The organism is Bifidobacterium sp. M3-N-101 (genome assembly GCF_023656805.1).
Lineage (GTDB): Bacteria > Actinomycetota > Actinomycetes > Actinomycetales > Bifidobacteriaceae > Bifidobacterium > Bifidobacterium breve.
On sequence record NZ_JAMOKQ010000003.1, the window covers coordinates 1 to 115,343 of the forward strand.

Sequence of the window (115,343 nt, forward strand, 5' to 3'; positions counted from 1 at the left end):
GTCATCGGGCGTCCCCGTTCCCGGCGACAACACCCCCCGGATCATCGACGACAGGGCAGGAAAGTCATACCGGAACCGGCGACCCGACCCCGACCATCGGGGCCTACCAAACATGGTAATGGGGGGCTATTTAAACCTGCACAGGCTCATCAGAACCATTCGGAAGCACTCCCATCAACTGTGTGAATTCTTCGGTCGGCTCGGATTCGAATGGGTCGAGAAGCACGGCTTCGCGGCGTTCGGGAGCCGCCACGGTTAAGTGGGTCCAGTCTGCGGAGAACTGGGCTCCGGCGGCAAGCGCTGCCCTGATGAATTGACCACGCAGGGCTGCACGAGTGTCGGTAGGCGGATTGTGCACGGCGATTGCCACGTCATTGCTCGTCAAGAGTTCGCGCAGCTGGTTGCGAGAGGTCAGTGAACCATACAGGCGGCCATTGGCGATGTCGTGGTAATCGAGCTCAAGCTGTTCCAACTGGGCGAAGGTGACATCCGGTCGACGGTTCCTGAGTGCGTCGAATAGACGCTTCTTGGCAGCCCAGTCCACACGGTCGGCGAGCGCATCGTATTCACCGTGGTCCAGTGCGTCCAGAGCACGGTGCCACTCCCCCATGACGGTCTTGATTCCCGTCACCGGCAGCGAGCCGACCAAGGCATCATCATGATTCGTGATAAAGGCTTCGACCGCTGCATAATACCGGCGCTGCAAATCCAATGCAGTCACAGATTCGCCCGATTCAAGCGCCAGCTCGGCATGTGAGTTGTCCGGGAACCGGCTGACGGCACGGTTGGCAGCCGCAGGGTCAGCAAAGGCATAGTCCTCGAATCCAGAAGGAACTTCATTGCGGAAGGCATCTTCAATCACGCACAGCACGAGGTGCGTCACGGCAAGCTTCATCCATGTGGCCCATTGCGAACGGTTCGAGTCGCCGATGATCACATGCAGCCGACGGAAGGAGTCGGGGTCGGCGTGCGGTTCGTCGCGCGTGTTGACCATCGGACGGGAACGCGTGGTGGCCGAGGAGACGGCTTCGTCCAGGAAGTCCGCACGTTGGGTGATCTGGAAGCCGTCCGGAGTCATGCGGCCGGCGCCGGTGAACAGTTGACGGGTGATGAGGAACGGCAGCAGCTGGTGCTCGATGGTCTCCAACGGCACAAAACGGCGGACCAGATAGTTCTCGTGGCAACCGAAAGCGTGACCGGCGGAGTCAACGTTGTTCTTGAACACGTGAATCATGGCGCGCTCGCCGTGAGTCTCACGCAGTTTGCGCTGCGCCTTCAAAGCCAGATTGCGCATGACCTGTTCGCCGGCGAGATCCTGAGCCAGAGCCTCGCGCGGATCTCGTGCCTCGGCGGTGGCGTATTCGGGGTGGGATCCGACATCCAGATACAGGCGTGAACCATTATCCAGATAGGTGTTGGTGGAACGTGAGCGGGACACGACCGGCTGGAACATGGTCATGGCCACCTGGCCGGCGTCCACCGGCTTGCTGGCACCGGTCACGGACACTCCGTATTCGGTTTCCACGCCGAAAATACGGCAGAACCCGTCCATCTCAGCGGATGGCACGGGTTCCGAAGCATGCAGGGAGCGGGTGCCGCTGTCACGCAGCTGAGGCATCACTCGCCACCTTTTTGCACGAAGCTGTTGACGTATTCCTCGGCATTGGTTTCCAAAGTGGATTCGATGTCGTTGAGAATGTCGTCGAGTACGTCGGACTGGTCCTCAGCTTGGATGTCTGGCTGCACGGAAGCGAGCGTCTCATCTTCCTGAGCCGCCGACTGCTGGGCTTGCGACTGTTCAAATTGTTGTGGCATGTTGCCTTCTTTTGTGAATTGATTCGATTTGAGGGCTCCCCTCAGTCTCGCTTCGCGAGCCAGCTCCCCTCAGAGAGGGGAGCCAAGGATCCCAAGACAGATCAAGTATTTATCGCTGGTTGATGGAATCGGGCCAGGGGTATCGCTGCAGGTATTGCCGCAGTTCGCGAATGATCAGGCCGTTGGAGGCCACTACGTCATTGTCGTGACGCCAGTGGATGCGTTCGCCGTCCCATCGGCTCAGCGTACCCTGGGCCTCCCACACCACCACGGTTCCTGCGGCGATGGCCGCGATGTCCCACACGTGCAGCATGGGTTCAAAGTAGGCATCATACGTACCGTCCGCAACCTTGCACAAGTCAAGCGAGGCGGGACCGACACGCTTGATATCGGCCGGCTGTCCCGCAAGAGCTGATGCGACATCAAGGGCACGCTGAGATTCGCTGGGGATGAAGGACATGCCATAGCTCAGCACGGAACCGTCCAGCGAGGAGGTCATCGAGGGAACGACTTTGTCGCGCTTTTCACCGACAGCAGTCTTATGAATACGCACGGCTCCCGCTCCCCTGGCGGCCAAATAGGTCAAGCCCAAGGCCGGCGCATGCACCACACCGATAATGGGCTTGGGCTCATTATCCGGTCCGAACTCAAAGAGAGCCGCTGTCAGGGTCCATTCGCTCATGCGGCGCACATAGTTGATGACACCGTCGATTTTGCCGATGTACCAATAGCGCTGACCAGGGCGGCTTTCGGCGGGGCGTGTGGTCCAGAACCCGTCGAAATGGGCGATGTCGGCAAGTCTGGAACTCATGAAACGCAGAATCTTGCTGTCGGTCTCCAGCCTATAGCGAGGGCCGTGTTCGCCATCGTCCGTACTGGGCAGGGCGAGATTGCGTGGGTTGAGCTGATCGTGAAGGGCGTGCTGGCCGGCTTCCTCAAGCAATCCGGCGACCTTGAGCGCCAGGTTGCGCAGGTCCTGTGGGGTCTCTTCGCGTGTTTCTTCCATAGTCATCAAGTTTACCGTTCGCCATTGATGGCCAATGCCTTCAGTAGATCGATGGCGTGTTCGGCTGCGTTGAGCTTTGCTTCGCAACGTGCTTTGCCATAGGCGAGCGGATCGGAGATGTCCAAGGAGAACAAGTGATGATCGGGCGCGGCCATATGCCCCGCATTGCCGTAGAACTCGGTCGCCTCTCCGGCATCGACTGCGTTAGGGTCTCGTGCGGTCAGGCGAGACCAACTGACGGCTGCCACTTCGACGCCAAAGCGCTCCACCAATTTGGCCCTCAGCCATGCGCGGGTATTTTCAGGAGGCTCTGTGGTGGCACGTGCGAGGTCGGCTGCGGCGTTTACCCGCTCGGTACGCGGTTCAAGCTTGGCAAACACGCTATCCCGAGAATCGAGGGCGGCCCACTTCAAATCGATGACCTTCAGACGAGAATCGTCCCAACCGTTGGCGGCATCGGGGGTTGCCGCTCCGGTGATCTTTCGGCGCAACTTTTCCAACAGTTGCCATTTGAGCAGCCATTCAACACGACTGGCCTCGCCGGTCATGGTAAGACGCTGATCGGCGTCGGCATGACGGATGGCGACGCAATCGGCAAGCGCCTGCCCCCACATCGCCATGACGGAAGTGGTGGACTTGTCCGGCCATGCGGGTTCCCCGGAGGTGTCCGTGCCGTCAATCAGCGCAGCGACCTGGTAAACGGCTTGCCTCAGCTTGAGCTGAATCAGCCAGGCGGTGGTCTCACCGCCATTGGCCAGCGGCAGTGCAGCGTCTAACGTGAGGTCATGTGAGACGATGTGCACGGCTTCCACCGGATCGGCCAGCTCAAGTTCGTCAAGAAAAGCGTTGAGATCAAAGCCGGCCTCATCAGCATGCTCGAGCAGCCACAGCAGCATGCTCGTAGTGCCAAGCTTCAACACTTGCGGCACATCCATGCGGTTGGCATCGCCAACGATGACATGCAGGCGGCGATACTCGTCGGTGGCGTGCGATTCGTCGCGCGTGTTGATAATCGGCCGTTCAAAAGTGGTCTGCAATCCGACCTTGGCGTGGATATAGTCGGCACGCTGGCTCAGTTGATAACCGGGCATCTCACTGCGCTCGCCGATTCCCACGCGACCGGAGCCGGCGTATATCTGGCGCGTGACGAAGTGCAGAGTCATCAGGCGAGTGACCTGATCGAAGGGAACCGCACGGGCCATCATATAGTTCTCGTGCGTGCCCCAGCAGGAACCTTTGCCGTCCACGTTGTTGCGATGTAGTTCGATAGGCGTGCCGGTCTGGCTGCTGGCCCGCTCGGTGGCGGCTTGCATGATGAGGTCGCCAGCATGATCGTAGAGGACGGCCTCGAATGGGTCAGTCGTTTCCGGTGCGGAATATTCGGGGTGCGCATGGTCGACGTAGACACGGCCGCCGTTGGGGGCGATCACGTTGGTGATATTCAGTTGCGGTGCATCGGTGAGCATGTCAGGGCGTGCCGCAGCGCGTTCAAGGCGGGTGCCACGCGCATCGTTGACCGGATCTTCCTGCCGGTAATCCCAACGGATGTTCTTGCTATGGCTGCCTGCCGCACCGTTGACCACATCGAAAGACAGTTGCACCGGGTTATAACGACCGGCTCCGCTCAGCGACACCGCATATTCGGTTTCGGTGCCCATCACACGCTTCACACTCATGGATTCCATAATAGACGTGGCTCCCGGCCTTGCCTGAGCAAAGACGGGAGCCACGAGGTTAGGAATGGGTCATATACGACTGATTATGCGCGTGCCTTTTCGCACGCTGCGTCACTTGGCGGTGGTGTACAGTCCGTTGTCGAACTGGAAGCCGGTGCATTCCTCGTATTCGGAGACCATCTGGTTCCAAGAGGATTCGATGTTGTCGGTCAGGCCGAACAGACCGGAGCGGCCGATGACGTAAACATCCGGGTTCGCATCGGAAATCATCTTCCAGTGCGCCTTGTTGGTGGAGCCGTCCATCTCGATCTCGTAGTTGTAGCCCATCTCCTCGCGCAGAGCACGCAGTTCGACGATCTTGTCAAGCGTCGACTCGAGGAAGCGCTGGCCAGCGAAACCGGGGTCGATGGTCATGATCGTGATCTTGTCGAGCAGATCGATGTACGGCTTGATGACATCGATTGAGGTCTCCGGGTTGAGCACAGCGCCAGCCTTAAGACCGGCAGCGTGGATCTTGTCGATTATAGAGAAAGCCACACCGTTGGCCACCTCGGAGGGGAAGCAGATGTAGTCGCACTTGACCTCGATGAGACGCTCGACCCAGAAGGGGGCGTCCATCACCATCATGTGGGCGCTCATCGGCACATCGGAGATCTTGCGTACCTGTTCCACGAACCAGGGAGAGAGGGTGATGTTCGGCACGAAGTGACCGTCCATCACATCGATGTGGAAGGAGTTGACCTTGTCATTGAGGAAAGTAATCTGCTCCTTGAACTGATCGAGATCCATGGTCATCAGGGACGGTGAGAGCTGAATCTTGCGAGTCATTACTGCGCTTCTTTCTTGAGTAATACGGGATATTTCCAGGTTTTTGGGCATAAGAAACCGCGCGCCGGTGCCACAGACCTTGTGATTCCGGTTGGCCGGCGCGCGGCCTTACTCTGTTGTGATGATTGCGGTCAGTTACTGACCGATGTAACGGTGTCCGCTATCTCGCGGTGCCAATCACATGACCTTGATGTCGTCGAGGTCGAGCTCCTCTTCCTCGGCGGAGGAGGACTGCACGGCATCGAGCTGATCGGCGGGGATGTCCTTCTTGATCAGTGCGTAGACCACGCCGGTGACGACCACGTTGGCGGCGATGGCCAGCAGGCCGACCCACCAGTTGGAGCCCATGGTCGGCAGCATGAGGAAGCCACCGAACGGAACCGTTGCACCTTCGCCGTTGGCAAGGGACATCAGGATTGCACCTTCAACGCAGCCGCCGAGGCCAGCAGCCACGATGCCACGCACCAGGTCGTTCATCACAATCGGGATGGTGCCTTCGACGATGTTGACCACGCCCATCGGCACGGAGGACTTCAGGGTCTCGACCTCTTCGCGGGTGTAGATGTTCTTGCGCAGCAGCTTGGCGACAAGGAATGCGAAGCCGAAGCCGATCGGGGTGGCGGTGTTGGTCAGCTGCAGAGCGGTGACGGCGCCGTTGAGGCCTTCAGCCTGCAGGGTCAGGGCGAATGCGAACGCGGTCTTGTTGATCGGGCCGCCGAAATCGACGATGGACAGGGTACCGATCACAGCACCGAAGATGAGGTTGGAGGCACCGGACATGGACTGCAGCAGGTTGGTCAGCCAGCTGGTGAACCAGGAGACCGGGGTGCCGATGATGTAGACCATGATCAGACCGGAGCTCAGTGATGCTAGGAACGGCACGATCAGAGTAGGCATCAGGCCCTTGGCCCAGCTCGGAACCTTCACGAACTTGATGACGGCCACGGCGATCCAGCCGGCGACATAACCACCGATGATGCCGCCGATGAAACCGGCGGAGATGGAGTTGGCCGCGAGACCCACCACAAAGCCCGGTGCAATACCCGGCTTACCGGCGATGGAGAAGGCGATGCCGGTGGCGATGATGACCGGCAGCATGCCCAGGGCCTTGCCACCGAGGGTGGCGAGCGCTTCCAGGAAGTTGAACTTGCCCATCACAAGCGAGTCCTGGCTGGTACCGCCGAAGGCCATACCGATGGCAATGACGAAACCGGCACCGCACACGATTGGAATCATGTACGAGATTGCGGTAAGCAGGTGCCCCTTAAAATTGGCAGCCTTCCAGAAATTCTTCATTGAAATTCCTCCTTGTTTTCTTATCTCTATTGCTATAAGCGCGGAAAGCGATTACTTTTCGGCGATTTCGTGAAGCTTGGCGATGAGCTTGTTCGGAGCCTTGATCGCGGTCTCGGTGGAGACCTTGACGACCTTCTTGCCGGCAAAGCGCTCTTCGTTGGCGATCTTGATATCGATGGCGAGAATCACAATGTCCGCGTCGGCGATGTCCTGGGCGGTCAGCTCGTTCTCGACGCCGATGGTGCCCTGGGTCTCGATCTTGACCTCATCGCCCGCGGCCTTGGCGGCATCTTCGAGCTTCTGCTGGGCCATGTAGGTGTGCGCAATGCCAACGGTGCAGGCGCTCACTCCGACGATCTTCATGATGTACTCCTTTGTTGTGTTTATTGGTTGCTATTGGTTCGGGAAACGGTTCAGTCTTGGAACGCGGCGATGACCTCGTCGGCATCCTTGGCTTTAAGCAGCGCGTCAACGACTTGCTGCTGGGCCATCTTGCGGGCGAACATCGAGAGCAGCTTCAGATGATCGTTCGCGCCATCGCCGGAGGCACCGACGGTGAACATGACCACCAGCTTGGCGCCGGTGTCATCCAAGGATTCCCACTCGATCTCATGATCGAGAATCGCGATGGCGACGCCGTTGCGGGTCACAGTCTCGCTACGGCCGTGAGGGATGGCAATGTGATTGCCGATGCCGGTGGCGCCTTCCTCTTCGCGCTTGTGCAGTGCATCGAGGAAGTCATCGACGGAGGAAACGTATCCTTGTTCAAACAAGCGCTCGGCGAGCGTGCGGAACACATCTTCCTTGGTCTTGACCTTGACGTCAGTGAGAATCGTGTTGCGATCGAGAACGTCGTTGAGGGTAAGGGTTGCGGTGTCTGCCACTGTGGTTCCTTTCTCCTAGTTGTTGAAAAAAATCGTTTGGTTCCTATTGGAAAATCTGGGTTACTGACTCTTGGCTGCCGGTACTGAACACGTTCAGCACCGCATCGTCGGCCAGTGAGGTGAAGAAGCGTTTTACGGCTTCCCCATCGTCCGCGCTCGGCTGTTCGGGCACCGCGGTGAACACGAACCGATCCACTGCCGCGCCTTCACTCCAATCGAGAAGCGGTTCGGCGAGTTTGACGTAGACGAACGCGCCTTCAGTAACCGCCGGGCATGTGGCGTGCGGAATCGCTGTGTTGGTGGCAATAAGCGTATTGCCCAAATCTTCGCGGGCCACAAGGGCTTCGACCAGCGCGTCTTGCTCGCCGAATGGCACCACGCCTTGCCAGGCAAGAGACTCAGCCACGCTGGAGATAAGCGTGTGCTTGTCGTTGGCGGCCAATGCCGGCTCCCATACCATGAGTCGTTTCATCGTCCCATCGCCTCCCTGCGGATGCGGTTGGCTTCCTGTTCGAGACGGTCCTGATCCTCGGTGGTGAGCATCGCGGACACCACCAACGTGGGCGCTGCGACGTCATCCGGCAGGCGGACGGTGGAAACAACCAGATCGATATCCGAGTATTTGGCGAGCGTTTGCGCCAGATTGCGCGACGACACCGTTTCCACAATGTTGAACCCGGAAAAGCGCTTGGCGATCTTGGCCTGCAATAGCTGCGCGGTGCCCAGGCCCGTTGTGCATACCAGTAGCAGGTTGAGCGGCATCGGAGCACGCTCCACGGCCTGCGCGAAATGCACGGTGATGAAACCAAGCTCCTCATCGTCGATGCGGGCAAGCCCATGGCGGCACTCCAGCTCGCGGCAGGCATCGCTCACCTTGCTGAACAGGTACGGGTATTCAAGCTTGATTTGCTCGAGCAGATTGTTGGCCACACGAATGTTGTTGCGCAAGCGGTTCATCAGCGGCTTCATATGCAGCGACAGGTGAGCGAACAGCGCCTGCTTGTCGATGGTGCGGAAGGCCGGGTCTTCGGCGACATGATCGATGAGTTCATAAGTCAACTCGCGCACGTCATCGGGGATCTCGTGCGGGTCGAGCTGAGCGAAGTCGATGCGCGAGGAAGTGAGGTACTGGTACAGGTAGTAGACCTCGATACGCGGCAGTGCGGTGCCGAGGTAGGCGTCGAAGTTGCCGATGACCTTCTCGCAGACCTGCGTGATCTCCTGATGGTGCTCCATCAGCGCTTCGTCAGCGTTGCCCTGCTCGCCTTCGTCGATCAATGCCCCGACGCCGCGGAAGCGTTCGATGAGAATGTACAGGTGGGTGAACAGGTTCACGCTGTACGGGTAAGGAACCTGTGCGTGGGTGAGGTCCTCGATGAGGTCAAGCTGGTGAGAGACGAATGCCACGTCACGCTGCTGCACCGTATGGTCAGCGTGCATGAACTGACCGTTGGCGATGTCATCATCGGTGACCAGCAGGCTGGCCATCGCACGACGGATGTCGGTTTCGGTACCGGACACCCAAATGACATCGGCGCTGCGGGCAAGATCCAAATCGAACTTGGCAAGCATGCTACGCAAGGTGCGCACATCCACCGCGATAGCGGATTCGCTGATGTAGAACTTGCCCCACAGATCATTGATGCGGTACTGCTGCGGAGCGGTGATGAGCAGACGCTTGATGATCTCGTCGCGGCGTTCCACCGAGCTCAGCACACCGGGCTTGCCGGCTTCCGCGTTGAGGTCTCGCTGGGCGAAGTAATTGGAGGAGTTGAGGCGATAGCCGCGACCGCGCTGCGATTCGATGATCATGCCATTCGTGGACTGTTCGTTGACATGCTTGACGATACGTGACACGGTTTTGGTCGACACGCCAAGTACCGCGGACAGCTCCGTTCCGGGAACGAAATCACGGCGGTTCAACAGGTAGTTGAGCAGTGATTTATTGTAGCCAGTCGCCATTGCCTTGCCTCCTTGACATATTCCAATGTAAGGGGAACACGGAGGCGGACTGCCGTTCTACGGACAAACTGTTGTCCGTTGTCTACGGACACTGCCTCCTGTCCGTAGACAACGGACATCAGACCATCAGCCGCTCCGAGTAGCGCTGCCGCACGAACCTAATATGAGAGTTGAGGGCGGTTTTCCGCCTTTGCACCTGATGCCTGTTCAATAGGTCTCATGAATCTCATGAAAGGAAACGCGATGAAGGGTTGGCCTGGAGAATCGGAGCTGAATATACCGTTCAATGAAGTGATCGCCTATGACGCCGCTGCGGCTCATGCCAGGCAGCCGATCGCCAACGTCATCTTTGATTTCGGCAATGTACTGGTCGATTGGGAACCGCAGGCACTGTTCATGCCGCGCTACAGCGAGAAGCGTATCGAGGATTTTCTCGACAATGACATATCCGGCTTTTACGACGCCTGCGACAGGATGGATGCGGGAGCCAGCCCGGCCGAGGGCATTGCGTGGATACGTGAGACTCATGGTGAACGCTGGGCTGAGATGCTTGCCTACTATTTCGATAATTTCTTGGACTCACTTACCGGCACCATTCCCGGCATGCGCGTACTGGTGCATGACATCAAGACCGCCGGCCTTGGTGTATGGGGATTGTCGAATTGGCAACGGGAGACCATTGGCGAGGCCGAGAACGCCTATGAGATTCTGCGCATGCTGAATGGACGCGTCATTTCCAGTGAGGTCCATATGCGCAAGCCCGATACGGCCATCTATATGAAAGCATTGGAGTCCTTTGGCATTGATGCCGAGACAACCGTGTTTGTTGACGACAGGGCGTCCAATGTGATCGGCGCGAACCGTGCGGGGATTCGCTGCATCCGTTTCCGCGACGAGCGCGGACTGCGAGAGACGCTTATCGATGCCGGAGTGCCGATTCCGGCGGTCGCCGAATAGGTATGTGATCGTTCCGTTGTGCGGCTGACTTATGGCTATAACTCAGCCGCACAGCTGATTCAACGCCCTACTGCACGGATTGCAGTGACTCGTCCAGCGTCGAAACCATTGACACGCGCCCATTGCACCGGATCGGCGTCAAGCAGCGAATCGCGAGTCTCAGCAAACTCATCTTCGACCGCACGGCCAAGCAACGTGGCATCAAGAGCCACATCCTTGCCTGATGCAATCGATGCTTTAACCGCGTGGGTCTTCGCACGGTCAACGATATTCTTGAGGCTCGCGCCGGAAACCACGTCGGCCAGGAACAGCGCATTCCACGTGCCGCGCTCGTCACGCACGTCAGCGAGATGCCGGCGCTCGGAACGTGTATAGATATCTCGCACAAGTACGCGGGAGAGCGCATCGGCATCCAGACCCTGTTCAAGCGGCAGGTCGTCAGTCAGGTAATGACGCACGATGGAGGCGGCGGCCTCGCCGGAAGGCCGGTCTATACGAATCTTCACGTCAAGACGGCCCGGGCGCAGCACGGCGGGATCGATCATGTCCACGCGATTGGATGCGCCAATCACCATCACATTATCGAGCGATTCCACGCCGTCGAGTTCGGAAAGGAACTGTGGCACGATGGTGGTTTCCACGTCGGAGGATACACCGGAGCCGCGGGTTCTTAGCAGCGAGTCCATCTCGTCGATGAATACGACCACCAGCTTGCCTTCGGCGGCGCGTTCGCGGGCGCGTTGGAAAATCAGACGAATCAGACGCTCGGATTCACCGACGTACTTGTTGAGCAGTTCAGGCCCTTTGACGGACAGAAATACGCCTTTGACCTGCTGCTCTCTGCCGTTGATAGAGCCATCACCATCCATGTCATAGCCGCCTTCGCACAAGGCATTGGCCACGGCTTTGGCAATCATCGTTTTGCCATTGCCGGGAGGCCCGTAGAGCAATACGCCCTTCGGCGGCTTCAAATCATAGCGTTCAAACAGCGCGCGATGCTGGAACGGCAGCTGCACGGCATCCCTGATGCGGCCGATCTCGCTGTCCAAACCGCCGATGTCGGCAAAGGTGACGTCTGGCGTCTCTTCCAACACCAGATCCCGGTCACTCTCATTGGGCAGCAGTTCGATGGCGAGCCGCACGGACGGATCGACGATAATGCGATCGCCTTGGCTGATGGCGGTCAAACTGAGCGCACTGGAACGGCGCACCAGCACGGGATTGCCGGAAGCATCGGCAACAATCAGACGCCCATCATCGAGTATTTGCTTGACTACTCGAATCTGGCCCACGGTATCGGCATCGCGCTGTTCGACCAGCACGAGCTTCTCGTTGAGCACAACAGTGGAACCAGCGGCGAGACGAGACGCGTTGACGTTCGCGGCCACGGGCACAATCATGCGTCGAGTACCGGAAATCACCTCGGCACTGGCATGCTGTACGCCGTCCTCATCGGTGTGGGTCGAATCGATTTTGACCATCGTGGCGAAGGTGAGCGGCGGCTGTGCGAGTTGCGCCAGCTGCGATTTGGCTTTGGTGAGCTCTTTGCCGGCACGGTTCAGAGCTTCGGCGAGCGCATGGTTCTTGGCCATAAGCCGGTCGTTCAGCTCGGCAAGATTTTCGGCTTCTCCCATATATGCCTTCACTCCCCTATCGGAACCATCCGAACCCTTATGCGGGCTTGGCGTTATTCGCCATGCTGTGCTTTCCTGTTACGCACCACAGTACGCACTTTTTTCACCGCGAACCATACGATGACCACAACCACGGCCACGATGACCACGTCTTCGAACACACCGAGCGCGCCTTGAATCGAGCACCATTGGTCTCCGAGCAGATAACCTGCGGACACCAAGATGGTGTTCCATACGGCCGATCCGAGCAGGGTCCAGCCGGTGAACTGCAGGAAATTCATGCGGTTGAAGCCGGCGGGAATGGAAATCAGCGAGCGCACCACGGGAATCACTCGGCCGATGAGCACCGACCATGTGCCGTACTTGGTGAACCAGTCGTTGGCCTTGCTCACATCCTTGCGGCTGACGCCTGGAATCTTGTCCGCCGCGCGGTTGATGCGATGCAAGCCCACCCAGCGGGAAATGCCATACAGCGTCCATGCACCCAGCAAAGAGCCAATGGTGGCCCAGATGATCGCGCCGGGCAGACTCAGCGTGCCGCGGGCCGCGGTGAAGCCTGCGAGCGGCAGAATCACTTCGGAAGGGATGGGCGGGAACACCGATTCGAGGGCGATGGCCAGAGCCACGCCGATGCCGCCGATGGTTTCCATCAGGGTGATGAGCCATTCGGTGATGGTGCCGATCAGGCCGCCTTCGGACGTGGTGCAGATGGGTGTGGGGTTAGCCGCGAGTGCAGTGGCAAGCTCCATAGAAAAACTCATAGAGGGCATTGTCTCAAGGTTTTTCGAGAATCGAAAGCATGACGCAAGAAGATGTGCATTTTATTGACAAGTCCGCCGAAAGCGAAGTTGGGGCTTTGGGCGGTTCCGCCGATTCCGTACCGACGCTGGCTGAGCCCGGTCTGCTGGTGATGGATGTGGACTCCACGCTCATTGATGAAGAGGTTATCGATGAGTTGGGCGAGGCCGCCGGATCCGGTGAGGAAATCGCGAAGGTGACCGAACGCGCGATGCGCGGCGAACTGGAGTTCTGCGATGCGCTGCGGGCTCGCGTGGCGCTGCTTAAAGGCTTGCCGGTCTCCGTGTTCGACGCCGTGCATGACAAGCTGCATTTCACCAAAGGCGCGCTGGAGCTGATTGACACGCTGCATGCGCATGGCTGGAAGGTCGGCGTGGTGTCCGGCGGCTTCCATGAGGTGGTCGACAAGCTGGCCGCCGAGGGGCATATCGATTATTGGATTGCGAACCGACTTGAAGTTGCCGATGGGCGCTTGACCGGCAAGGTGTTGGGCGAGATTGTCTGCAAGACCGTGAAACTGCATGCGCTGCGGGAGTGGGCCAAGCAGCTGGATATTCCGATGAGCCAGACCGTGGCCGTGGGTGATGGCGCGAATGATATTCCGATGATTCAGGCCGCCAGTCTGGGTATTGCTTTCTGCGCCAAGCCGAAGACCCAGCTCGCCGCCGATGAGGCTATCAACGACCGCGACCTGATGCACGTACTCGACTATCTGCGCCGGTAGACCGGTAGATAATTACCGGTATTGGCTGAGGCCCTTATAGTTGAGGCATGACTACATCGGACGCACAGCAGCTCACGTTTGACGGGTTGGCCCCACGCAAGCGGCGCAAACGTGCGCCCGCGGAGCACACGCCCGCCGAGCATGATCCCATTGCACAAGTGGTGCTCGATGTGCAGGCGCTGCATCTTGGTCAGACATTCGACTACTTCATCGACGAGAAGGACAGTGATGCCGCGCAACCCGGCGTTCTGGTGCGCGTGCGGTTCGGCGGTCAACGGGTCGGCGGCGTGATTTGGTCGCGGACTTCCACCAGCGATACACCGCGCTCTTCAATTCGCTATATCGAGCGAGTGCTGAGTCCTGACGTGCTAGTCCCCGCTTCGATGCGCGAGGATATCGGGCTCATCGCCAATGCCTATGGTGGTACGCGGGCCAATATCCTGCGCTTTGCCGTGCCGCCGCGCGTGGCCAAGGTGGAGGCCGAGCAGCGGTTGACTGCTTCGTTCCGACGACCGGTCGGTGGCTCGTTGCCGGATAACGTACAAGGAGGGTTTGCCGGCCGCGGCACCCTGCCGGATGGCACCCGCCCATCCGGTTCCTCGTTTGAGGTGGCCGATTCGGTATCAGAGGGCGCCGCACAAGCCTATCGGCGCATTGTCGCCAATTATGGCGAAGCCAATGTGCTGAATGATGCCCTGCACGGGCAACGGTTCCAATCCTTTGTTTTCGACTTGCTATCCGGAGCCCAGGAATGGCAACGGAATATGGCATGGATGGTTGCCACTGCGCTCAGCGCCGGCAAACCGTCCGTGGTGGAACTTCCCACCATGAGGGAAGTCGAGGATTTGCTTCCAATGTTGCGCAACTATGGGCTCAAACCGTTCTCCCCCACACCTTCCGGCAGCTGGATAGGCGATGTCGCAGTGTTGAATGCCCAGATGCCTGCGGCGGACCGATACCGTGCGTATTTGGCCGTGGCATTAGGACAGGTAAAGGTGATTATCGGCACCCGCGCGGTGATGTATGCGCCGGTTGAAGGTCCTGCTCTGTTCGCCATATTGGAAGATGCCGCCTATCAAAACATGGACGGCATGATGCCGTATCCGCAGGCACGCGGCGTGATGCGGCTGCGCGCCAAATCACACGGCGGCGTATTCGTGGCGATGGCCAATGCACGCACAGTGCAGAGTCAGTGGGAGAACACTGGCCCAGGCACGGTGGAGACGCCGGTGAGTGGCTATTCCACGGCAATCCATCCGCTTGCCTCACCGCTGAAAGATGCGACGCCGTGGGTTCGCTGGCTGAATCGCGACGAGCTGGCTCGTTTGGCGGATGCGACCATCGGCGCTCGTGTGCCTCATACGGCTGTGCGTGTGCTCAGCAAAGCGTTGGAAAGCGGCCCCGTGTTGCTCTCGATTCCTCAGGACAGTACCAGTGAAGCATTGAGCTGCGCGAAATGCCACCGTCAGGCACGCTGCGCGAAATGTTCCGGTCCGCTGCAATTGCCGGCAGATAGAAGCGAATCCGCGCCTCGGTGTCAATGGTGCGGCGCTGCGGCCATTCATTGGATATGCCCCGGCTGTGGGCATGAACGCATGCGTGTGGTACGTGTGGGGGCGGCCGGCACGGCTGCTGAATTGGCTGGACTGTTCCGCAGCGTGCCGATGGTGTTGTCCAGCAAGGCTCAGGGATTGGTCCGCGATGTGCCGTGCAAGCCGATGATTGTGATTGCCACGCCGGGTTTCGAGCCGCGTGTGCGCCCGGTGAGCAATGAGCGGGGGGCGGCTGGCCACGAATACCGCGCCGTGGCGATTCTTGATGCTTGGACCAGTCTGTATGCACTGGGTGTAGATGCACGCTTGGATACGTTGACGGCTTGGATGCGGGCGGTTTCGCTGTGCGCGCCTCGCTCTCGAGGTGGGCAGGCGCTGATATTGGGAGAGACCGATCCGGCCATCGCTCAATCGTTGATGATGTGGGATTCGCGAATTTTGGCATCCAAGGATCTGGACGAGCGCATGGAAACCGGTATGCCGCCGACTGTGGCCGCAGCCTGTGTGTGGGGACGACGCGATGCAGTGATGACGCTGATGCAGCGCATTGGCGCGCTCGGAGGAGACTGGGCGGTATGCGGCGAGTTGCCGGGCATGCTGGGACCGGTGCCGATTGCTCAGCCCGATACCGTCGATGCGCGGGAGCTCGAAGCCACGGCCGACCGGGTGAAAGCCGTGGTACGTGTGCCGCAAAGCCAGCGAGCTGAGCTGGCCATCCGTCTTCACCGGGAAACAGCCCGTCACGTGGCTTCCAGGGAGCCGGGCGAACTCCGTTTCCGCATTGACCCCAAGGATTTAATCTAGGTTCTTCCCCACGTCGATGTCTCTCTAGCTCCCCTGCGGAGAGGAGCTGTATGCGACGACAGACTGAGGGAGGTCCAAGAAAGACCCAATCGTCTCCAACACGTGAAACGATGATTACAGAACAACAACCTCAAAACGGAGGAGGAACCATGAAGGGTTGGCCCGGAGAGCCGGATATGGATTACGACGTGCTGGTCGCTGACGGCGAGGCTGCCGCCAACGCTGGCAAACCAATCACCGACGTGATTTTCGACTTCGGTAATGTACTAATCTACTGGGATCCGGCCGCAGTGCTTATCCCCCGTTACAGCCAAAAGACCATCGACGAATTCCTCGATAACGACATCTCGGGCTTCTACGATGTCAACGACCTCATGGACGGCGGCACCAGCACCGAAGAGGCCATCGCTATTATGCGCGAACGTAAGGGCGACAAGTGGGCTGACATCCTCGACTATTACATCAAGAACTTCCGCGATTCCCTGACCGGCATTGTGCCCGGCGCGCGCGTGCTGGTCGACGACCTCAAGGCTGCCGGCATCGGAGTATGGGGACTGAGCAACTGGGAGGCCAGCCTGTTCCATGTGGCCGAGGAACAGTGTGACATCCTGCAGAAGCTGGATGGCAAGCTGGTCTCCGGATTCGTCAAGCTGCGCAAGCCTCACAAGGAAATCTATGATGCGGCGCTGAAGGAGTTCGGCATCAAGGCGGATGGCGCCCTGTTCATCGATGACAAGGCCATGAACATCGTTGGCTCGAACGCTGCAGGCATTCGCGGCGTTCGCTTCCAGGATCCCGTCAAGCTGCGCGAATTGCTCATTGCCAACGGCGTGAACATTCCCGACGTGCAGTAGGACTCTGTTCCGCGGCTTGCTTTTCGGCATTCGCCGGATACAGAGCCCGCACATGTGCGGCCACCGCATTCTCGCTTATACGTTGACAATGACTTTATCCGTGACATGAGCACGGGTTCGTTCCCGTTAAGGAAGAAATATGCTCAAGCTAGTGTTCGCCGGCACACCCGATGTCGCAGTGCCCTCACTTCAGGCGTTCGCCGCCGACTCTCGTTTTGAGGTCGTCGGCGTCATCACCCGTCCGGACGCGCCTACTGGCCGTGGTCGAAAGCTCACGCCGAGCCCGGTCAAAGCCGCAGCCGTGGAGCTTGGTCTGACGGTGATTGACACCAAGCCTCGCTCCCCCGAGTTCATGGAGGCCCTGAAGGGGCTGCATGCGGATATTGCCGCCGTTATCGCTTACGGCAATATTCTTCCCAAGTCAGTGTTGGATGCCGTACCGATGGGCTGGTACAACCTGCACTTCTCCAACCTGCCGAAATGGCGTGGCGCCGCTCCCGCCCAACGTGCAATTTGGAACGGCGATCCGACCACTGGTGCCGACGTGTTCAAGGTTGGCGAAGGCTTGGACGATGGACCGATTATCGCCTCGTTGACCATTGAGCTGACCGGGCGGGAGACCTCTGGCGAGCTGCTTGCTCGTTTGGCCGAAGAAGGCGCTCCCATGTATGTAGATGCCCTGGCTGCCGTGGGCAGCGGCACTGCCGTATTCACGCCGCAACCTGCCGAGGGTTTGGAATACGCGCATAAAATCACCGTGGAAGATGCCCGCATCAACTGGGCTGACCCGGCGGAGGCCATCGACCGCCAGATTCGTGCATGCACGCCACATCCGGGAGCTTGGACCGAACTGTTTGCAGAGGGGTTGATAGCTGACAGCGGCGAGGCCAACGAGGAATCGTCGAATCTTGCGACCACCGCCAAGTCTCTCACATTGCACATTCTTGCCGCGCAACCGGCTGATCAGATGAATCCCAATACTCCAATCGACCTCGATCCCGGCGAACTGAAGGTCGGCAAGAAGAATGTATGGGTCGGTACCGGTACCGGCGCGCTGGAACTCACCCAGGTCAAGGCCCAGGGCAAGAAAGCCATGCGCGCTGCCGACTGGGCCCGAGGCGCACGCCTCTCCCCCGCTGCCTGCGTGAGGTAAAGCGGCTTCGCTCCCGCTGGCGGGAGAGCCGTACAGCAAAACAGCCCAGTGGGCTGTTTGTAGGCGAGTGTGAGCCGTCAGGCGAACCAGAAAAACATGGCCATAGGCCATCCGCGATTGCAGGGCTCGGAGAGCTGTCGAACACAGTGAGACTGAGGGTGGTCGTTAGGGCATCTCGCTAGGAACCATCCTCAGTCTTGCTTCGCAAGCCAGCTCCCACCAGTCAGGAGCAAAGCAAAAGGTCCGACACCTTCTTCGTGAAGGTACCGGACCTTTTCAGCTATGCAATCTGCTATCAGGCGAGACCGGAGAGCTTGTTGATAAGCTCCGGGTCACGGGTTGCCCCCTTGTCGGCCGAGCGGGCGAAAGCAGCGTATGCCTTCAACGCCTGGGAGACATGACGGTCGCGATGAGCCACGTAGCCGTCGCCGGCCTCAAGTTCACGACGACGCTCGTCCAGCTGCTCGTCGGTCAGCTCGACGTTCACGGAACGGGCTTCGATGTCGATGTCGATGATGTCGCCGTTCTTGATGAGCGCCACCGGCCCCTTGTTCGCGGCCTCAGGAGCCATGTGGCCAATGGCCAGACCGGAGGAACCACCGGAGTAGCGGCCGTCGGTGAGCATTGCGACCTGCTTGCCGATGCCCTTGCCCTTGACGAAGGAGGTCGGGTACAGCATTTCCTGCATACCCGGGCCACCCTTCGGACCCTCGTAACGAATGACCAGAGCCATGCCGGGCTTCAGGGTGTCGTTCAGGATGACCTCGATGGCCTGCTCCTGGGAGTCGACCACCAGAGCCGGTCCACGGAACTTCCAGATCTCCGGTGGAACACCGGCGGTCTTGACCACGCAGCCGTCAGGGGCCAGGTTGCCGCGCAGCACGGCGAGGCCGCCCTCGTGGATCTCCGGGTGATCGATGTCGTGGATGGCGCCGTTGACACGGTCGCGGTCGAGCGAGTCGAACAAAGTGGTGTGCGTCCACGGTTCCGGGGAGATGATGTGGCCAGGTGCGGCCTTGTACATCTGCTTGGCTTCCTCTGTGCAGGTGGGGCGCATGATGTCCCAATCAGCCAGCTTGGCTTCCAGCGTCGGGTAGTCGATGGAGTGCACGTTGGTGTGCAGCTTGCCCGCGCGCTCGAGTTCGCCGAGGATGCCGGTGATACCGCCGGCACGGTGCACGTCGGAGATCTCCCACTTGCCGGAGGGGCTGGCCTTGCAGATGCACGGCACGGTGTGCGAGATGCGTTCGATGTCGTCCAAGGTGAAGTCCACATCGGCGGACTGGGCCATGGCGAGAATGTGCAGCACGGTGTTGGTGGAACCACCCATGGCCACATCCATGGTCATGGCGTTCTCAAAAGCTTCCTTGGTGGCGATGGAGCGCGGCAGCACGGAATCGTCGGAATCGTCGTAGTACTGGTGGGCGATCTTGACGACCTGCTGGGCGGCGCGCTTGAACAGATCCTTGCGGTAGGAGTGAGAGGCGAGGATGGTGCCGTTGCCGGGCAGAGCCAAGCCGATGGCCTCGGTCAGGCAGTTCATCGAGTTGGCGGTGAACATGCCAGCGCAGGAGCCACAGGTCGGGCAGACGGTCTTCTCGTAGTTGAGCAGTTCCTCATCGGAGACGGAGTCGTCGGCGGTGGCGTACATCACGTCGATGAGGTCGGTGCTCTTGACGGTGCCGTCGGCGAGCACCGTGGTGCCGGCCTCCATCGGGCCGCCGGAGACGAACACGGTCGGGATGTTGAGGCGCAGGGCGGCCATCAGCATGCCCGGCACGACCTTGTCGCAGTTCGGGATGCAGATCAGGGCGTCGGCACAGTGCGCGTTGCACTGGTATTCGACGGTGTCGGCGATGATATCGCGGGAAGGCAGAGAGTACAGCATGCCGGTGTGGCCCATGGCGATGCCGTCGTCCACAGCCATCGTGTTGAACTCGCGCGGAATGCCGCCGGCTTCCCGGATGGCCTCGGAAACGATGCGTCCGACCTTGTTCAGATGAACGTGGCCAGGCAGGAACTCATCGAAGGAGTTGGCGATGGCGATGATGGGCTTCTTGCCCATGTCGTCTCCGCTGACGCCTGCAGCACGGTAAAGGGCTCGAGCGCCTGCAAAGACGCGCCCTGACATAATTTTTGCAGATCGCATTTCAGTCATGGTTCTATTCAAGCCTTTGCGAGGGACACGCCACTTGTCAAGAGTCGAATAGTGGAATTTTCAAAAACGTAACGTTTCTCACACATAAATTTTCTTGGAAGAAGTCGTCCCAAACCTCTATACTCGCTTCGTTGAGATAGATTTTCCAAGTCTGGAGATATGAATAATGGCTTTTGGCACTGACCCGACCCCTGATGGTCTCGCAAACCCGCCGATCGACGACCTGATGCAGCACGCCGATTCCAAGTACGCTCTGGCCATTTTCGCCGCCAAGCGCGCCCGTCAGATCAACTCCTACTTCACCCAGCTTAACGAGGGCCTGCTGCAGAACGTCGGCCCGCTGGTCGAATACCAGAACAACGAGAAGCCGCTGTCCATCGCGTTCCGCGAGATCGACGAGGGCCTGCTTGAGGAGACCCTGGGCGAGGACGACACCAACGAGGGCAACTGATTTCCCGCTGGCTTGGGCTTGAGTTAGACACTTATCCGATGCTTGCCGCATAGTTGCCGTCGATATGCTTTCGACTGATTTAGGGCGACACACTTGCTCATGTTGCGGCAATCGTCTATAACTCAAGTTCAGGAGCGAACGTGTTGTTAAGGGCTCGCGCCACCGTGTGGTTGGCACGAGCCCTTAACTATGTGTGCTTCATCAATAACTCAATACATAACAATCAACGACGTATCATTGTGCCTCGTTTTCCGCGGGGCGATAAGTCCTGAAGAAAGGGATGATATGACAGAAGAACATCGACTTATTTCCGCCGAATCCGTGACCGAAGGTCACCCCGATAAGGTCTGCGATCAAATCTCCGACGCCATTCTTGATGATCTGCTGGCCCAGGATCCGTCCAGCCATGTGGCCGTGGAGACCTCCGCCGCCACCGGCGTGTTCCTGGTCTTCGGCGAAGTCACGTCTGAGGGATATTGCGACGTGCAGTCCAAGGTGCGCGAGACGCTGCGCAATATCGGCTACACCTCCTCCGAGGTCGGTCTCGATGCCGATTCCTGCGGCGTCGTGGTGGCCATCACCGAGCAGAGCGCCGAAATCAACCAAGGTGTTGCTCGACTGACCGGCGCGCAAGAGACCGCCGCCAGCCGTGAAGAGCGTTACGAGGCACAGGGTGCCGGCGATCAGGGCGTGATGTTCGGCTATGCCACCGACGAGACCCCGACGTTGATGCCGCTGCCGATTTATCTGGCACATCGTCTTGCCTTCCGCCTGACCGAGGTCCGCAAGTCCGGCAAAGTGCCGCACCTGCGCCCGGACGGCAAAACCCAGGTGACCATTGAATACGACGACAACGATCAGCCAGTTCGGCTGGACACCGTGCTGATTTCCACCCAACATGACCCTGAGGTTACACAGGATTGGCTTGCGGTTGAGCTGAAGAAACACGTGATTGACCCGGTGCTTGATGAAGTGCTGGGCTCCAAGGTGCCGCACGACAACTACCGCCAGCTGGTCAACCCGACCGGTTCGTTCATCTTGGGTGGCCCGGCCGCCGACGCCGGCCTGACCGGCCGCAAGATCATCGTGGACACCTACGGTGGCGCTGCTCACCACGGTGGCGGCGCGTTCTCCGGCAAGGACCCGTCCAAGGTCGACCGTTCCGCCGCGTATGCGACTCGTTGGGTTGCCAAGAACATCGTTGCTGCCGGCTTGGCACACAAGGTCGAGATCCAGATCGCCTATGCCATTGGTGTTGCCGACCCGGTGTCCGTCAACGTGGAAACCTTCGGCACCGAGCAGGGTGTGACGCGAGGCCAGATCGCCGCCGCCGTGCGCAAGGTCTTCGATCTGCGCCCCGCTGCGATTATCGACGAGCTGGATCTGAAACGTCCGATTTATCTGAAGACCGCCGCATACGGTCACTTCGGCCGCACGGACGTTGAGTTCCCGTGGGAGAAGACCGACAAGGTCGAGGAGCTCAAGGCCGCGATTGCTGGGGAGTGAGCTGAATTAAGTTCCAATTGAATTCAACGGGTGCCTCCCACTTGTTACGGTGGAAGGCACCCGTTTTTCAAGCACTGCTAACATGCCTCTCTATTCAGAGGCATGTTAGTAGTAAACCCAGTAATATATTCCAGTGCGCAGTAGCATGAAAACATATCTCGCCTAAATGCCAAAGGAGCCTAGCATGGAACGCGTCAGACTTGTCGACTGGCTAAAGAGCGAGCGAGACCAGCATGTTGGCGGAGGCCTGTACTACAACTCACAGATTCTATTTGCCTACAATTCCAACCACATGGAAGGCTCCACTCTTTCACCAGAACAAACCGCGCAGCTGTTCAACACGGGTGCCTTGCTCCCCGACAACATCAACGATGAAATCAGAGCAGACGATGTCGCCGAAACAACGAACCACTTCAATGCGTTCAATTGGGTCTTAGATCATGTAGACGACCCAGTAAACAAAAGCCTTGTATGCAGCCTTCATGGAATTCTCAAACGCGGCACCAGCCAAGAATTCGACGCCAACCGCAACGTCGGCGGATACAAAATAGTGCCCAACGTCATCAGCCAACTTGAGGGAATTCATACGGTACTCCCCGCAGATGTGCCTCTTGCCATGAAACGGGTATTCAGCTTGTACTCACAATTGGAAGATGATCCTTTTGCAATCGCAAAAGCACATTGGATGTTCGAATCCACGCACCCATTCTCCGACGGTAACGGTCGAATTGGGCGACTCGTCATGTTTAAAGAACTCTTGCGCTTAGATTCCGTTCCAGCTCTGGTATTGGACGAACACCACAATCTTTATACTCGCGCACTAAAGAATTTCCCAAGCGAACCCGGATATCTGGTGGACCTGCTTCTTAATGAACGCGATTACTATCAACGAATGATCGAAACATACGCACCGAACCGTATCCGATACTCATACGTTGACCAGTGGAACCAAGCTGGTATCGTTACCCCCATCACAAATCCTTATATCAAGGATAGATGGGACGATACCGACATCAACCAACGTATTAATCCGGCATAGGAACCCACGCTCCCCAGATGGGGAGCGACGCTGGATTTGAGGGCTGCGCGGGGTATGGGGGCTTGATTTCAATCCACGCTCCCCGAATGGGGAGCGACCAGCCCTCGCTGCCGGTCTGAGCCTTGCCGTACAGATTTCAATCCACGCTCCCCGAATGGGGAGCGACTGTCCCTCTCCTTAGTACCAGTTGTGGGCGAGCCAATTTCAATCCACGCTCCCCGGATGGGGATCGACGTCGAAACATGTGTTTTCGCGCAACCTGAGATTTACATTTCAATCCACGCTCCCCGGATGGGGAGCGACGCGCGCGCCCGCCGCAACGGCTACGTCTACTGAGGTATTTCAATCCACGCTCCCCGGATGGGGAGCGACATGGTGACGCCGCGAACGTGACGGTCACGGACGTATTTCAATCCACGCTCCCCGGATGGGGAGCGACCGCCGTATGGACGGCAACCGGTACCCGTTGTCCAAATTTCAATCCACGCTCCCCGGATGGGGAGCGACTCGGGTTTCGGATGTTTTTAGTCAAGTCGGTGTTTCGTGTTTCGTCACTAGTAAAAACCATGTTCGATCGGCGTGTCGATGTGCATTGTTCGACAAAGTCAAGATTGGCGTCTTTCCGGGCATCCTAAATAGCACAGCTGGCATCACGGAGTGCATACGAAAAAAATGGCTCTTCGGGTGTTTGTGTGGGTGTGGGTCCCTGGTCTGGCTTACGGGTTATTGGCGTCCGGGGAGTTGGAGGTTGAGGCCGCCGCATTTGAGCATGACCAGAGCGATGAGGTTGCCGAGGTTCCTGTAGCCGTAGCCCATCTTGATGGTGGTCTTGATCTTGTTGCTGACGGCCTCCAGGCGAGCGTTGGATAGTCCGGACCGGATGGTGCGCAGGATGTCGAAGCGGCGGCGGTCGATCTTCTCGCCGAGCCTCGAGAACTCCTCGATGCCCGAGAGGGACGCGTCTGCAGATCGGGCCCACGCTCTTCCAGTCGACGCGCATCAGCGCCGACACGGCGCTCCTGGGCGCATGCACGCTCAACCATGCGACCTGCCGCTCGAGGTCACGCGTGTACGCGCTCTTGCGTCTCGCCACGGCACCATCGCGACGGTCACCCCGTGTTCCACGCAATCGACCCTCTGGGGCGCGTGCTCCAGCAGGAGCCTGGCGCAGCCGATGTCGAGATGCCGCCAGCGGCGCACACCCAGCCGGTCGTACGGCCGGCCACGCTCCCCACATCTGGCGCACCGGTCCATGTCCCTCGCGTACGGGCGCACCAGGACGATGACGACGTCCCCTCCGCGTGGGTCCTTCTCGACGCGCGGCACGCCGGCCACGACGTTCGCGGGCAGGCCCGGCATGCGCTTGAGCGCGCCGGCTAATATGGTGGGCACAGGCGTTCCTCTGTTCCTCGGTTCTATTTCTTGGCGGAAACAAACCTAACAGGAGAACGCCCCTCCCATACCCGCACACGAAAAAGCCCCGGCAACGGACGCCGGGGCTTTCCCACCACACAAACTGGCGAAGACACAAAAAACTTGTCGTTGTGGCTGGAATCCACACAATCCCAACCACAACGACAAGCTCATATCAATTGACGTATCGAGTTTACTGGGCTGTCCACAACGTTCAATATTGACAACTCAGCAAACTCAATTCAGCGATCTCACGCCTTGGCGACCTCAACGGCCAGCTCGGCGCCTTCCTTCACTTCGAAGGAGGTAGCCAGCGTCTCACGGGCGATCAGATCCTTGAATTGCTCGACCTTGGCCACATCAACAGCCGGAACGGTCAGCACCAGGGAGATGCGATCGGCGATGTCCAGATCGGCGGCCTTGCGGGCGTCCTGCACGACGCGGATGGCGTCGCGGGCGTAGCCTTCAGCCAGCAGGTCGTCATCCAGAGCGGTGTCGAGGATCACGAAGCCACCGGTCGGCAGAGCGGCGGACACCGAAGCAGCGGCCTCGGCGGCATTCTCCTCCTCCACACGGTTGATGAGCTCGTACTCGCCTTCAACCAGTTCCAAATCGCCAGACGGCGTGGAAACCACCGGAGCGCCGGAAGCGTTTACGCTCCAGTCGCCGGACTTGGAGGCCTTGATGGCGAACTGCACCTGCTTGCCCAGACGCGGGCCGGCAGCGCGAGCGTTCACGCGCAGCTCGTGCACGATCTTCAGACCCTGGGAACCAGCGTCCTCCATCGTGCAGAATTCGATATCCTTGACGTTGAGCTCGGACTTCAGCAACTCGTCGTAGGCCTTGACTGCGTCCACATCCTCGGCCACCACAGTGAGCTTGGCGAGCGGCTGGCGCACGCGGATCTTGGCGGCCTTGCGCAGGGACAGAGTGCCGGAAACGACCTCGCGCACCTTCTCCATCGCGGAGACCAGAGCCGGATCGTCAACCAGAACGCGACCAAGTTCGGTATCCGCACCGGTCTTCTCGTCCACCACATACGGCCAGTCGGCCAGATGCACGGACTCGCCACCGGTCAGGCCGCGCCACACGGACTCGGCCTCCATCGGAGCAAGCGGAGCAAGCACACGCATGAACGCCTCAAGCACGGTGTACAGCGTATTGAACGCGTTCGCATCCTCGTTCCAGAAGCGGTCACGGGTGTTGCGGATGTACCAGTTGGTGAGCACGTCGATGAAGTCGGACACCACATCGCAGGCGTCAGAAATCGCAAACTCGTTCAGCGACTTCTCCACACACTCCACCAGGCGGCGGGTGCGGGCCAGCAGATAGCGATCCATCTGCGGCAGGCCAGCGACCTCGTCGGCACGCAGCTGACGAGCGTCGAATCCGGCCCCGCCGTTGGCCGCGTTGGCGTACAGCGTGAAGAAGTAGTAGGAGCTCCACACCGGAAGCATAACCTGACGCACGGTGTCGCGAATGCCTTCGGCGGTGACGATCAGGTTGCCGCCGCGCAGAATCGGCGAAGACATAAGGAACCAGCGCATAGCGTCGGAACCGTACTTGTCGAACACGCCGTTCACGTCCGGGTAGTTGCGCAGATGCTTGGACATCTTCTGGCCGTCGGAGCCAAGCACGATGCCGTGGCAGATCACGTTCTTGAACGCCGGATGGTCGAACAGAGCAGTAGCCATGACGTGCAGCAGGTAGAACCAGCCACGGGTCTGACCAATGTATTCGACGATGTAGTCGGCCGGGAAGTGCTGTTCGAACTTCTCCTTGTTCTCGAACGGGTAGTGGAACTGCGCGAACGACATGGAACCGGACTCGAACCAGCAATCGAGCACATCAGAAATACGATGCATATGCGACTTGCCGGTCGGATCATCCGGGTTCACGCGCGTCAGGTTGTCGATCCACGGACGGTGCATATTGACGTTGCCGTCCTTGTCGCGCGGGTAGTCGCCAAAGTCGGCCTTGAGCTCCTCAAGCGAACCGTACACGTCCACACGAGGGTACTTCGGGTCATCGGACACCCACACAGGAATCGGGGAACCCCAGAAACGGTTGCGGGAGATTGACCAATCACGCGCGTTGGCAAGCCACTTGCCGAATTGGCCGTCCTTCACGTTCTCCGGAATCCAGTTGATCTGCTGGTTCAATTCCAGCAGGCGCGGCTTGATCTTGGTCACGGACACGAACCAGGAGGAAACCGGCTTGTAGATCAGCGGGGTGGCGCAGCGCCAGCAGTGCGGGTAGGAGTGCACGTAGCTCTTCTCCTGGAAGAGGATCGCGCGCTGGTCTTCGGGAATCTCGGCGAGCGGGCCGTCGCCGGCACGCAGGTTGCGCAGGATCGGCAGGTTCGCGTCGAACACGTACATGCCCTCGTATTCCGGGCACTGGGAGGTGAAGCGGCAGCCGGCGTCGAGCACATCAGTGCTCTTGACCCCGTGCGCGTTCAGCGTGTTCATATCGTCCTCACCGTAGGGAGCCTGGTGAACCAGGCCGGTACCTTCGACGGTGTCGACGTAGTCGGCGGTGAAGATCGTGTAGCCGTTCGGGCCGGGCACATTACCTTCGGTCTCGGCCTTCTCCCCCGCGAAGTATGGGAAGACCGGGTAGTAGCGACGACCAGCCAGCTCAGAGCCCTTGAGCTCGCGTACGACCTCGTAGTTCTCGCCGAGTTCCTTGGTGTAGTGCTCAAGCAGCGGCTTGCCGAAGTAGAACTTCTTGCCGGCGAACTTGCCCTCGGTCGGGCGCACCTCAACATAATCGATGTCGGCGCCGACCACGATGGCGAAGTTGGTGGGCACGGTCCACGGCGTAGTGGTCCAGAAGACGGCGTAGGCATCTTCCTCATCACGCATCTTGACGGCCACGGACACGGTGGTGTCCTGACGATCCTGGTACACATCGGCATCCATGCGCAGCTCGTGCGCGGAAAGCGGCGTCTGATCCTTCGGGCAGTACGGCAGCACGCGGTAGCCCTGGTAGGCCAGGCCCTTGTCGTAGAGCTGCTTGAAGGCCCACATCACCGATTCCATGTACGGGATGTTCAGAGTCTTGTAGCCGTGCTCGAAGTCGACCCAGCGGGCCTGACGATGCACGTAGTCCTGCCATTCATGCGTGTACTTCAGCACGGATGCGCGGCAGGCGTCGTTGAACTTATCGATGCCCATCTTCTCGATTTGGTCGACCGAGTCGATGCCGAGCTCCTTCTGCGCCTCGAGCTCGGCGGGCAGGCCGTGGGTGTCCCAACCGAACACGCGGTTGACCTTGCGGCCCTTCATGGTCTGGTAGCGCGGGATCACATCCTTGGCATAGCCGGTCAGCAGGTGGCCGTAGTGCGGCAGGCCGTTCGCGAAAGGCGGGCCGTCGAAGAACACGAATTCGTTCTGGCTGTGGTCGCCGGAGGGATTGCGCTCCACCGACTTCTGGAAGGTATCGTCCTTATCCCAATAGTTAAGAACGGTCTCCTCCATTTGGGGGAAGCTGGGGTTCGGCGCCACGTGTGCGGTCTCGCCGCCCTCGTTCGCCTTGGGATATACGTTTTCGCTCACCGTAAATCTCCTAGTTGTACTGTGCACTGGTCCTACAGGAGCATCATTGGTGGCGATTGATTCAAGTGGCCGCTTTAGTAGTCGTCCCGCCCGAACCCATCGTCAGATGATGTTCCTGCCTACGAGGACGATGACGAGCGTTTTGTACGCTCCACACCGCGGTACCACCTCGCTTATCGCACCGGTTGCGCTCCGCCGAATTGTTGCACTCAGCGCAGCGCGGCCTGCACGACCGCTTGTGTTCGGCTGTCTCGGGCCGATCCCGTCGGTTCTACTAGGCGATTGCTGCCGTTCTTCCGAAGACTCCCCGCTGATAACGGATCACTGCCTCACAACGGTGCATATCCTAACACGCCACGCGGTCAAGTCTGCACGAATGTTCACTGAGAGACGCCGTCAACCGCGAACCCGTGAATGTTGCAGACATTTCTGTATCAGTTATCAGTCATGCAGACATATCCGTACAAGTTATCGCCGATTTATAGCCATAACTAGACGGATAATGACTGCATCCCGTTAATCCAACAGGTTATGTCTGCAAAATTCACCAGTACGACAACGGATTATGCCTGCGTTCTTTTTTTGCCAGTCCAATTCGTTCCCGCATAGCGCCTAAATGAACGTGTTAGGTCTGCACCAATTCACGGCCAGCAAGACTCTGCACTCAGCAATTACTTCGCACCAAACCGCTCACGAATCTGAGCGGCAGTACCATAAGAGGCTTGCGCACCGAACCCAGTCGCGGCGTACGCAGAAACATATGAGGCCAACTGCGCGCTATCGGCCAACGAATGTCCCGAAGCAAGTCCGGCCAGAACCGTGCCCATAAAGGCATCTCCGCACCCGGTAGTGTCGATGGCCTCAACCACAACTGGCGCAATACGATAGATATCATCACCATCGATGACTACCGAACCATCCCCGCCAAGCGTAATTACCGCCTGATTAAAGCCGAAGTCGTGCATCTGCCGCGCCACATCAGACCAATCCATTCCACCCCAATCGTCATCGTCAGGCTCGGCAATGCCCAGTAGCTGTGCCATTTCATGTTCATTGACCAACAGAATGTCCGAAGCCTCGATGAGCTCAGCGGGTAGTTCAGCAACGAATGGCGAATCGTTGAGCAATACCTTGAGCCCGGCATCATGACAGAGGCGAGCACATGCGGTGACGGTTTCCATCGGACTTTCCAAACACAGTCCCAGTACATCGGCTGAGGTCAGATTATCCCGCATCGATTGAATATACTCAACACTGACGTAAGCGTTAGAACCGGGAGAATAAACAATCGTGTTCTCTCCTGCCGCGTCTACGGTGATGACCGTGGTCCCGCTGGCCCCATTCACGTGCCGAATATAACTGGTGTCCACACCGGTATCGTTCAATGCTTCAAGCAGAAAATCCGCATTAGCATCGGAACCGAGCGCACCAAACAATCGGACTTTGGCTCCAAGACGAGCGGCCGAAACAGCCTGATTCCCCGACTTGCCACCAGGAAGCACCCGCAACGGCCCTCCTAGCACTGTCTCCCCCGGTTTGGGCAGACGCTCGGTGGTGACGGTATAATCGGCATTCATCGAGCCAACGACGGACACGGCCCCATGAATGCAATCAAGAGAAACAAGCGTTTCATCCATAGCAGGCATGATATCCCCTTTCTGAATGATAGATGCCGCTGGTGCGGTAGTCTGTTTGATCAACATGCTCCGCACCAGCAGGTGCAATCAGACATTGCGTTTTGCCGTAAAACTCTTGCGAAATACGAACAGTACAATCATCGACAACACCGAAACCGCACACATAATCCAGAACATGTTGGAGGTCTGTGCTTCCACACCACTGCCAACACCGAACAGACCACCCTTGCCCATGGTGTCACTGGCCATGAGGCTGGAGTATACGGCGACTCCGATAGAGGCCGAAGTGTTCATCATTAGATCGAGAATTCCTACGCCACGACCATTCTCCTCGACCGGCAACACATCTGACGCAGCGTCGTAGATTGGCGTATATACAGCGGTAACACCAGCAATGAACAGGCAGGCAAGAAAAGTCAGCACTCCGAACCCACTCTTAATGAATATGGCAGATCCTGCGAAGCCGACAATCATGAGCACGATAGCGATAACCAGTGTGCGCATGCGTCCGAGTCTGTTGATTGCTGGACCAGAAACGCATCCAACAATTGTGGCCACAATGTAGACCAATGTTAGACACAGCGAAACCGTGGTCAACGGCACGTTGTAGATCCGCTCACCAATCACGTTGTAAATCGGCACACAAGCAAAGTTGAAGAAGTACAGCACAAATTGCAGCAGCAGAATGGACATATACGCACCATTGGTCACGAAAGAACGACCCAGGAACGGATTCTTGCCTTTCCAAATCCACAGCACAAACAGTACAGCGAATACAATCGAGGCAATAATCATGCCGACTCCGGGGAACGAGAAGTAAATGGCAATGAGCGCAGCAAATACTGCAAACAACAGAATGCCAATGGAATCTATCTTCTCGCCCTTGGCGCTGATGTCTGGAGTGTTCTTTATCAACAGAGGAATAAAGAACACAGATAACGCCGGCACAAGGAACAGGTACTTCCAATCGAAAGAGGTGATGAAGCCTCCCGCAAACACACCGATAGCAGCGGCCAAATAATACACAGCATTGTAAATGCCAATGTAGATGGCCTTTTCCTCGTCATTCAGATATTTGACTGTCATCACCAGGAACACAGAACCAGCAACTTGTGCACCAGCAACCTGAATCATACGTGCGATGAGCACGACCCAGAAGTTGAACGAGCCAAAGAACCCCAACAAGCTACCGGCAACTAATGCAACTACGCCAAATAGCGTCATACGCTTCGGGGATATGAAGTCGCACAATGTGCCATACAGCATGCACACCACACCAAGAACGATGCCTGGTAGTGTGCTGATCAGTGAGGCACTTGATGACATACCGAGCGAATCACCAATGTTTTGGAACACCAGATTGAATGCCTGAATCATCAGTGTTCCCAAAGTGAAAACAATCAGCAGTGCAGGCAGTGCTTTTTTGGTCTTTGCTCGGTTGGCTTCAAAATCATCAATGGAAGCAACCGACTGTATTTGTTCCGTCATTACAATTCTCCTTATTTTCCTTAGTGATTCAATCGACGGAGGCGGCAAGCTTCAGCAGTCGTTCCATGAATTGCGAAGTAAATCGTTCAGCATCTACGCCAAGAGCTACTTTGGTGTTCTTCGGCTGGCTCAATAATCTTGTCGGATCGCCGATGGTACGCCCAATGCTCGGGCCTTCAGTCTCGACCATAAGGTCAATCGGGAAAGTCGTAACTAGTGTCGGATCAAGGGCCACAGCAGCAGCCAATGGGTCGTGCAGGTTGCATCCGCCCTGGAATGCAGGATCAGTTTCCTCACTGATATCGATGTAGTAATCAGTCATGTCGGCAAGAAATGCACCGGCCTTAGTGCCGACATCGCGTAGAGCCTGCGTATCTTTCTTGGTCATCAATGCCTGCATGGTCACATCAAGACCAATCATCGTGATGTCGGCCGAAGTGGAGAACATGCGATTAGAGGCCTTGGGATCCATGGAAATATTAGCTTCCATGTAGGGGTTGCAGTTGCCCGGCTGCGTCAGCGCGCCTCCCATCATGACGATGGTGAGCTTGTCAACAATATCGGGTGCTTTGACGAATGCGGCGTCAATATTGGTCGAGGGACCAGTTGGCACATAGACAAGCTCTTCTTTGCTGTACTTGCGAGCGGATTCGATAATGAAATCGACTGCCGACTTATCAGACGCCTGACGTGTTGCCGTTGCAGGCACCTCAACATTGCCGGTGCCATTGCGACCGTGAAAAATGCCTGAACTGTCAGGCACCTCGAAAGAATCCGCATCACTGGGATGCGGCACACCCTTAAACACCGGGATATCTGGTCGTCCGTACATTTCCAGCAAATTCAAATCATTACGGATACCCGTTTCCAACAACACATTGCCATAGGTACCGGTAATACCAATCAGTTCCGCGTCTTCGGATCCAAGGATGTATGACAATGCCAAGGTGTCGTCAATGCCGGTATCCAAATCGAGAATGATCTTCTTCATGATGTTCCTTTCCATCAGCTTCCTTGCCAGAAAATCGGAGACGTCTTCCATGACCGTCTCCTCACGACCAAGCCGAGGCCTTGTCGCCGTCACAAGATTTAACGTTTTATCAAGTGATGGAAGTAATGATAAAACGTTAAATCATCGTTGTCAAAAATATAATCTTCTGCGTGTCACGCACACGGACAAAGAAGTAGAAGCAGGAAAATACTGAAACAATCAGCCGGCGACGGCTGCGGAAGGGCCCTGCTCCACAGACCCGCGGTTGATGAACATCGTGGGCACGGAATGGGTGACGCCCTCATCCGAAACACCAGAGCGAATACGGCACAGCAGCAAATCCACGCCCTGCCGCCCCATCAGTTCGGCCTGTTGGGAAACCACCGCGATACGCGGTGTCATCAAAGTGAACGCCGTAATGTCATCGAACGACACCAGCGACATATCCTCGCCTATCGAAACCCCACGGTCGTGCAGCACACCAATCATCGTGAGCGCATCCGGCGAGTATGCGCACAGCATCGCGCTTACGCCGGCATCAAGCAACGACTCAACCGCTGCCGTACGCGATTCATAAGTGGAGTCGCAAGCGACTACCACGCCGTTACCCTCGATAAGCAGATCCGACGCAACCGCACGGAATGCAGTCTCTCGTTCGTTGACGCTGAACGACCCTAATGAGGGATGCGACACATATCCCACGCAACGGTGTCCCAACCGTACCAATTCCTCTACCGCCTCGCGAATGCCCGTATACGGATTGGAAACCACAAACGGCACCGATTCGACGCCCGGCACACGCCGATCCACGAACACCAATGGCAAATTACGTTTAATCAACGACTGCACCCCGGGTGACTCCACACCTTGCGGCACCACGATTGCCCCGTCAATACGTTGCCCAAGCAGATTGCCAATAAACGCATCCTGGCGTTCCACTGTTTCTGCTGAAGTACCAATCAGCGTGGAATAGCCCCGGGCATACAACTCATCCTCCATTGACGAGACCAAATCCGCAAAATACGGATTGCGCAAATCAGGAACCAGCAAACCAACAGTCTTAGTGTCCGACGAACGCATGGAACGCGCACGCTGGTCGGGCACATACCCCATTTCCTCAACTGTTTTCAGCACCAGACGCCGCGTATCACTGGAGAAGCGGCCTTTATTATGAAGTATTTGGGAAACGGCAGCAGCCGATACACCGGCACGTTGAGCAACATCCTTCAACGTCACGAACGCCATAGTCCCCTCCTTGTGGCCGATACATCGTCAAAGCAACAATTCAAATGTACCCTTTTCACCGCCAATATTCGCAATCCTGCGCCAACACACAGCTCTCAACATAGAAAACCGCACCCCAACTACCGGATAAGAATTACTTCAACCCGATAATCGAGGTGCGGTTTTGCAGGCGTACCGGCTACTCCAACTCCACCGCGCCGGTGTACAGCTGGTAGTACTCGCCCTTCTGCGCGATCAGCTCGTCATGCGAGCCACGCTCGATGATGTTGCCATGGTCGAGCACCATGATCACATCGGAGTTGCGCACGGTGGACAGGCGGTGGGCGATGACGAAGACCGTACGGCCCTTCATCAGGTTATCCATACCAGCTTGCACAACCTCTTCAGTGCGCGTATCAATCGAGGACGTGGCCTCGTCAAGGATCAGCGCGGGCGGATCGGCCACCGCCGCACGGGCAATGGAAATCAGCTGGCGCTGGCCTTGGGACAGGCCGGAACCGTCGCCTTCCAGCACTGTGTCGTAGCCCTTGGGCAGCATGCGGATGAAGCTGTCCGCATTGACCAGACGTGCGGCCTCGATGCATTCCTCATCGGTGGCGTTCAGGCGGCCGTAACGGATGTTGTCCATCACGGTGCCGGTGAACAGGTTCACGTCCTGCAGCACGATGCCCAAAGACCTGCGCAGGTCAGGCTTCTTTATGCCGGCCACGGAGATGCCGTCGTACAGAATCTGGCCTTCCTGGATGTCGTAGAACCGGTTGATGAGGTTGGTCACGGTGGTCTTGCCGGCACCGGTGGCGCCGACGAGCGCGATCTTCTGGCCGGGCTTGGCGAACCAGGTGATGTCGTGCAGCACCGGCTTGTCCGGGTTGTAGCCGAAGGTCACGTTGGTGAAGCGCACGTCGCCGCGCAGCAGGGTCAGTCGGCCGTCGGGCGAGGTGATCGCCTGCTCCTTGGCCTTCATCGCCACCTCGCGGGCCGAGCCCTTGAGCTTTTCTGCGGCCTTCAGAGACCTCGTACCGTCGTCGCCGATCTCACGCTTCCATGCCCAGTGGCCGGTCTCGTGGTCGACTTCGGTCATGGTGCGGCCATCCTCACCAAGTTCCACATTGACGAGCGTCACAGTGCCCTTGTCTTCCTCGATGGGCTCATCCATCAGCTTGAAGATACGGGAAGCACCGGCGAGCGCCATCATCACCATGGTCAGCTGCTGAGAAACCTGACCGATCGGGTTGATGAACGAACGGGACAGGGTCAGCAAGGAGACGAGCGTACCGAGGGTGAGCGGCTTGACACCAGTCAGACCGATGTCGTTGACGCCGGCCAACGAGACGGCGGCTCCGACGATGGCGAGCAGGATGTACAGCAGGTAGCCCATATTGCCGACGACCGGCATGGTGACGTTGCCCCAAGTGTTCGCCTCGGCGGACGCCTCGAAGAGCTCCTCGTTCTTCTCGTCGAAGGTCTTCTGGGTGGCGTCTTCGTGGTTGAAGACCTTGATGACCTTCTGGCCGTTGACGGATTCCTCCACGAAGGCGTTCACGTCGCCGATCCACTGCTGCTGCTTGACGAAGTAGCGGCCGGAGCGGCTCACGATCTTGCGCACGATGAAGTAGAGCAGAACGGTGAACACGATTACGAACGCGGTGAATGGAATGGACAGCCACAGCATGGACAGCAGCGCCGCGGCCGCGGAGATAATCGAGGAGAACATCTGCGGGAACGACTGCGAAATCGCCTGACGCAGCGTATCGGTGTCGTTGGTGTAGTGGCTCATGATGTCGCCGTGCTCATGGCTGTCGAAGTAGCGAATCGGCAGCTTCTGCTGGTGGGCGAACATGTCGTCACGGATCTTCTTGAGCGTGCCCTGTTCGACGGTGATGATCAGCCACTGCCAAGCCCAGGATGCCACGATGCCGGCCACATACAGGCAGGCCATCAGACTGATGGCGCGCAGCAACGGAGCCCAGTCAGGGTTCGATTCCCCCACCATCGGCAGGATGTAGGTGTCAATCAGCGATTGGAGAAACAGCGCGGATCCGGCCTGTGCGGCGGCGCCGATCAGAATGCACACCACGATGGCGACGACGCGCCACTTGTACTGGAAGATGTAGCTGAAGATGCGCTTGATGGTTCCGGGGTCGGCTTTGCCCATGTCAGGCTTGCGATTCTTGGAACTCTGGTCGTTGCTCATCGTGCTTCTCCTTCCTTGGTATCGGCTGCATTGGTATCAGCTGCGCTGGTATCGGCCGCGGGCATAGTCACTGTCACCGTCACGGTTTCGGACGGCTCAGCGGCAGATGGCTCAGCAGCCTGTTCGGCATCGGCTAGTTCTTCAGGCTGGGCCTGGTTCTTGGTCTGGGATTCGTAGATGGAACGGTATTCGTCACAGGTGGCGAGCAGCTCGTCGTGCGTGCCGGATGCCATGATGCGACCGGAATCCATCACCAGAATCATGTCGGATTCCTGCACGGAGGCCACGCGCTGGGCGATGATGATCTTCGTGGTGTCCGGAATCTCGTTGTGGAATGCGGCGCGGATCAGCTTGTCCGTCTTGGTATCGACGGCGCTGGTCGAATCGTCGAGAATCAGAATCTTCGGCTTCTTCAGCAGTGCGCGGGCGATGCATAGACGCTGGCGTTGTCCGCCGGACACATTGGTACCGCCCTGCTCGATGTACGTGTCGTACTTGTCGGGGAATTCCTGAACGAATCCATCGGCCTGCGCGAGCTGCGCGGCATGGCGAATCTCCTCATCGGTGGCGCTCGGGTTGCCCCAGCGCAGGTTTTCGGCAATAGTGCCGGAGAACAGCACGTTCTTCTGCAACACCATGGCCACCTGATCGCGCAGCGCCTCAATGTCATAGTCGCGCACGTCCACGCCGCCGACCTTGAGCGAGCCAGAGCTCACGTCGTACAGTCGCGGCACCAGCTGTACCAGAGACGACTTTGCCGAACCAGTACCGCCGACGATGCCGATGGTCATGCCGGAACGAATCTTCAGGTTGATGTCGTCAAGCACGGGCTTTTCGGAACTGTCGGAGTAGCGGAAACTGACGTGGTCGAACTCGATGGAGCCATCGGCCATATCGGTCACCGGCTGAGCCGGGTTCTTCACCGTGCTTTCCTCCTGCAGCACCTGGCAGATTCGCTCGGCGGAAGCCTGGGAGATGATGACCATGACGAAGATCATGGACAGCATCATCATGGCCATAAGAATCTGCATAGCATAAGTGACCAGAGAAGTCAGCTCGCCGGTGGACAGACCCAGCGCCGCATTATTGCCGGAAGCGACGATCTGCTGCGCGCCCATCCATGCGATGAGAATCATCGAGGCGTAGACGCACACCATCATGATCGGCATGTTGAAGCTCATGATGCGCTCAGCCTTGGTGAAGTCCTTGAAGATGCGCTGGGAGATGCGGCCGAACTTGGAGACCTCGAAGGATTCGCGGTTATAGGACTTGACCACGCGGATGCCCTGCAGGTTCTCGTCGACCACGTTGTTCAACGCATCGTAGGTGTGAAACACGCGCTCGAACACGGGGTGCACGAGCACGACCAGACCGCACAGGCCGATGGCCAGAATCGGGATGCAGGCCAGGAACACCATGGAAATCGACGGGGAGATACGGAACGAGAACAGCCAGGCTACGACCACCATGATCGGGGCACGCACGCCCAGACGAATGATCATCATGTAGGCGTTCTGCAGGTTCGTCACGTCGGTGGTCAGTCGGGTCACGATCGAACCGGTGGAGAACCGGTCGATGTTGGTGAAGCTGAAGCCCTGCACCTTCTCGAACTGGTCCTTGCGCAGGTTCTTGGCGAAGCCCGCGCCGGCCACGGCCGCGTACTTTCCGGACAAGAAGCCGGCACCCAGCGAAACCATCGCGCACACCAGCAGAATCACGCCGAACTTGACGGTGGCCGGCATGCTGCCACCGGTGATACCCTCATCGATCAGCGAAGCCATGATGGTCGGAATCAGGATTTCCAGAATACCTTCGACCGCCACGAACACCGGAGCCAGGATGCTGGCTTTCTTGTATTCGCGAATCGACTGCCCCAATGTGCGCAGCACATGCTTGGGTTTATCCAGTTCGACGGCTTTGCGCGCATGCGCGATTGCCTCTGCGGTATCGCTCATTCGTTCTCCTCCTTCGTGTTAGCAACCTCCGCTCCGTCTTGGTCGGGAGCCATCACCACAGGTGACTGAGGGAGTGTTTGATGTTCAAATTCATGTTGTGCGCGGTCGATGTTCGCGCGCATGCGACTGACGTAGTCACGTAGGGCTGCTTTCTCGCTTTCGGAAAAGCCATCAACCAACAGACGTTCGACCCGTTCGCCGTTCGCTTTGAGATCGGCGACGATGGCGTCCGCCTTATCGGTCAGGACGATACGCTTGCAACGGGCATCATGCGCCACCGATTCGCGGGCAATAAGCCCTTTCTTTTCCATAAGCGCCAGCACGCGCGAAGCGGTGGAGCGGGTGATACAGAACTTCTGTTCGATGGTGCGCTGGTAGATTTCACGATTCCGGTTACGATCCAGGAACATGATGATATGCGCGTTGCCGCCAGTGGTCTCCTTAGCGGAAAGCGGCATGCTCTCACCGAGATAGCGGTCGACGGCTTTGGTCACCGCACGCATCTCAATGCTGAGAATATGCTGATCCATTGTCCTCCGTACCATGCGAGGCCGTGCGCGTATGCGCCTTCACCCCACATTGTTGTATACGCAACAATTCATGATAAAGAGACCCATATACAACAGTTGCATATACAACAATCGGCGTATTGCCTAGACAACGAATCCCACATATGCCCTATACACAAACTGGCTCCCTTCTCTGAATCTCAGAAAAGGGAGCCGGCAGTTTGCGTAGTATTACTTGCTCAGCTTGGCGTACTCGTCGAGCATGAACTGGGCGATCTTCTTGCCGCCTTCGCCCAGCAGGGTGGGCAGCGAGTTGATGGGCATGGAGTTGAGGAACATGCGCATCATCGCATTATCCGGAAGCTTCGGCAGCTCGCCGGTCTCGCCGGCGGCGGCCACGGCGGCCACGATCTTGGCGCCGAACGGATCGGCCTCCCACTCGCCGTAGGTGGACCATTCGGTGAGCGGCTGGGTTCTGCCGTCGCCATCGAGGGCCACGGCAACGGTGTCGGCAATGTCGCGGGAGCTCACGCCCACTTCGATGGCATATTCGCCGGCCTCCACATGCCAGTCGTTGTACTTTTCGGACCAGTAGGCGAACGCGCGCTCATCAAGGTCGATGGTCACGGTCTTGGACTCGCCGGCCTTGAGGAACACCTTGGTGAAGCCCTTGAGCTCGTGCTTCGGGCGAGCCACGTCGGCCTCGCCCGGCGCAACGTACACCTGCACGGTTTCGGCAGCGTCCACATCGGAGGTGTTGGTCACGGTGGCGGTCACGGTGGCGGCGTTCGCGCCGGTCTTGGCGGCGGTGACGTCGGTGATCTCGAACGTGGCGTAGCTCAGGCCGTAGCCGAACGGGTAGTCGACAGCCTTGCCGTAGGTGTCGTAGTAGCGGTAGCCGACGAACACGCCCTCGCCGTAGTCGACGTGGCCTTCCTCGCCCGGCCAGTTCAGCATGCTCGGGTCATCGTTGATGTCCAGCGGAATGGACTGGGCGAGCTTGCCGGACGGGCTGACCTGGCCGAAGATCACATCGGCGAGCGCCGGGCCACCGGACTGGCCGAGCAGCCAGGATTCGAGGATGCCCTTGGCGTTCTTGGCCCACGGGGCCACGGTGATCACGGAACCGTTGGACAGCACGACCACGACGTTCTTGTTTGCGGCGGCGACCTGTTCGAGCAGGGCGATCTGCTTGGCGGGCATGTCGAGGGTGTCGCGGTCGAAGCCCTCGGATTCCGCGGCTTCCGGCAGGCCCAGGAACATGAGGACAACGTCGGCGTTCTTGGCGGTTTCCACGGCTTCGGATTCGAGGGCCGGGTCGGCCGGTTCCATATCGAGCGTGAAGCCGGGGGCGAAGTCGGCCTTGATGCCGCGCTCGGCGAGCGTGTCGAGGAAGCTAGTCATCTTAGTGGGGGTGATGTGGGAGGAGCCGCCGCCCTGGTAGCGCGGGGTGCGGGCGAATTCGCCGATAACGGCGATCTTCCGGGGCGTGGCGGACGGATTGGCGACTGGACCGGCGTTCAGCGGCAGAATCGCATCATCGTTCTTGAGCATCACAATGGATTCAATAGCGGCCTGATGGGCGACTTCATCGTGGGCGTCCACATCGAAACGGTAATTGTCGATGCTCATTGCAGCGCGGGTCTTGTTTACCAAGTCAATCATGCCCTGAGCCATACGATCGAGCTGGGCGGGGGTGATTCGGCCGTCGCGGACGGCGTAGACAATCTGGTCGTCGGTGTAGCTCGGCGGCATTTCCAGATTCAGGCCTGCATTCAGGGAGGCCCCACGGTCATGATCGGCGCCCCAGTCGGACATGACGATGCCCTCGAAGCCCCATTCGTCGCGCAGCACGTCGGTCAGCAGCCAATGGTTTTGTGCGGAATGCACGCCGTTGATGCGGTTGTAGGAGCACATGATGGTCCACGGCTGGGCCTTCTTGACGATGTGTTCGAAGGCCGGGAAGTAGATCTCGCGCAGGGCGCGCGGGCTGATGCGGGCATCGACGCGCAGTCGGTCGGTTTCCTGATTGTTGGCGGCGAAGTGCTTGAGCGACGTGCCCACGCCCTTGGACTGCACGCCTTCAACAATGCCGATGGCCTCATGACCGGCCAAGTACGGGTCTTCGGACCAGTATTCGAAGCAGCGACCGCCGAGCGGGTTGCGCTTGATATTGACGCCGGGGCCAAGAATCACAGCCACCTTTTCTTGAATGCACTCCTCAGCCATCGCCTCACCAACCTTGTGAATGAGCTCAGGATTCCAAGAGCTGGACAAGCCGGCGGCCGGCGGGAAGCAGGTGGCGGGCACGGAGTCGTCAAGGTCGGTCTCACCGGTGCTGGAGGCCAGGGACTTCCTCAGACCGTGAGGACCATCAGTGATCATGTAGCCTGGGATGCCTTTGGACTCCACGCCCTGCAGATGCCAGGCGTCGCCGCCGGAGGTGAGGGATGCCTTCTCTTCCAGGGTCAGATCCTTGACGGACGGGTAGGTGGACTCGCTCATGTTGCCTCTTTCCTTGAGTTTCTTGAGTTGTGCGGCTTGCGCTGCTGTCTTGAATTGTGCGGTTGTTCGATATGCGTTGGTTCCGATTCGGCCGGGCTGCCTGGCTGTTGTTCGAGGTTCCTCCACGAATCTCGACTGCCGTTTTCTCTCGACCAACCGGTTGGTAGGTAGATTATCAAAATCTCCGACACAACACGCCGAAATCATTTGGAACCACTACTAACCGACCGTAAGGTTGCCTGTATGAACGCCCCCTCCTCTACCGATACCGATCGTCGTACCACGATTCTCGACGCCGCCGTCGAATCGTTCGGCAAGTTCGGCTATTACGGCACGTCACTGCAACGCATCGCCACCGAAGTGGGGCTTACCAAAGCCGGCGTGCTGCATTACGTGGGCAGCAAGGAGGGACTGCTCGATCTGGCGCTGACCGAGGAATACGACCGGGTCACCGAATCGATCAATGCCGCGATGGTCGCCCAAGAGCGCCCGCTTATCGCGGATATGTGGCGTCAGGTGGTGGCGGTGAACAACAAGAGGCCCGCACTGGTGCACATGTTCTCCACACTGAGCGCCGAGGCACTTGACCCGACCCACCCCGCGCACGATTATTTCGCCGACCGCGAGCGCCGCACGGTCACCATGGCGCTCAACATCAACTGGGCCGTGCCGCAAGGCGTCAACGTCGAACATGTGCTGCAGGCCGGATTCTCGATGATGGACGGCCTTCAGCTGCGCTGGCTGCGCACCCCCGGCCAGGACCTCAACGCCATGTGGGCCGATTGTGAGGGCGTGCTGATGCCTTTGCCCCTGTGGGACGGGTATCGCTGAGCACTTTGGCTGCAGTTGCGGCTGTAATCCCGCATAACGCTTCTCACCACGCAGAGTGAGGGTGTTCCACACTGATAGAACACCCCCACTGTTGGTTCGGCCGCACGAACGGCGATCAGATATAGCGCTTGCAGTAGTCGGCGATATCGCAAATCACCTGATGTGCCTCGCCCGCTTCGGGATCGCCGGCCTGGACGATGTTGAACACATGGCCCAGCACCCGCTCGCGACCCTTGGGCCATACGCTCATCGCATGGTCCTTATGCCGGGCGTGCAGAATGCGTGCCAGTTCGTAGGTGTTGTCGGCGATGAAATCCTCCACGCTGGTGATCATGTAGATCGGCGGCACATCGCCGTCCACGATGAGCTTGTCCAGATCGAGATAGGGGCTGACCTTGATGTGGTCGGCGGGCGTCTGCAGGTAGCCCTCCATGTAATAGCTCAGCGCGTTGGCGTGCACGCCGCCCTGCAAACGGAACATGCCGGAGGTCACCACCAGGGCGTGCACCTCGATGCCGGACTGCCACAGGCCCAAGGCGCCGGCCAGCTGCATTGAACCGTTGGCCGCGCAGAGGTACAGGGCCAAGGCGCCGCCGGCCGAATCGCCGGTCACGCAGACGCGCTCGGCGTCCAGGCCGTATTCGGCGCCATGGCCGCGAATCCAATCGAGCACGGCCATCGCATCGGCCAGCTGGGCGGGGAAACTCACCGAAGGCACCAGCCGGTAGTTGGCGTTCACCACGGCGAACCCTTGGCGGGCGAGCAACATGTCACGGCATTCGTTGTTCTCCTTGTTGCCGTAATACAGGCCGCCGCCGTGGAAGTCCACGATGACGGGCAGAGCCGCGCCTTCCTCCGCATCCGCGGGAGTGTAGATGTCCAGCAGATGCGCGGCGTCGCCATCATGGACATAAGCGATGTCCTTCAATCGGCTCACATCGTCCGGCAGCAACTGGGAGGCGAGATGCGCCGCGTCCCCGGCGGTCATGGCCTTCACGTTGGCGGCGAACAGGTCGCGCGCTTCCTGACTGATCATTGTCGTTCCTTTCAATCGTTATCGAAACCGTATCTCAGCCACGCACCGGCAGCACGATGGCGGACGGCGTGGCGCCGCCCATGTGAATGGTCTGGTGGGCCACCTGCGTGTCGGTCTGTTCGCTCCACAGTCCAGCATGGTTGGTGTGTACGGAGTATTGCGGGAAATCGGAAGATGAGATATCGCAGCGGATGCGCGACCCGGCGGGCACCATCCAGCAGATGCCCCACATGTCGATGCTCACGCGGCGGGTTTCGCCCGGCTTGTACGGCGCGGCGTCCGGCGTATCCAGCCCGATCGTGGTGATGGAGGTTCGGTAGTTGCGCGCGGTGCCGTCCGGGTCCACGCACATGAGCTTGGCCGTGAAGGCGGTGTCCGGAGCGCTGGATGAGACGTACAGGTCCACACTAATCGCGCCTTGGATGTGCAGGTCATGGTCCAGCGGCTCGGATTCGAACGTGATGACGTCATCGCGCCAGCCGGGTTCCGGCTGGATGCGTGCGCCAATCTCGTCCATCGTGGTGAGCAGGGCCTCGCCGCCTCGGGTCATGACCGGGTTGGCCGGATCATAGTCGTATTCGGCGGCGCTCGCGGCTTGCGGGGCTTCGGCCGTCAGTTCGCCGGACTTGAGATAGAGCCTGACTTCGTCGGCTCCTGCGGACGGCAGCGGCCAGGAGTCGGCGACATGCCAGGAATCGCTGCCGATCTCGTAGTACTCGACCTGCCGCATGGGGGTCTGCTTCCGCTTCAGGGTCAGGTCGAACCATTCGAGCGCAGCCGGCACTTCGGCGGCGTCGAGATGCTTCGGTTCCAGTCCTTCCAGCGGATTGAGGAAGTAGTGGTTCCAGCAGCCGATGCGCAGCCAGGAGTGTTCCTTGACCTGCTCGTTCAGTGCGGCGTACCCGGTTAGGGCGCTGCCGAGGTGGTGGTCGAACCAGCCCTCGTGGATGAACATCGGCACCTTGACCTTGGAGGGGATGGACTTGAGCAGTCCCCAGAATCCCTCATCCCAGTAGGCGTCGGTGCCCTTGGGGTGGCTGATCCAGTCGCGATACCAGTCAAGGCGGCCGCCCCACATGTCCTCGTCCACGCTCATCTGCGGCAGGTGGAGGGCGGATTTCACGTAATCGGCGTCGACCGGATATCCGGCGTTCTGCATGGCCCAGGCGGTGAGCACGTCGCAGCGGAAGGAGCCCTTTTGGTAGGCGGAGGCGAACCGGTCGGTGCCGTAGTGGTTGGCGCAGATGGAGGCCACCTTCGGCGTGGTGATGTCCGCCACGGTCCAGCAGGTCAGGGACAGGTACGAGGTGCCCCACAGGCCGATCACGTCGATCCAGTCCTGATGTTCGCACCAGGCGAGCAGGTCGGCACCGTCGTTGCGCTCGTTGACGTTCGGTTCCCACGTGCCGCCGGAGGTGTAGGTGCCGCGGCACCATTCGCACACCATCGCGTAGCCGCGCCGATTGAGATGTTCGCCGTGCAGCTTCCACAGCTCGACCTGCTGCGGGTAGGGGCAACGCACCACGATGGTCGGGTACGGGCCGGGAGTGGCCGGGCGGAAGATGTCGACCGTCAGCTCGACGCCGTCGCGGCAGGTGACCTTGGTTGTTTCGGGGTCGGCCGGCTCGTATTCCGGCTTGAATCGGGAGGATTCGTACTGGCTGGTGATGTTGTTGAGATATCGGGTCATGAAGTCGTCTGCGTCACTCATGAATACTCCTTATATTCCTTATATATACGTTTGTCTGGAATCGGTTTTGCCCGGCCTCACTTGGCCTGCTTCGTGATTTCCTTGAACGGGCGCATACGGAATCCGATGACCATGCAGGCCGCGGCGACCACGTACAGGGCCATATTGCCGACCAGCGACGGCACATAGGAGCCGGTGGCGTCGAACACGGCGCCATGCGCGGTGACGGCGATGGCGGAGGCGACCGCGCCAAACATGGAGACGATGGACAGGATCTCGCTGTAATCGCGCTGGCCGAAGGACTTGCGGATGACCCACGGCAGGGCGACGAGCACGACGCCTTGGCCGAGTCCGGCCATGAAGCCGGCGGCGATGGCCGGGGTGGGCGTGGTGGCGACGGCCATGAGACCCCAGCCGGCGAGGCCGATCGCGGAGTAGATGACGATGGTCAGTTCCGGCTTGAGATAGTCGAGGAGGATGCCGATGGTGGCCTTGCCAATCGCGGCGCCGAACATGATGCCGGAGACGACCAGTGCGCCCTGTTCCAGCGTCAGGCCATGGGCGATTTCATGGCTGGAGACGTGCTGGACCAGCGCGGCCACAATCTGCAGGAGCACGGAGACGAGCACCAGCAGCACGAACGTCGGGGTGCGGTAGGCCTTCTTGGATTCGATGCCGGGCAGCTCGCCGGCGGCCTGGGCGTCATCGGCGACGGCAGCGGAGACGATATGGCCGTAGGCCTGCTCGCCCTTGGCTTCGTCGGGGCGGAACTTGAACACCAGCAGGGAGAACGGCAGGATGCAGATGACGAGGATCAGTGCGGTTAGGCGGTAGGAGGTCTGCCATCCGAGATTGGTGATGAACCAGGAGACGACGGGGTTGAAGATGGTGCCGCCGATGCCGGACAGGCCAAGGGCGATGCCCATCACCATGCCGAGCTTGCTTTCGAACCAGTTGGCGAGCAGCACGCTGGGGGCCAGGGAAATCGGGATGATGTAGAGAATGCCCATCAGCGCGAATGAGATGTAGAACTGCCAGACCGCGTTGAAGAAGGACTGGGCGAGGAACAGGGCGGCGACGCCCGCGATGCACACGCTGATCAGGATGCGTGAATCGAGCATCTTCATGACCTTGCCCGCGAACAGCATGGTCACGGCGCCGGCGATAGCCATGATCGACGAGGCCAATGCGATCTGCGTGCGCGAGACGTTCAGTGTCTCGCCGAGGACGGTGAAGTACAGGCCAGGCGTGTTGACGATCAGGCCGAATCCGACCAGGGACAATACGCAGCAGCCGATGAACACCAGCCAAGGGCGGCTGGACGACTTGGTTTGGGTGGACATTCGAACCTCCATGTTCGCTGTTGTTTCCTCCTGCGTGCGCCGGGTCGGTTCCATCATTGAATCTGACCGGCGAACCAAAGGTAAGCAAGTACTTACTTTTGTTATTAGGTAAGTTACTACTTACTTTCTAGCGTGTCAATGCGAGACACGCCGGGATGACGGCTATCATGGCTCATATCGCAGTTGGGCCGCCGGGCGCGGACCATCCAAAGCCGGACGAAAGGAGACATGCCATGGGAACGCGCGGAGAAGAACGCCTCAAGGCGATCACCGATGCCGCCACCGAAGTGGTGGCCGAGCGCGGCTATTACGGCATGACCATCCAGGAGGTCTCCGATCGCGTCGGCATCACGCAGGCCGGGCTGCTCAAATACGTCAAGAACAAGAACGGGCTGCTGATGCTGGTGCTGCGTCGATACGAAGATTCCAGCGAAGCCGGAGACTACATTCAGAGCAAACTTGCGCTTACGCCCGAACAGCGGGAGCTTTCTCCTCTGCTGATGCCCGAGTATTACCGGACCATCGCCGAGGACACCATGAAACGCCCGCAACTCACACAGCTGTATCTGGTGCTGCGCGCCGAAGCCATCGACCCCAATCACCCGGCGCACGAGTACTACGCCCAGCGTGGCGGACGGCTGCGCGCGCAGATCGGCAGCTATCCGTGGAAGCTGCCGCCCGAATATAACACCCCACAGAAGATCGGGTTGCTGTCGATGTGCGTCGGCTCGGCCATGGAGGGCTTGCAATCCCGCTGGCTTGGCGAGCCAGACATCGACTTCATGTCCAGCTGGTCCCAGTACGAGAACATCCTGTTCCCTCGCCCCCACTGGAACGGCTACCGCTGAGCCGGCCTTTCATTCGGGCTATAGCCCCATCGTTTCGACTGCGGCCACGATATGTGTGACGGTACCCGTTTTCCGCACTTCATCGAAAGATTTCTTTACCAACGATTGCGGATAATACCGCCCATCACGCATACGCCCGAGACCGATGCACCAGACCTCATTGCCTGCGTACAGTACGATCCTGCTATTGCCCGACACTACGACATGTGTCACCTTTGACATATCCATGGCATCGGTCAGGACATCTGCCTTCTTCTTCAACCATTGCACATCACCATGAGGACTCACTCGCTTAGGTGAGATTCTGCGTCCCCTAAGCAAATCCTCATAGAGCTTTCTAGGAGGAAGACGACATCGCTTGGAATCATCCAGATAATAATCCAAGCCACATAGATGAGCGAAATTTCCCGAGTCCCAAACAATGGCAAGAGTCAGATCATCTTCACAGTGAATTTTTATTGAACGGCCTTCAAGTCGCTCATGATACAGGAGAGCCGCAGCATGGGCTTGCGCCAATGCATACTCCTTTGTCTTCGTTATATTCACGGCTCCCCCTTTGCCGAAAAATAAGGGAGGGACATCTGAGCCAGATGTCCCTCCTGAGATGAAAAGCCATGTTTTACAGTCTTCTGCATGACTATCATCCACTACTTTCGAAGTGGAATCGGTAGTGGCTTCGGTTGGCCCAACCGTATCACCCAGCCACTGGGCTAGGCACCCTGCTTTCGCGGTATTCGTCCGCGCGGACGAATCAAGTGCCAGCGGCAGCTGACTTCTCATCTCGAACCCGCAACCCACCCCGCCGCAAAGGATAGGCCGGGTCACGAAGCTCATTCTCTACCTTACACAATTGGCTCGAATCATGCCACCAGAGAGCAATTTCGTTCTCATTTCATTACACCATCCAACCAGCGTGCCAGACGTGAGTGAAATCCCAAGGGTCGAGGCATGACGTGTCGGATTGTGGGTCGATGGTAGGCAAGAAATCATGATTACCACGTAATTGGTAGCTCCAATAAATCTGCCCGGCGGATGCGCTCCACGCTTTGCGCTGCATGGCGGCAACCTCGCGGTAAATAGAGCCTCTGATTGATGTACTGTGCATAGCGTTTTCCTCGGAGCGACCGCCATCGCCCGAATGCTTAGCGATCATCCGGTTCACCAGATTGTTGGCCACGCACCACTCCCCTACGATCACCGGCGTATAGCGCGCGGCCCGGCGGATGCGGCGTTCATTCCAGCGCACGAATAGCCTATAACAGCTCATCATCCATCGCTCCGGAATCATACGGAATAGCGGAAAATGTTCGGCCATGACCAGATAGATATGCGTATCGAGCATGACGCCCCGCATGCCCTCCCGCACAAACCAGTCCCGCCAACGGCCCAGTCGGAAGCCGTCATGGAACACAATGACTTGGTTCTCGGCCAAAATCGGGCGCAACCGGCGATACGACTCACGGTAGAAACGCTTGAGGAACACCATTGGAATCGGCCCACTCCTCCGTGCTTCAAAGTTATCCTTTGCCTGCCTGCTCGATGACGACGTAGCATACGTCAACCAATCGATCGGCTCATTCAGCACCTCGATACCGAACAGCGCCGCGCGATCGCGATACCGGCGAGCCAGACAGGCCAGCACATTCAACGCATAGGCGACCGCTCGCGGGCTATGATGCCAGCGCACCACGCCGGTGAGGCCGCCGTTGTCGAATCCGTTCTGTGAGCCGGGCACCGTGTGCAGGTCGATAAGAATCTTGAGACCGGTACGCTCAGCCCAGTCGAACGCCCTGTCCAAGTACTCGATGCAGCCCGGATGACCGGACACATCCCCGAAGATAAAATACGGCACAGGAATACGCACCAGATTGCAGCCATGCGCGGCAATGTTCCGAAAATCAGCTTCAGTGATATACGTGTCGCGATGCCGCGTCAGCAGAGCCTCCAACTCAGCAGACTCCGTAGCCCGATGCAGCCAGGTCTCGTCCGCTTCGCCGCTGGCGGCAAAAATCCCCGGCTTCATCCACTTTTCCAGTACCAGCCAGTTGCCGAGGTTCACCCCATTGATTTGTTCGCCAATGCCCAGCGTGCCCAGTGCCATTAATGTCACCCGCGCTAATCGTTCAATGCTTCGCCGTAACGAACGACCAACCCCTGATTCACACGCTCAAATTCGGGGATGTAATCAACGATGATGGCATCTACAAGACGCCGGGCGCGTTCCTCATCGTAGATATGAGCAGAATCATTGCGATCGCGCAGCATACGCAGCCACAACGATTCGTCCATGAAATCGTAATATTGGAAAGCGGTTTTGAGCACATCTCGCGGAGAACCGGAAGCGGAAACAGGGTCTCCCTCATAAGCCAGCAGCGCCTTGAACAGTTTCCAACCAAGCTCAAACTGCAACTCGAACTTGTCAATGATGCCGCTCTGGATGAAATCATTGCTGAGATCCTGTTCGGGAGCCTTGCGCAGCGACTTCAGTGCGGAAACGTAATTCTCATATTTTTTCATACAATACCTTTCCGCTACGCTCAATCTCCGCCCTCAGCGATGAAGAAATCGGCTCATCCAGATTAATGACATCAACTTTAAGCAGTGACCACAGATTGTCCTGAAGGTTCTGCTCCAAGCGATTGAAATCGGGGCAACCGGCCACGGCAAGATCGATATCGCTTTTAGGCCGGTTCACACCCTTTGCGCGAGAACCGAACAGCACGACCTTGCGAGCGCCGGCATCAGCGGCGAACGTACGAATCTGTTCGTACACGTGCTCAATAGGAACCATGACGCCTCCCGCCGTATGCAGAAAATCCCGGACCACCCGCGCTTCCATCATACGGCCGCGGCCCGCTCACCGCACGGAGCTCGAACCACCCGAACGCGGCGACGCAGTTGCGGGAGGCGGGCTGGCGCTGTAGGGTGTGCGGGAAGTTCCTGACGCCTTTTTTCAGGAGGTGAATCCTCATGTTCACCACGTTTTCTCTGGCCGTTATTCTCGACTGCACCGTACGCATCGTGCTTGGCACGGCATTGGGCGCACTGATAGGGCTCGAACGCCAGTTGCGCGCCCGAAGTGCTCGGCGTGCGCTGGGATGTGGAGCACATCACCACGTCCGATTGACGCCGGCCGGCGGCGACGCAACAGCGCAACAAGCCGAAAAGCGGGATGCGACATCGAGCCGCATCCCGCTTTGCCATTACCGAGCCGTTGCCTGACTCATCTACGCCACGGTGAAAGTGGTGCGCTTCAGGTCTTCACGGCGCGAGGAGTGGCCGATGAGCAGTTCGAATTCGCCGGGCTCGACGATGCGGTTGGCGTCCGGGTCCACGATCGTGCAGTTCGCCACCGGGATCTCGAAGGCGACGGTCTTGGTCTCGCCGGGCTCCAGTGCGACGCGCTGGAACGCCTTCAATTCGCGGTCGGTCCAGCTGTAGGAGGTCACGATGTCGCCGATGTAGGCCTGCACGATCTCCACGCCGGCACGCTTGCCGGTATTGGTGAGGGTGATTTCGGCGCGCACAGTGTCGGTTTCGGCAAAGGTGCCGTCGGCATTGCTTGCGCCGCCCACGATGGTCGGTTCGCCGTATGCGAACGTCGTGTAGCTCAGGCCTTCGCCGAACGCGAACGCCGGATCCTGGGTGAGGTCGGCGTACCGGTCGCCGTGCTGGCCGCGGATCTGGTTGTAGTAGACCGGCAGCTGGCCCGCGTGGCGCGGGAAGGTGATCGGCAGTCGGCCCGACGGGTTGGTCAGGCCAAAGATGATTTCGGCGATGGCCCGGCCGCCGCGCATGCCCGGGTTCGGCGCCCACAGGATGGAGCCGGTGCCGGTTTCAGGGTCGCTGACGCGCTTGGCGAACACGCCGTACTCCCCCACGATGGAGGCGGGCAGCACCTGCGGCTTGGAGCTGATGAGCACGGTGACCATCGGCTTGTCGGTTTCGCGCGAGACGGCGGCGAGCGCGTCGAGCAGGGCGTTCTGGCCGCCGAGCAGTTCGAGCGTGGCGGTGGAGCAGGTTTCGCCGACCAGCTGGACCACGTCGCCGACCACGGCCACGATCAGATCGGACTGGCGGGCGTTGGCCACGGCCTCGTCGATCAGGGCCTGGTCCACGGCGGCGGAGACGCCGATCTTCGGGCGGGGCTGGCCGTCCGGGTAGAACTCGCCTGCGGGGTCGGGCACGAGGTCGATGACGTTCGCGCCGCGCGAGTAGACGACCTCGCAATCGTCGGCGGCGAGCTGGATCAGGCCGTCGAGCACGGTGGCGATCATATCGCGCGGCTGGCCGTCCGGCATCCAGGAAACCTGACCGGAGTTGCCGGTCCAGTCGCCGAGCTGGTTCTGGGCGTCGTCGGCGAGCGGACCTACCACGGCGATGCGCTTGGCCGTGTTCGCGGTGAACGGCAGGGTGCCGTCGTTGCGCAGCAGGGCGACGGATTCGCGGGCGAGTTCCAGGTTGATTTGCTGGTGTTCGGCCGAACCGATGACTGCCTTGATGCGTTCGGCGTCCGGCAGACGCGGGTCTTCGAACAAGCCGAGGCGGAATTTCAGAGCTAGGATGCGAGCTACTGCGTCATCAATCAGGGATTCGTCGAGCAGACCGGTTTTTACGGCTTCGATGGCACCCTCGTAGAACTGCGGGGTGGTCATGACCAGGTCGTTGCCGGCCTTGACCGCGTCTGCCGCGGCGTGCACGTAATCGGGTTTGACGTGCTGCTCCCATACCGAGCGGCCGACGTTGTCCCAATCGGTGATCAGCGTGCCGTTGTACTTCCATGCGCCGCGCAGCTTGTCGGTCAGCAACCATTTGTTGAATGTGACCGGCACGCCTTCAATGGACTCGTAACCCAGCATGAACGTACCGCAACCTTCTTTGGCCACGCGCTCGAACGGCGGCAGGAACCAGGATTCGAGCTTGCGGTGGGAGAGGTCCGCTTCGGAGGCGTCGCGGCCGCCTTGGGTTTCGGAATAGCCGGCGAAATGTTTGGCGCAGGCCAGGATTGCGTTCTTTGGCAGTTCCTCACCGGCCTTGGCACCGCCTTGATAGCCCTTGACCATGGCGGAGGCGAGTTCGCCGATCAGCATCGGGTCTTCGCCGAAAGTCTCATCCACACGCCCCCAACGGGTATCTCGGGCGATGCACAACACAGGAGAAAACGTCCAATGTACACCGGTACAAGAGACCTCCTCGGCGGTAGCACGGCCGGCGGCCTTGACCTTGTCCGGATCCCAGCTGACAGCCATGCCGAGCTGGGACGGGAAAATAGTGGCGCCCGGCCAGAAGGAGTATCCATGGATGCAGTCATCTCCGATAATCAACGGGATGCCCAGACGCGTCTTCTCATTGACGGTCTTGGCGGCACGAGATAAATCCTCGGGGCTGGTATGCAGAATGGATCCGACATGCTTATTCACGATGAGATCCTCAAGATCGCCGCCGCGGGCGTCAAGCTGCATCATCTGGCCGACCTTCTCTTCAAGTGTCATACGAGAGAGCAAGTCGGCGATTCGCTCACCAGCGGGCAAATCAGGATTCTTGTACGGTAAGGTTTCAGCAGTTGCGGCAGGCGTAGTGTTGTCGGTCATACGAAGTCGCTTTCCTCAGTGAAATCGAACAGTTTTTTAATTACCAATTGGTAGTTTATCTATTGACAGCATACAACACGCTTATGCCGCGCGCATCACATACACCAAAACGACCGTATGTATGCGACCCCTTCGTTCGCCCGCATACTTACTGCCGCTATCAAGCACAAGCATCGGTTCAAGGCACACAGCGAATCAGCGATACCCGTCCCATATCGGCGAAGGAAATATCGCCGGCTCCAGATCGGCCCATTCATCGCATAAGTCAATGGCCGGCCCCCGTAACCACCTCAGTTGCACACCATCCATGATCTCCAGAGCATGGCGCAACGTGGGCCGGACCTCCTCAAACGAGGTGAATTCGGAAGGCAGGTTCCAGTTGTATGTCGAATAGTATTGCCATATTGAATCCCGACGATTGGCAAACTCGTCATGTAACGGATGCGCAGGATTGAACGATTCGACCTGCAATATCGAGAACAGCTGAACAAGCATGGGGCGCGTGGAATTGCAATGTACCAAGAACCTCAGATATGCGGGCAATCTGAAATCATCGGGCCCTGAACCAGGCAGGCCGGAGGCCATGAAGTCTTCCACACTGCCAAACGTGTTGTAATTCTCGTGATACACCGCGGCAAGCAGGTTATCTTTGCTAGGAAAATATCGCAAGACTCCCTGCTTGGTAACACCGACCGCATCGGCCACATCCTGCACAGAAGTACCGTTGTAGCCACGCTCGGAAATCAGTCGCACGGCGGCATCGAGAATTTCCTGCCGGCGTTCCCCCGGCGACTTGCGAACACGCTTATGCTGCAATGAATTCCCAGATGTCATATCCGCCAGTCTATCCGCATTCTCCCCACTCCCATGCGCAACCACATCCAATATCCTTGGCCGGATATGCAAAACGGTGCCAAAACAAAACATTCTGTCATGCCTTCGACACCGATATCGCGCAATAGTTTTTTTTGTATATGCTTCTTCGCTTACTCCTGGAACACGTCGGGGTGCTTCAGATCGCCGGGAATGTCGGACAAGAGGCCCTCCAATCCCAAGAATTCCTTCCAGAAATCGAGCGGCTGGCCGTATGGCGAAGCCTCGCGACCGTGGGCCTGAATGTTGGCCTTGGCCTCGAACACCTCTTCCTCGCTGATGCCCTCGAAGTAGCTTTCCAGACGTTCACGGTGCTCAGGCACGTAGAACAGAGAGGACACAATCTCCGTCAGACGCTCGGCACGCTCGATAGGCAGTGAATCCCAGTGACGCAGTTCGATGAAGTTCTTCAGACGTACGTCATTGAAGTGCGTGGAGATGATGTGGTTGATCTCGTACGGGTTGAGTTCGCGGTCTGGGTACACCTCCCCCGCGTTCTCACGGAACGCCGGGCGATGCAGTTCCTTGGGGCTTGCTCCAGAAGCCACAGCTTCAGGGGTATGGGTCAGGTCAGCGAACATAAGCGGCGTGGACAGCACGTCGATGGCGTAATCCTCCCAACCATAGCGATCATCGAACAGGCCGGGCAGCACATTGGTGCGCTGGAAGTCCAGATAATCCCACATACGCTGGCGCAGCAGCGGCCATGGGTTCGTCTCGCCCTCAAAATACGGGGTGTTACGGAAGAAGTAGGCCAGAATCGGACCGATGACCGTGCCCAGACGCAACTTTTCGATGGAGTCGCGCTCATCCACATAATCAATGCTGACCTGAGTGGAGGCGGAGCAACGCATCATGCAGGGGCCAAACTGACCCACGCGGCCGAGGTAGTCGGTCATTGCATCGTAGCGATCCTTGGGGTTGACCGGCACATCCGCAAAGCTGGATTTGGGCTGGTAACCATAGTTGACCAAGCGGAAGTCGAGATCGTCAAGAATCGGGTCGAGCTCGCGACGGAACTTGGAGTACAGCGTATTGAGGTCGCTCGGCTTCTTCAAAATGCCGATTGAGGTTTCCACCTGTCCGCCGGGCTCGAGAGAAACGGCGACGCCGGAACGGCCGAGACCCACCAGATGGCCGTTCTCCCAGTATTCCTTCTCCTCGTCGTAGTACGGAGCCAAGCGTTTGAGCAATGCCTCGATGCCATTCGGCTCGTAGTAGCTTACGGCAGTGTCGTCGCTGTTGTGCACGGGCAGGTGCTCGATCTCCACACCGAAGCCACCGGTGCCACGCTGGGAGCGACCGTTCTCAAAGAACTTGAGCAGGCTCTCGACATGCTTGGGGTTCGGCTTGGCGAGTAGGTGCGCGTAACTGATTCGGGGAGTAACCATGCTTTGTATCGTATTCGAGCCGGCCGGCGCGCGTGCCCGAAAGCCCGCAATACGCTATACGAAAAACCGATAGCAGGCTCCGGCCCGGTTTCTCGCTCTAGAGACTCCCCTCAGTCGCTGCGCGACAGCTCCCCCCATAGAGGGGAGCTTAAGTGTATGTGCGTTCAGTCCGCGGAGGTGAAGCCCTGCGGCTCGCCGGTCTCGGCGAACTTGGCGTTGTGGGCCTTCTTGGCAGCGGCAATCATCAGCTTGATACGGTTGAGCTGATTGGCCTCGGAGGCACCCGGATCGTAATCGATGGAGACGATGTTGGCTTCCGGATGCAGACGACGAATCTTGCCGAACATGCCACGGCCGGTCACATGGTTGGGCAGGCAGGCAAACGGCTGCGCACAAATCACATTCGGGCAACCCTGTTCGATAAGCTCCAGAATCTCAGCAGTCAGCAGCCAGCCCTCGCCGGCCTGTACACCGATGGAGGTGACTTCAGCAGCCTTCTTGACAAGCTCGGGCATCGGCTCGTCCTGCTTGAACTTGCCGTGCGAGGTGGCCAGTGCGGCCTTGATAGGCGCGTTGTACAGGTCAAGACCCTTGCGCATCAAGGCGTAGAGCGTCTTGTTACCACCCATACCGAGGTTCTTCTCATTCCAGTCGGTGATGTAGGGGCGGGTGGTCATGAATTCCATGATGCCGGGCACTACGGCCTCGCAATCCTGGGATTCGATGACGTCGACCACATGGTTGTTCGCATCCGGCTGGTACTTGACAAGAATCTCGCCGACCACGCCGACACGCACCTTGCGCGGAATATCACGCAGCGGCAATGCATCAAAGGATTTCACGATCTCCTTGGCCAGCACGTTATACGGCAGATAGCCCTTCTTGATGCTCGGCGTCTTGGCTGCGGTCTTGGAATAGCCGTGATGCTCGATGGTCTCACGCACGATGGTGTCCCACAGCTCGTACAGCTTGTTGGCCGAACCTTTCTCCACCTCATACGGGCGTACGCGGTAGAGGCACTTCATGAGCAAGTCGCCCAGAATCAGCGCCTTGATGGCACGGTGCAGCAGGGGCGGGGTGGCCTTGAAGCCGGGGTTATCTTCGAGGCCCTGGGTAGAGATGGCGATGACCGGAATCTGCGGATAGCCGGCATCGACCAAAGCCTTGCGGATCAGGCCGAAGTAGTTGGTCGCACGGCACATGCCGCCGGTCTGGGTGATGGCGAGCGCTACATGGTCGGGATCGTATTTGCCTTCCAGAATCGCGTCGATGAGCTGGCCGACGACCATGATGGCCGGGTAGCAGGCGTCATTGTTCACGTATTTGAGGCCGGTTTCCACATCGCCACGGCTCGCGTGCTTCAGGATGTCGAACTTATACCCACCGGAACGAATCACCGCTTCGACCAAGGACATATGAATCGGGCTCATCTGAGGGCCAACAATCGTATAGTTCTTCTTCATGTCCTTGACGAACTTCTCACGATGCGCGTATCGGGACATGGTGGCGTTGTTGTGGCCGGACTTCTTGGCATTCTTGGCGTTCGCCACGCCGGTGGTGCCGTCCGAAGTGCCATTCTTGTGGGCGACTGCGGCCTGTAGGTCGCGTTCGGCGGCACGCTTGGAGGCCTCACGCATCGACTTGGTGAGATTCGGGTTGGCGGCCATGGTCGTATCGAGCAGAATCTGACGGCCTGGAGTCGGCGCGGTGGAACCGGTCCTGCGGAAGCCGGTGGGCTTGGGACCCTGTACGGACGCAGACTGTGCAGATTGTGCCGTCTTGGCGGCGTCCTGCACAGCCTTGGCCTCAGCATCGACCTTCTTCTGCGCGGCTTCAACGGCGGCCTGCGCTTCAGCAAGTACGGCCTTGGCCGCTTCAAGATCGGACTCGGCCTTGACCTTGGCCTCCTCAGCGGCACGCTCAGCAGCGGCCTGCTGGTCTTCCAAAGCCTTGGCCGCAGCTTCTTCACGAGCCTTATTGGCTTCGCGTTCCTCGACGGCGGCCTTGAGCGAGCGCAGTCGAATCTTGGCTGCACCCAGGTTGGAGACCTCGTCAATCTTCAGCAGCGTGTACACGTCCGCCTTGTCGGCCAGAATCTCGGCCACCTGATCAGTGGTGATGGCGTCGAGGCCGCAACCGAAGGAATTGAGCTGCACAAGCTCGAGGCCCGGATACGAGGCCACGAAGTGTGCGGCCGCGTACAGGCGGGAGTGGTAGGCCCACTGGTTGGTGACGCGCAACGGCATCTTGGTGACCGTGCGGTCGCCTACATGGCGGAATCCGGCGGCGTTCTTGGAACGTGGGTCGGCTTCGCCCTCGGAAAGGAATTCGGTGAGGTTGAGCTTCTCCCCCGGCTGCAGTTCGCAGATGGAATCCTCGGAGAGTACCACCATGCCGAGCGAGCAGATGGTCTCAGGGATGCCGTGGTTGATTTCGGGGTCGATGTGGTAGGGACGGCCGGCGAGCACGATGCCTCGGCAGTTGTGCTCTTTCATATAGGCGAGCGCGGTCAAACCTTCCTGCTGCACGTCATGCTTGAAGACCTTGTCTTCGGCATAGGCGGCCTTGACCGCGGTTTCGGCCTCTTCGCGGGTCACGTTGGCCCACGCAAACTCTTCGACGATGCGGTCAACCATGAGCTCATGGTTGGCAAGGTTGAAGTACGGGTGCATGTAACGCACGTCATCCTCGCGCAGCTCAGGCATGTTGGCGCCGACGACGAGCGGATAGTTGGCCACAACCGGGCAGTTGTAATGATTGTCAGTGTTGGGCACGAGGTTCTCCTCGTAGCTCACGCATGGGTAGAAGATGGTCTTGATGCCCTTGTTGATCAGCCACTTGATATGGCCGTGGACCAGCTTGGCCGGGTAGCAGATGTTTTCGGAAGCGATGGATTCGATGCCGGTCTCGAACAGTTCATGGGAGCTACGGCCGGAAATCATCACCTTGAAGCCCAGCGAGGTGAGCAGCGTGAACCAGAACGGGTAGTTCTCGTACATGTTGAGGGCGCGCGGAATGCCGATCTCGCCACGAGTGGCCTTCTTGTCGGTCAAACGGCGGTAGGCGAAGCAACGCTTGTACTTGTAGTCGTACAGGTTCGGACGGTCGGAACGCTTCTTCTTGGCGTCGCCACCGCGTTCGCAACGGTTGCCGGTCACGAAGCGCGAACCATCAGAGAACGTGGTGATGGTGAGCTTGCAGTGGTTCTGGCACAGCTTGCACACGTCACGCTCGGTGGTCATGCTCATATTGTCGAGTGCGTCGCCGGTCAGGATGGAGCTGGCGGTGTGGGTCACACCGTCCACGACAACGACATGGACTTCGGGCTTGGCCGGCTCGGTCTTCTTGAAGGCTGCGGCCTTGGGCTCGGACTTGAGTGCGGGCTCAGCCTCGGACCGTTCCTCGGACCCATCGGCCTTAACCACCACATCCAAGTGGTCGGCCTCATCCTGATAGTGCATGCGGGCGGTCAGGGCGGCGCCGAACGCGCCCATGAGGCCGGCGATGTTCGGGCGGGTGACCTGACGTTCGGTGAGCAGCTCGAAGGCGCGCAGCACGGCGTCGTTGAGGAACGTACCGCCCTGGACCACCACAGTGTCGCCGAGTTCGCCGGAATCACGCAGCTTGATGACCTTGTACAAGGCGTTACGCACCACGGAGTAGCACAGCCCTGCGGCGATGTCCTCGATGGACGCGCCTTCCTTCTGCGCCTGCTTGACCGAGGAGTTCATGAACACGGTGCAACGCGAGCCAAGGTCCACCGGATGGGTGGATGCCAAAGCCTTTTGCGTGAATTCCTGAATCGTCAGCCCCATAGACATGGCGAAGGTCTGCAGGAACGAGCCGCAGCCGGACGAGCAGGCTTCGTTGACGGCGATCGAGTCGATGACGCCGTCGGTGATGGCCAGATATTTCATGTCCTGGCCGCCGATGTCGATGACGGCGGTGACGCCGGGGCTGACCATTTCGGCACCACGATAGTGGGCCATGGTCTCCACCACGCCCTCGTCCAGGTGCAGGCCGGTGGTGATGAGGCCTTCGCCGTAACCGGTGGCGCAGGAGCGTGCGATCCATGCGCCTTCGGGCAGCTCGGATTGGATCTTCTTGACGATGTTGATGGCGGCGGTCAGCGGGCTGCCTTCGTTGTTGGCGTAGCTGGACCAGACGATTTCACGGTCGTCGTTGACGAGCGTGGCCTTGATGGTGGTGGAACCGGCGTCGATGCCCAGGAAGTGCGGGCCATGCGCGCCTTCGAGGGTGCCGATGTGGATGTGTTCCTTATGGTGGCGCTTGTTGAAGTCCTCGCGGTCGGCCTCGGTGGGAAACAGCGGCGGCATGGTGGGCGTGTTGGAGGGCAGGTTCTTCAGCTCGTCCAAACGCTTCAGGATTTCGTCGCAGGTGTAGGCCTCGAAATGGTGGCCCTGATCGTCGGAATCCATGTCGGCCTGCAATGCCGAACCGTAGGCCACATACAGGTGGGCGTCGGTCGGCACGATGAACTCGTCGACCTTGCCTTCAAGGGCACGCTGGAAGGCGGCGCGCAGTTCGGACATGAAGAACAGCGGGCCGCCGAGGAAGATGACGGTACCGTGGATCGGGCGGCCAGAAGCCAGGCCGGCGATGGTCTGCGTGGCCACTGCGGTGAAGATGGAGGCGGCGAGATCAGGCTTGGCCGCGCCGTCGTTGATCAGCGGCTGCAGATCGGTTTTGGCGAACACGCCGCAACGCGAGGCGATCGGATACAGGTTCTCGTAGCTCTTGGCCATCTCGTTGAGGCCTGCGGCGTCGGTGTCAAGCAGCGTGGACATCTGGTCTATGAACGCGCCGGTGCCGCCTGCGCACGAACCGTTCATACGCTGTTCAGGGGTGGGTTTCAGGTAGGTGATTTTGGCGTCCTCGCCGCCGAGCTCGATGATGACGTCGGCTTGCGGGTACTCCTTATCAATCGCCTCGGTTTCGGCGATGACCTCCTGAATGAAAGGCACATGCAGATTGTCAGCAAGCGCCAGACCGCCGGAACCGGTGATAGACAGGCGAATCGGTTCATCGCCTCGACCTAGTTCCACGAGCTTTTTATGGATGTCCGCGAGCAGACCGGCAACGGTGGCACGCACATTGGCATGGTGACGTCGGTAATCGGAAAATAGGGTGTCTTTCAGGGAATCGGACTGATCAAGCACCACGGCCTTGACGGTGGTGGAACCGATGTCCAATCCCACACGCAGGGGCTTCGGGCGTGAAGCGGGCTTTACGCTCGCGTCAGTGACGATGTCAACCATGTGTTCCTCTTAATTCCGACTTCCGGGAGTGCACGTCACGAGGCATCAGGAACCGTTTCGGGACGGCTGGCAGATACCCTGCGGACGGCTTCGCCCGGCTACTTCTTACGGAATATTAGTCCGACCACCTACCCAACATGACGCGGGCGGAGGTGATTTCGCTCACGGGAAGGGCGTTCCCCAACAGTTTCGACGATATTGCTGAGTGCGAGTTAATGAAAAGCTACTACGAGGCTTGCTGGTCTTCGCCGGCTTCGCGATCTTTCAGATAAATAGAAGGGATGTCGCGTTCCTGATCGTGCAGTTTGGCCCAGATGATGGGCTTGCCGGCCGCAAGGGATTTGGGCACGTCAAGGATGCGTTGGTTTCTGGAACCGCGGAATTGCAACAACGAGTCTTTTTGGTCTTTGAGATAGCGACCGTCGACAAGGATGTCGATAAGGTGCAGCAGTTCGAGTTTGTCTGGGGTTTCACCCGGCCGCATGAGTTCTTCCCACGTGTAGCCGGTCCATGACCAGATATCTTTGGTATGACCGAATTCCTTGCGAATGCGCTGTGCGAGAGGTACTAGCACAGGGGTGTTGAGGAACGGCTCGCCACCAAGAAACGTAATGCCTTGCACCCATGGGGCTTTGAGATCTTCGATGATCTTGTCTTCGAGTTTCTGCGTGTACTCGTGGCCGGCCTGGAAATCCCAGATGGAGGCGTTGAAGCAATTGACGCAGTGGAAAGGGCAACCGGAAACATAGATGGAGTTGCGCACGCCTTCGCCGTCGGTGACGATGAAGGTCTTGTAGTCGGCAATCATGCGCTTGGACATGCGCCGACCATCCCATTGACCGGCTTTCGGATCATTGGCCAGGCCATTGGAAGGTATGGAGGGGCCGCGTCCGGTCTCGCCGGCCGCAAAGTCATGGCGCTTGGGTTCGGGCTTGGTTGTCACGGCCATGATTCCCTCCTTGCGGAAAATGCACTGGCTCCCGCTGGCGGGAGCTGTCCGTCATCAAACGGACTGAGGGTGGTCAACACTATAAGGATGACCACCCTAAGTCTCGCTTACGCTCGACAGCTCCCGCCAGCGGGAGCGAGTATAAACCTTACTTAGCTTCCTCGAACCACTCGTGGGTGGTGCCGTCGTCCAGGGTCACGCGGCCAGTTTCGCCGCTCATGTGCTTGACACGGTGGGCAATCTCCTCGTGACGGCCGTGCACCATCGGGCGCTGGACCGGGCTGCCGAGGTAGCCGCAGGTACGCTTGGTGACATTGCACTTGTCCGGGTTGGAGTTGCCGCACTCCGGGCACTTGAAGCCTTCCTCGGTCGGCTCGAAATCACCCTGGAAGCCACACACGAAGCAGTGGTCGATCGGGGTGTTGGTACCCAGATAACCGATGCCGATGTTGTAGGCGTAATCCCATACGGCTTCGAGGGCCTTCGGGTTGTCCTGCAGGCACGGGTACTCGCAGTAGTTGATGAAGCCACCGGAAGCGTAGTACGGGAAGTCCTTCTCGTAGTTGAGCTTCTCCATCGGAGTGGGCTGCAGCCATACCGGGTAGTGGAAGGAGTTGGTGTAGAAGTCGTGGTCGGTCACGCCCTCGATACGGCCGAACTTCTCGCGATCCATGCGGTTGAAGCGATCGGTCAGGGACTCCGCCGGGGTGGAGTACACGGAGTAGTGGTAGCCTTCCGACTTGCTCCACTGCTTGCACAGCTCGTTCATGCGCTTGACGATGGACAGCGCGAATTCCTTGCCTTCCGGATCCCAGCCATGGTCACGGATCCAGTTCTTGCCGTAGAAGACCGCAGTGGTCTCGGCAAGACCGATGTAACCGAGCGAAACGGTGGCGCGCTCATTCTTGAACAGAGCGTCTACGTTATCGTTGGCACCGAGACGACCGAAAGCACCAAAACGGAACAGTGTCGGAGCATTGACCGGGGTGGCTTCCTTGCAACGCATGATGCGGAACTGCAGAGCCTGGTGAGCCACTTCCATACGCTCGTCGAACAGCTTCCAGAAGCGGGCCTTGTCGCCGTGAGACTCGATGGCGATGCGCGGCACGTTGACGGTGACCACACCGAGGTTCATACGACCGTCTTCCTCGTCCTTGCCGGTCTCAGGATTGATCCAGCCCTGCAGGAAGGAACGGCAACCCATCGGGGCTTTGAAGGAACCGGTGATCTTGACGATGTTCTCATAGAACACCACGTCCGGGTACATCCGCTTGGTGGCGGATTCGAGTGCCAACTGCTTCAAGTCGTAGTTCGGGTCGCCCGGATCGGCGTTCACGCCGTGCTTGACGGTGAAGACGAGCTTCGGGAAGATGGCGGTGTGGTGTTCCTTGCCGAGGCCGCGGATGCGGTTGAGCAGAATGGCGCGCTGGATCTCACGGGAGAACCAGTCGGTACCGAGACCAAAGCCGACGGTGACGAACGGGGTCTGGCCGTTGGATACACGGTTGGAGTTGATCTGGTATTCCATGGTCTGCATGGCATCGTAGATGGCCTTGCGGGTACGAATCTTGGCGAGAATCTCGCGCTCCTGCTCCAGCTCGTCAACGTCAGTGTGGAACGGAGTGTCCATCGGCAGCGGCTCGCGGGAACCGAAGTGCAGCTTGGCCGGCTCGTTCTTCTTGGCGCTCTCGACCTGACGACGAGCGAATTCAACCGGCATGCCGTCGGGGATGGTCTCACGGGCTTCCTCAAGGAACTTCTCGTAGTCCTTCTTGGCGTACCGAGCAAGGTGCTCGTCGGCACGGTTGGCGGTCTGGCCACCATACTGGCTGGAAGCCACATCCTTCATGATCTGAGTGATCTGGGTGGCGGCGATGGCGATGGACTTCGGGGATGCCATCGGAGCGTTGCCCAGGGTGAAACCGTTGGCCAGCATGTCCCAAAAGTTCGGCAGGGAGCAGTTGGACTGGGCGGTGAACGGCGAGTAGTCGGCATCGTGGAAGTGGATGTCGCCCTTCATGTGGGCGTTGGACACGGCCGGCGGCAGCATGTTGAACGCTGCGGCCTTGGACACGGCACCAGCCAGCAAATCACGCTGGGTGGAGTAGACGTTGGAATCCTTGTTGGCGTTCTCGTGGATTAGGGTCGGATCGTGGTTGATGAAGCGGGAGACGGCCTCGTTGACATCGGTGGCCTTGGCACGCTGGATGTCCTTGTCGAGACGGTAATTGGTGTAGGCACGAGCCACGTCGTACAGGTGGGCATCAATGAGGGCGTGCTCAACGAGGTTCTGGATATCCTCGATCTTGGCGGGACCAGCGTAACGTTCCTTGATCTCGCCTTCGACCTGATCGGCGAAGCCGCGGATCATGGCATCTTCCTCGGGACCGACTTCCTTGTTCAGGTCGCCGAAGGCGGACTTGATCGCAGAGATGATGTTGATGGGGTCAAAATCGACCACACGACCATCACGCTTCTCAACGAGAACGGTGGAGGCCTTCGCGGCCGCCTTGGTCCCATTGTTGGTGACGTTCTCCTCCAGCACCTGTGCGCCCATCGGGCACCCCTTTCCTCATCCCGCGCGGCCTTGCGGACCCCGCGTTTTCAGCCGCACTCGTCGTGGGCCATACGAAATTACATTGATGTCGTTTTCTTGAACCTCTAGAAGAATACGGCAAGCTCACCCCTATATCTAGTGTCCAACAAGGGTGTGTTGAACTATTTATAGTGGTTTTTGGCTATTTTCCGCCAAAACTACATCTGTGTGATTAGCGTAACTGTTTCTTCCCTCGCGTGTCGCACTCCACCTTCCATCGATTCCTCTCCTTTCGGCAGTACCCATCTTCTTGGACGGGACAACAAAGCGTCGTCACCGCCTCCATACGACAAGCATGACGCACCCATCACAGGACCGGTAGATTTCTACCGCCATCGCCCACCGCACTTATAGTTAAGGGCATGACTACTGCAATGGGTTACTCGAACACGGGCCAGTCGCCGACCGCCGCATCTTTGGCCTCGGCCGGTTTTGGCCCCAACACGGCCACCGAAGCCGGGCAGGGAACCGTCAACCTGCCCGACGGCCCGCGGCCGGTCGACCAGCTCCCAAGGCTTGCCGCAGAGACCACCGCGCAGAATCCCTGGCCGGTCAGCATGCTGAGCCAGAAATTCTATGGGGCGGTGGAGCGCTGGCCGTCCGCGTGGGTCACGGGCCAGATTACCCAGATCAACACCAGACGGGCCGGTTCGGCGTATATCACCCTGCGCGACGATTTCGAAGACATCGCAATGGAGGTCAATGGCTTTGGACGGTTTGCCGACACGGCCCGGCAATTCGTTCAAGGCGATCGCGTGGTCATTCACGGCAAGCCCAACCTGTGGATGAAGCGCACCTCCCTCTCTTTGCGCGGAGACACCATTCTTAAAGTCGGCGCAGGTGGCAGCCTCAAGGCCATGATCGACGAATTGCGCAAGCGACTCAAAGGAGAAGGCCTATTTGACGCAGACCATAAACTCCCTCTGCCCGAATTTCCCAAGACCATTGGCCTAATTTGCGCCCCACAGGCACGAGCCGAGGGAGATGTCATCACTAACGTGAATCTTCGCTGGCCCTCGGTCACCTTCAAGGTTGTTCATGTGCATGTGCAAGGTGAGCAATGCCCCGGCGAAGTCGCACAAGCGATTGCACGACTAGACACCGATCCAGATGTGGATGTCATTATCGTGGCTCGAGGAGGCGGCTCATTCGAGGACCTCATGGGCTTCTCGGATGAACGCGTAGTGCGTGCCGCATATGCCTGTACCACACCATTGATTTCCTCCATCGGACATGAAGACGATTGGACCCTCCTGGATCTGGTTGCCGACCTGCGTGCTTCAACCCCTACGGACGCGGCCAAACGTGTGGTGCCGGACGTCAACGAACAGACGCAGCTCATTACCGGAGCCATCGACCGTATGCGTCTGAGAATTCGCTCACGAGTGGATAACGAAGATCGCCTCATCGAGGGATACGCAAACCGTCCCAGCCTGACGCAACCTCTCACCATGCTGGAGCCGCATCAGCGCTTGATTGACGATTCCATACAGCGCCTTGATATCGGCCTGCGAAGAATCGTGGACGACGCTCAGCTCACCGTCGAGAAGGCGCATGCCTCACTGACCGCCCTCAGTCCCCAGTCCACGCTCAACCGCGGCTATGCCGTGGTGCAAACCGCCGATGGCACCGTACTCGATGACGCTTCCACCGCTCATATCGGAGACGACATCACCGTAACCTTGAAGAAGGGTGTCATCACAGCCACAACCACATCTGCCGCAGCGTAAGAACGCTCACAGAGCTGCTGCAAGAGAAACTTAATGCGTATATAGATAAGGAGCACACACCATGACCGATAACACCAACACCACCCCTGCGTCCTCACTATCAGACAAAGAACGCGAGCTCATTGCGCAGATGCCTTATGAGGAGGCTCGAGATAAGCTCATCCAAGCCGTTCAGTCGCTGGAAACCGGCGGACTGAATCTCGATCAATCCATGCGCCAGTGGGAAATCGGTGAAGCATTGGCCAAACGAGCCCAGAGCCTGCTCAATGATGTACGTGCCAAGCTCGATCAGGCTCAGGCCGATCAGGCTGCTAATGAAGCCACAGCAGGAACGCAATCCAATCTGGACTGATTCCAACATCAATTCATGCAATCGTACCGTCGGCAATACGCCGACCACATGAGAAAGAACAAATCAATGTCAACACTGATTCTTGTATTCCATCCCCACCTGCAGAACGGCTCCCGCGTCAATGCCCGCTTGATTGCCGAGCTGAAGGCTCAAGGCGAAGAAGACATCACCATCCGCGACGAGTACGCCGAATACCCCAATTTCGCCGTCAACGTCGATCACGAGCACGAACTGCTCGAGGCAGCCGATAGTGTGATTCTGCAATTCCCGTTCTACTGGTATTCCTCCCCCGCCCTGCTGAAGGAGTGGGAGGATCGGGTCATCACCGCAGGATGGGCCTATGGTGGCAGCTACGCACTGCGCGGCAAGGAACTCAAACTGGTGGTCACCACCGGTTCCGGTGCTGCCAAGTATCAGAAAGATGGCGAATACGGCCGCACTATGGATGACCTACTGAGCCCATTTGAAGTTGTGGCATATAAGGTCGGCATGGAATACGCCAAGCCGTTCCTGGTGCAGGGTACGGCCACCATCACCGATGACGCCCTTGACCAAGCCGCCGCCGACTACGTTTCGGCGATTCTGGACTGAATGGAGCTGAGGCCAGGTGCGCGATACACCTGGCCTTATTGTTTTTCACGGATGAGCCGCAGCTCTCTCCCTCAGTCTCACTGCCGCTCGACAGCTCCCTCTTCAGAGGGAGCTTGTTTCCTGTAAACTTACTGGTTACTTCTTGAGCGGCACGTAGATTACGCTGTCGATGAGCTCCTGATAGTGCTTGACGATTTGCGCGCGACGAGTCTTCAGACTCGGAGTGAGCATACCGTTGGCTTCGGTGAACTCATCGGGCAGAATCTCGAACTTACGAATCGATTCGGCACGCGAGACACCTTCGTTAGCGGCATTCACCGCACGCTCAACTTCGGCATGAACAATGGCGTTCTTGGCCAAGGCATCCAAATCCGGCTCCGGCTTGGCACCTTGGGATTCCAGCCAATTGTTGGCATCCACCAAATCCAGCGTGACCAAGGCAGCCACGAACGGCTTCTTGTCTCCAATAACCAAGCACTGGTTGACCACCGGAGAGGTCATCACAGAAGCCTCCAGAAGGCCAGGCGACACGTTCTTGCCGCCAGCGGTGATGATGAGGTCCTTCTTACGGCCAGTGATGGAAATGAATCCGTCTTCGGAAATATCACCCAAATCACCGGTATGCAGCCAACCATCAGTGATCTGCTGGGTAGTGACCTCAGGGTTGTTGTGGTATCCCTTGCACACCAGCGGTCCCTTGACTACCAGCTCGCCATCCTCGGCGATGCCGGCGGTGATGCCGCACATCGGCATGCCGATGGTGCCGATGCGATTGTCTTCCGGCAAGCTCACGCACACCGGACCACAGGTTTCCGTCATGCCGTAGCCTTCCAGCACCGGCATGCCAATGCCGTTGAAGAAGTGAGAGAGCTCGGAATCCATCGGGGCTCCACCGGTGATGGCAAAGTCGGCGTTCGGGCCAAAGATGGTACGAATCTTCTTGTACACCACCTGCTCGTAGAAAGCGTGAGCAACACGACCGGGAAGCGGCAGCTTCTCGCCCTTCTGCTCGGCCTTGGACCATTCACGCGCGTTTTCGACGGCGCGCATGAACATCTTGCCCGCAAAACCGCTGCCGGCACGCTGGGAAGCGGCGTTGTAGACCTTTTCGTACACACGCGGCACGGCAAGCAGCAGCGTGGGACCAAAGGTCTCGAAGTCCTTGACCATGGTCTTCATATTGGAGCTCAGGGCCAGAGAAATGGTGCCGCCAAAACTGAAGAATTCCATGAATCGGGCGAACACATGGCTCAGGGGCAGGAACAGCAGCAGACGGCGGTTGGGCCATGCGCCGGCACGAGGCATGTACTGCAGGGCGGAGCGCACCAGGAACGCGAAGTTGCGGTGGGTGAGCTCCACGCCTTTCGGGGTGCCGGTGGAGCCGGACGTGTAAACGATGGTGGCGCGGTCGTCGCCGTGGGAGGCGTTCTTGTATTCCCAGAATTCGGCATCGGTGACGCTTTCGCCATAGGTCTTGATGGCGTTCAGGCCGCCTGCTTCGATGACGAACACGTTGCGCAGGGTGGGTACCTCGCTGCGCACGGATTCAATCTTGTCGCGCTGACCGTCATCCTCGGCGATGGCGAGCGTGACCTTGGAATCGTTGAAAATCCAGCTGACCTGGCTGGCGGAGTTGGTCTCATATACCGGCACGGTGAGTGCGCCGATGGACATGATCGCCATATCCAGAGCGGTCCACTCCCAACGCGTGCGAGACACGATGGCCACGGAGTCGCCCTTGTTGACGCCCAGACCAATCAGGCCTTTGGCCAGATCGATGACCATGTCACGGAAGACCAGGGCGCTGTACGGCTGCCAGGTGCCTTCCTCAGTTTTATATTCGATCATGGCGCCATCGGGATCGCGCTCGGCTCGCTCATCGAGCAAATCGAACAGGTTGATGTCGCTGTCGATCGGCTCCTTGACGGGATTGGTGAACTGCTTGACGATACGAGTATCGTTATTGGCCTTATCGGCGATGTTTTCAGGCATATTCCCATGTAACTCCACGGAGGATACAAAACACGCCGATTGACGCTGCACGCCCAATGCAAATGGCCTCGCACACCGGCATCCACTGGAATGCGAGGCCATGCGGCAACTCAATGTTTACATGCCCAGTCCAGACTCAGCCAATGGAGCCGTTGCTCTTTTTCAGCTCGTCGCGAATCTCCTGCAACGTGGCGAGCGTCTGTTCTTCGACACTTGGGCCTTCTTCCTTGGCTTCGGCCTCATCTTGAGCGGCGGTCAGGTCACGCAACTTGTTGATAGGCAGAATCACGCAGAAGTATACGGCCACACCGATGAGCAGGAAGTTAATCAAAGCATTCAGAATAGCGCCGAACGAAATGGTCGAGTTATTGAACGTAATGGTCAGCAGACCAGACAAATCCGGCACGCCACCGATCATGCCGAGCAGCGGGCTGATGAGGTTATCGACAATGGAAGTGACCACGGTGGTAACCGCGGAGCCTATAACCACACCAACGGCCATATCAATCATCGAACCGCGGGAAAGGAACTTTTTGAAGCCGGCAAGCGGGCCTTTATCGGTCAACGCAACGACCGCATGAGTGGCGCTGCCCGCACTTTTCATAAGATTGTCGGCAATATTGGATGGGGACTGATTTGCCATGATATCTCCTTAACAGCGCAAATCCGCGAACCGACCCGATGACCTGGGCTCGCCTTTCATTCGCCATTATGCTTCACGAGAAACCGTATGCGCGGTTATTCGACAACATATCGGCAGAAAACCAGTATTCATGCGCGGATTTACGCGGGCAATCACCACTGACCACCCGCGTTGCGACTCTCACGTTTCAGAACTGAATATAGTCGATCTCCGTATGTTCGCCGGTCTCCAGATACTTTGCCACGTCATCCGGCCCAGCGAATACCAGCTCGACCGCCTGCGCAATCATCAGATTCACGCGATCCATCGGCGTCAGGTTTTCGAAATAGCCGTATACCGGAATACCAAGCGCGTGAGCATACCCGACCTCGAACATGGTGCCGGGGTCTTCATCCATAAGATTGGCAACAACCGCTTGGGATGCGTTGATGCCCTGAATGTCATCGTTGAAGCAGCCCTCGGGGCCGACCTCCTCGATTTGGCTGGCGAATCGCGGCTTGAACAGTGTCCTGCCGTGATCCTCCAGCACCTTCTCCAACCGTTCCATGCTCGCCGTCTGTTCGGGATTGAAAAACGGGCCGGCCACATAGAAGTCATACTGCTTGTCTTCACTCATGGTTTCCAGTCATAGCGCAGCATCGTCCATTCGCGGGCCACAAGTTCAATGCATGGATAGCCGTCCGCATAATGACCATCAGGAGCGCAAGTGCCCGAGATCGGATTCGAACCGACGACACCCGCTTTAGGAGAGCGGTGCTCTATCCACTGAGCTACTCGGGCAACGACGTTTCATTGTACACGGGCAGTCGCCCAGCCCACAATTCGTGCCGGTTTGGTACGGAACCGCGCTGCCGCCGCCGGCGCAATGTCGATTCACAAGTCGAACAAGGTACAGTGGCAGGTCATGGGACAAGCTGCATCACCATGCATCGACGTTCCCCACAAAGCAAATCAACGCAGGAAAGGCGATATGGCACAGTCACGGAACACCACCAGAGGAACCACAACCAAAGGGAAGTCCGCACGCCCTCAAACCACCCGTTCGCAGTCCAAGTCCGCGCAACGAAACAAATCCTATTCCCGTCCTGTATCACAGTCGGCACTCAAACCTCATGAGCGTCACCATTTCTTCGGCACGCTGACATTGCTGCTGGCCATGACTGCCCTTATCTGCACCGCCGCACGCGCCTTGCCCTCGGATATCCAAACCTGGCCGTTCATCCCAATCGTAGTGTCGGCAACACCATGGTTCACCTTGCTTGCACTGCTTGCACTGTTGCTGGCCATGCCATTGCGCCGCCCATTGGCGGCATTGATTGCCGTTGCCGCCCTCGGACTGAACGTCTACTGGCAGTACCCGTTTTTCTTCCCGACCAACTCACTTTCCCAAGACGCACAGAACGCCGTAGCCACGGCCGAAGCGCACACCGCCGACGCCTATGCCCGCGTGATGACCTTCAATGTCTACAAGGGGCAGGCCGACGCCCGATCCATCGTCAATCTGGTACGCGATCAGCGCGTGGAAGTGCTCGCGCTGCAGGAGACCACGGATGATTTCGTCAAGCAGCTGAACGAAGCCGGCATTGAACATTATCTGCCGTATGCGCACGTATCCTCGTCCGATGGCGTGTATGGCAACGGCCTCTGGTCTGCAGCACCACTTAAGGACGTGGTCGACGACGAGGTGAATTCCAGCGCCTCATTCATGCCCTCCGGCACAGTGGACATGGGAGGCAACCAGATTCGTTTCGTCTCCGTGCACACCACCGCACCCGTGACCGGATACTGGGGACAATGGAAACGTTCGCTTGACGAACTTGGCCTGATGCGCAGTCACACGGACGCCCGCTATATTTTCATGGGCGACTTCAACGCCACCTACGATCACACGCCATTCCGCGAATTTCTGGGCAATCGATTCGTCGACGCAGCCCACCAGTCCGGACATGGCTTCACGTTCTCCTGGCCAACAAACCGCAGCTATCTGCCAACGTTTGCCGGCATCGATCATGTGGTGCTGGACACTGGTATGACGGCCGGGCAATGCCAAATCGCCAAAATCGCAGGCTCCGATCACGCGGCACTACTCGCTACGATTTCGGTAGGGTAATACTTGCTCCCGCTGGCGGGAGCAGAGAAAGCGTCAAAAACCGAGACGGGTGCGGCCGAACTGGTCGAGCCAACGCAGGATGGCGCCTTCGCGCAACGCCCACGGGCAGATTTCGACTTCCTGAATGTTCAGGGCCTTCATGATCTCGTCAGCAACCACGCCGCCGCCCACAATCTGCATTGTGCGCTCAGGCGTGATACCGGGCAACGCCACGCGCTGTTCGGGAGCAATCGCCGCCAGGCGAGGAATCCAATCCTCCAGCTGCTCGCGGGTCATGATCCACGTATCTTCACGCCCAGGCGCACGCATCACCGCGCCGCACAAGCGAGCCAGCGAACGGAAGGTCTTGGACGTGCCAACGGCATGGTTCGGATGTTTGGATTGCGGGAACACCTTGACCATCGGCGCCAGAATCTTACGCACATCTTTGCGCACGCCCTCCAGCTCCTCGGGAGTAGCCATACCGGAAGGCAGGAACTCGGTGGTCACACGGCCGGCACCTGCCGGCACGGAAAGCGCCACAGTCGGCTCTTCATCGGAGCCCATCGCCACTTCGAGCGAGCCGCCGCCAATATCCAGCACCAGCAGTCGGCCGGCATCCCAACCATACCAGCGGCGTGCGGCCAGGAACGTCAGACGCGCCTCATCATTGCCTGACAGCACGGTCACGCCCTGACCGACCATCTCTTCAATCTTATGAATCACCTTGTTGCCGTTCGGCGCCTCGCGCAAAGCGGACGTGGCCATGACCAGCAACTGAGTGATCTCATATTCTTCAGCCAGTTTCATGCACTGGGCAACGGCGGCCAGAATCGCCTCGATGCCGGACTTCTTGATTGAGCCGTCATCCTTGAGATACTTCATCAGGCGCACCGTTGATTTGGTACTGGCCTCGGGATCGGGACGCGCGCCCGGAGCTGCATCGACAATCAACATATGGATGGTATTTGAACCGATATCAAGCACACCGAGTCGCGTGGTATGCGAACGCAGATTGACCATGATTCCTGACCTTACCTAACACAAACGCGACTACTGTACATATCCACGCCCATTACAGCGATTCGACGAACCTGTCGAGTCGCTCCAAACCTTCGGACAACGCCTCGCGAGAAGCGGCATAGCTCAGCCGAACATGCGTATCGGCGGTGGCGGCGCCAAAATCACGGCCGGGAGTCAACGCCACGTGAGCCTCGTCCAGCGCACGCTCGCAGAACGTCCATGCATCCAATCCGGTACGGGAAATGTTGAAGTAGGCATAGAACGCGCCGTTCGGCTCCACTTCGACCGGCAGTCCGATGCGCTTCAAACCATCAATTACGATGCGCCGACGGCTCAGCAGCTCCTGACGGCGGGCTTCGCACTCAGCCAGGCTCTCCGGCGTGAAACAGGCGAGCGCCGCATGCTGGGTGGGCGTATGCGCACACAGGTAATAATTGGTGGCCAGATCATCGACCGCCTCCAGCACGGTGGAATCATCCGGCAGAATGGCCCAGCCAAGACGCCAACCGGTCATGCCGAAGAACTTGGAGAAACTGTTGCACACGATGGCGCCAGGGTCACAAGCCAGCACCGATCTGACCTCAGTGCCGTCCGGCTCATGATCGGCCAGATCAAGATAGGTCTCGTCCACGATGCGCCATGCGCCACGCTTGGCGGCCAACTGGCATACTTCATCCAGCACGGCGAAGTCGATGGTGGTGCCGGTGGGATTGGACGGCGAGGTGATCATCACGGCCTTGGTGTCGTCCGTCCAATATTGGCGGCATAGGTCGGTGGTCAGATGGAACCGCGTGGCGGCCGATGTCGGCACATCGACAACCCGGCCTTCAAAGGAACGCACCAGCTCGCGGTTGCACGGGTAGGAGGGATCGGCCACGATCACGTCATCACCGGGATCCACGGTCAGGGCTGTGGCCAACAGCAAAGCGGCGGACCCACCGGCAGTCACGCAGATGCGTTTGGGATCGATATCCAAATCATGGCGTTCTCGATAGAAATCGGCGATGGCTTGGCGCAGTTCGGGCAATCCCATGGCTGCGGTGTAGGGCAAGGCACGGCCATCGTATTGTTCGCGCATGGCATCGCGTACGGCAGGCGGCGCACCGAAATCAGGCTCCCCCAGACTGAGCTTGATGACACTGACACCGGATGCGATCATCTTGTCCGCTTTCTCGCCGAATACCATGGCGCGGAAGGGATTGGCCTCGCGCGCGACGAGACATAACCGGGAACACGGGCTGCTGCACTGCTTCGTTTTCCATGGTTCGGTTCTATCCGCTCTCGGGGACAAGGTTTTTCCGTGGCTTTATAATCGCTGGGGAGACCGGTTACCACCTCAACCCAAGTTCAAGGAGGAATGATGAGCCGATTCAACGGCAAACGCGCCGAATTTGAGGCCAGCGGCGAGAAAATCAACGTTGCTATTCTGGGCGCAGGGCGTATAGCTCACACCATGGCCAATACCTTGGTCGAAATGGCCACCGACCCGCTGTATTCCTCATGGATTCACCCGTATGCCGTGGCTGCCCGTGATCTGGATCGTGCACAGGCATTCGCCAATCAATGGCATCTCGACAAAGCGTATGGTTCGTATGAGGATCTGGTGGCTGACCCGGATGTTGATTTGGTCTATATTGCCACTCCTCATAATCTGCATGCCGAGCAGGCGATTTTGTGCATGAAGGCCGGCAAGAACGTGCTCGTGGAGAAGTCGTTCACCGCGAATACCGCACAGGCGCGCGAGGCTTTGGCCGTATCCAAGGAAACAGGACTGCTGTGCACGGAAGCGATTTGGACGCGTTACATGCCAAGTCGTCAACTCATCAATGAGGTCATTGCCTCCGGAGAAATAGGCGAGGTGAAATCCGCAAGCGCCAACCTGTGCTATCCAGTGTCCGGCAAGGCCCGCATGATCGATCCGGCCTGCGCCGGCGGCGCGCTACTCGATGTAGGTGTGTATCCGCTGAACTTCTTGGATATGGCGGTGGGTGCTGATCACGGCCGCACATTGGATCATTTCAGCACCTCGATGGTGCCGTATGAAACCGGCGTGGACGCACAGAATTCCACCACGCTGTATTACAGCGACGGCACGATGGCGGTATCCACCAGCTCGATGCTGGTGGCCTCCGATCGCGGCGGATATGTGTGGGGCACCGAGGGATATCTGGAAGTTACCAATATCAACAATCCCGAGTCCATCGATATCTACGGCAAGGACCACAAGCCCGTGCGCAGCATCTCGGTTCCGCCGCAATTGACCGGCTACGAGTATGAGGTTGCCGCCGCGGCCAATGCCCTATTGGACGACAAGACCGAATGCGAAGCGATGCCTCATGCCGACACCATTCGCATTATGGAGCTTATGGATGCGATTCGTGGCAGTTGGGGCCTCAAGTTCCCGTTTGAGCAGTAGTCGTCCTCCCGCTGGAGGGAGATGGCACGCAGCGTCGGATGGTGGTCCTGCAGACCAATCGATGTCGACCTCCCCTCAGTCACCTGCGGCGACAGCTCCCCTCCAGCGGGAAGTCAGAAGGACACACAATCTGTTCGTATAGCCGTGCGAGACGCCCGTCTCGTGCGGCTTTTGTCAATTCGCACTCCCACACGGTGATCACACGCCAGCCGGAGGCCTCTAATTCGGTGCGCTGGGCGATGTCTCGATTGTGGTTGCGCAACAGTTTCGCCTGCCAGAATTCCACATTCGACTTCGGCATCGAATGTTTGGAACAGCCTTCATGCATATGCCAGAAACAGCCGTTGACGAACACGATGGTGTGGTATTTCGGCAGTACCACGTCCGGATGGCCCGGGTAGCGCTTGTCGTTCTTGCGGAATCTCAGGCCCCTGCGGAACAGATAGCTGCGTACCAGCACCTCGATTTTGGTGTCTTTGCCGCGAATATGCGACATCGTGTACGAGCGGGTGCCCCGTTCATACTTTTCCGCTGGCTGCTTCTTACGACTCACGCACTCCAGACTACCGTGTCATATCGGTACGAGACGATATCCGATCGAACGATCACCCATTGCATGCGGTCGTCATCTCTTATTCCGGTCATTCCTCGCACGCTGGTCGAGACCGCGCACTTACACTTCACCTATGGCAGACATGACGATTCGCAGGGCCACGGCGGCCGATATTCCCCAGATTGATGAACTGTTGCGGCAAGTGCTCGAAGTGCATCACGCCGGCCGACCGGATCTGTTCAAAGGCGGCGCCAAAAAGTACACGGATGAAGAACTGAAAACGATTCTGGCCGACGATCAAACCCCTGTGTTCGTGGCAGTGGCACCGGCCGACACCGCCAATGCCGGCGATGCCGAATCAGTCAGCGCCGCACACTCAGCTGAAGAATCCGGCAACACCGGCTCCCTCGCCGTCGATCAAGTGCTCGGCTACGCATTCTGCGTATTCCAGCAACACACCAACAGTAATATTCTGACCAATATCAAGACTCTGTACATCGACGATCTATGCGTTGACGAGCGCTCTCGTGGTCATCATGTGGGCTCCACGCTGTATCATTACGTGCTCGATTCCGCCCGCAAATTCGGCTGCTACAACGTGACCCTCAATGTTTGGGCCTGCAATCCCAAGGCCCAGACCTTCTATGAGCGCATGGGACTGACCCCCTACCGTATCGGCATGGAGCAGATACTGTAACCCACTCATCCCAACAGATCGAGAAGGTCGTCCCTGGTGAGGGTGGCGATAGAGGCAGGGGCTTCGGCAAAGACAGTGGTGCCGGTGCCGGTTTCGTCGGCGAGCGGGGAGGCATCGGTGAACTGGCGGGCAAGTTCGCTCTTGGTGTGCTGAAGCTCCAAGATGCGTTCTTCAATGGTGTCCTTGGCCACCACCTGGTACACGTTGACGTCTTCGGTCTGGCCGATGCGATGGGCTCGATCGGCGGCCTGATCCTGGGCGGCGGCGTTCCACCATGGGTCGGCGTGGATGACCACGCTGGCGCCGGTGAGGTTCAGACCAGTGTTGCCGGCCTTCAATGAAATCAGGAAAGCGGGCGTATCGTCCGCGTTGAACTGGTCGACGAGTTCGAGGCGCTTCCTTTTGGGCGTGGAACCGGTGATGGTGTAGTAGCGCAGGCCTTGCGCGTCGAAACGTTCGGCGATCAGATCAAGGAAACTGGTGAACTGGGAGAAGATCAGCGCCTTCTTGCCTTCGTTCACGCAGGTCTCCACCAGCTCGGCGATGGCCGCGAGTTTGGCCGACTGGTCTTTGGCATCGGCGTACAGCAACCTTGGATCGCAGCAGATCTGGCGCAGTCTGGTCAGCTCGGCGAGGATACGAATCTTCGAGGTGTTGAAGTCCGCGTCCTCGCTGTGTTCGAGCTGCATGCGCAGGCGCTGCTCGTGAGCCGCATACAGCTTGCGCTGTTCGCCGGCAAGTTGCACGGTCAGCGTGGTTTCCAGCTTGTCCGGTAGGTCGGTCAGCACTTGGGACTTCAGCCTGCGCTTAATGAACACGCCCACCAGCGACTGCAATTGGTGGGACACCCGTGCCGCCTCGGGATTGACCTGAGCAGCTGCACGGCCTTCTTCGGTACTGGAATCCGCGGCTCTCGCGTTGGAGATGGGCAGTTCATACCGTTCATGGAAGCGCTTGTACGTGCCGAGCAAGCCGGGCATGAGGAAATCGAAAATGCTCCACAATTCGGAAAGTCGGTTCTCGATCGGCGTGCCGGTCAAAGCAAAACGATGGTCCGCCGCTACGGCCTTAACCGCTTTGGCAATTTTGGTGGTGTGGTTTTTGATGTATTGAGCCTCATCCAGAGCCATGACGTTGAAACGCCGCTCATCTGCGGTGTAGTCGTCTACATCCCGGCGCAGCAAATCGTATGAGGTGATGAGCACAGTGGGCTCATCCGCACGGAACGCACGGCCTATGGCAGTGCGACGCTCGGATTTGGTGCCGGCAACGACCATGGCATTACAGCTGGGGGCAAATTTGGCAAACTCGGCAGCCCAGTTGTATACCAACGATGCCGGGCAGACAATAAGCGAAGGTTCCACAATCGCACCATCCGCAGTGCCATCCGCACGACCCGGCTTCCGATAGCGAGACAACAACAGGGCGATGAGCTGTACGGATTTGCCCAGTCCCATTTCGTCGGCAAGAATGCCACCGAATCCTTTGTCGCACAAGGTGTTCAGCCACCGGAAGCCCTCGACCTGATACGGGCGGAGAACGGGCTTGAGGCTGTCCGGCACCTCGTATGATTGGGGGTCGATGATTTTGAGGTCGTCAATGTATTCAGTGAAAGATGCATCCTTGACCACATCGGAACCGTCATCCGGCAGTTCACCGTCCAGCAGAAATGCTCTGCCGCCCGGCAATTCAATCAGCCCGGAATTGAGCTGCTGCTCGTCCAAATCAAGATCGGCAGCCAGCGTATCAAGCGTATTCAGGTTTGCGCCCTCAAGTTTGAGCAGCGTACCATCCTTCAACTGGTGATAGCGCTGACGACGCCGATAGGATACGAGCAAGGCACCGACCTCGTCAGGCGGCACTTCATCGGCAATGGGCGAGATCTCCACCAGATTGCCCTTGATGGACAAACCGACTTTGACGCTCGGCGGCTTGGGTGCGATGAGCCGGTCGAACGCAGGCGTGGTGAACACCTCTCCCACCTCATGCAACGCCGGCAGACCTTCATCGAACAAGCGGATAATCTGTGTGGTGTCATCACGGTTGATGACGGCGGCCTCGGACGCACGCGCGCGGGCCTTGGCGCGGGATGCCGGGGTCCTGAATCCGGCAGTCGCCTGTCTGGTTTCGGCCAACTTGCGCCGCTGCTCCTCAGGCATGGAGAAGAACTCACTTACCACGTCAAGAGCCAGATGTTCGGTATCAAGGTCACGGCCAGGCACCGCGACCGGCATGCCGTCATCGTCGGCGCTCGCAGCGGGCCCGGCCGGCAGCAGCGGCACCATTACATTCCCATAGCGGGCCTTGGCCTCGCATTCCACGCCGGTTTCCGTACGATCCAGATAGAACCCAACATGGCACTCGGCAGGACTCAGCTCAGCAAGTTCACGCGGGATATCATCGGCGGCAAGCATGTCTACATTCACCAGTTGCGGCAATAACGTGCGGGCGAACAGAGCCGAATCGTCTCCGGCGATGACCTGCCCCTCACCGTCTGGCGCAAACAGCTCACCGATAAGTTCCGCAATCGGACCGAATTGCTTCGGGCAACGGACGAACCGGTATCCTGCGGCACTTTTGCGCCGCGACTTTGCCATCATGGCGGAGGTGTAAGCCAAAGGCTCGGACGGTGCGAGCAACAGCCAAGATTCACGGTCGCCATTGATGACGGTCTCCACCGAAGGCGTTCCAGTCAGCAAATACCCGGCTTCCGACCCGAACATACGGGAATCGCGTCTGACGATATGCATGGTCAGGTTTGGTTCCCCGCCAACCGATACCGGCGAAGGCTGGCTGGAAAACCAGGTGTCCAGCACCAGTTGCACGCCTACGCTTTCACGCAAAACCAATAGCGAAGCCACTTCCGTCTCGGATAGCGTCAGGTGACGGTCAATGGCAATACGCCCGTAATACCGATCCTGCTGTTCGGCCGCGTGACGTATGGCGAGCGCGGATTTCAGGAATCTCAGCAATGGGCGGGAATCCGCATCAAGCATATCCGGCGTATGCGTGAACGCCAGTTTCTGCCCGTAATCCTCATGATCGCCGTTGGTCATGGCCCGCACGAATTGTGGGATGGATTTCAGCACATAGCTGGAGGAGTTTATGGCTGAGCCAATCTTGAATTCCACACTCCAGGTACCATCGATGAAGCTCAGGATGGGTGTAAGCCTGACCTGGCCGGCCGAGACGGTTTCACGCAAACCCTGATATCCGCCCATTCCGGAACCATACCCGGTCCGATTGCGGTGGCTGGAAACACCGCGCCCAGCCGTACCGCCGCCATCAAACCGTTGCATGACGGCGCTGCGTCGACGAGCCCTGACCTGCGCATCCTGCTTATCCGCGCGTTCCATGTAGTCAAGCAACGCGCGCGAAGGCCGCACGGCACCGGCATGGTATCCCTTGAATCGTTGTGGCTCATCGCAGAACATCAAAGCGAGAGCCGCCATATGCTTGCAAATGCCATACCCGCGTCCATAAGCCGGGCAGGTGCAATCACCGCCAGCCACTTCCCCGGTGTCAAGGTCGAACTGCAGATTGACACGATACCGGCTGGAGGGACTGGTGGTGCCGCGCATCATGGCGCCGAGTTCGGCATATCCGGTACGCCGATTCTCGTCATAGGTGGGGTCGATGAGCATACTGGCCGCTTTGCGCGCGATGACGCGGGCACGGGCCAATACGGCGTTCGAGGTGGAGGTTTCCACATCACGGCGTAATGCCGCAATAGGCACCTGCCGGACACCTTGCTCATTCAGGCCGTTAATCTCATCCTCATCATCGAACCACACGGAACGACCCGGCCGACGTGACTGGCCATAAGGAACAACCGCATCCTCCGCACTGAGTGATCCAGCCGAGCCGAATGCCACATCATCATTGCCATCATCAACACCAACGAAATCGCCGTCATCGGGCAACATGGATTCGTCACCATCCGCATTCGCGCTCTTCCACGGATTGCGACGCCTCAGCCCATTGCCCCAAGCCGCATTGTCACCTTCGTAATCGGAGTCGCCGCCGCCATGGGAGGCATCGTCAGGAACATGCCCGAATACGCCGTATCCGTTATTCATGGACCCCTCCCCGATTACATGTTTCAGGCCAACATTTCCATCTTAGTCGAGTATCTCGCGAGCCATTACGCGGAACCAAGCTCTCGGCTAACCAGACATGACGCTAAGGTGGTAACCAGCAAAACGCTGCACATCGTTCAACGATGTGCAGCAGCAAGCGATAAAGGAGCATATCTATGAGCGAAGCGCGTACCGCATGGGGCTGGGGTCTGGCCAGCGTCGATACTGCCGGCACCACCTTGGACGTCTGGTACCCCGAATTGACTCTCGGCGAGGCACCCGCCGAGTCCGACCGACCAAACCACAACTTCGGCACATTGACCCACACGGAGGCCGACGCCCGCGGCATCCGTCGCGTGCCGGTGTTCGCCGTCAGCCAGCTGGATGAGCCAATCGTCAACGCAGCCGACGCCTACCTGAAGCTTCACCTGATGAGCATGCGCATGGCCAAGCCGAACACCCTGAATCTCGATGGCATCTTCGCCCAGCTCGCCAATGTGGTGTGGACCAATTACGGCCCGTTCGCCGTGGAGGATTTCACGTTGCGCAAGGCCGACGTGGAACGTGCCGCCACCGATGCGGCTCTCGCTTTTGCCACTCAGGCGGGCCTGTCGGCCGCAGCTCCTGCCCCCACTGTCAACGTGTTCGGTGTGGATAAGTTCCCGCGCATGATTGACTACGTGGTGCCCACCGGCGTGCGTATCGGCGATGCCGACCGCGTGCGTCTCGGTGCCTATCTGTCTGCCGGCACCACCGTGATGCATGCCGGATTCGTGAACTTCAACGCCGGCACGCTCGGCGTCTCCATGGTCGAAGGCCGCGTCTCACAGGGTGTGGTTGTGGGCGACGGCTCCGACATCGGCGGTGGCGCCTCCATTATGGGCACCCTCTCCGGCGGCGGTAAGCTGCGCAACTCCATCGGCGAGCACAGCCTGCTCGGCGCCAACGCCGGCATCGGCATCTCTTTGGGCGACAATTGCACGGTTGAGGCCGGCCTATACGTCACCGCCGGCACCAAGATCACCATCTGGGATAAGGCCAAGGCCGCGGCCGGCGAACCGCTGGAGGTCGTCAAGGGTTCGGACCTCTCCGGCAAGGACAATATCCTGTTCATCCGCAACTCGGTGAACGGCCGTATCGAAGCCCGCTACCGCAAGGTGGGCATCGAGCTCAACGAAAAGCTGCATAAGAACTAAGCAGTCAGCCCATATTGGGCGCCTAGCGGTTATGTAAACGCCTCATTTGGTATTCCAGTGAGGCGTTTTCTCTTACTACCCGAGGTTTTGCCCCGCTGACATGTTCTCAGCGGGGCAAAACCACCAGCAACCCTGAGTTTTGCACCGATAAGACGATATCAGCGAAGCAAAACCGCGACTAAGTCAACAAACCACCCCGCTAAAGCCCTCTCAGTGCGGCATAGTCACAACAAACTCGAGGGTTTGCCTCGCTAACACAATCTCAGCGGGGCAGACCCTCGGGTGAATCAATATTTCTTACGCAAATTATCATGTAGCGAGCAATCAGCTCCCACATATCGAACAAACCGGCATCACCGGACCACGCAGAGCATTTAGCGCTCGTCCATGGGCACGTAGTCGCGCTCGACCGGACCAGTGTAGACCTGACGCGGACGGCCAATCTTGGTGTTCGGGTCGGCCAGCATCTCACGGTACTGGGCAATCCAGCCAGGAATACGACCCAACGCGAACAACGTGGTGAACATGGCCGGATCGAAGCCAATTGCCCGGTAAATCAGACCCGTATAGAAATCGACATTGGGATACAGATTGCGCGACACGAAGTATTCGTCATTCAGCGCAATGTCCTCAAGCTCCGTGGCCACGGCAAATAACGCCCGCTCATCGGAAGGCAGCTTCTGCGTATCCTCTCGTTCCATGATCTTTTCCAGATACTTCTTGGCAATCGCGGCGCGCGGATCATACGACTTGTATACGCGGTGGCCCAGGCCGGAAATCTTCTGACCCTTGGCCTTGGCATCCGCCACGAATTCACGCACGGATTTGCCGGAGTCGCGGATTGCCTTCAGCTGGCGTAGCACGGCCTCGTTCGCGCCACCATGCAGCGGGCCGGACAGCGCATTGACACCGGCGGCCACCGCCGAATACAGGTTGGCATGAGCCGAGCCAGCAATACGCACCACCGAAGTCGAGCAGTTTTGCTCATGGTCGGCGTGGATAATCAGTAAGCGACCCAACGCATGTACATACAACGGGTCGGACTCAAATGGCTCATACGGCACGGCAAAGCACATACGCAGGAAGTCGTCCACATAGCCACGCGCATAATCCGGGTACAGCATCGGCTCATCACGGCGACGGCGGAAAATATACGATACGATCGTGCGAGCCTTGGCCATGATGATCTTGGCCGACTCATCAAGCTGATCGGTGTCGGCGATGTCAGTCGTATCCGGGTAGAACGTGGCCAGCGCGTTGATTGCGGAGGCAAGCACACTCATCGGATGCGCGGCACGCGGGAACGAGCCCATGAACGTGCGGAAATCCTCGCCGACCATGGTCTTATGGTTGATGTCGGCGCAGAACTGCTCGTACTCGGCCTTGCTTGGCAATTCGCCATGACGCAGTAGCCAGGCGACCTCAAGAAAATCGGAGTTCTCGCACAGCTGCTCGATCGGGTAGCCGCGGTAGCGCAAAATCGAATGCTTGCCGTCGATATACGTAATCTTCGACTCGCATTGGGCAGTGGTCAGGAATCCGGGGTCAAGCGTCACCCAGCCGTCATTGCGCAGCTTGGAAACGACAATGCCATCCGGCCCCGCACTCGCCTTCACCACAGGCAGGTTGAACTTGCTCGAATCGACATCAAGCTGTGCCGTCGCCATGCGCGCGCCTTCCTCTTTATGAACCGCTTGTTCGAACACCAACATTTATGAACATTGGTGTTCGGTACTGTATGTCTTTTGTGTTACCGCCAACGAATGCCGGTCGATACACGAAAGCCGAAGTGCGCTCATGCTATCAAAGCAAATGCACTTCGGCTTGTTACGTCTCGAAATCGCGGAAAACCGCGAACATTCAAGCGCTTGCGTCAATCAGAGGCTGGAGCGATCGGTGAAGATGATCGGACCGTTCTCGGTGATGGCGATGGTGTGCTCGGAGTGAGCGCCGCGCGAACCGTCGGAGGCGCGCAGGGTCCAACCATCCTTCGGATCCTGGAAGATCTCGTCGGTGGTCTTGAGGAACCACGGTTCGATGGCGATGACCAGGCCTTCACGCAGCTTGTAGCCATGGTGGGCGCGGCCATCGTTCGGCACATGCGGATCGCCGTGCATGATGTGACCCACGCCGTGGCCGCCGAACTCAAGGTTGATCGGATAGCCGTATTCGCGCGCGATATCGCCGATGGTATTGGAAATATCACCGAGACGGTTGCCGGGCTTGGCCACGTCGATGGCGGCGGCGAGCGCTTCTTCAGTGCACTTGATGATTCGCAGGTCTTCGGGGTCGGGATCGTTGCCGACCACGAAACTGACGGCGGAATCGGCCACCCAGCCGTCCACGGAGATGGCGAGGTCGAGGGAGACGAGGTCGCCATCCTTCAGGCTGTAGTCATATGGCACGCCGTGCAGCACAGCGTCATTGACGGAGGTGCAGATGTAGTGGGCGAACGGGCCAGTACCGAAGTCGGGAGCGTAGTCAACATAGCAGGATTCGGCACCCTTGCGGTCCACGATCTTCTTGTGGACGAACTCGTCGATTTCGAGCAGGTTGGTGCCGACCTTGGTGTTCTCTTTCAGTTCCTTCAGAATGCCGCCGACAAAACGACCAGCAGGCTTCATTTCCTCGATTTCACGAGGGGTTTTCAGTTCGATCATGAGGCTCTTTCTACCTTGTTGAGACTTGTTCTCAACTCTAGTCCAGCCCGAGGTCAACTGCCAGCGCCCGGCACCGCCAAGCGACGGCAGCGGGTGCGGCCAAGAAAAAACGCCCGGGCAAGTATGGAACCCGCACGGACGCTTTGGCTTGATGACTTGGTGTCTACTTTCTGGGCTTGCCGAAAGTGAAAGCGCGGATAACCGCGGTGATACCCATGACGACCATGGCGCACCCTCCAAACACCACCATGAAGACCGCAGAGCTCAGCGGACTCATCAGCACGATAAAGCCGGCAACAATCGAGATAATCGCATAGGCGATGGCCCATCCCGAATGAGGGATACGCCACGATTCCACCAGCGACATCACACCTTCCATGATCCAGCCGAAGCCGACCATCATGGTGATGAGCAGCGCCAGCGTCTGCCCGGTCATACCGTAGTTTCTGACAACCACCACGCCGCCGAAAGTCAGCAAGATACCGACGAACACATCCAGCACACGCCAACCGGCCGGCAGGAACGGCTCCACCAAAGCACCCACGATGCGCACCACACCGGAGATGACGAAGTAGACACCAAGCAGCAGAGCCGCCAGAGCCAAGGTCTTGTTCGGCACGAGCAAAAGGGCCGCGCCAAGGGCGATGGCAGCAACGCCAACTACGCCGTAGATCACACGAATCCTGGTCTTGGCCTTTTCTGGCAACCATTCCTCAATAAGACGGAACGGGTTGAAATCGCCGGCATACCAATTGGTCTGCTGCCAGCCGGACTGGTTGCCGCCATCCGCTTGACCGTTGTTTTGATATTGCTGGCCATCCGGACCCCATGCCGGCTGACCGTTCGGACCATAATTCGGGTTATAGGCATATGGGCCGTACGGGTTCTGGTTCGCCCCGCCCTGCCGGTCATTCTGCCCTTGCGCGCCTTGCGGCGGATATTGGCCGCCATGATTGCTGTCGTACGCACCGTATTGTGGATAGCCTTGCTGGTTCGGCTGATTCTGGTTCGGCTGGCCATTCCACTGGCCGTCATTCGGATCGCCCATCATGACTCCTTTCATCAGGTCACATTCAAGCTCCATCTACCACACTAGACAGGTTATCCAATTCAGACCATCATCAAAACTAGGCAATATGTCTATTTCACTTACGGCGCAACGTTGCGACGACCGAGGAACGCTTCTCCCCCGCCGCGATTAGGCTTGAGGCCATGACCAACGAAACCGAAACGCTGACGTCGGGCATTGACCCGGCATCGTTCTCCTCCGTCATCAAACCGACCAACGACCTGTTCCGCTACGTCAACGGCCCATGGATCGACACCTACCGCCTGCCCGACGATCGTTCGCGCTACGGCTCCTTCGACAAGCTCGCGGAGGATTCCGAAAACCAGGTGCACGAGATTCTCGAAGACGATGACTGCCCGGCAACCAAATCACAGGCCTTGTATCGCTCGTTCCTCAATACGGATGCCATCGAAGCCGCCGGCCTCGACCCGATCCGCGATGAACTTGACCTTATCGATTCCTCCATCGACAAGGCCGCCCTCACGCGCGTGCTCGGCACCATCAACCCAACCGGAGGCCCCGACCTGTTCGGTCTGGCCGTATACGGCGACCCCGGCGACCCGGACCGCAACATCGCCCACCTCGAGCAGGCCGGTCTGTGTCTGCCGGACGAAGCCTACTACCGCGAAGACCACTACGCTCCTGTACGCGAAGCGTATGTGAACATGGTCGCCACGCAGCTTGTCAATGCCGGCTATGCTCCAGCAGCTGAAGACAACCCCAACGTGGATGACGAACCGCCAAAGCCGCAGGACGAGGATGAAGGCAATGAGCCGACCACCGCAACCCCCAGTGAGGCCGCCCTTGATATGGCTCGCCACTTCCTTGCCGTGGAAACTAAGATTGCCGCCAACCATTGGGACAATGTGGCCACGCGCGACTCGGTGAAGACCTATAACCCCACCGATTACAACGACCTGGCCGCCACACTGAAGAACTTCGATCTCGATTCCTGGATTGACGCCTGGCAGTCCGCCTATGATGCCACCGAGTCCGCCAAGGCCCAGCCGATTGACTTCAAGTCCGTGTTCGCACACGTCATCGTGCATGAGCCAAGCTTCCTCATCGGTCTTGATGCGTTCTGGGCCGAGGCCGATCTGGCCGATCTCAAGCTGTGGGCCCGTGTCCACATGATCCTAGGCTTCGCTTCCTCGCTGTCCCACGACTTCGACACCACAAACTTCGACTTCTACGGCAAGGTACTTTCCGGTGCCAAGAAGCAGCGTGACCGCTGGAAGCGCGCAGTCAGCCTGGTCAACGGCATCTGCGGCGAAGACGTGGGCCGCGAGTACGTGCGTCGTCACTTCCCCGAAAGCTCGAAGCGCCGTATGGAGGAACTAGTCGCCAATCTGATTGACGCCTACCGCGCATCCATCACCAATTCCGATTGGCTGGGCGAAGACACCAAGGCCAAGGCACTGGAGAAGCTCTCCAAATTCACGCCGAAAATCGGCTACACCAACCATTGGCGCGACTACTCGGCATTGAATCCATCCGCAGACGCGCTGCCAGCCGAGAACGCCAAGGCCGCAAACCTCTATGAGACCGGCTACCAGCTGGCCAAGGTCGGCAAGCCGGCCGACAAAGACGAGTGGCTGATGAACCCGCAGACGGTGAACGCCTACTACGAGCCGAGCATGAATGTCATCGTGTTCCCGGCGGCGATTCTGCAACCTCCGTTCTTCGATCCGAAGGCCGAAGATGCAGCCAACTATGGTGGCATCGGCGCGGTGATCGGCCACGAAATCGGCCACGGTTTTGACGACCAGGGTTCGCAGTATGACGGCGACGGCAAGCTCAACAACTGGTGGACCGATGAGGATCGCAAGAACTTCGAGGCCCGCACCGGTGCGCTGATCGCCCAGTACAACGGTTTTGTGCCGCAGCAGCTGGCCGAGAAATACGCCGACGAACCGGACAAGGCACCGCATGTCAACGGCGCGCTGACCATCGGCGAGAACATCGGCGACTTGGGTGGCGTGAACATCGCACTGAAGGCGTATGCGTTCGCACTCGGCAAGGCGGCAGGTAAGGCGGATGCCGAGGAAGACGGTTCCCCCGCTGCCATCAAGGCGCTGCTCAGTACCGCCCCCGAGATGGACGGCTTCACTGGTCTGCAGCGTTTCTTCCTGAGCTACGCCTCCATCTGGCGTACCAAGAACCGTGACGAACTGGCCGAGCAGTACTTGCAGATCGACCCGCATTCGCCGGCCGAATTCCGCACCAACGGCATCGCCAGCAATGTGGATCTCTTCTATGATGCGTTCAACGTCACTGAGGGCGACGCCATGTGGCTGGATCCTGACGCCCGCGTGCGTATCTGGTAATTCCTCCACCAATCAATATCGGCCTGTAATCCTTCGCAAGGGTGCAGGCCGATATCGTTTTGGCCGCATCTAGAACTCGTCCGTTTCCTCCTCTGTAGCATTCGCAGCACCACCGGCAAAAGCTTTCTGGCTTGCGGATTGTGATTGACCTGCATCGGCATTCGGCGCCGAAACTTCACCGTCGGCATGTTCTTGGTCTCGCGCTGCATTGAATTGATCACCTTGATCGTTCTCGGTGATGCCGAATTCCACTGGCTTCGTTCCGGCTGCATTGGCATAGGGGTCGGCGCCCGGCCCGGACCCGGCATCATAGGACTGCCGATTCTGCAGATTTTGCCGGGATGCCTCATCAGTACCCGCATTGGCATTGGTGCCATTGCGCTGCGCCTTGGCAAGAGAAGTGGTGCCAAAAGTGAGATCATGGCCGATATTGGTGGCTTCCACAACGGTTTTGCTACGGGCCTCGCCCTGCTCGGTAGTCCACTGGTCCGTGTTGAGCACTCCGACCACCACAATGCGATCGCCACGTCGAACCGATTGTTTGGTATTTTTTGCCAACGCGCGAAATGCCTTGACCGTAATCCAGGCGGTGGCAAAATCCTCCCACTGCTGTGTGCTCTGATTAAACCTGCTACGGGTGCTGCCCATTCGGAAGGTCAGCACGGGAAAAGTGTCCGTTCCGCCTAGCACGGGATCGCCCGCCACAAATCCGGTAATAGTTACTGCTGCCTGTTGAATCGCCATGATCGGCCCTTTCTCATGTCACTGTTGTGGACCGCCGGGGCCTGTCTATGGCGTCATCACCAATGCACACCCCAACGGTATCTCCACTTTGAAGTGCCGCACCGTAGCAGCACAAGGGCAACCGACAATTGTGGATACCGTGACGGGGTTGCATTTTTTGTACTGTGGATAATTTTGGACTATCCACAATTAGGAGCAAAAAAGCAAAAGCGCCACCCTGCAAAGAGCAGGATGGCGCTGTAATTATGGGCTATCAGTCACCCTCAGCCGAGAGCAGCAAAACGATCGGCCAAGGTACCGGCAGCTTCAGCAGCGGGCACGGCGACCTTGTTCTCGCCATTGCGATCGCGGATCTCAATGGTGCCATCGTTCACGTAATCGCGACCGACCACGGCGACCAGCGGCACGCCGATCAGCTCGGCATCCTTGAACTTGACGCCCGGAGAGACCTTCTTACGGTCATCGTAAATCACTTCAAGGCCCTTGGCCTCAAGTTCGGCGACCAGTTTCTCGGCACCTTCGAATGCCTTCTCGTCCTTGCCGGTGGCCACCACATGCACGGCGGCCGGAGCGATCACGGACGGCCAGGCCAAGCCGGCCTCATCGTGATGCGTTTCGGCGATGCAGGCCAGCACGCGGGAGACGCCGATGCCATAGCAGCCCATCCACACCGGCACGGCCTTGCCGTTCTGGTCGAGCACCTTCAAGTCCAATGCCTTGGAATACTTGAGCCCCAGCTGGAAGACCTGACCGATTTCCACACCGCGCTCAAAGCTCAGCGGGCCGGAACCATCCGGGCTCATATCACCGTGGCGAACCTCAACGGCCTCGACCACGCCATCGGCCTTGAAATCACGGCCATAGACCAAGTTGTAGTAGTCAACCTCGTTCTCATCAGCACCGGTGAACCAAGCGGAGCCCTTGACCACGTGCGCGTCCACCAAGTAACGCACCGGGTTCTTCACGCCAGCGGCTTCGGCCTGCGGACCAAGCACCATCGGGCCGATGTAGCCGGGCACCAGTTCGGGGTGGTTCTCCAGATCTTCTTCATTGGCCTCTTCAAGCTCAGCGGGGGCGAACTGGGCTTCCAGTCGCTTCATATCCACAGTGCGGTCGCCAGGCACACCGACGACGATCACTTCGCGCCACGGCTCGTCATGCTCCTCATCCTCAGGGTGCTTGACGGTAATCACCACGTTCTTGAGGATGTCGGAAGCCTGCCATTCGCGGCCATCGGTACGCGGGTGGTCGGCGTTGGCACGCTCGATCATGTTGTCGATAGTCTTGGCATCCGGGGTGGCTTCCTTGGAAGCGGCAGGAGTGTTGGAAGCATCGACTTCAGGCAGCTCCGGAGTGGTCAAAGCCTCGACGTTCCAAGCCTTGCCGGAAGGAGCCAGAGCGAAGGTGTCTTCACCAATCGGCATCGGGGCAAGGAACTCCTCGGAAGCAGAGCCGCCCATCGGACCGGACATGGCGAACACCGGCACGTACTTCAAGTCAAGACGCTGGAAGATGCGCTCGTAGGCACCGCGCTCGTCGTAGTAGGCCTTGCGCATGCCTTCCTCGTCGATGGTGAAGGAGTAGGCATCCTTCATGATGAATTCGCGGCCGCGAATCAGACCGGCGCGCGGGCGGAACTCGTCGCGGTACTTGGTCTGGATCTGGTACAGGGTGACGGGCAGGTCTTTGTAAGAGGAGTACATGTCCTTGACCAGAAGGGTGAACATCTCCTCGTGGGTGGGGGCCAGCAGGTAGTCGGCCTGGTGACGGTCCTTGAGACGGAAGATGTTGTCGCCGTATTCCTCCCAGCGGTGGGTGGCCTCGTAAGGCTCGCGCGGCAGCAGAGCCGGGAAGTGCACTTCCTGAGCACCGATGCCGTTGATCTCCTCACGAATGATGGCTTCAATCTTGTTGAGCACCTTGAGACCCAGCGGCAGCCAGGTCCAGATGCCGGGCGCAGCCTTGCGGATGTAGCCGGCACGCTGCAGCAGTTTGGCCGAATCGACATCGGCATCGGCGGGATCCTCGCGCAGGGTGCGCAGGAACATGGTTGACATGCGAAGGGTATTGGAAGTCATGTGTTCCAAGATATTCGCGTGAACCGACAAGCCCGCCTGCTATTCGCACTATTCCGGCCTTCATCTTGGCATTCGGACTCATTCGTACAACAATGATGGCTAGAAGGGTAGGAGGGCACGATGACGCAGCCGACCGAGCAACAGGGGAATCAGCCGGAACCCGCGGAGCAACCGGTGTATCAACCGGCCCAGCATGGGCCCCGCAATTTTCTGCTGCAACCCCGCAATTCCCAACGGCAGTTCCGCGACAACCGGTATCGCAACAGCCAATGGCCATGCCACCATTTGCGCAATCGCCTATGTCGGTCCCGGAACAATCGGCCTGTCCGGAGCGGCGCGCTGATTGTGGGTGTGCGTTTGCTGCAAGCACCGTTGATCTACGGCACGGTGATTCTTATCGTCAGCACGGTGACTGTGCTGTGGCCATGGCGGGCCGAATTCTCCCGCCACTACCGGTGGGTGTGGCTTGCTTTGGGCGGCATCATTCTGATTGTGGCAGCCGCGCGCTATGAGGCGAGCCTCAAATCGATGAGGACGATCGCCGCGCGTATTGGCGATCTGCGCTAAATCGCGCGAGCGACCTGAGGCAGATTACCAACGTCCGGCGATAGCAGTCCTGCATACGGGGCAGTGCCCATTGCCACTGTATCCGGCAGATAAACGGTTGGCAATGATTCGATACCAATCGCGTTCCACGAGCTTGGCCCTGCATTCAGGGTTTGGGCAATATGTGGTATCGCCTTCACGATCATGCACGTTGCCGGTGTACACATAATTGAGTCCCTCTTCGAGGGCGATGCCTCGGGCGCGGGTCAGAGTCTCGTGCGGGGTGGGCGTTACGTCCATCATGCGGTAACTGGAGTGGAATGCGGAAAAGTGCAGCGGCACGTCCGGGCCCAAGTGCTCGCGTATCCATGTACATTCAGCATGCAGCTGGGCATCGTCATCGTTGAGTCCAGGGATGAGTAGCGTGGTGAGCTCCACCCACACGTGTTCGCCTTCTGGTGTGCGTGCCTCGTTGACCGCATAGTCGATGGTTTCGAGCACATCGGCCAGATGCGTGCCGGTCACTTTCCAATAAAATTCTTCGGTGAAGCCTTTGAGATCGATGTTGGCGGCGTCCATGGCGGCGTAGAAGTCGGGCCGGGCTTCGGCGCTCATGTATCCGGCAGTCACGGCGATGGGATGAATGCCGAGCGCTCGGCAGGCTTCGGCCGTGTCGATGGCATATTCGGCGAACACGATCGGATCGTTATAGGTGAACGCCACCGAATCGATGCCCCGGTCGGCCGCGACCTGCGCGATTTTCTCCGGACTGGCTTCCACGCCGAGCCGGTCGAAACTGCGGGCTTTGGCAATATCCCAATTCTGGCAGAATCGGCAACCGGAATTGCAGCCAGCCGTGCCAAAACTCAGCACGCTGGAACCGGGGTGGAAGTGGTTGAGCGGCTTCTTTTCCACTGGGTCCACGGCGAAGCCGGAGCTGCGGCCGTAGGTGTCGGAGACGATGAGTCCGTCGTGGTTTGAGCGGACGAAGCAAAAGCCGCGTTGGCCGGGCTTGAGGACGCAGCGGCGCGGGCATAGTTCGCAGCGAGCGCGGTTGGTACCGTCGTGGAATTGCGTTTGCCAGCGGGCTATGGCGGGGTTACGAACATCTGTGACTGACGCCGTATGACCGCACGATTCCCGGTGACCACCCTCTGATTCTCGGTGACCACCCTCCGTCGCTTCGCGCCACCTCCCGCCAGCGGGAGGGGACATGGTTGCTGCGTTAGTGCTCGGCATAGGCGGTCACCTCGTAGCGTTGACAGTCGATTTCGCCATCGTTCCAGTCGTAGTACGGGCGGATACCGGCTTTGGCGAGCAGGTGAGCGACGAAATCGTGCGAATCGGGCAGCTCATCCCACACTTGTGGCAGGAATGTAGCGCTGCGGCCACGACGGTCGGCGAGAATCAGACCGTCTTTGCCGGGGCGTAATACTTCCTCAAGTTCAGTGCGCGAACGTACCGGGCGTTCGACGTTACTGCCGTCCCGTTTGACGGCGTCGGTCTGAGGTCCGGATTGCAGCGATGCCAGAGTCGCGGTCTTCGAGCCGGTACCGCACAAATCGGCGTCACAGGAGTTCACGGTAATCGGCTCGGGCGCGCCCAAGACGGATACCTCCACGTTGAGCAACGGGTATTCCGCGGCGGTGACCGGGTTGAAACGTGGGTCGCGGGTGGCGGCATCCACTGCGTGCTCGGTCACGTCCTTGCCGAGCGAGCGGTGGGCGACCAGCGAACCAATGCACCCGCGTAGCCGGCCACCCTCGGTCAGGGTAACGAAACAGGCACCGGGCTCGTTCAGCCATGGGTTTGCGGCAAGAATGGACGCGGTCGAATCAGCGGCGGTCGGATGCTCGATATGCAGCCGTTCCCGGATAGCGGCACGGGCAAGTTTCAGCAGCACCTCACCGTGGGATGGCGTACCCGATGCGCCTAAGTCATCTGCACCGGATGGAGCATCTGCTTCCGGCTTGGATCCCCACGCGGCGAACGAGACATATCCCACTACCGGCTCGTAGGCGTCTCGCATTGCGGGGCGAGGTTGGCCGGCGAGCGCCACCACGCCGTCGTCGCCGGAAGTGGAACAGCCGAGCTCGAAGAGCTTCATGTCCTTGCGGCCTTTTAACACATCCAGAAGGCCGTTGATCGGGTATGCGCCACAGGCCCGGCGAGGGTGAATCGGCAGAGGCAAAGCCGCAATGTCCGCAATGGCCTGATCATCCAGCGCGCGGGCGACTTCGTGCGGATGATAGTGCGAGAGATCCGAACTAATCACGATGACGGTTTCCGGTCCGCCCCACAAAGCACGCCACACATCGCCCACCTCTTGTGGCGTGGCGTCGCCCGCGTTCAACGGCACAATAGTGAGGTCTGGGCCGAGCACGGTTTGCAGGAACGGAATTTGTACTTCCACGGCATGCTCCTTCGTATGTGTGGGGTCATTGACGATCATTGCGGGAGCCGGTGCCCCCGGACGAGCATGTGTACCGGAACGAAGCGGCTCATCGGAAGCCGATTCCAAGCCTAAAGCTTTACGCTCAGCAACAACATCTACCGGCACCGTGCCCAGCGGCGTTTCAAACGCCGCTGCGGTAGAGCAAGCAACGCCTCACACGGCCACACGGTGAGTCGGCCCCACAATTACCGCACGAGTCACGCTTCCCCGCCCTCGTTCGAGCAAAGCATAGGCAAGCGCGGCCGCCGTGCCGGAATACACATAACCGGCACGCGGCACGATTACAGCCTTTGGCACTCCCGCTGGAAGCGTGGGCTCCAACTGTTGCAGAACCTCTCGACTGTAATCCAATTGATGGGTAATGAGTTGCTTGAGCGCTGTGCGGTCAGCGGGGTAGAACGAACCAGCCACCGCTGGCGGACGTATTGCGCCAGTGATTTTGCCGCTGCCGTCTGCCGCGCTTGCTGCATCTGACGCACTAGCCACACTAACCGTATCGATTTGCACACCGGCTCGGGCGGCCTCGCGAACCTCATTGTTTCCACGAAATATCTCGGATAGCACCATAACTACCACCGCTTATTCCATGGTAGCCGTTCAGTTCCTCAATGAAGACAAGTTCGCAGTGTCTTCTTCGGCTTCAAGGGGCCGATTCCGCCCCTTGGAGACATCTACTTGCGTTTCGAGGGGCTGGTCATCCGCTCAATCGCACATAGAAACGGCTTCATACCAACGTCATTCCGCCGTTTTTAAGCGTTGTCTACTTGGACATCAGCCCCTTGAAACGGAAGTAGATGTCCCGAAAACTCAAAATCCGCCCCTCGAAGTGCAGAAACACTCAAATTAGCGGTCGTTCGATATATCGACCGTCAAAATAACGCGTCCTGGGCGAAGTCATCATCGGGATTGGCACCAAATTCGTCCGGCTCAGCAGGTTTGAACGCGGTTGCACCTTCATCGGCCAACTGGTCGGAGGCCGAGGCCGAGGCTTCGCGCAGGTCGCCGTCGAGCACCACGGCATCGGGCGAAACGAGGAACATGCGTTCGTTGACGCCAGCCAAATACAGTCCACCCAGCGATTCGACTCGTGACAGCGCCACATATCCCATGCCCGGCGCGAAGGTGCGCTTCAGATCCATGACCGCACGGTCGAGCGTCATGCCTTGCGATTTGTGGATGGTAATGCCCCACGCGCAACGCAGTGGCACTTGAGAGACGGAGGCGAGCACGGTGTCGCCGTCCATCATTTCCCATGTGGCCTGTTTCATGGTGACGATGTTGCCGTTTTCGAATTCCACGATCGGCCAGCCGCCCTTGTTCTCCTGCGCGAAGCCGCGCACGGTGCCGAGCGAGCCGTTGACGTACTGGCGATCGGTGTCGTTGCGCAGGGCCATGACAGCCGCACCCTCCTTGAGTACCAGTCGCTCGGGGGCCAGCATGTTCTTCTTGAGCCGGTCGACCAGATTGGCGGGACCCGCGGTTTCGGCGTGGAACTCGTGCGGCTCAAGCATGATCTGGTTCAGGCGCATGTCGTTGAGATTGTCGGCCTGCCGGTTCACCGGGAATAGGTGGACGGCGACCTGGCCGGGCTCGGGCAGTTTGCCCAGACGGGTGACGAGCACGTCACGGTCGGACTGGGTCACGTCGCCTTCGCGAATGTCGGTGAGCACGGTCAGCAGTTCGCCGGTGTCCTGACGGTGCTGTTCGGTCAGATAGCAGATTACCGGGTTAAGTTCAGGCCATATCAATGATTCGGTGATGAAACCTTCCGGGTTAAGCCCGGCACGGGCATACCGTTCGCGACTGGCGATGAATTCGGGGGTGGGGGCGATGAGGTCGCGGTTGCGCCCGGACACCGAAACCGGCGGCAGTTGGAAGAAGTCGCCGGACAGCACGACCTGGATGCCTCCGAACGGGCGTGGGTCGCGACGCACTTCGCGGCAGACTTGGTCGACCATGTCGAACAGCCATGCGTGCAGCATGGAAACCTCGTCGATGACGAGGATGTCCGTAGCCTGAATCTTGCGTTTGCGCCGGGATTTGATGAGTTTGAGCAGACTCGGGCTCAGGGCGGTGGCCACGCCGACGCCACTCCACGAATGGATGGTTTGGCCGTTGATATGCGTGGAGGCGATGCCTGTGGACGCGGTGACTGCCACGCTGGCGCCGTCGGCCCGAGCCTGGCGGATGAACTCGTTCAAGACATAGGTCTTACCGGCACCGGGCGCACCGGTCAGGAACACGTTCGCGCCGGCGTTCAGAATGGCTAGGGCTTCGGTTTGGCGCATATCAACCTCTCTAGACTCCCCTCAGGGAGGGGAGCCAAGTACGGCGGACTACTTATTGAGAATGCTGGTGGCCACGATGTCGGCGGCGATGGCCTTGGAGGCGGCATCATCCGGGCCGGGGACGGGGGCCATGAAGGCCTTACGGTAGTAGCGCAACTCGTCCAAGGACTCGATGATGTCGGCGAGGGCGCGGTGGCCGCCGTTCTTCGGCGGACGGTTCTCGTAGACGGCCGGGTACCAGCGGCGGGCGAGCTCCTTCAGGGTGCTCACGTCCACGCTGCGGTAGTGCAGGTGGCTCATGAGGTTCGGCATGTAGTGGTCGAGGAACTTCTTATCGGAGCCGATGGTGTTGCCGGCGAGCAGGGGCTTGACGCCTTCCGGCGTGAAGCGCAGCACATAATCGGTGACCTTCTGCTCGGCCTCGGCCAGGCTCAGGCCATTCTCCCACTCGTTGATCAGGCCGGAACGGGTGTGCATCTGGCGCACGAAATCGTTCATATGGTTCACGGCCTTCTCGGACGGCTTGATGACGTAATCCACGCCCTCATCCAGCACGTTCAGGTCAAAGTCGGTGGGAACCACGGACACCTCGACGAGTTCGTCGCCGCCGAAGATGTCAAGTCCGGTCATCTCGCAATCGATCCAAATCAGGCGCGAGTCCTTCGCGCTGTATGTTTCCGCGTCATGGCTGTCGACCATGGTATGCCTCTTTTCCTTGCATTTTCTTGCATGCCATTGCCTGACATGCGCATGCCTTCGCGTTTGCAGAACAGTTCAGACTACAGCGCAGCCACTACAAATTGCCCGCAGCCCGGAAACCGCCCCCGCAAACACCCAGTCATCAGACCTCAGACTCGCAGCCGATGTTCCACGCGCCCCATCAGCTCACCGGCCAAAGCGCGCAGTGGTGGCACGCATCAGCAGCGAAGTAGGCATAACCGTATGAGGCTCGTCCAGCGTCTCGCCCCGCATAAGAGCCATTGCCTTGTTTGCAGCCAGCCGCCCGCCACTCAATGGGTCCTGACGCACCGTGGTCAAATCGGCCACATCGCTCAGCGGTTCACCATCAAAGCCGACCAGGGAAACCTCTTCGGGGATACGCCACCCCAACCGGCGCAGTTCCTTGAGCAGCAGCACCGCGCATCGGTCATTCTCCACACAGATACCGGTGGGTTGTGTATCGGAACCGATAAGTTGCGCCGCGATATCAGAGACGGCGGCAGCCTCATTGCCCATCGTCGCCTGTTCCGCAGAAGGAATCACCAGCACATGCCCGTCGTCGTACCTCTGATCGTCAACTGCTCTGAGGAAACCTTCCATGCGCACCGAGTCGCTGCATACGAAAGGGGAAGGCTGCATCGGCTGCTCCACGTATGCCACGCTTTCATGGCCGAACGAGCGCAGCAGCCGTACCACACCACGCATTGCGGCGATGTCATCAATCCGCACCGAAGCGTCAAACCCATCAGTAGAGGGGGTATTGATGCCGACGACCGGTACCGTCAGAGAGGACAGCACACGTTGTTTGGCGACGTCCAACACGAACGAGACGATGAACACGGCATCGATGTTCTGCGTGCCGGGCAGAGTATGGAAAAACCGTTCAAGGTCAGCGTCGCCCCACATCACATAGGGCACCACGTCATACCCCTCGCGCGAAAGCACCTCGTAAATACCTTCAAAGGTATGCGCGTTGAACCAGCTGCTGATTTCGTTGGGCATAAGCACGGCCACACGCATGGATTTGCCGCTGGCCAGCGAGAATGCCGTTTTCGAGAACGAGAAATGCAGGCGTTCGGCAGCCGCCTCCACTTTGGCGCGAGTCTCAGGGTTGACTTTATCAAGCCCTCGCAATGCCCGGGACACCGTGGAAACAGACACCCCCGGCTCCCCCGAACGCGACCGCTACATCTTCCGCGACGGCAAAGGCCCGAACGGCGACCAGCCGCCCACCAACTGGGAGAACCACTTCGGCGGCCCGGCCTGGACCCGCGTGCCCGACGGCCAGTGGTACCTGCACATGTTCACCAAGGAGCAGTCCGACTGGAACTGGAACAACCGCGAGGTACGCGACGACTTCCTCACCACGCTGCGCTTCTGGCTCGACCACGGTGCCGATGGTTTCCGCGTGGATGTGGCCCACGGTTTGGCCAAGGATCTCGACCGCGACGATCTCGACGACTACGTGGTGTGGTGCACGTCCGACCAGCCGGATGACGGCACGCACCCGGTAATCGACCGCGACGAAGTGCATGAGATCTACCACGAGTGGCGCAAGGTCTTCAACGAGTACAATCCTCCGGCGTTCGCCGTGGCCGAGGCATGGGTGCAACCCAACCGCCAGTACCTGTACGCCAGTCCCGACGATCTGGGACAGATCTTCAACTTCGAGTTCGCCAAGAAGGACTGGATTCGCGACGCCATGCACCAGGCCATCGAAGAGGGTATCGCCAGCGCCGAACGCTCCGGCTCCTCCGCCACATGGGTGATGAGCAACCACGATGTGGTCCACCACGCCACCCGCTACGGCCTGCCGCAGGTGCCGACCAGCGAATACCACCAGCTCGCCAAGGACTGGGTGCTGCGCGATGGCACCACCTACCCGCTGGACAAGGAGCTCGGCACCAAGCGCGCCCGCGCCGCCGTGCTTATGGAGATGGCGCTGCCCGGTTCCGCCTACGTCTATCAGGGCGAAGAGCTCGGCCTGTTCGGGGTGGCAGATATTCCGTGGGATCGCGTGGAAGACCCGTCCGGCCACCGCACCTCGCAGGCCGCGTCCACCAAGGGCCGCGACGGCTGCCGCGTGCCGCTGCCGTGGAAACAGCGCGGATGTGCCGAATCTTGCCGACCCGTCCGATGAGTTTGGCACCGACGGCTCCTTCGGCTTCTCCCCTACGACTCGCGCCGACGGTACCCCTGCCGCCGAGCCGCATCTGCCGCAGCCCAAGTGGTACAAGGATTTCGCCGTTGACGTGGAAAGCGCTGACCCGGATTCCATGCTCAACCTGTACCGCCGCGCTCTCGCGCTGCGCCACGAGCTGCAAACCACCGATTTGAGCCTCGCTTGGTTACCCGAGGACCGTTCTTCTGGCAAACCTGACGGTGCCAACGGATTCACTGGAGGCACCATCGCCTACAAGCGCGCCAATGGCTGGGCCTCGATCACCAACTTCGGCGCCGATCCGGCCGCGCTGCCCGCCGGCAAGGTGCTCTTGACCTCCGGCCCGCTCACCGAGGACGGCCTGCTTCCGCAAGATATGTCCGCTTGGATTCAGCTCCGCTGATGACCGCCTCGTGCGGGGCCCTTCCACACAGAGGGCCCCGCACGCACCCACATGCAATCCGAGTAATCCGTAATTCCTCCACGTAATCCTCTCCATGTAATCCCCTTCATGTAATCCCTCAACGAAGGGAAAGCTGCAATCATGACAACTGCAAGCGTGACCCCGAGCCCGTCCTCCAAAACCAACAAGTGGCGCTATACCGCGGCTTTCATGGCCTTCGCCGCCCTATCCGGCATCGCCTTCTACGGCACGATGTCCATCCTGGTTCCGCAACGTCTGCGCGATCTGGGCATCGAAAACTCCACCGCCGTGCTCGGCGCCATCAACTCCGCAGGCTCCATCGTCTCCATTTTCATCGTCCTGTTCGTCGGCGCTCTGTCCGACCGCACCGCCAGCAAGTGGGGCCGCCGCACGCCTTGGATCTTCACCGGCGCTTTCGTGTATGGCATCTGCTTCTGGTCGCTGAGCCGCCCGTCCAGCGCTCTGATTATTGGCATCTGCTATGTGCTCGCCCTCATCGGTCTCAACATGGTGCAGGCTCCGATCTACGCACTGATTTCCGACCGTGTTGAAGAGGAATCCCGCGCCACGGTCTCCGCGGCCATCGGCGGCGGCGGTGTGATCGGCCAGGGCATCAGCACGCTGATCGGCTCCCTCTTCATCACCAACATGGAAGTCGGCTTCGTGTGCACCGGCCTGTGCGCACTGCTCGCCGGTGTGCTTGCCGTGGTTATCGCCCCGCGTGAACCCTCTTCCAAGAACATACACAAGGATGCCGGCAAACCGCTGTGGAAGGTCGTTGTTGAGTCCCTTACCCCGCCGCTGAAGGATTGCGGCGATTTCTACCGCGCCTTCATCTGCCGCACCTGCCTCATCGTTGCCTACCAGATGATCTTCAGTTATCAGCTGTATATCCTGCAAGACCACATCGGCCAGTCCAAGACCCAAGCCGCCGCCATTCAGGTCATTTCCGTGCTCACGATGATCGCCTCGATGGTTGCCTCTCTGATCTCCGGCCGATCGCCGACGCCCTCGGCCGCCGCAAGGCCCCAATCATGGTCGCCTGCGTCGTATTCGCCGTGGGTCTGGCCATGCCATGGATTTTCCCGACCGCGATGGGCATGTACCTCTTCGGCGGTATCTCTTCCTTCGGCTACGGCATGTATCTGTCCGTTGACCAGGCGCTGAACGTGGATGTGCTGCCGAACAAGGAGACCGCAGGCAAGGACCCCGGATTCATGAACATCGCCACCTGCGCCGGCAGGCCATTGGCGTGGCAATTACCTCCAGCATCGTCACGATTCTGGGCTCCTACAACTTCGTGTTCCCGACCGCCATCGCGATGGCCATCATCGCCGCCGTTGCCGTTCTCGGCATCAAGCGCGTGAAGTGATCAACGAGTGGTCAATCCCGCGGAATGTTGCAATTTCAAAGATTTAAAAGTCCTTGAGATGCAGCATTCCGCGAAATTGTAGTCATAAATCAGACATATGGTTATTAATGAACCTACCAACGGTAGAACGGTGAACGTGGTATTTACGGGCAATGTCAGCCTTGGTGCAGCCTTGCTCCAGCATGGCATGAATGTCTGCCTCATAGCCTGACAGCTTTACTGTTGCTGATAAGCTTCCCACTGGTCGCCCTAATCGCACACCCTCTGCTCGACGTCGTGCCAAGGCCTCTTTGGTTCGCTGACTGATTAAGTTGCGCTCGATCTCAGCTGACAGTCCGAATGCAAACGCTAATACCTTGCTCTGGATATCATCACCCAAACGGTAACCATCCTTGATAGTCCACACCCGGCATCCTCTGTTCATACATTCCCCGAGCACGTCCATAATCATGAACAGGCTACGTCCCAAACGTGAAAGCTCTGAACAGACGATAAGATCACCTTCTCCTACTCTATCCAATAGTGGACCCAGTTTTCGTTTGTCTAGAGCTTTAGTGCCGCTGATGGTCTCCTCCACCCATTCATCTACTTTCAGTCCTTCGACACAGGTGAAACGCTCAATTTCAAATCGTTGATTCTCCAGTGTTTGCTTGTCACTACTCACCCGAACATAACCGTAAATCACAATTACCAGTGTCACAGATGCCGCAGGCAAAGGGGCGATTTCTCGCAACCGAAAATAGTGTGGGGTAACTTATGCCTGCGAGCCCAATACGCCATGGTGAAGGACGATGCTATTGTTTGCGCGCCTTCTCCGTTCATCGCCACTGATGACTGGTTCCTGCTAGGCGTCCTAAATTCTAAAGCAGCAGATTGGTACGTACATCAGGTCGGTGTTACTCGCAGTGGTGGCTATATGGAGTACAAGCCAGTCTTTGTGGAGCAGATACCAATTCCGCAGAACGTGCCGGAGAAGGAGCGAACTCGAGTTGCCTCGCTGGCTCAAGCAATACAGAACTGTCAAGGTGAAGAAATCTTTGAGTATGAGAAACAGATAAACGACATGGTTTTCGGCCTTTATGGAATCTGCAACAAGGAAATCCTGGCATTGCAATAAGTAACGACAGTTGGTAGCGTTGTCGGTGCGTTCCGGCAACGCTTGCTTTGGCAATTACTTTACCTGCTGTCTAATGAAGTCACGTTCCTTATCGTCTAATCCCACCGACGAAAAAATGCAATCGTTGATTGCTTGACGGCAATCTTTCCACTTCTGATCGGAACTTGACCAGGTACCAATTTGCACTATCAATGATTTAAGCGCCTCGCGTACCTGAGAGTTAAATTGAGGGACAGGAATAAGCTCTACTTTCTGCTTCTGCCATCGAACTGTTCCCATTCCCGTGGTGGTCCCCATGGTGGAGAAGGCATACTCCGCCAAATCAGAGTTCAGATATGCCGTCAATTCCGGCAGGGAACTGCCGAGTAACATGAACACAGAATTAGGAGCTATGAACTGTCCTTCTTTGTCAAATGCGAACTTTGCTCTGTCGGAAATTTCCCCCCACACGATTTTCGGTTGCGAGAAATCGCCCATATACGCGCAATCACGTAGATTATATGGGGTATTTCCTTGATCAGCGCGTTTAGAGAGTTTCGGTTCAAACGAGCTCAACCATTCTTTAGTAGCCGGATACTTGTTCACATCTATACGAGGGATATCGATACCCTCAGATTTATAACCGTTGTGGGTTGTAATCAAGTACTGATCCGCGAACTCGTAATGATAGCGCTTAATATCACGTCCGCGTAACACAGGACGGATGATTTCGGCACTCTTTGGGTCAGCTGCAATCAGTTCATCACGTTTTGCTTTATCGATGATGAAGGCATCATTCAGCCCAGTCTTAACACCATAATTGATACGCACATCAAGCTGCTTAAGAGGAGTGCCAACCTCTTCCATTTTGGCCTTGATGTCACGTTCCATGTCAGTGAGGATGACCCATGGTCCACCGTCTGGCATCTTCTTGTTAACATCCGATACGGTATTGCCTTTAACGAGATTGAACGGAATCGTTGTTGCGTACTTCTCGACGTATGCAGCAATGTCAGTCAACGAGTCATCCGCGTACTTCACAGCTTGAAGCACCCTGTCCGAATGCCCTTTGGCAAGCAACATGATGTTCGTGTCGACGGTGGCACTGCTGAAGCGCCCTGCACCCAAATCGATGAGAGAAATCACCTCCGCGTTCCGAGCCAAGTATTCACGCAGCTCCTTGCCATACCGGTTACGCATCCATTTGTTCGACGTGATGTAATTCAACACACCATGGCCAGACAACAGTTCCAACCCGCGCTCGTAAAACAACTCATACAGATCGCCGGTCTTGTTGTATGACCGGTATCCCAGCGATTCATATGCGATACGCTGATTCTTCATTTTCTGCAGCTGAACATACGGTGGGTTGCCTATGACCACATCGAATGCATCGGTGCCGAACATAAGGTCTGGGTCGAAGAACGGTGCATGACCGGTCTCGGACACAGTAGACGAATGAGGATGAAAATCGGCAATTTGCCGACCTCTTGAAGAGGCTACACCGCCGCCCAGCTGGTTTGAGATCTCTTCAAACTGGTGCATTAATTCGCTCTTACGCTCAGAATCGGTGGTGGCAAAGTAGCGTGAACGAATCTTCTTCAGTTGTTCAAGCAACTCACTCTCATCGGCTAAATCGAAGGCACCCTGATTTAGAATCCCTTTCTTCAACGATACGTTGGCAATCGTCATGTCTCTAACCTGATCAGTACCAGATACATCTTCGTTGGCCAATGGCACCAAGGAATCAGCACAGACAAACTTAAAGTCCAAGTTCGGTAGTGGCTCGACTTGTCCGATCGATTCTCGCTCCACAATCATGGACAGCCAGACGCGCAAACGAGCGATCTCCACCGCCATCGGCTCGATATCAACACCAAACACGTTGTTCTGTAGAATCTCCAACTTCTGCTGGTAGCTATTAGCTGTGGCAGCCTTCCCCATCAGACGAACACGGCACCGCATCAACAGCTGCAGCATTCCCATGGGAAATGCACCCGAGCCACAGGCTGGATCCAATACTCGGACTCGTTCAAGTGCTGCGATGGCCTGTGGCAGCACTATGGAGGTATTTGAGTTCCATAGAATCTTACGGGGAGCACTATCACTCTCCCACTTGCCATCAGAAGTATCCAGCAACTTATCAATACCCTGATGGATGCCATTATCGTTTCCAAGTTCACGATACAAGTACTGGCGCAGCGCTTCACGACACATGTACGCCACAATTTCGCGTGGGGTGTAGAACGCCCCCTTAGCGTTGCGGGCTATCTTGCCGGTGTCATCCATCTGCTCGGCCAGCAGGGATTCGAAGATACGGCCCAGCATCTCCGGGTCAATGGCCACCTGCTCGTAGTCCGGAGTGGACTCGTCGGTGGTGAAATCATACTGGCCGAAATGCTCATATAGTCTGGCGAAGAATCCCTCCGGGAACGGAATCGATTCATTCGGGAAATCGGTGGCTTGCTCCTCGAACAGACCACCATTCAGGAATGGCGTAAGCTTATCTCCGTCTTCTCCGCGACGATTCTTCGCCGTATTCAAAGTTGCGAAGAACAGACGCTTCAACTTTTGTTCGTAATACTCCGTAGAGTCCAGGTCCCCAATCTCCAAATAATGCTCATCTGGATTAATGAATTCCTTCTGGTTGAGGAACCAGACGAAGAGAATGCGTCCGATCAAACGGCTGGCGAACATCTTCGCGTCACCCTCGTCATGTCCGGCGGCAACAAGCGCCTTGACCAATTCGTTGAACCGTGCGGCGATACCAGCATAGAAGCGCTGGTTGACCTCGGCGACGTTGAGCGCATCCCACATCGCCGCATGCGCACACGCCTTGTCCGATTCCTCGACGGACCCATCCGGCTCGCCTCCGGCCAGTACCCCATGCAGCTTGTCCAGGATGCGCTTCTGCGTGTTCGACAATTCACCGCGCAGCTCCATGGTACGCAAGTTGCCCGCTCTGGACACCACCATGACAATGGAGGGAACATTGGCTGGGGCAAAAAAACTCACCCCGACCGGCTCGTCCTCAAAGAGCTCACCGTCCTCCCAACGAGGGGACATCGCCACGCATGCGCTGATGCGTGCCTTCGTGGCGGTTCCCCTCAACGCGCTGAACGTAGCTTGGAACAGCTCGTTCTCATCGGCCAGATCACAGACGAAGGCTGTGCGCAGCATCTGTGGATGGGTGACGAACCATTCCCCGTGCCTGTCCACGGGCACCGGACGGAGCAAAGCCTCCTCGATTTCGGCGTCGATGTCATCGGCTCCGATGCCACGAAGGATGGCGAGCACCTGCATCGCCACGCGCATGGCCGCAATCTTGCGGTCAACGTCCTCCGTGTCGGTGGACGTGCGCTCGCCATACTCGTCAAGGGCCTGCTGCAGACCAGTGAACGTAATCATGCCATTCCTTCCGACTATGCGCCCAAAGCTTTAAGGATTGTATACCGACGCGCTCCCCGTGGCCATGCCATCATAGATCGACAGACATGCCGGCCATGACGGGGCGCCATTTGCCGCCATCTTTGTCGCCATCCTGGTCGATGTCCCTAAGGAAGGAACTCCAATCGGACAGCAACTGTTCACTGATTTCCAGCGAGGCAAATCCTCCGGACATCTGGGCTTCCTTCCGCAGCCGGCTCATCAGTGCATCGTACCGCTGCTTGGCCTGTACCAGGCTTTGCACGGGGGCCAGTGCTTTCCGCAGCTGTCTGACACCCAACTGCTTCTGCAGCAACGCCAGCGGTTCCATCTCGTTTTTTCTTGGCGTGAACTTCCCCGAGGCCTTGGAGGACGCACGCATCCCAGCCATGGAGATTGCCAACTTCTCCATGACGGACCGGTCCAGCTGAGCATTGTCCGGTTTTCTCGCATTGTCCTCGGGGTTGGTTCTCAGCAGACCCAAGGCTTCCTCGCTCGTAATCGGTTCGGCCAAGAGCCGTGCCCTGGTCTCCACACGGATGAACCGGTAGTTCATCCCGTTGCCTATGCCACCGGCCTGCTCACACATCATCACCACCGATTTCTTCAGTTGCGAATCGGATGGCAGATAGTTCCACTTGCCCCTTGGCATCGCGTTGATGCGGTCGAGGTCTTTCTGCGTCGCATGCTGCAGGAACTCCCGCAGCGCATACACATGGGTGTTCCTCCACGACAGCATGTCGTTGTCCGCCTCGACGGTATCCATCACCTCCTGAATTCTGGCATCGTCACCGCTGTACAGGTCCTGGATGTATTCAATGGGGTTCTCGTCCTCGACAGTCAGCACGCCTTGGTCGGTGCCGATCGAGTTCTTGATGGTGTCGATCTTGCCCTGCAAGCGATCGATGAGCCCCAAGTAATAGTCCAAATCCTTGGCGGGAGCCATGTTGCCGATGAGCACTTGGTCGAACCGGGAGCCCAGCCGGTTGATGCGTCCGTTGCGCTGCACCATGCGAACTGGATTCCAATGGAGGTCATAGTTGATGAGGATGGCCGCGTCCTGCAGGTTCTGCCCCTCCGACAGCACATCCGTCGAGAACAGGTAGTCCAATTCCTCCTCGGGTCCGGAAAGCACACGCTTCTTGGACACCGGAGAGAAGCGTCCCACGATATTGTTCAGGTCGGAGGAGGATGCGGTCAGGAAGGCCGCCTTTCTGTCGAAATCGGGAACGATGTCTTTCAGTCGCACCGGCAAAGCCATCCGCAGATAATCGATGGTGTCGGCGTAAGCGCTGAAGACCAGTACCTTCCCACCGAATCGTCCATCATGAAGGGCCTTGGCGAACTCCTCAGCAAAGGCATCAAGCTTGGCATCCAGCTCTCCCTCGATGCATGATTCCAACACATCGAGGATAACATCCGTGATGCGTTGGTCACGCTCCACGTCACGAAGTAGGCCACGCATATCAAAGGCGTCCTCGTCCGCCTTGGCATAAGATATGCCCCGACCCTTGAGCTCCTCCTCGAAATCCTTCACCGGTTCGTCCCAGAACGACAACCGCGACTGTTCCTCCTCGTCACTTTCCAGCAACGACAACGCGGACGACTCGATAACGTATCCCTTCCCCAAGCATTCGGCGAACCTGTTCAGACGGTACCGGTAGCGTTCCACGGACAGCCGTAGCGCCTGCAGCGAGGATTCGAGACGCTTCAGCCAGAGGGTCTGCAGGATGTTGTGGATCGTCATGGCGGAGCGCAACCGCATGAGATCATCGGAGGGAAGGTCCAGCAATCCGATTTCTTTCACGCCCATGTTCCTGTACTGCCAAGAATACAGCTCAGCTCGGTACATAGGGAATCCCAGCAGTGATACCAGGGAGAACACATCCCGCACCAGTGACGATGACTTCCTCAATCCTTGGAATCTCCCCGCGTCCTGCGAGATGATATCCAGAGGGTGTCGCAACCGTTGCGTCTCGACGGACAGCTCGTCATCATCTACGGCAAGTGGATCGATGCCCTCGAACACGGCGGCATGACGGTCGATGGTGGATTCAACCTTCTGAACGGCCCGCGGGGGAAACGCATAATCGATTGTGACGAACACGTTGTCCGGAAAGCGCATCACCGGACCATTCCCATTCGCCATCAGCTCCGCCTCTTCCTGAACTCCCTGGCGGGTCGAGCGGACCACGAACCGGCTGATGCCCTGGGACAGTGGCTGACGATACGCTTCCCAGTCAAATGACTTTCCCTTGCTCTCGGCAACCTTCTTCTTGCCGTCGAGTTCCTCAAGGAACTCAAAGAAATCCTGGGATGGCACATATGCGCCACCAGGATCCTGATACGACACCATAATTCCGGAATGCATGCGACCGCCCAAGCCAAGCTCCAGCTCGCTGACCAAATCCCTGAACCCGTTGTTGATGGGAGTGGCCGTCAGCAGCAACACCTTGGCCTTGGGATTATCCCCGACTAACTTCAGAATGGCGTTGAACCGTTCGGAACGTTTGTTGCGGAGGTTGTGTGCCTCGTCAATGACGATCAGATCGGCGGGATACGACCTGCGGTAGGCGTCCCCCAACCGTCGGATGGCCTGGATATCCTGCTGCGACACCAAGCTATAGCTGGATTCGTCAAGGCCGAAAAATTCCTGCAGATCGGACTTCCATTGATCCTTCAGCTTGGCCGGAGGCAGGATGGCGATGTTCCGTCGGCCGTTCTTCCTGAAATGATTGATGACAGCACCTGCGGTGACTGTCTTGCCCAGGCCGACGGAGTCCGCGAGTATCACCGTACCCATCCTGTTGAGCTTGTTGATGAGTATGCCCGCATTGCGTTTCTGGTATGAATACAACACGTCTTCGCCATCGTCGTCATCGTCGCTCCCGTCCTCCAACGATGGGGCCATCTCGTCGGGGAACAGGCGCATCAATGCCTTGATGTATGCGTCATATGGGCCATAGGTTTTGTTGCCTACCGGAGAACTGCTCAAAATCTCCTGGAAGTCACCCGTCCATTCCTGGACCTCCGGCAGGTTCCACATCATGTCAAACCATGATAGGTGGCCGTATTGCTGTCCTTCAGTGGGGACCGGATGGATGACGATGCCTTCCTGGTCCTCCAGATAGTTCAGCTCGGCATTGCCACCAGTGGTGATGTCGGACAATCCCCTTCCAGTGAAGTTAGAGGATCCGATGATGCCGATGGCACCCGCGGTGTCGTAGGAACCGAACACATACTCCTTTGCATGGATGAACGGCTTGCGGCAGATGCGCACCTGCAGGCGTCCCTCCTGAATCATAACCGCCAGGATACGTGCCGTTTCACGATAGCGGGCCACCTCATCGTCGGGAAGCTCCCCCAACTTGCGCAGATCCTCGGAGATGTCCGCATCGGGAAAGTCCTTGTACAGGTTCGTCAGGCCGAGATTGCGCCTGGAAAAGGGTTCGGCACCAATCAGAATCCTGACGGAACGGTAATTCTTGATGAGGTCAATCAGCCTCGAGGTACCAATCATGTCCCAATAGCCGGTGACGATGGACAAATCTTTATATGCCGGGTCGGCCGCGACCTGACGAAGCACATCCCCCAGGGACTGGTTCCTGTTGTCGATGAATCGAATCAGCTTCGACATCGTTGTCCTCCCTCGTTGAACTGATTACATGGCATCAAATGCCGCCCACGCTAAGGCATCATGAATTACGCAGGTATATAATTACTTGTTTTAAGAACCTCGGCGTGTCGTGGTCACCGTATGATGAGGTGCCCGGTGCTGCAGCAACAACTTGGTAATACGGCAACGACGCGAAAACGCAAAGGAGGAACCCTCCGAACAAGCGGAAGGCTCCTCCACTCACCTCAGTATGTCAAAGCACCTCGGCAGTCAGATCAGTTGTTGTGGAAGCCGGAGTAGTTCGGTGCTTCCGCGGTCATCACGATGTCGTGCGGGTGCGATTCACGCAGGCCGGCGTCGGTGATGCGGATGAACTTGCCACGTTCCGGCATTTCGGCGATGTTGTGTGCGCCAATGTAGAACATGGACTGGTGCAGGCCGCCGAGCATCTGGTAGAGCACAGCGTTGAGCGGGCCGCGGTACGGCACTTCGCCTTCCACACCTTCCGGCACGACCTTGTCGCTGGAGGTCACGTCGGCCTGGAAGTAGCGGTCCTTGGAGTAGGACTTCTTGCCGCGCGGAGCCATGGCGCCAAGGGATCCCATGCCGCGGTACAGCTTGTACTGCTTGCCGTGCAGGAGCACCTTCTCGCCCGGGGCTTCCTCACAGCCAGCGAGCGTGCCGCCGAGCATCACGGAGGAGGCGCCAGCCACAAGGGCCTTGGCGATGTCACCGGAGTAGTGGATGCCACCGTCGGCGATGCAGGGCACGCCAGCGGCACGGCAGGCCTGGGCGGCCTCGTACACGGCGGTGAGCTGCGGAACGCCAACACCGGCAACGATACGGGTGGTGCAGATGGAACCAGGACCAATACCGACCTTGACGGCATCGGCACCGGCCTCGATCATGGCCTGGGCACCGGAACGGGTGCCGACGTTGCCGCCGATGATCTGCACGCCATCGAAGGCGGTATCGTGCTTCAGGCGGGAGATCATGTCGAGTGCCAGGCGGGCCTCACCGTTGGCGGTGTCGACCACGAGCACATCCACGCCGGCCTCCATCAGGGCGGAGGCACGCTGCCATGCGTCGCCGAGGAAGCCGACGCCGGCGGCCACGCGCAGGCGACCCTGCTCGTCCTTGGTGGCGTCCGGGTACTGTTCGGTCTTGACGAAGTCCTTGACCGTGATCAGACCAGTCAGATGACCTTCCGCATCAACCAGCGGCAGCTTCTCAACCTTGTGCTGGGCGAGCAGGCGGTGGGCGTCGTCCTTGGAGATGTTGGACGGACCGGTGACCAGGTTCTCCTTGGTCATGACATCCTTGACCTTCAGGGTGTCGTAATCCTCGGAGGCGATGAAACGCATATCACGGTTGGTGATGATGCCGACGAGCTTGTTGTCCTTGTCCACCACCGGCAGACCGGAGATGTGGAACTTGCCGCACAGCTTGTCGAGATCAGCCAAAGTGACCTCAGGGTTGACGGTCAGCGGATCGGTAATCATACCGGACTCGGAGCGCTTGACCACATCGACCTGAGCAGCCTGATCGTCGATGGACAGGTTGCGGTGCAGCACGCCGATACCACCGTTACGAGCCATGGCGATGGCCATCTCGGACTCGGTCACAGTATCCATGGCGGCGGAGAGCACCGGGGCCTTCATCGTGATATTGCGGGTCAGATGGGTGCTGGTGTCCACTTCGGAAGGAATGACATCCGTCTCGTTCGGCAGCAGCAACACATCATCATAGGCAAGGCCGAGCTTGGCGAAAATCGGGGGAAGGGGGGCATACGCCGACTGGGCGTTTAATTCATCAAGGTTTGTAGCCATGTAAACACTATATGAAAATGCGCTGACCTTCACGACACACGTGTGAGAACCGTCCAATCACATATGGCTCAACGCGTGCGGACTGCTATCAGGAAGGGTTTTCCTGTCCGCTCGAATCAGCGCCGGCAACCGGCAGCGATTCGCTTCCGGAACGCGTATTTTCTGGGGTTACGTCGTCATGCACTGCCGTGGCATGCTGCGCGTTGTGGCGCGCCGCTTCCAACGTAGCGTTCTCTTCCTGTATCTCCGGAATACGATGCTTCAGATACGGGTACATGGTGGCGATGGTCAGTACGACCACGGCAATCGCCATACCAAAGGCAACGTGCTGCGCCTTGAAGAAAAGAATGGTCAACGACCCAAACGCGATCAACGCCGCCCAACCCCAAAGAATCAGCACGGCTCCACGAACCGAATGGCCGATGCGCAGCATGCGATGATGCAGGTGCATACGGTCCGGATGCATCGGCGACTGCCCCTTGGCCAGACGCCGCACAATCGCCAGGCACATGTCGAGCACCGGCAGGAACAGCACCAGAATCGGCAACAGAATCGGCATGAATACCGGCAGATAGATACTGGCGTGAATCGATGCCGGATCAAGACGGCCGGTCATGACGATTGAGGCGCAGGTGATGAGATAGCCGAGCAGCATCGAGCCGGAATCACCCATGAACAATTTCGCCGGATGCCAGTTATGCAGGATAAAGCCCACACAGATGCCCACCATCATCACGTCGATCAGCGTGGCCAGCGAGGCGTAACTGGGCGAGTATCGGGCGATGATGTACGAATAGATGGCGAACGCGATGCCGCCGATGGCCACGATGCCCGAAGCCAGTCCGTCAAGACCGTCCACGAAATTGACCGCGTTGATCGAAGCGACAATAAGGAATGCCGTAATTGCCATGGACAGGCTCGGGGATGCGGTGATCAGAGAGCCTCCCAGCGGCAGCGAAATAATCTGCAAACCACCCCAGGCCACGAAAACGGAAATCAGCAGCTGACCGGCGAGCTTCAACATCCAGTCAAGATCCCACAAATCATCGGCCATGCCCAGCAGACTGATCATAATGCCGCCGGCAAGAATCACCCACATCTGGTAATTACCTTGGAACAGACCCGCAAGGAACGGCGTTCTGCTGGCAAAGATGGTGGCCACGGTAAATCCGATCAGCATGCCAAGGCCGCCCATACGCGGGGTGGGAATGGTATGCACATCGCGGGCGCGCACTTCGCCAACCGCGCCGATTTCGATGGCCACGTGGCGAATCAGCGGAGTCACCAGCCAGGTGACGCCACCCGCGATGGCCGCGACCAGTAAGTAAATCCTCATGCGCCTAATCCCCCGCCATTGAGGTGGAGGGCTTTGCGAATCATGGATTGGGGAATGACTCCCTCACGAAGAATCTCAATGCCGTCTCTCGCATACGGATCCGCTTTCACCACGGTGCTAGATATATGGCCTTGTGTGGGCCCGCCATCCAGATACAAATCAATCTGGTTTCCGAACGCTTCCACGGCCTCGTCCACGGTCTGCGCGCTTTCATCGCCGGAACGATTGGCGCTTGAAGCGGCCAGAGGACCAGTAGCACGAAGAATCTCAAGGCAGAGCGCCGAGTTGGGAATGCGAATGCCTTGCGTGCCGGGCCTGCCTTCCGCGGTGTCGGCCAACGTCTCCAACGTGCAATCGGGGCGCGCGACGGCAATCGGCGAAAACGCCCCCGGCAGGAAGGCGGCAGAAAGACGGTTCAGCGGCGAAGGTAGTTCGAGTCCGAGCTCGTCAAGTTGGTCAGTGGAATCAAGCAGAACCTGCAATGCCTTGTAGCGGGGACGCCGCTTGAGTTCGTAGATGCGGGCGATGGCAGCCGCATTGCGCGGATCACAGGCTACGCCATACACGGTATCGGTGGGAATGACGATCAGTCCGCCATCATGAATGATGCGTGCGGCCTGAGCCAACGACTCATCCGTGACCTTCCGCGTTGCGCTCATACCGTCTCCGTTCACCTGATTCATCACAATCTATCATTGCACCATTGTGCCCCGACTTGCACAACGACGATGACCGGGTTTCGTTCCGAACGGCATGCACCGTCCCGGGCGAAACCCGGTCACCATCAATTCGAAAGCAACCTGTGCCAGACTATGCGTCACGCGCCGAGGTATGCCTTGCGCACCTTCTCGTCGTGCAGCAGATCCGAGGCCTTGCCTTTCATCGTGATCTTGCCGGTTTCGAGCACATAGGCGCGATCGGCAATGGATAGGGCCATCTTCGCGTTCTGTTCGACCAGCAGCACGGTGATGCCGCTCTTGCGCAGAGTGACGATGATGTCGAAAATCTCCTTGACCAGCAGAGGCGAAAGACCCATCGACGGCTCATCCATCAGAATCGTCTTCGGATGGCTCATCAGGGCGCGGCCCATGGCCACCATCTGCTGCTCACCGCCGGAGAGCGTGCCGGCCAGCTGGCGGCGACGTTCCTTCAAACGCGGGAAGTAGTCGAACACCATCTCAAGATCCTTGCCGAGATTCGACTGGTCCTTGAGGCTGAACGCACCCATCTCCAGGTTCTCCTGCACACTCATGCGGGTGAACACATGGCGGCCTTCCGGCACGTGGGCCATGCCCAGGGTGACGATCTTGTTCGCATGCGTCTTAAGCAGGTCATGACCGTCATAGGTGATGCTGCCGGACTTGGCCGGCACCAGACCGGTGATGGTGTGCAAGGTGGTCGTTTTACCGGCACCGTTGGCTCCGATCAGGGAGACGATCTCACCGTCGTCCACCTTCAGACTGATGCCTTTGACCGCGTCGATGGCGCCGTACGAGACACACAGATCCTTGATTTCCAGCATCAGCGTGCCCCCTCTTCTTGAATCGTCTTGGCGATGCTTGGCTCCGGCTCGACCTTGGCGGTCGAGTCGCCGTCCGCATCATCATTGCTGTCGCTACCCAGATAGGCCGAGATGACCTGCGGGTTGTTGGCGATCTGCTCCGGCGTACCGGATGCGATGGTACGACCGTAATCAAGCACCTGAATGCGCTGGCAAACGCTCATCACCAAGCTCATGTCATGTTCGATGAGCAGGATGGCGATGCCGAAACGATCACGGATCGTATTGATGCAGTGCAGCAGATCCTCGGTTTCCGTGGGGTTCATGCCTGCGGCCGGCTCGTCGAGCAACAGCAGCTTCATGCCGGTGGCCAAAGCGCGCGCGATCTCCAGCTTGCGCTGCTGGCCGTATGGCAGGTTGGCCGCTTGCGTGGCCGCCAAGCCTTCGAGGTTGAAAATGCGCAGCAGGTCGATGGCCTTCTCATGCATCTCATGCTCCTGCTTCCAGAAGCCCGGGGTGCGGAAGATGGCGCCGCCCATATGGTAGGAGAACGATTCGTCAAAGGCGACGAGCACATTCTCCTCAACGGTGAGCTGCTTGAACAGGCGGATGTTCTGGAAGGTTCGGGCGATGCCGGCACGAACCACCTGATAGGTCTTCTTGCCGTTCATGGGTTCGCCATCCAGCCAGAAATCGCCCTCGGTGGGCTTGTACACGCCGGTCAGCAGGTTGAACACCGTGGTCTTGCCGGCACCGTTGGGGCCGATCAGACCGACGAGTTCGCCTTTGTTGATGGTCATGTTGAAGTCGGATACGGCCTTCAGACCACCGAAGGTGATGCCGAGATGTTCGGCTTTGAGGATGGGCTGGGTATCGTTGCTCATCGTGCAGCCTCCTTCTCGGTTGTATCGGCCGGTTCGTTGACGGCTTTATCGGACTTATCAGCAGCCCTGTCGTTCTTGCTGTTTCCGCGAAGCAGCAGCCGGTTGATGAGCTTGGGCAGCGAGAACTCCCATGAACCGAAGATGCCCTGCGGGCGGAAGATCATGACAAGCACCAGCACCACCGAGTAGGCGAGCATACGGTAGTCGGCGAAGGCACGCAGCAGCTCGGGCAGGATGGTCAGGCCGATGGCGGAGACGATCGAGCCGGTGAGCGAACCCATGCCGCCGAACACCACCATGATCACGTAGTTGATGGAGTTGAGCCAGCCGGCCATGGTGGGGTTCAACGAACCGATGTACTGGGCGAAGATGCCACCTGCAATGCCTGCAAAGAATGCGGAAATCGCGAAGACAAGCACCTTAAGGTACGTGGTGTTGAGTCCGGAAGCGCCCGCAGCGATCTCGTCGTCGCGAATGGCCTTGACGGCGCGCCCGTAACGGGAACGGCCGAACATGAAGAGCACGACCACGGTGACCACCATGATCCAGAACACGACGTACAGGTTGGCGGTGCGTTCGATGCCGATCAGGGCCTGTCCCGCGGCACCCTTGTCAAGGCCCATGCCGCCGGCAACCTTGAGGTTTTGGATGATCACACGAATGATCTCACCGAAGCCCAGCGTGATGATGGCCAAGTAATCGCCATGCAGTCGCAGTGCCGGGATACCAATCAGGATGCCGAACACACACGCCACAATGCCGCCGATCAGCGTGGTAATCAGGAACCTTGCGGTGGGGTCAACGCCGATGCCGGCTGCAACCATGTACTTGGATGCCAGTGCGGCTACATAGGCGCCGATGGCCTCAAAGCCGCAGCAACCCAGCGTCAGCTGGCCAAGCACACCGATGGTGAGGTTCAGGGATGTGGTCATGATGATGGCGATGCATGCGGTCATCATGATGCCCTTGATATAGGAATCGGCCAGACCGGATTCGCACAGAGCCATCACGATGCCGAATGTGGCAAGGATGCCTAGGAAGCACACCACATAGGATTGTGTGGTGGAAAGCATTGTCTTCTTCATACGATCAGACCTTCTCCCCTTCGTTCTTGCCCATAATGCCGGATGGCTTGACGAGCAGCACGATGATCAGGATGGCGAACACGATGGCATCGGAGAATGCCGAGGTGATGAGGCCTCCGGTGACAGTGCCGATATATGCCTTGGTCAGACTCTCGATCAGGCCGATGGCAAGACCACCGATCATGGCGCCCGGGATGGAGCCGATGCCACCAAGGACTGCGGCGACGAATGCCTTCAAGCCCAACATGGCACCCATCATAGGCGACACCTGCGGGTAGGCGGCGCAGTACATCAGTGAGGCGACTGCAGCCAGACCGGAACCGATGGCGAAGGTCAGGGCGATGGTGGAGTTGACGTTGACGCCCATGAGCACGGCGGCCTCCTTGTCCTCGGAGACGGCGCGCATGGCCTTGCCCTGCTTGGTGAACTTGACGAACAGCTGCAGGCCCACCATGATGACCAGGCCGATGACGATGGTCAGCAGTGTGTCTCCGGAAAGCTTGAGCTTGCCGAAGGCAATGGACGGCAGGTGGAAAATGGTCGGGACTGTCTGGAAGTCGGCACCGAAGATGGCCTGAGAGCCGTTCTCCAGCAGCAGGGACATGGCGATGGCGGTGATCAGGGCGGTCATGGAATTGCCCTTCTCGCGCACCGGTTTGTATGCGGCTTTTTCGACGATGACGCCGACGGCCACGCACACCAGGATGGCGGGAATGACCGCCACCCAGGCGGGCAGGCCCATGGCGACGATGGCGGGAATGGTGAGCATCAGCACATATGCGCCGACCATGATGAAATCGCCGTGGGCGAAGTTGATCAGGCGGATGATGCCGTAGACCATGGTGTAGCCCAATGCCACGAGTGCGTACACGCTACCGATTTTCAGGCCATTGAATAGCTGGCTGACAAACATGATGATCTGATCCATCACTGCTCCCCCTTTCTAAATCTCATTGTGTGTTGAATGCGTTTATTGAATGTCTGATGATGCGCCATGAAAACGCGAAAGGGAGAGGGCCGGAAACCGGCCACTCTCCTATATCGCGCGCTCATACTAGAGCGCATGGATTGGAATCATGCAGCGGTGATTCACTTGGGCTGCACGGTGGTGTTGTAGACAGGCTTGCCGTCCTTCATCTCAAGCACGATGACGGACTTGGTCGGGGAGCCGGACTTGTCCATCGTGAACTTACCGGTCACACCGTCGAAGGTCATGCCGGCCACGGCGTTGCGCACATCCTCACGGGTGGCGTTCTTGCCGGCCTTTTCGATGGCCTGCTTGATCATGTAGATCGTGTCGTAGCCCAGAGCGGCGAAGGTGTTCGGCTCGGCGTTGTTCTTGG

83 protein-coding genes, 1 tRNA gene, 6 pseudogenes, 1 CRISPR repeat array and 1 riboswitch (1 of these 92 running past the window's edge) are annotated in these 115,343 nt (G+C 58.6%); of the genes and pseudogenes, 23 read left to right on the plus strand and 67 right to left on the minus strand.

Annotated elements, in window-relative coordinates; all coding sequences use genetic code 11:
- Positions 1–130: 130 nt before the first annotated feature.
- From pafA to NBH12_RS02705, 10 genes are all read right to left on the minus strand, one after another.
- Complete coding sequence (pafA, locus tag NBH12_RS02660) at positions 131–1,618, minus strand: Pup--protein ligase (protein WP_025263124.1); 1,488 nt, start codon at positions 1,616–1,618, stop codon at positions 131–133.
- Positions 1,618–1,815 (minus strand): ubiquitin-like protein Pup, encoded by a 198-nt coding sequence (locus tag NBH12_RS02665; RefSeq protein WP_003830276.1) that lies wholly within the window; start codon positions 1,813–1,815, stop codon positions 1,618–1,620. The genes pafA and NBH12_RS02665 overlap by 1 nt, the downstream gene beginning before the upstream one ends.
- Positions 1,816–1,924: 109 nt before the next feature.
- Positions 1,925–2,821 (minus strand): inositol monophosphatase family protein, encoded by an 897-nt coding sequence (locus tag NBH12_RS02670; protein ID WP_014483529.1) that lies wholly within the window; start codon positions 2,819–2,821, stop codon positions 1,925–1,927.
- Positions 2,822–2,832: 11 nt separating this feature from the next.
- The gene (gene dop / locus NBH12_RS02675) at positions 2,833–4,497 is read right to left on the minus strand and encodes a depupylase/deamidase Dop (RefSeq protein WP_025301339.1); all 1,665 of its coding nucleotides are present in this window, start codon (positions 4,495–4,497) and stop codon (positions 2,833–2,835) included.
- A 111-nt stretch (positions 4,498–4,608) separates the two neighbouring features.
- On the minus strand, positions 4,609–5,325 hold the full coding sequence (gene alsE, locus NBH12_RS02680) for a D-allulose 6-phosphate 3-epimerase (protein ID WP_015439050.1): 717 nt from the start codon (positions 5,323–5,325) through the stop codon (positions 4,609–4,611).
- 177 nt (positions 5,326–5,502) lie between these two features.
- Complete coding sequence (locus NBH12_RS02685) at positions 5,503–6,621, minus strand: PTS fructose transporter subunit IIC (protein ID WP_015439051.1); 1,119 nt, start codon at positions 6,619–6,621, stop codon at positions 5,503–5,505.
- A 51-nt stretch (positions 6,622–6,672) separates the two neighbouring features.
- Positions 6,673–6,984, minus strand: coding sequence for a PTS fructose transporter subunit IIB (locus NBH12_RS02690; protein ID WP_003830271.1), 312 nt, complete (start codon positions 6,982–6,984; stop codon positions 6,673–6,675).
- Positions 6,985–7,034: 50 nt separating this feature from the next.
- Entirely contained in the window at positions 7,035–7,505 is a 471-nt protein-coding gene (locus tag NBH12_RS02695; protein ID WP_250819147.1) for a PTS sugar transporter subunit IIA, read from the minus strand.
- A gap of 43 nt (positions 7,506–7,548) precedes the next feature.
- Positions 7,549–7,977 carry a PTS sugar transporter subunit IIA gene (locus NBH12_RS02700; RefSeq protein ID WP_250819148.1) on the minus strand — a complete coding sequence of 143 codons (429 nt, stop codon included), beginning with the start codon at positions 7,975–7,977 and terminating at the stop codon, positions 7,549–7,551.
- Entirely contained in the window at positions 7,974–9,467 is a 1,494-nt protein-coding gene (locus NBH12_RS02705; RefSeq protein WP_016462462.1) for a BglG family transcription antiterminator, read from the minus strand. Before NBH12_RS02705 ends, NBH12_RS02700 begins: the two co-directional genes overlap by 4 nt.
- 243 nt (positions 9,468–9,710) lie before the next feature.
- Between NBH12_RS02705 and NBH12_RS02710 the strand changes: the two genes are divergently transcribed.
- Complete coding sequence (locus tag NBH12_RS02710) at positions 9,711–10,424, plus strand: HAD family hydrolase (RefSeq protein WP_025332388.1); 714 nt, start codon at positions 9,711–9,713, stop codon at positions 10,422–10,424.
- A 59-nt stretch (positions 10,425–10,483) separates the two neighbouring features.
- Here NBH12_RS02710 and arc read toward each other — a convergent pair.
- Both arc and NBH12_RS02720 read right to left on the minus strand, forming a co-directional pair.
- A pseudogene (arc, locus tag NBH12_RS02715) lies at positions 10,484–12,043 on the minus strand (proteasome ATPase); the annotation flags it as partial.
- 68 nt (positions 12,044–12,111) lie between these two features.
- Positions 12,112–12,807, minus strand: coding sequence for a DedA family protein (locus tag NBH12_RS02720; protein ID WP_014483521.1), 696 nt, complete (start codon positions 12,805–12,807; stop codon positions 12,112–12,114).
- Positions 12,808–12,857: 50 nt separating this feature from the next.
- On the opposite strand from NBH12_RS02720, the gene serB reads away from it, so the two are divergent.
- The 4 genes from serB to fmt all read left to right on the plus strand — a co-directional run bounded on the left by serB (position 12,858) and on the right by fmt (position 17,944).
- Entirely contained in the window at positions 12,858–13,580 is a 723-nt protein-coding gene (serB, locus tag NBH12_RS02725; RefSeq protein WP_052787521.1) for a phosphoserine phosphatase SerB, read from the plus strand.
- Between the two features lie 47 nt (positions 13,581–13,627).
- Complete coding sequence (locus NBH12_RS02730; protein WP_003832947.1) at positions 13,628–15,937, plus strand: primosomal protein N'; 2,310 nt, start codon at positions 13,628–13,630, stop codon at positions 15,935–15,937.
- Between the two features lie 149 nt (positions 15,938–16,086).
- Entirely contained in the window at positions 16,087–16,791 is a 705-nt protein-coding gene (locus tag NBH12_RS02735) for an HAD family hydrolase (RefSeq protein ID WP_003832945.1), read from the plus strand.
- Positions 16,792–16,930: 139 nt separating this feature from the next.
- Complete coding sequence (gene fmt, locus NBH12_RS02740; RefSeq protein ID WP_003832943.1) at positions 16,931–17,944, plus strand: methionyl-tRNA formyltransferase; 1,014 nt, start codon at positions 16,931–16,933, stop codon at positions 17,942–17,944.
- Between the two features lie 295 nt (positions 17,945–18,239).
- Here the strand turns inward: fmt and ilvD are convergent, their stop codons facing one another.
- Positions 18,240–20,102, minus strand: a complete 1,863-nt coding sequence (gene ilvD / locus NBH12_RS02745; RefSeq protein WP_074525147.1) for a dihydroxy-acid dehydratase — start codon at positions 20,100–20,102, stop codon at positions 18,240–18,242.
- 166 nt (positions 20,103–20,268) lie between these two features.
- Between ilvD and rpoZ the strand changes: the two genes are divergently transcribed.
- The 3 genes and pseudogenes from rpoZ to NBH12_RS02760 all read left to right on the plus strand — a co-directional run.
- The gene (rpoZ, locus tag NBH12_RS02750; protein ID WP_003830251.1) at positions 20,269–20,553 is read left to right on the plus strand and encodes a DNA-directed RNA polymerase subunit omega; all 285 of its coding nucleotides are present in this window, start codon (positions 20,269–20,271) and stop codon (positions 20,551–20,553) included.
- A 230-nt stretch (positions 20,554–20,783) separates the two neighbouring features.
- Positions 20,784–20,843: riboswitch (SAM riboswitch) on the plus strand.
- Complete coding sequence (metK, locus tag NBH12_RS02755; RefSeq protein WP_250819149.1) at positions 20,839–22,059, plus strand: methionine adenosyltransferase; 1,221 nt, start codon at positions 20,839–20,841, stop codon at positions 22,057–22,059. Its footprint overlaps the riboswitch before it by 5 nt.
- 292 nt (positions 22,060–22,351) lie before the next feature.
- Positions 22,352–22,747, plus strand: a pseudogene (locus tag NBH12_RS02760) (Fic family protein); the annotation flags it as partial.
- Between the two features lie 347 nt (positions 22,748–23,094).
- Positions 23,095–23,605: direct repeats of the CRISPR family, unit length 33 nt; unit sequence ATTTCAATCCACGCTCCCCGGATGGGGAGCGAC.
- Positions 23,606–23,821: 216 nt separating this feature from the next.
- On the opposite strand, the pseudogene NBH12_RS02765 reads toward NBH12_RS02760, so the two are convergent.
- From NBH12_RS02765 to NBH12_RS02810, 11 genes and pseudogenes are all read right to left on the minus strand, one after another.
- Positions 23,822–24,052 (minus strand): annotated as a pseudogene (locus tag NBH12_RS02765) (transposase); the annotation flags it as partial.
- A gap of 16 nt (positions 24,053–24,068) precedes the next feature.
- Positions 24,069–24,335 (minus strand): annotated as a pseudogene (locus NBH12_RS10915) (transposase family protein); the annotation flags it as partial.
- A 427-nt stretch (positions 24,336–24,762) separates the two neighbouring features.
- Positions 24,763–28,071 carry a mupirocin-resistant isoleucine--tRNA ligase gene (gene ileS, locus NBH12_RS02770; protein ID WP_052829035.1) on the minus strand — a complete coding sequence of 1,103 codons (3,309 nt, stop codon included), beginning with the start codon at positions 28,069–28,071 and terminating at the stop codon, positions 24,763–24,765.
- A 671-nt stretch (positions 28,072–28,742) separates the two neighbouring features.
- Complete coding sequence (locus tag NBH12_RS02775; RefSeq protein WP_141670279.1) at positions 28,743–29,708, minus strand: ribokinase; 966 nt, start codon at positions 29,706–29,708, stop codon at positions 28,743–28,745.
- Positions 29,709–29,795: 87 nt separating this feature from the next.
- Complete coding sequence (locus tag NBH12_RS02780; protein ID WP_250819150.1) at positions 29,796–31,196, minus strand: MFS transporter; 1,401 nt, start codon at positions 31,194–31,196, stop codon at positions 29,796–29,798.
- A 28-nt stretch (positions 31,197–31,224) separates the two neighbouring features.
- A complete protein-coding gene (locus tag NBH12_RS02785; RefSeq protein WP_226790810.1) occupies positions 31,225–32,238 on the minus strand; it encodes a nucleoside hydrolase in 1,014 nt (337 codons plus the stop codon).
- Positions 32,239–32,406: 168 nt separating this feature from the next.
- The gene (locus NBH12_RS02790; protein ID WP_060618416.1) at positions 32,407–33,432 is read right to left on the minus strand and encodes a LacI family DNA-binding transcriptional regulator; all 1,026 of its coding nucleotides are present in this window, start codon (positions 33,430–33,432) and stop codon (positions 32,407–32,409) included.
- A 178-nt stretch (positions 33,433–33,610) separates the two neighbouring features.
- The gene (locus NBH12_RS02795) at positions 33,611–35,626 is read right to left on the minus strand and encodes an ABC transporter ATP-binding protein (RefSeq protein ID WP_250819151.1); all 2,016 of its coding nucleotides are present in this window, start codon (positions 35,624–35,626) and stop codon (positions 33,611–33,613) included.
- Positions 35,623–37,581, minus strand: a complete 1,959-nt coding sequence (locus NBH12_RS02800) for an ABC transporter ATP-binding protein (protein WP_250819152.1) — start codon at positions 37,579–37,581, stop codon at positions 35,623–35,625. The genes NBH12_RS02795 and NBH12_RS02800 overlap by 4 nt, the downstream gene beginning before the upstream one ends.
- Positions 37,578–38,111, minus strand: a complete 534-nt coding sequence (locus NBH12_RS02805) for a MarR family winged helix-turn-helix transcriptional regulator (RefSeq protein WP_250819153.1) — start codon at positions 38,109–38,111, stop codon at positions 37,578–37,580. The genes NBH12_RS02800 and NBH12_RS02805 overlap by 4 nt, the downstream gene beginning before the upstream one ends.
- 210 nt (positions 38,112–38,321) lie before the next feature.
- Positions 38,322–40,595 (minus strand): exo-alpha-(1->6)-L-arabinopyranosidase, encoded by a 2,274-nt coding sequence (locus tag NBH12_RS02810; RefSeq protein WP_250819154.1) that lies wholly within the window; start codon positions 40,593–40,595, stop codon positions 38,322–38,324.
- A 243-nt stretch (positions 40,596–40,838) separates the two neighbouring features.
- Between NBH12_RS02810 and NBH12_RS02815 the strand changes: the two genes are divergently transcribed.
- A complete protein-coding gene (locus NBH12_RS02815; RefSeq protein WP_052790536.1) occupies positions 40,839–41,426 on the plus strand; it encodes a TetR/AcrR family transcriptional regulator in 588 nt (195 codons plus the stop codon).
- A 115-nt stretch (positions 41,427–41,541) separates the two neighbouring features.
- On the opposite strand, the gene NBH12_RS02820 is transcribed toward NBH12_RS02815, so the two are convergent.
- From NBH12_RS02820 to NBH12_RS02830, 3 genes are read right to left on the minus strand one after another with little or no spacing between them, the layout of a single operon-like run.
- The gene (locus NBH12_RS02820) at positions 41,542–42,462 is read right to left on the minus strand and encodes an alpha/beta hydrolase (RefSeq protein WP_052790535.1); all 921 of its coding nucleotides are present in this window, start codon (positions 42,460–42,462) and stop codon (positions 41,542–41,544) included.
- 34 nt (positions 42,463–42,496) lie between these two features.
- On the minus strand, positions 42,497–44,173 hold the full coding sequence (locus NBH12_RS02825; protein WP_250819155.1) for a CocE/NonD family hydrolase: 1,677 nt from the start codon (positions 44,171–44,173) through the stop codon (positions 42,497–42,499).
- 56 nt (positions 44,174–44,229) lie between these two features.
- Entirely contained in the window at positions 44,230–45,495 is a 1,266-nt protein-coding gene (locus tag NBH12_RS02830) for an MFS transporter (RefSeq protein ID WP_014485424.1), read from the minus strand.
- A 233-nt stretch (positions 45,496–45,728) separates the two neighbouring features.
- Between NBH12_RS02830 and NBH12_RS02835 the strand changes: the two genes are divergently transcribed.
- Complete coding sequence (locus NBH12_RS02835) at positions 45,729–46,343, plus strand: TetR/AcrR family transcriptional regulator (protein ID WP_008782751.1); 615 nt, start codon at positions 45,729–45,731, stop codon at positions 46,341–46,343.
- Positions 46,344–46,361: 18 nt separating this feature from the next.
- On the opposite strand, the gene NBH12_RS02840 is transcribed toward NBH12_RS02835, so the two are convergent.
- From NBH12_RS02840 to NBH12_RS02855, 4 genes are all read right to left on the minus strand, one after another.
- The gene (locus NBH12_RS02840) at positions 46,362–47,177 is read right to left on the minus strand and encodes a PBECR4 domain-containing protein (protein ID WP_003833326.1); all 816 of its coding nucleotides are present in this window, start codon (positions 47,175–47,177) and stop codon (positions 46,362–46,364) included.
- A 61-nt stretch (positions 47,178–47,238) separates the two neighbouring features.
- Positions 47,239–48,444: a glycoside hydrolase family 5 protein gene (locus NBH12_RS02845; RefSeq protein ID WP_003833324.1), complete on the minus strand. Its 1,206-nt coding sequence runs from the start codon at positions 48,442–48,444 to the stop codon at positions 47,239–47,241.
- Between the two features lie 14 nt (positions 48,445–48,458).
- Positions 48,459–48,860 (minus strand): nucleotidyltransferase substrate binding protein, encoded by a 402-nt coding sequence (locus tag NBH12_RS02850; protein ID WP_003830196.1) that lies wholly within the window; start codon positions 48,858–48,860, stop codon positions 48,459–48,461.
- Positions 48,847–49,134 carry a nucleotidyltransferase family protein gene (locus NBH12_RS02855; RefSeq protein ID WP_016462486.1) on the minus strand — a complete coding sequence of 96 codons (288 nt, stop codon included), beginning with the start codon at positions 49,132–49,134 and terminating at the stop codon, positions 48,847–48,849. Before NBH12_RS02855 ends, NBH12_RS02850 begins: the two co-directional genes overlap by 14 nt.
- A 179-nt stretch (positions 49,135–49,313) precedes the next feature.
- Between NBH12_RS02855 and NBH12_RS02860 the strand changes: the two genes are divergently transcribed.
- A complete protein-coding gene (locus tag NBH12_RS02860) occupies positions 49,314–49,565 on the plus strand; it encodes a hypothetical protein (RefSeq protein WP_016462487.1) in 252 nt (83 codons plus the stop codon).
- A 5-nt stretch (positions 49,566–49,570) separates the two neighbouring features.
- On the opposite strand, the gene NBH12_RS02865 is transcribed toward NBH12_RS02860, so the two are convergent.
- The 6 genes from NBH12_RS02865 to nrdD all read right to left on the minus strand — a co-directional run bounded on the left by NBH12_RS02865 (position 49,571) and on the right by nrdD (position 62,983).
- Positions 49,571–51,934, minus strand: a complete 2,364-nt coding sequence (locus tag NBH12_RS02865; protein ID WP_250819156.1) for a glycoside hydrolase family 3 N-terminal domain-containing protein — start codon at positions 51,932–51,934, stop codon at positions 49,571–49,573.
- A 195-nt stretch (positions 51,935–52,129) separates the two neighbouring features.
- Positions 52,130–52,861, minus strand: a complete 732-nt coding sequence (locus tag NBH12_RS02870) for a TetR/AcrR family transcriptional regulator (protein ID WP_052790514.1) — start codon at positions 52,859–52,861, stop codon at positions 52,130–52,132.
- A gap of 59 nt (positions 52,862–52,920) precedes the next feature.
- Positions 52,921–54,198 carry a glutamate-cysteine ligase family protein gene (locus NBH12_RS02875; protein WP_003832173.1) on the minus strand — a complete coding sequence of 426 codons (1,278 nt, stop codon included), beginning with the start codon at positions 54,196–54,198 and terminating at the stop codon, positions 52,921–52,923.
- 164 nt (positions 54,199–54,362) lie between these two features.
- Entirely contained in the window at positions 54,363–59,477 is a 5,115-nt protein-coding gene (locus NBH12_RS02880; protein ID WP_250819157.1) for an acyl-CoA dehydratase activase-related protein, read from the minus strand.
- Between the two features lie 226 nt (positions 59,478–59,703).
- Positions 59,704–60,426 (minus strand): anaerobic ribonucleoside-triphosphate reductase activating protein, encoded by a 723-nt coding sequence (nrdG, locus tag NBH12_RS02885; protein ID WP_080684972.1) that lies wholly within the window; start codon positions 60,424–60,426, stop codon positions 59,704–59,706.
- Positions 60,427–60,574: 148 nt separating this feature from the next.
- Positions 60,575–62,983 carry an anaerobic ribonucleoside-triphosphate reductase gene (nrdD, locus tag NBH12_RS02890; RefSeq protein ID WP_052787950.1) on the minus strand — a complete coding sequence of 803 codons (2,409 nt, stop codon included), beginning with the start codon at positions 62,981–62,983 and terminating at the stop codon, positions 60,575–60,577.
- A gap of 413 nt (positions 62,984–63,396) precedes the next feature.
- Between nrdD and xseA the strand changes: the two genes are divergently transcribed.
- From xseA to NBH12_RS02905, 3 genes are all read left to right on the plus strand, one after another.
- On the plus strand, positions 63,397–64,752 hold the full coding sequence (xseA, locus tag NBH12_RS02895) for an exodeoxyribonuclease VII large subunit (RefSeq protein ID WP_019728197.1): 1,356 nt from the start codon (positions 63,397–63,399) through the stop codon (positions 64,750–64,752).
- Between the two features lie 61 nt (positions 64,753–64,813).
- Complete coding sequence (locus NBH12_RS02900; RefSeq protein WP_003832217.1) at positions 64,814–65,104, plus strand: exodeoxyribonuclease VII small subunit; 291 nt, start codon at positions 64,814–64,816, stop codon at positions 65,102–65,104.
- A 48-nt stretch (positions 65,105–65,152) separates the two neighbouring features.
- Positions 65,153–65,695, plus strand: coding sequence for an NAD(P)H-dependent oxidoreductase (locus tag NBH12_RS02905; protein ID WP_371733839.1), 543 nt, complete (start codon positions 65,153–65,155; stop codon positions 65,693–65,695).
- A 135-nt stretch (positions 65,696–65,830) separates the two neighbouring features.
- Here the strand turns inward: NBH12_RS02905 and NBH12_RS02910 are convergent, their stop codons facing one another.
- The 4 genes from NBH12_RS02910 to NBH12_RS02925 all read right to left on the minus strand — a co-directional run bounded on the left by NBH12_RS02910 (position 65,831) and on the right by NBH12_RS02925 (position 69,110).
- Entirely contained in the window at positions 65,831–67,687 is a 1,857-nt protein-coding gene (locus NBH12_RS02910) for an AMP-dependent synthetase/ligase (RefSeq protein WP_250819158.1), read from the minus strand.
- Between the two features lie 136 nt (positions 67,688–67,823).
- Positions 67,824–68,330: a large conductance mechanosensitive channel protein MscL gene (gene mscL, locus NBH12_RS02915; RefSeq protein ID WP_052792061.1), complete on the minus strand. Its 507-nt coding sequence runs from the start codon at positions 68,328–68,330 to the stop codon at positions 67,824–67,826.
- 187 nt (positions 68,331–68,517) lie between these two features.
- Positions 68,518–68,946 (minus strand): nucleoside 2-deoxyribosyltransferase, encoded by a 429-nt coding sequence (locus NBH12_RS02920; protein WP_003830170.1) that lies wholly within the window; start codon positions 68,944–68,946, stop codon positions 68,518–68,520.
- 91 nt (positions 68,947–69,037) lie between these two features.
- Positions 69,038–69,110 (minus strand) — tRNA-Arg (locus tag NBH12_RS02925).
- Between the two features lie 376 nt (positions 69,111–69,486).
- On the opposite strand from NBH12_RS02925, the gene NBH12_RS02930 reads away from it, so the two are divergent.
- On the plus strand, positions 69,487–70,440 hold the full coding sequence (locus NBH12_RS02930) for an endonuclease/exonuclease/phosphatase family protein (protein WP_021649746.1): 954 nt from the start codon (positions 69,487–69,489) through the stop codon (positions 70,438–70,440).
- 33 nt (positions 70,441–70,473) lie between these two features.
- Here NBH12_RS02930 and NBH12_RS02935 read toward each other — a convergent pair whose 3' ends face one another.
- Both NBH12_RS02935 and NBH12_RS02940 read right to left on the minus strand, forming a co-directional pair.
- Positions 70,474–71,442, minus strand: a complete 969-nt coding sequence (locus tag NBH12_RS02935; RefSeq protein WP_025222020.1) for a Ppx/GppA phosphatase family protein — start codon at positions 71,440–71,442, stop codon at positions 70,474–70,476.
- Positions 71,443–71,494: 52 nt separating this feature from the next.
- Complete coding sequence (locus NBH12_RS02940; RefSeq protein WP_250819159.1) at positions 71,495–72,628, minus strand: pyridoxal phosphate-dependent aminotransferase; 1,134 nt, start codon at positions 72,626–72,628, stop codon at positions 71,495–71,497.
- A 174-nt stretch (positions 72,629–72,802) separates the two neighbouring features.
- Here NBH12_RS02940 and NBH12_RS02945 point away from each other — a divergent pair, with 174 nt between their 5' ends.
- The gene (locus tag NBH12_RS02945) at positions 72,803–73,858 is read left to right on the plus strand and encodes a Gfo/Idh/MocA family protein (protein ID WP_016462497.1); all 1,056 of its coding nucleotides are present in this window, start codon (positions 72,803–72,805) and stop codon (positions 73,856–73,858) included.
- A gap of 79 nt (positions 73,859–73,937) precedes the next feature.
- Here NBH12_RS02945 and NBH12_RS02950 read toward each other — a convergent pair whose 3' ends face one another.
- Complete coding sequence (locus NBH12_RS02950; RefSeq protein WP_250819160.1) at positions 73,938–74,411, minus strand: very short patch repair endonuclease; 474 nt, start codon at positions 74,409–74,411, stop codon at positions 73,938–73,940.
- A gap of 133 nt (positions 74,412–74,544) precedes the next feature.
- Here NBH12_RS02950 and NBH12_RS02955 point away from each other — a divergent pair, with 133 nt between their 5' ends.
- Positions 74,545–75,108: a GNAT family N-acetyltransferase gene (locus tag NBH12_RS02955; protein ID WP_154035985.1), complete on the plus strand. Its 564-nt coding sequence runs from the start codon at positions 74,545–74,547 to the stop codon at positions 75,106–75,108.
- Positions 75,109–75,113: 5 nt separating this feature from the next.
- Here NBH12_RS02955 and NBH12_RS02960 read toward each other — a convergent pair whose 3' ends face one another.
- Positions 75,114–79,187 carry a DEAD/DEAH box helicase gene (locus NBH12_RS02960; RefSeq protein WP_250819161.1) on the minus strand — a complete coding sequence of 1,358 codons (4,074 nt, stop codon included), beginning with the start codon at positions 79,185–79,187 and terminating at the stop codon, positions 75,114–75,116.
- 176 nt (positions 79,188–79,363) lie between these two features.
- On the opposite strand from NBH12_RS02960, the gene dapD reads away from it, so the two are divergent.
- Complete coding sequence (gene dapD / locus NBH12_RS02965) at positions 79,364–80,383, plus strand: 2,3,4,5-tetrahydropyridine-2,6-dicarboxylate N-succinyltransferase (protein WP_250819162.1); 1,020 nt, start codon at positions 79,364–79,366, stop codon at positions 80,381–80,383.
- A gap of 374 nt (positions 80,384–80,757) precedes the next feature.
- Here the strand turns inward: dapD and NBH12_RS02970 are convergent, their stop codons facing one another.
- The 3 genes from NBH12_RS02970 to NBH12_RS02980 form a co-directional block, all read right to left on the minus strand.
- Positions 80,758–82,050 (minus strand): citrate synthase, encoded by a 1,293-nt coding sequence (locus NBH12_RS02970; protein ID WP_052792058.1) that lies wholly within the window; start codon positions 82,048–82,050, stop codon positions 80,758–80,760.
- Positions 82,051–82,260: 210 nt separating this feature from the next.
- Positions 82,261–83,043, minus strand: a complete 783-nt coding sequence (map, locus tag NBH12_RS02975) for a type I methionyl aminopeptidase (RefSeq protein ID WP_003830150.1) — start codon at positions 83,041–83,043, stop codon at positions 82,261–82,263.
- A 163-nt stretch (positions 83,044–83,206) separates the two neighbouring features.
- Complete coding sequence (locus NBH12_RS02980; RefSeq protein WP_052828221.1) at positions 83,207–84,091, minus strand: HdeD family acid-resistance protein; 885 nt, start codon at positions 84,089–84,091, stop codon at positions 83,207–83,209.
- Positions 84,092–84,255: 164 nt separating this feature from the next.
- On the opposite strand from NBH12_RS02980, the gene NBH12_RS02985 reads away from it, so the two are divergent.
- Complete coding sequence (locus NBH12_RS02985) at positions 84,256–86,439, plus strand: M13 family metallopeptidase (RefSeq protein WP_250819163.1); 2,184 nt, start codon at positions 84,256–84,258, stop codon at positions 86,437–86,439.
- A gap of 69 nt (positions 86,440–86,508) precedes the next feature.
- Here NBH12_RS02985 and NBH12_RS02990 read toward each other — a convergent pair whose 3' ends face one another.
- Complete coding sequence (locus tag NBH12_RS02990; RefSeq protein WP_052787609.1) at positions 86,509–87,183, minus strand: single-stranded DNA-binding protein; 675 nt, start codon at positions 87,181–87,183, stop codon at positions 86,509–86,511.
- 263 nt (positions 87,184–87,446) lie between these two features.
- A complete protein-coding gene (locus NBH12_RS02995; protein WP_025299976.1) occupies positions 87,447–89,261 on the minus strand; it encodes a proline--tRNA ligase in 1,815 nt (604 codons plus the stop codon).
- Between the two features lie 120 nt (positions 89,262–89,381).
- On the opposite strand from NBH12_RS02995, the gene NBH12_RS03000 reads away from it, so the two are divergent.
- Complete coding sequence (locus tag NBH12_RS03000; protein ID WP_236716270.1) at positions 89,382–89,828, plus strand: SCO7613 C-terminal domain-containing membrane protein; 447 nt, start codon at positions 89,382–89,384, stop codon at positions 89,826–89,828.
- A gap of 24 nt (positions 89,829–89,852) precedes the next feature.
- On the opposite strand, the gene amrS is transcribed toward NBH12_RS03000, so the two are convergent.
- The 6 genes and pseudogenes from amrS to NBH12_RS03030 all read right to left on the minus strand — a co-directional run bounded on the left by amrS (position 89,853) and on the right by NBH12_RS03030 (position 96,431).
- Complete coding sequence (gene amrS, locus NBH12_RS03005; protein WP_081293894.1) at positions 89,853–91,046, minus strand: AmmeMemoRadiSam system radical SAM enzyme; 1,194 nt, start codon at positions 91,044–91,046, stop codon at positions 89,853–89,855.
- Positions 91,033–91,914 carry an AmmeMemoRadiSam system protein A gene (gene amrA / locus NBH12_RS03010; protein ID WP_350448183.1) on the minus strand — a complete coding sequence of 294 codons (882 nt, stop codon included), beginning with the start codon at positions 91,912–91,914 and terminating at the stop codon, positions 91,033–91,035. Before amrA ends, amrS begins: the two co-directional genes overlap by 14 nt.
- Positions 91,888–92,829: pseudogene (gene amrB, locus NBH12_RS03015) on the minus strand (AmmeMemoRadiSam system protein B); the annotation flags it as partial. The gene amrA and the pseudogene amrB, both read right to left, overlap by 27 nt.
- A gap of 302 nt (positions 92,830–93,131) precedes the next feature.
- On the minus strand, positions 93,132–94,550 hold the full coding sequence (locus tag NBH12_RS03020) for a DEAD/DEAH box helicase (RefSeq protein WP_065452787.1): 1,419 nt from the start codon (positions 94,548–94,550) through the stop codon (positions 93,132–93,134).
- Positions 94,551–94,598: 48 nt separating this feature from the next.
- Complete coding sequence (gene orn / locus NBH12_RS03025; protein WP_060618405.1) at positions 94,599–95,249, minus strand: oligoribonuclease; 651 nt, start codon at positions 95,247–95,249, stop codon at positions 94,599–94,601.
- Positions 95,250–95,435: 186 nt separating this feature from the next.
- Complete coding sequence (locus tag NBH12_RS03030) at positions 95,436–96,431, minus strand: LacI family DNA-binding transcriptional regulator (RefSeq protein WP_060618957.1); 996 nt, start codon at positions 96,429–96,431, stop codon at positions 95,436–95,438.
- A gap of 1 nt (position 96,432) precedes the next feature.
- On the opposite strand from NBH12_RS03030, the pseudogene NBH12_RS03035 reads away from it, so the two are divergent.
- A pseudogene (locus tag NBH12_RS03035) lies at positions 96,433–97,834 on the plus strand (alpha-amylase family glycosyl hydrolase); the annotation flags it as partial.
- A gap of 141 nt (positions 97,835–97,975) precedes the next feature.
- Positions 97,976–99,022, plus strand: a complete 1,047-nt coding sequence (locus NBH12_RS03040) for an MFS transporter (protein ID WP_236717492.1) — start codon at positions 97,976–97,978, stop codon at positions 99,020–99,022.
- A 287-nt stretch (positions 99,023–99,309) separates the two neighbouring features.
- Here the strand turns inward: NBH12_RS03040 and NBH12_RS03045 are convergent, their stop codons facing one another.
- A complete protein-coding gene (locus tag NBH12_RS03045) occupies positions 99,310–99,912 on the minus strand; it encodes a master DNA invertase Mpi family serine-type recombinase (protein WP_032739433.1) in 603 nt (200 codons plus the stop codon).
- On the opposite strand from NBH12_RS03045, the gene NBH12_RS03050 reads away from it, so the two are divergent.
- The gene (locus NBH12_RS03050; RefSeq protein ID WP_236252503.1) at positions 99,874–100,344 is read left to right on the plus strand and encodes a TaqI-like C-terminal specificity domain-containing protein; all 471 of its coding nucleotides are present in this window, start codon (positions 99,874–99,876) and stop codon (positions 100,342–100,344) included. The two genes, NBH12_RS03045 and NBH12_RS03050, sit on opposite strands and share 39 nt — an antisense overlap.
- Positions 100,345–100,398: 54 nt before the next feature.
- Here NBH12_RS03050 and NBH12_RS03055 read toward each other — a convergent pair whose 3' ends face one another.
- From NBH12_RS03055 to NBH12_RS03100, 10 genes are all read right to left on the minus strand, one after another.
- Positions 100,399–103,731 (minus strand): Eco57I restriction-modification methylase domain-containing protein, encoded by a 3,333-nt coding sequence (locus NBH12_RS03055; protein WP_250819164.1) that lies wholly within the window; start codon positions 103,729–103,731, stop codon positions 100,399–100,401.
- A gap of 70 nt (positions 103,732–103,801) precedes the next feature.
- Complete coding sequence (locus tag NBH12_RS03060; RefSeq protein ID WP_052790500.1) at positions 103,802–107,386, minus strand: SNF2-related protein; 3,585 nt, start codon at positions 107,384–107,386, stop codon at positions 103,802–103,804.
- A 254-nt stretch (positions 107,387–107,640) separates the two neighbouring features.
- On the minus strand, positions 107,641–109,194 hold the full coding sequence (gene guaB / locus NBH12_RS03065; protein ID WP_052792053.1) for an IMP dehydrogenase: 1,554 nt from the start codon (positions 109,192–109,194) through the stop codon (positions 107,641–107,643).
- An 88-nt stretch (positions 109,195–109,282) separates the two neighbouring features.
- Positions 109,283–110,530 (minus strand): MraY family glycosyltransferase, encoded by a 1,248-nt coding sequence (locus tag NBH12_RS03070; protein WP_003830129.1) that lies wholly within the window; start codon positions 110,528–110,530, stop codon positions 109,283–109,285.
- Positions 110,527–111,189 (minus strand): L-threonylcarbamoyladenylate synthase, encoded by a 663-nt coding sequence (locus NBH12_RS03075; protein WP_015439103.1) that lies wholly within the window; start codon positions 111,187–111,189, stop codon positions 110,527–110,529. Before NBH12_RS03075 ends, NBH12_RS03070 begins: the two co-directional genes overlap by 4 nt.
- Positions 111,190–111,347: 158 nt before the next feature.
- Positions 111,348–112,052: an ABC transporter ATP-binding protein gene (locus tag NBH12_RS03080; protein ID WP_003832732.1), complete on the minus strand. Its 705-nt coding sequence runs from the start codon at positions 112,050–112,052 to the stop codon at positions 111,348–111,350.
- Positions 112,052–112,915 (minus strand): ABC transporter ATP-binding protein, encoded by an 864-nt coding sequence (locus NBH12_RS03085; RefSeq protein WP_019728210.1) that lies wholly within the window; start codon positions 112,913–112,915, stop codon positions 112,052–112,054. Before NBH12_RS03085 ends, NBH12_RS03080 begins: the two co-directional genes overlap by 1 nt.
- Positions 112,912–114,000: a branched-chain amino acid ABC transporter permease gene (locus NBH12_RS03090; protein WP_014484152.1), complete on the minus strand. Its 1,089-nt coding sequence runs from the start codon at positions 113,998–114,000 to the stop codon at positions 112,912–112,914. The genes NBH12_RS03085 and NBH12_RS03090 overlap by 4 nt, the downstream gene beginning before the upstream one ends.
- A 4-nt stretch (positions 114,001–114,004) precedes the next feature.
- Positions 114,005–114,928, minus strand: coding sequence for a branched-chain amino acid ABC transporter permease (locus tag NBH12_RS03095; RefSeq protein ID WP_003830120.1), 924 nt, complete (start codon positions 114,926–114,928; stop codon positions 114,005–114,007).
- Between the two features lie 161 nt (positions 114,929–115,089).
- Positions 115,090–115,343, minus strand: the end of a protein-coding gene (locus NBH12_RS03100) for an ABC transporter substrate-binding protein (protein ID WP_015439106.1). The gene runs 934 nt beyond the window's last position; only the last 254 of its 1,188 coding nucleotides appear in the window; its start codon lies off the right edge, out of view; its stop codon occupies positions 115,090–115,092.

What these genes read in the sequence shown, in the direction of transcription:
- pafA (WP_025263124.1), bottom strand. Translation starts at nt 1,618, where the DNA reads ATGCCTCAGCTGCGTGACAGCGGCACCCGCTCCCTGCATGCTTCGGAA.
- rpoZ (WP_003830251.1), top strand. Translation starts at nt 20,269, where the DNA reads ATGGCTTTTGGCACTGACCCGACCCCTGATGGTCTCGCAAACCCGCCG.
- NBH12_RS02875 (WP_003832173.1), bottom strand. Translation starts at nt 54,198, where the DNA reads ATGGTTACTCCCCGAATCAGTTACGCGCACCTACTCGCCAAGCCGAAC.
- NBH12_RS02810 (WP_250819154.1), bottom strand. Translation starts at nt 40,595, where the DNA reads ATGAGCGAGTCCACCTACCCGTCCGTCAAGGATCTGACCCTGGAAGAG.
- mscL (WP_052792061.1), bottom strand. Translation starts at nt 68,330, where the DNA reads ATGGCAAATCAGTCCCCATCCAATATTGCCGACAATCTTATGAAAAGT.
- amrS (WP_081293894.1), bottom strand. Translation starts at nt 91,046, where the DNA reads ATGCCGAGCACTAACGCAGCAACCATGTCCCCTCCCGCTGGCGGGAGG.
- NBH12_RS02900 (WP_003832217.1), top strand. Translation starts at nt 64,814, where the DNA reads ATGACCGATAACACCAACACCACCCCTGCGTCCTCACTATCAGACAAA.
- NBH12_RS02835 (WP_008782751.1), top strand. Translation starts at nt 45,729, where the DNA reads ATGGGAACGCGCGGAGAAGAACGCCTCAAGGCGATCACCGATGCCGCC.
- NBH12_RS02720 (WP_014483521.1), bottom strand. Translation starts at nt 12,807, where the DNA reads ATGGAGCTTGCCACTGCACTCGCGGCTAACCCCACACCCATCTGCACC.
- xseA (WP_019728197.1), top strand. Translation starts at nt 63,397, where the DNA reads ATGGGTTACTCGAACACGGGCCAGTCGCCGACCGCCGCATCTTTGGCC.
- NBH12_RS03090 (WP_014484152.1), bottom strand. Translation starts at nt 114,000, where the DNA reads ATGAAGAAGACAATGCTTTCCACCACACAATCCTATGTGGTGTGCTTC.
- guaB (WP_052792053.1), bottom strand. Translation starts at nt 109,194, where the DNA reads ATGGCTACAAACCTTGATGAATTAAACGCCCAGTCGGCGTATGCCCCC.
- NBH12_RS02910 (WP_250819158.1), bottom strand. Translation starts at nt 67,687, where the DNA reads ATGCCTGAAAACATCGCCGATAAGGCCAATAACGATACTCGTATCGTC.
- NBH12_RS02935 (WP_025222020.1), bottom strand. Translation starts at nt 71,442, where the DNA reads ATGGTCAATCTGCGTTCGCATACCACGCGACTCGGTGTGCTTGATATC.
- NBH12_RS03000 (WP_236716270.1), top strand. Translation starts at nt 89,382, where the DNA reads ATGACGCAGCCGACCGAGCAACAGGGGAATCAGCCGGAACCCGCGGAG.
- NBH12_RS02830 (WP_014485424.1), bottom strand. Translation starts at nt 45,495, where the DNA reads ATGTCCACCCAAACCAAGTCGTCCAGCCGCCCTTGGCTGGTGTTCATC.
- NBH12_RS02800 (WP_250819152.1), bottom strand. Translation starts at nt 37,581, where the DNA reads ATGAGCGATACCGCAGAGGCAATCGCGCATGCGCGCAAAGCCGTCGAA.
- NBH12_RS02860 (WP_016462487.1), top strand. Translation starts at nt 49,314, where the DNA reads ATGTTCACCACGTTTTCTCTGGCCGTTATTCTCGACTGCACCGTACGC.
- NBH12_RS02780 (WP_250819150.1), bottom strand. Translation starts at nt 31,196, where the DNA reads ATGACGGAACAAATACAGTCGGTTGCTTCCATTGATGATTTTGAAGCC.
- NBH12_RS02825 (WP_250819155.1), bottom strand. Translation starts at nt 44,173, where the DNA reads ATGAGTGACGCAGACGACTTCATGACCCGATATCTCAACAACATCACC.
- NBH12_RS02820 (WP_052790535.1), bottom strand. Translation starts at nt 42,462, where the DNA reads ATGATCAGTCAGGAAGCGCGCGACCTGTTCGCCGCCAACGTGAAGGCC.
- NBH12_RS02775 (WP_141670279.1), bottom strand. Translation starts at nt 29,708, where the DNA reads ATGGATGAAACGCTTGTTTCTCTTGATTGCATTCATGGGGCCGTGTCC.
- NBH12_RS03040 (WP_236717492.1), top strand. Translation starts at nt 97,976, where the DNA reads ATGACAACTGCAAGCGTGACCCCGAGCCCGTCCTCCAAAACCAACAAG.
- NBH12_RS02980 (WP_052828221.1), bottom strand. Translation starts at nt 84,091, where the DNA reads ATGGGCGATCCGAATGACGGCCAGTGGAATGGCCAGCCGAACCAGAAT.
- NBH12_RS02845 (WP_003833324.1), bottom strand. Translation starts at nt 48,444, where the DNA reads ATGGCACTGGGCACGCTGGGCATTGGCGAACAAATCAATGGGGTGAAC.
- NBH12_RS02855 (WP_016462486.1), bottom strand. Translation starts at nt 49,134, where the DNA reads ATGGTTCCTATTGAGCACGTGTACGAACAGATTCGTACGTTCGCCGCT.
- NBH12_RS03080 (WP_003832732.1), bottom strand. Translation starts at nt 112,052, where the DNA reads ATGCTGGAAATCAAGGATCTGTGTGTCTCGTACGGCGCCATCGACGCG.
- NBH12_RS03060 (WP_052790500.1), bottom strand. Translation starts at nt 107,386, where the DNA reads ATGTCGAAGCTGATTCGATTCATCGACAACAGGAACCAGTCCCTGGGG.
- NBH12_RS03085 (WP_019728210.1), bottom strand. Translation starts at nt 112,915, where the DNA reads ATGAGCAACGATACCCAGCCCATCCTCAAAGCCGAACATCTCGGCATC.
- dop (WP_025301339.1), bottom strand. Translation starts at nt 4,497, where the DNA reads ATGAGTGTGAAGCGTGTGATGGGCACCGAAACCGAATATGCGGTGTCG.
- metK (WP_250819149.1), top strand. Translation starts at nt 20,839, where the DNA reads ATGACAGAAGAACATCGACTTATTTCCGCCGAATCCGTGACCGAAGGT.
- NBH12_RS02815 (WP_052790536.1), top strand. Translation starts at nt 40,839, where the DNA reads ATGAACGCCCCCTCCTCTACCGATACCGATCGTCGTACCACGATTCTC.
- NBH12_RS02730 (WP_003832947.1), top strand. Translation starts at nt 13,628, where the DNA reads ATGACTACATCGGACGCACAGCAGCTCACGTTTGACGGGTTGGCCCCA.
- amrA (WP_350448183.1), bottom strand. Translation starts at nt 91,914, where the DNA reads ATGAAGCTCTTCGAGCTCGGCTGTTCCACTTCCGGCGACGACGGCGTG.
- NBH12_RS03075 (WP_015439103.1), bottom strand. Translation starts at nt 111,189, where the DNA reads ATGAGCGCAACGCGGAAGGTCACGGATGAGTCGTTGGCTCAGGCCGCA.
- NBH12_RS02790 (WP_060618416.1), bottom strand. Translation starts at nt 33,432, where the DNA reads ATGGCGTTCGTGACGTTGAAGGATGTTGCTCAACGTGCCGGTGTATCG.
- serB (WP_052787521.1), top strand. Translation starts at nt 12,858, where the DNA reads ATGACGCAAGAAGATGTGCATTTTATTGACAAGTCCGCCGAAAGCGAA.
- NBH12_RS02955 (WP_154035985.1), top strand. Translation starts at nt 74,545, where the DNA reads ATGGCAGACATGACGATTCGCAGGGCCACGGCGGCCGATATTCCCCAG.
- NBH12_RS02670 (WP_014483529.1), bottom strand. Translation starts at nt 2,821, where the DNA reads ATGGAAGAAACACGCGAAGAGACCCCACAGGACCTGCGCAACCTGGCG.
- NBH12_RS02785 (WP_226790810.1), bottom strand. Translation starts at nt 32,238, where the DNA reads ATGGAAGACGTCTCCGATTTTCTGGCAAGGAAGCTGATGGAAAGGAAC.
- nrdD (WP_052787950.1), bottom strand. Translation starts at nt 62,983, where the DNA reads ATGGGCGCACAGGTGCTGGAGGAGAACGTCACCAACAATGGGACCAAG.
- NBH12_RS02880 (WP_250819157.1), bottom strand. Translation starts at nt 59,477, where the DNA reads ATGGTTGACATCGTCACTGACGCGAGCGTAAAGCCCGCTTCACGCCCG.
- NBH12_RS02920 (WP_003830170.1), bottom strand. Translation starts at nt 68,946, where the DNA reads ATGAGTGAAGACAAGCAGTATGACTTCTATGTGGCCGGCCCGTTTTTC.
- NBH12_RS02990 (WP_052787609.1), bottom strand. Translation starts at nt 87,183, where the DNA reads ATGGCGATTCAACAGGCAGCAGTAACTATTACCGGATTTGTGGCGGGC.
- ilvD (WP_074525147.1), bottom strand. Translation starts at nt 20,102, where the DNA reads ATGACTGAAATGCGATCTGCAAAAATTATGTCAGGGCGCGTCTTTGCA.
- NBH12_RS02865 (WP_250819156.1), bottom strand. Translation starts at nt 51,934, where the DNA reads ATGACCGACAACACTACGCCTGCCGCAACTGCTGAAACCTTACCGTAC.
- NBH12_RS02970 (WP_052792058.1), bottom strand. Translation starts at nt 82,050, where the DNA reads ATGGCGACGGCACAGCTTGATGTCGATTCGAGCAAGTTCAACCTGCCT.
- nrdG (WP_080684972.1), bottom strand. Translation starts at nt 60,426, where the DNA reads ATGGCCGTGACAACCAAGCCCGAACCCAAGCGCCATGACTTTGCGGCC.
- NBH12_RS02805 (WP_250819153.1), bottom strand. Translation starts at nt 38,111, where the DNA reads ATGGATCAGCATATTCTCAGCATTGAGATGCGTGCGGTGACCAAAGCC.
- dapD (WP_250819162.1), top strand. Translation starts at nt 79,364, where the DNA reads ATGAGCGAAGCGCGTACCGCATGGGGCTGGGGTCTGGCCAGCGTCGAT.
- NBH12_RS03020 (WP_065452787.1), bottom strand. Translation starts at nt 94,550, where the DNA reads ATGCGCCAAACCGAAGCCCTAGCCATTCTGAACGCCGGCGCGAACGTG.
- NBH12_RS02850 (WP_003830196.1), bottom strand. Translation starts at nt 48,860, where the DNA reads ATGAAAAAATATGAGAATTACGTTTCCGCACTGAAGTCGCTGCGCAAG.
- NBH12_RS02905 (WP_371733839.1), top strand. Translation starts at nt 65,153, where the DNA reads ATGAGAAAGAACAAATCAATGTCAACACTGATTCTTGTATTCCATCCC.
- NBH12_RS02930 (WP_021649746.1), top strand. Translation starts at nt 69,487, where the DNA reads ATGACTGCCCTTATCTGCACCGCCGCACGCGCCTTGCCCTCGGATATC.
- NBH12_RS02735 (WP_003832945.1), top strand. Translation starts at nt 16,087, where the DNA reads ATGAAGGGTTGGCCCGGAGAGCCGGATATGGATTACGACGTGCTGGTC.
- NBH12_RS02795 (WP_250819151.1), bottom strand. Translation starts at nt 35,626, where the DNA reads ATGAGCAACGACCAGAGTTCCAAGAATCGCAAGCCTGACATGGGCAAA.
- map (WP_003830150.1), bottom strand. Translation starts at nt 83,043, where the DNA reads ATGATCGAACTGAAAACCCCTCGTGAAATCGAGGAAATGAAGCCTGCT.
- NBH12_RS02705 (WP_016462462.1), bottom strand. Translation starts at nt 9,467, where the DNA reads ATGGCGACTGGCTACAATAAATCACTGCTCAACTACCTGTTGAACCGC.
- NBH12_RS02940 (WP_250819159.1), bottom strand. Translation starts at nt 72,628, where the DNA reads ATGGTATTCGGCGAGAAAGCGGACAAGATGATCGCATCCGGTGTCAGT.
- NBH12_RS02710 (WP_025332388.1), top strand. Translation starts at nt 9,711, where the DNA reads ATGAAGGGTTGGCCTGGAGAATCGGAGCTGAATATACCGTTCAATGAA.
- NBH12_RS02945 (WP_016462497.1), top strand. Translation starts at nt 72,803, where the DNA reads ATGAGCCGATTCAACGGCAAACGCGCCGAATTTGAGGCCAGCGGCGAG.
- NBH12_RS03055 (WP_250819164.1), bottom strand. Translation starts at nt 103,731, where the DNA reads ATGATTACGTTCACTGGTCTGCAGCAGGCCCTTGACGAGTATGGCGAG.
- NBH12_RS02700 (WP_250819148.1), bottom strand. Translation starts at nt 7,977, where the DNA reads ATGAAACGACTCATGGTATGGGAGCCGGCATTGGCCGCCAACGACAAG.
- alsE (WP_015439050.1), bottom strand. Translation starts at nt 5,325, where the DNA reads ATGACTCGCAAGATTCAGCTCTCACCGTCCCTGATGACCATGGATCTC.
- NBH12_RS03095 (WP_003830120.1), bottom strand. Translation starts at nt 114,928, where the DNA reads ATGGATCAGATCATCATGTTTGTCAGCCAGCTATTCAATGGCCTGAAA.
- NBH12_RS02665 (WP_003830276.1), bottom strand. Translation starts at nt 1,815, where the DNA reads ATGCCACAACAATTTGAACAGTCGCAAGCCCAGCAGTCGGCGGCTCAG.
- NBH12_RS02995 (WP_025299976.1), bottom strand. Translation starts at nt 89,261, where the DNA reads ATGACTTCCAATACCCTTCGCATGTCAACCATGTTCCTGCGCACCCTG.
- fmt (WP_003832943.1), top strand. Translation starts at nt 16,931, where the DNA reads ATGCTCAAGCTAGTGTTCGCCGGCACACCCGATGTCGCAGTGCCCTCA.
- NBH12_RS02870 (WP_052790514.1), bottom strand. Translation starts at nt 52,861, where the DNA reads ATGTTTTGTTTTGGCACCGTTTTGCATATCCGGCCAAGGATATTGGAT.
- NBH12_RS02685 (WP_015439051.1), bottom strand. Translation starts at nt 6,621, where the DNA reads ATGAAGAATTTCTGGAAGGCTGCCAATTTTAAGGGGCACCTGCTTACC.
- NBH12_RS02985 (WP_250819163.1), top strand. Translation starts at nt 84,256, where the DNA reads ATGACCAACGAAACCGAAACGCTGACGTCGGGCATTGACCCGGCATCG.
- NBH12_RS03070 (WP_003830129.1), bottom strand. Translation starts at nt 110,530, where the DNA reads ATGAGGATTTACTTACTGGTCGCGGCCATCGCGGGTGGCGTCACCTGG.
- orn (WP_060618405.1), bottom strand. Translation starts at nt 95,249, where the DNA reads ATGGTCGACAGCCATGACGCGGAAACATACAGCGCGAAGGACTCGCGC.
- NBH12_RS02960 (WP_250819161.1), bottom strand. Translation starts at nt 79,187, where the DNA reads ATGAATAACGGATACGGCGTATTCGGGCATGTTCCTGACGATGCCTCC.
- NBH12_RS02840 (WP_003833326.1), bottom strand. Translation starts at nt 47,177, where the DNA reads ATGAGCTTCGTGACCCGGCCTATCCTTTGCGGCGGGGTGGGTTGCGGG.
- NBH12_RS02690 (WP_003830271.1), bottom strand. Translation starts at nt 6,984, where the DNA reads ATGAAGATCGTCGGAGTGAGCGCCTGCACCGTTGGCATTGCGCACACC.